The sequence below is a fragment of the Mesorhizobium sp. M0626 genome, assembly GCF_040320665.1.
Lineage (GTDB): Bacteria > Pseudomonadota > Alphaproteobacteria > Rhizobiales > Rhizobiaceae > Mesorhizobium.
The window spans coordinates 1-113,683 of the sequence record NZ_JAMYQD010000002.1 but is presented as its reverse complement, the minus strand read 5'-3'; the positions used below and the strand labels follow the sequence as shown (position 1 = coordinate 113,683).

General features: G+C 63.0%; 106 protein-coding genes, 1 tRNA gene and 1 riboswitch (1 of these 108 cut by a window edge). Of the genes, 61 read left to right on the top strand and 46 right to left on the bottom strand.

Annotation, left to right across the window (positions count from 1 at the left end; all coding sequences use genetic code 11):
- The 6 genes from mce to NKI37_RS02565 form a co-directional block, all read left to right on the top strand.
- Window positions 1-397, top strand: partial view of a methylmalonyl-CoA epimerase gene (gene mce, locus NKI37_RS02590; RefSeq protein WP_023690961.1) — the 3' portion only. Its footprint begins 8 nt before the window's first position; 397 of the gene's 405 nt are visible here — the last part of the coding sequence; the start codon falls outside the window, past its left edge; it ends in the stop codon at window positions 395-397.
- On the top strand, window positions 394-678 hold the full coding sequence (locus NKI37_RS02585) for a DUF1467 family protein (protein ID WP_352790950.1): 285 nt from the start codon (window positions 394-396) through the stop codon (window positions 676-678). The genes mce and NKI37_RS02585 overlap by 4 nt, the downstream gene beginning before the upstream one ends.
- Window positions 679-1,405: 727 nt before the next feature.
- Complete coding sequence (proS, locus tag NKI37_RS02580; protein ID WP_023735912.1) at window positions 1,406-2,734, top strand: proline--tRNA ligase; 1,329 nt, start codon at window positions 1,406-1,408, stop codon at window positions 2,732-2,734.
- Between the two features lie 104 nt (window positions 2,735-2,838).
- The gene (locus NKI37_RS02575) at window positions 2,839-4,077 is read left to right on the top strand and encodes a lipoprotein-releasing ABC transporter permease subunit (protein ID WP_031203284.1); all 1,239 of its coding nucleotides are present in this window, start codon (window positions 2,839-2,841) and stop codon (window positions 4,075-4,077) included.
- A complete protein-coding gene (locus NKI37_RS02570; RefSeq protein ID WP_023685211.1) occupies window positions 4,074-4,757 on the top strand; it encodes an ABC transporter ATP-binding protein in 684 nt (227 codons plus the stop codon). The genes NKI37_RS02575 and NKI37_RS02570 overlap by 4 nt, the downstream gene beginning before the upstream one ends.
- Window positions 4,758-5,216: 459 nt before the next feature.
- Window positions 5,217-6,467: a peptidase M50 gene (locus NKI37_RS02565; protein ID WP_023670799.1), complete on the top strand. Its 1,251-nt coding sequence runs from the start codon at window positions 5,217-5,219 to the stop codon at window positions 6,465-6,467.
- A 19-nt stretch (window positions 6,468-6,486) separates the two neighbouring features.
- On the opposite strand, the gene lipB is transcribed toward NKI37_RS02565, so the two are convergent.
- Window positions 6,487-7,230 (bottom strand): lipoyl(octanoyl) transferase LipB, encoded by a 744-nt coding sequence (gene lipB / locus NKI37_RS02560; protein WP_023670798.1) that lies wholly within the window; start codon window positions 7,228-7,230, stop codon window positions 6,487-6,489.
- Between the two features lie 338 nt (window positions 7,231-7,568).
- Here lipB and NKI37_RS02555 point away from each other — a divergent pair.
- Window positions 7,569-7,653: transfer RNA gene (locus NKI37_RS02555), tRNA-Leu, on the top strand.
- A 199-nt stretch (window positions 7,654-7,852) separates the two neighbouring features.
- On the opposite strand, the gene NKI37_RS02550 is transcribed toward NKI37_RS02555, so the two are convergent.
- Both NKI37_RS02550 and NKI37_RS02545 read right to left on the bottom strand, forming a co-directional pair.
- The gene (locus tag NKI37_RS02550; protein WP_081726779.1) at window positions 7,853-8,086 is read right to left on the bottom strand and encodes a GcrA family cell cycle regulator; all 234 of its coding nucleotides are present in this window, start codon (window positions 8,084-8,086) and stop codon (window positions 7,853-7,855) included.
- A 235-nt stretch (window positions 8,087-8,321) separates the two neighbouring features.
- Entirely contained in the window at window positions 8,322-9,401 is a 1,080-nt protein-coding gene (locus NKI37_RS02545) for a sensor histidine kinase (protein WP_023685214.1), read from the bottom strand.
- A gap of 401 nt (window positions 9,402-9,802) precedes the next feature.
- Here NKI37_RS02545 and NKI37_RS02540 point away from each other — a divergent pair, with 401 nt between their 5' ends.
- A complete protein-coding gene (locus NKI37_RS02540; protein WP_352790946.1) occupies window positions 9,803-10,735 on the top strand; it encodes a TauD/TfdA dioxygenase family protein in 933 nt (310 codons plus the stop codon).
- A gap of 36 nt (window positions 10,736-10,771) precedes the next feature.
- Here the strand turns inward: NKI37_RS02540 and sucD are convergent, their stop codons facing one another.
- The 5 genes from sucD to NKI37_RS02515 form a co-directional block, all read right to left on the bottom strand.
- Window positions 10,772-11,671, bottom strand: coding sequence for a succinate--CoA ligase subunit alpha (sucD, locus tag NKI37_RS02535; protein WP_352499753.1), 900 nt, complete (start codon window positions 11,669-11,671; stop codon window positions 10,772-10,774).
- Window positions 11,672-11,799: 128 nt separating this feature from the next.
- The gene (locus NKI37_RS02530; RefSeq protein ID WP_023739131.1) at window positions 11,800-12,984 is read right to left on the bottom strand and encodes a malate--CoA ligase subunit beta; all 1,185 of its coding nucleotides are present in this window, start codon (window positions 12,982-12,984) and stop codon (window positions 11,800-11,802) included.
- 18 nt (window positions 12,985-13,002) lie between these two features.
- Window positions 13,003-13,977, bottom strand: a complete 975-nt coding sequence (locus NKI37_RS02525; protein ID WP_023670793.1) for an HpcH/HpaI aldolase/citrate lyase family protein — start codon at window positions 13,975-13,977, stop codon at window positions 13,003-13,005.
- Between the two features lie 10 nt (window positions 13,978-13,987).
- Window positions 13,988-15,178: an aminotransferase class V-fold PLP-dependent enzyme gene (locus NKI37_RS02520; protein ID WP_023731220.1), complete on the bottom strand. Its 1,191-nt coding sequence runs from the start codon at window positions 15,176-15,178 to the stop codon at window positions 13,988-13,990.
- Window positions 15,179-15,324: 146 nt separating this feature from the next.
- Complete coding sequence (locus NKI37_RS02515; protein ID WP_352790943.1) at window positions 15,325-15,990, bottom strand: LuxR C-terminal-related transcriptional regulator; 666 nt, start codon at window positions 15,988-15,990, stop codon at window positions 15,325-15,327.
- A 267-nt stretch (window positions 15,991-16,257) separates the two neighbouring features.
- Here NKI37_RS02515 and mgtE point away from each other — a divergent pair, with 267 nt between their 5' ends.
- The gene (mgtE, locus tag NKI37_RS02510; RefSeq protein ID WP_023690975.1) at window positions 16,258-17,676 is read left to right on the top strand and encodes a magnesium transporter; all 1,419 of its coding nucleotides are present in this window, start codon (window positions 16,258-16,260) and stop codon (window positions 17,674-17,676) included.
- A gap of 158 nt (window positions 17,677-17,834) precedes the next feature.
- Window positions 17,835-18,221: a MerR family transcriptional regulator gene (locus NKI37_RS02505; RefSeq protein WP_023685221.1), complete on the top strand. Its 387-nt coding sequence runs from the start codon at window positions 17,835-17,837 to the stop codon at window positions 18,219-18,221.
- A gap of 308 nt (window positions 18,222-18,529) precedes the next feature.
- Here the strand turns inward: NKI37_RS02505 and NKI37_RS02500 are convergent, their stop codons facing one another.
- Window positions 18,530-19,036, bottom strand: a complete 507-nt coding sequence (locus tag NKI37_RS02500; protein ID WP_031246111.1) for a methyltransferase family protein — start codon at window positions 19,034-19,036, stop codon at window positions 18,530-18,532.
- A complete protein-coding gene (locus tag NKI37_RS02495) occupies window positions 19,033-20,043 on the bottom strand; it encodes an acetyltransferase domain-containing protein (protein ID WP_352521993.1) in 1,011 nt (336 codons plus the stop codon). Before NKI37_RS02495 ends, NKI37_RS02500 begins: the two co-directional genes overlap by 4 nt.
- A 233-nt stretch (window positions 20,044-20,276) precedes the next feature.
- On the opposite strand from NKI37_RS02495, the gene NKI37_RS02490 reads away from it, so the two are divergent.
- Window positions 20,277-21,476 (top strand): MFS transporter, encoded by a 1,200-nt coding sequence (locus NKI37_RS02490; RefSeq protein WP_023670787.1) that lies wholly within the window; start codon window positions 20,277-20,279, stop codon window positions 21,474-21,476.
- Window positions 21,477-21,483: 7 nt separating this feature from the next.
- On the opposite strand, the gene NKI37_RS02485 is transcribed toward NKI37_RS02490, so the two are convergent.
- Window positions 21,484-22,659, bottom strand: coding sequence for an aromatic ring-hydroxylating oxygenase subunit alpha (locus tag NKI37_RS02485; protein WP_352790940.1), 1,176 nt, complete (start codon window positions 22,657-22,659; stop codon window positions 21,484-21,486).
- Window positions 22,660-22,795: 136 nt separating this feature from the next.
- On the opposite strand from NKI37_RS02485, the gene NKI37_RS02480 reads away from it, so the two are divergent.
- The 6 genes from NKI37_RS02480 (at window position 22,796) to NKI37_RS02455 (ending at window position 26,244) form a co-directional block, all read left to right on the top strand.
- Window positions 22,796-23,488, top strand: coding sequence for a gamma-glutamylcyclotransferase (locus NKI37_RS02480; RefSeq protein ID WP_031203234.1), 693 nt, complete (start codon window positions 22,796-22,798; stop codon window positions 23,486-23,488).
- Between the two features lie 67 nt (window positions 23,489-23,555).
- A riboswitch (cobalamin riboswitch) is annotated at window positions 23,556-23,751 on the top strand.
- Between the two features lie 36 nt (window positions 23,752-23,787).
- Entirely contained in the window at window positions 23,788-23,967 is a 180-nt protein-coding gene (locus NKI37_RS02475) for a CbtB domain-containing protein (protein ID WP_023670784.1), read from the top strand.
- Window positions 23,968-23,982: 15 nt separating this feature from the next.
- Window positions 23,983-24,786: a CbtA family protein gene (locus NKI37_RS02470; protein WP_352790938.1), complete on the top strand. Its 804-nt coding sequence runs from the start codon at window positions 23,983-23,985 to the stop codon at window positions 24,784-24,786.
- Complete coding sequence (gene cobU / locus NKI37_RS02465) at window positions 24,779-25,291, top strand: bifunctional adenosylcobinamide kinase/adenosylcobinamide-phosphate guanylyltransferase (RefSeq protein WP_352794357.1); 513 nt, start codon at window positions 24,779-24,781, stop codon at window positions 25,289-25,291. Before NKI37_RS02470 ends, cobU begins: the two co-directional genes overlap by 8 nt.
- On the top strand, window positions 25,291-25,905 hold the full coding sequence (cobO, locus tag NKI37_RS02460; protein WP_352790934.1) for a cob(I)yrinic acid a,c-diamide adenosyltransferase: 615 nt from the start codon (window positions 25,291-25,293) through the stop codon (window positions 25,903-25,905). The genes cobU and cobO overlap by 1 nt, the downstream gene beginning before the upstream one ends.
- A gap of 24 nt (window positions 25,906-25,929) precedes the next feature.
- On the top strand, window positions 25,930-26,244 hold the full coding sequence (locus NKI37_RS02455) for a hypothetical protein (protein WP_352790932.1): 315 nt from the start codon (window positions 25,930-25,932) through the stop codon (window positions 26,242-26,244).
- A 14-nt stretch (window positions 26,245-26,258) separates the two neighbouring features.
- Here NKI37_RS02455 and cbiB read toward each other — a convergent pair whose 3' ends face one another.
- Window positions 26,259-27,248, bottom strand: a complete 990-nt coding sequence (cbiB, locus tag NKI37_RS02450) for an adenosylcobinamide-phosphate synthase CbiB (protein ID WP_352790930.1) — start codon at window positions 27,246-27,248, stop codon at window positions 26,259-26,261.
- Here cbiB and cobD point away from each other — a divergent pair.
- Both cobD and NKI37_RS02440 read left to right on the top strand, forming a co-directional pair.
- On the top strand, window positions 27,247-28,302 hold the full coding sequence (cobD, locus tag NKI37_RS02445; RefSeq protein ID WP_023690984.1) for a threonine-phosphate decarboxylase CobD: 1,056 nt from the start codon (window positions 27,247-27,249) through the stop codon (window positions 28,300-28,302). The genes cbiB and cobD overlap by 2 nt on opposite strands.
- Window positions 28,299-28,808 carry a tyrosine phosphatase family protein gene (locus tag NKI37_RS02440; protein ID WP_023690985.1) on the top strand — a complete coding sequence of 170 codons (510 nt, stop codon included), beginning with the start codon at window positions 28,299-28,301 and terminating at the stop codon, window positions 28,806-28,808. The genes cobD and NKI37_RS02440 overlap by 4 nt, the downstream gene beginning before the upstream one ends.
- A gap of 9 nt (window positions 28,809-28,817) precedes the next feature.
- On the opposite strand, the gene NKI37_RS02435 is transcribed toward NKI37_RS02440, so the two are convergent.
- Window positions 28,818-29,621 carry a creatininase family protein gene (locus NKI37_RS02435; protein ID WP_352790928.1) on the bottom strand — a complete coding sequence of 268 codons (804 nt, stop codon included), beginning with the start codon at window positions 29,619-29,621 and terminating at the stop codon, window positions 28,818-28,820.
- 53 nt (window positions 29,622-29,674) lie between these two features.
- Window positions 29,675-30,058: a RidA family protein gene (locus tag NKI37_RS02430; RefSeq protein WP_023670775.1), complete on the bottom strand. Its 384-nt coding sequence runs from the start codon at window positions 30,056-30,058 to the stop codon at window positions 29,675-29,677.
- Between the two features lie 255 nt (window positions 30,059-30,313).
- Between NKI37_RS02430 and NKI37_RS02425 the strand changes: the two genes are divergently transcribed.
- From NKI37_RS02425 to NKI37_RS02395, 7 genes are all read left to right on the top strand, one after another.
- Entirely contained in the window at window positions 30,314-31,318 is a 1,005-nt protein-coding gene (locus tag NKI37_RS02425; RefSeq protein ID WP_023670774.1) for an ABC transporter substrate-binding protein, read from the top strand.
- A gap of 2 nt (window positions 31,319-31,320) precedes the next feature.
- Window positions 31,321-32,145: an ABC transporter ATP-binding protein gene (locus tag NKI37_RS02420; protein ID WP_352462786.1), complete on the top strand. Its 825-nt coding sequence runs from the start codon at window positions 31,321-31,323 to the stop codon at window positions 32,143-32,145.
- Window positions 32,132-32,983 carry an ABC transporter permease gene (locus NKI37_RS02415; RefSeq protein WP_023670772.1) on the top strand — a complete coding sequence of 284 codons (852 nt, stop codon included), beginning with the start codon at window positions 32,132-32,134 and terminating at the stop codon, window positions 32,981-32,983. Before NKI37_RS02420 ends, NKI37_RS02415 begins: the two co-directional genes overlap by 14 nt.
- A gap of 198 nt (window positions 32,984-33,181) precedes the next feature.
- Entirely contained in the window at window positions 33,182-34,483 is a 1,302-nt protein-coding gene (locus NKI37_RS02410; protein ID WP_352790926.1) for a cytosine deaminase, read from the top strand.
- Window positions 34,483-35,886, top strand: coding sequence for an FAD-binding oxidoreductase (locus tag NKI37_RS02405; RefSeq protein WP_352712352.1), 1,404 nt, complete (start codon window positions 34,483-34,485; stop codon window positions 35,884-35,886). The genes NKI37_RS02410 and NKI37_RS02405 overlap by 1 nt, the downstream gene beginning before the upstream one ends.
- Window positions 35,887-36,172: 286 nt before the next feature.
- A complete protein-coding gene (locus NKI37_RS02400; protein WP_352595465.1) occupies window positions 36,173-36,754 on the top strand; it encodes an NAD(P)H-dependent oxidoreductase in 582 nt (193 codons plus the stop codon).
- Complete coding sequence (locus NKI37_RS02395) at window positions 36,754-37,335, top strand: NAD(P)H-dependent oxidoreductase (RefSeq protein ID WP_352765419.1); 582 nt, start codon at window positions 36,754-36,756, stop codon at window positions 37,333-37,335. The genes NKI37_RS02400 and NKI37_RS02395 overlap by 1 nt, the downstream gene beginning before the upstream one ends.
- Window positions 37,336-37,505: 170 nt before the next feature.
- Here NKI37_RS02395 and NKI37_RS02390 read toward each other — a convergent pair whose 3' ends face one another.
- The 5 genes from NKI37_RS02390 to NKI37_RS02370 form a co-directional block, all read right to left on the bottom strand.
- Window positions 37,506-39,953, bottom strand: coding sequence for a GcvT family protein (locus tag NKI37_RS02390; RefSeq protein WP_352790924.1), 2,448 nt, complete (start codon window positions 39,951-39,953; stop codon window positions 37,506-37,508).
- On the bottom strand, window positions 39,950-41,131 hold the full coding sequence (locus tag NKI37_RS02385; RefSeq protein ID WP_023751629.1) for a pyridoxal phosphate-dependent aminotransferase: 1,182 nt from the start codon (window positions 41,129-41,131) through the stop codon (window positions 39,950-39,952). Before NKI37_RS02385 ends, NKI37_RS02390 begins: the two co-directional genes overlap by 4 nt.
- Complete coding sequence (locus NKI37_RS02380) at window positions 41,131-42,030, bottom strand: homocysteine S-methyltransferase family protein (RefSeq protein ID WP_023685239.1); 900 nt, start codon at window positions 42,028-42,030, stop codon at window positions 41,131-41,133. Before NKI37_RS02380 ends, NKI37_RS02385 begins: the two co-directional genes overlap by 1 nt.
- Window positions 42,027-44,480 carry a GcvT family protein gene (locus NKI37_RS02375; protein WP_352545379.1) on the bottom strand — a complete coding sequence of 818 codons (2,454 nt, stop codon included), beginning with the start codon at window positions 44,478-44,480 and terminating at the stop codon, window positions 42,027-42,029. The genes NKI37_RS02380 and NKI37_RS02375 overlap by 4 nt, the downstream gene beginning before the upstream one ends.
- Window positions 44,481-44,575: 95 nt before the next feature.
- Window positions 44,576-45,118: a helix-turn-helix domain-containing protein gene (locus tag NKI37_RS02370; RefSeq protein ID WP_352545386.1), complete on the bottom strand. Its 543-nt coding sequence runs from the start codon at window positions 45,116-45,118 to the stop codon at window positions 44,576-44,578.
- A gap of 282 nt (window positions 45,119-45,400) precedes the next feature.
- Here NKI37_RS02370 and NKI37_RS02365 point away from each other — a divergent pair, with 282 nt between their 5' ends.
- The 4 genes from NKI37_RS02365 (at window position 45,401) to NKI37_RS02350 (ending at window position 48,692) form a co-directional block, all read left to right on the top strand.
- Window positions 45,401-46,105 (top strand): nitroreductase, encoded by a 705-nt coding sequence (locus NKI37_RS02365; RefSeq protein ID WP_023700347.1) that lies wholly within the window; start codon window positions 45,401-45,403, stop codon window positions 46,103-46,105.
- A 169-nt stretch (window positions 46,106-46,274) separates the two neighbouring features.
- The gene (locus NKI37_RS02360; RefSeq protein ID WP_352790921.1) at window positions 46,275-46,985 is read left to right on the top strand and encodes a hypothetical protein; all 711 of its coding nucleotides are present in this window, start codon (window positions 46,275-46,277) and stop codon (window positions 46,983-46,985) included.
- The gene (locus NKI37_RS02355; protein ID WP_352790919.1) at window positions 46,978-47,583 is read left to right on the top strand and encodes a hypothetical protein; all 606 of its coding nucleotides are present in this window, start codon (window positions 46,978-46,980) and stop codon (window positions 47,581-47,583) included. Before NKI37_RS02360 ends, NKI37_RS02355 begins: the two co-directional genes overlap by 8 nt.
- Window positions 47,584-47,585: 2 nt before the next feature.
- Entirely contained in the window at window positions 47,586-48,692 is a 1,107-nt protein-coding gene (locus NKI37_RS02350) for an MBL fold metallo-hydrolase (RefSeq protein ID WP_352790917.1), read from the top strand.
- A gap of 346 nt (window positions 48,693-49,038) precedes the next feature.
- Here NKI37_RS02350 and NKI37_RS02345 read toward each other — a convergent pair whose 3' ends face one another.
- From NKI37_RS02345 to NKI37_RS02330, 4 genes are read right to left on the bottom strand one after another with little or no spacing between them, the layout of a single operon-like run.
- Window positions 49,039-49,626 (bottom strand): sarcosine oxidase subunit gamma, encoded by a 588-nt coding sequence (locus NKI37_RS02345; protein ID WP_352790952.1) that lies wholly within the window; start codon window positions 49,624-49,626, stop codon window positions 49,039-49,041.
- Window positions 49,627-49,648: 22 nt separating this feature from the next.
- Window positions 49,649-52,642 (bottom strand): sarcosine oxidase subunit alpha, encoded by a 2,994-nt coding sequence (locus NKI37_RS02340; RefSeq protein WP_352794355.1) that lies wholly within the window; start codon window positions 52,640-52,642, stop codon window positions 49,649-49,651.
- The gene (locus tag NKI37_RS02335; protein WP_023670367.1) at window positions 52,639-52,935 is read right to left on the bottom strand and encodes a sarcosine oxidase subunit delta; all 297 of its coding nucleotides are present in this window, start codon (window positions 52,933-52,935) and stop codon (window positions 52,639-52,641) included. The genes NKI37_RS02340 and NKI37_RS02335 overlap by 4 nt, the downstream gene beginning before the upstream one ends.
- A gap of 11 nt (window positions 52,936-52,946) precedes the next feature.
- Window positions 52,947-54,206 carry a sarcosine oxidase subunit beta family protein gene (locus NKI37_RS02330; RefSeq protein ID WP_023670368.1) on the bottom strand — a complete coding sequence of 420 codons (1,260 nt, stop codon included), beginning with the start codon at window positions 54,204-54,206 and terminating at the stop codon, window positions 52,947-52,949.
- Between the two features lie 318 nt (window positions 54,207-54,524).
- On the opposite strand from NKI37_RS02330, the gene NKI37_RS02325 reads away from it, so the two are divergent.
- The 14 genes from NKI37_RS02325 (at window position 54,525) to NKI37_RS02260 (ending at window position 71,878) form a co-directional block, all read left to right on the top strand.
- A complete protein-coding gene (locus NKI37_RS02325) occupies window positions 54,525-57,014 on the top strand; it encodes a mechanosensitive ion channel family protein (protein WP_023700342.1) in 2,490 nt (829 codons plus the stop codon).
- A gap of 144 nt (window positions 57,015-57,158) precedes the next feature.
- On the top strand, window positions 57,159-57,422 hold the full coding sequence (locus tag NKI37_RS02320) for a hypothetical protein (RefSeq protein WP_023670370.1): 264 nt from the start codon (window positions 57,159-57,161) through the stop codon (window positions 57,420-57,422).
- Between the two features lie 206 nt (window positions 57,423-57,628).
- Window positions 57,629-59,062 carry a UbiA family prenyltransferase gene (locus NKI37_RS02315; protein ID WP_023691000.1) on the top strand — a complete coding sequence of 478 codons (1,434 nt, stop codon included), beginning with the start codon at window positions 57,629-57,631 and terminating at the stop codon, window positions 59,060-59,062.
- A 3-nt stretch (window positions 59,063-59,065) separates the two neighbouring features.
- Window positions 59,066-60,418, top strand: coding sequence for an FAD-binding oxidoreductase (locus NKI37_RS02310; protein WP_023706098.1), 1,353 nt, complete (start codon window positions 59,066-59,068; stop codon window positions 60,416-60,418).
- A 124-nt stretch (window positions 60,419-60,542) separates the two neighbouring features.
- A complete protein-coding gene (locus tag NKI37_RS02305; RefSeq protein WP_023670373.1) occupies window positions 60,543-60,992 on the top strand; it encodes an EamA family transporter in 450 nt (149 codons plus the stop codon).
- Complete coding sequence (locus NKI37_RS02300) at window positions 60,989-61,996, top strand: NAD-dependent epimerase/dehydratase family protein (RefSeq protein ID WP_023670374.1); 1,008 nt, start codon at window positions 60,989-60,991, stop codon at window positions 61,994-61,996. The genes NKI37_RS02305 and NKI37_RS02300 overlap by 4 nt, the downstream gene beginning before the upstream one ends.
- Window positions 61,997-62,063: 67 nt before the next feature.
- Window positions 62,064-63,494, top strand: a complete 1,431-nt coding sequence (locus NKI37_RS02295; RefSeq protein WP_245261312.1) for an aspartate aminotransferase family protein — start codon at window positions 62,064-62,066, stop codon at window positions 63,492-63,494.
- Between the two features lie 34 nt (window positions 63,495-63,528).
- Complete coding sequence (locus NKI37_RS02290) at window positions 63,529-64,764, top strand: glycosyltransferase 87 family protein (protein WP_023725592.1); 1,236 nt, start codon at window positions 63,529-63,531, stop codon at window positions 64,762-64,764.
- Window positions 64,715-65,515, top strand: coding sequence for an FkbM family methyltransferase (locus NKI37_RS02285; RefSeq protein WP_352791358.1), 801 nt, complete (start codon window positions 64,715-64,717; stop codon window positions 65,513-65,515). Before NKI37_RS02290 ends, NKI37_RS02285 begins: the two co-directional genes overlap by 50 nt.
- A 155-nt stretch (window positions 65,516-65,670) precedes the next feature.
- Complete coding sequence (locus NKI37_RS02280; RefSeq protein ID WP_352791356.1) at window positions 65,671-68,232, top strand: GcvT family protein; 2,562 nt, start codon at window positions 65,671-65,673, stop codon at window positions 68,230-68,232.
- A gap of 91 nt (window positions 68,233-68,323) precedes the next feature.
- Window positions 68,324-69,169 carry a DUF1194 domain-containing protein gene (locus NKI37_RS02275; protein ID WP_352791354.1) on the top strand — a complete coding sequence of 282 codons (846 nt, stop codon included), beginning with the start codon at window positions 68,324-68,326 and terminating at the stop codon, window positions 69,167-69,169.
- 99 nt (window positions 69,170-69,268) lie between these two features.
- Window positions 69,269-70,219: an ABC transporter substrate-binding protein gene (locus NKI37_RS02270; protein ID WP_023688106.1), complete on the top strand. Its 951-nt coding sequence runs from the start codon at window positions 69,269-69,271 to the stop codon at window positions 70,217-70,219.
- Between the two features lie 91 nt (window positions 70,220-70,310).
- A complete protein-coding gene (locus tag NKI37_RS02265) occupies window positions 70,311-71,084 on the top strand; it encodes an ABC transporter permease (protein ID WP_023688107.1) in 774 nt (257 codons plus the stop codon).
- Window positions 71,081-71,878 carry an ABC transporter ATP-binding protein gene (locus NKI37_RS02260; RefSeq protein WP_023688108.1) on the top strand — a complete coding sequence of 266 codons (798 nt, stop codon included), beginning with the start codon at window positions 71,081-71,083 and terminating at the stop codon, window positions 71,876-71,878. The genes NKI37_RS02265 and NKI37_RS02260 overlap by 4 nt, the downstream gene beginning before the upstream one ends.
- 13 nt (window positions 71,879-71,891) lie before the next feature.
- Here the strand turns inward: NKI37_RS02260 and NKI37_RS02255 are convergent, their stop codons facing one another.
- From NKI37_RS02255 to NKI37_RS02245, 3 genes are all read right to left on the bottom strand, one after another.
- Window positions 71,892-72,830 (bottom strand): GlxA family transcriptional regulator, encoded by a 939-nt coding sequence (locus NKI37_RS02255; protein WP_348524244.1) that lies wholly within the window; start codon window positions 72,828-72,830, stop codon window positions 71,892-71,894.
- A 349-nt stretch (window positions 72,831-73,179) separates the two neighbouring features.
- The gene (locus NKI37_RS02250; protein ID WP_023681787.1) at window positions 73,180-73,314 is read right to left on the bottom strand and encodes a hypothetical protein; all 135 of its coding nucleotides are present in this window, start codon (window positions 73,312-73,314) and stop codon (window positions 73,180-73,182) included.
- Window positions 73,315-73,677: 363 nt separating this feature from the next.
- Window positions 73,678-73,863, bottom strand: a complete 186-nt coding sequence (locus NKI37_RS02245; RefSeq protein WP_023681786.1) for a hypothetical protein — start codon at window positions 73,861-73,863, stop codon at window positions 73,678-73,680.
- Between the two features lie 202 nt (window positions 73,864-74,065).
- Between NKI37_RS02245 and NKI37_RS02240 the strand changes: the two genes are divergently transcribed.
- On the top strand, window positions 74,066-74,965 hold the full coding sequence (locus NKI37_RS02240) for a LysR substrate-binding domain-containing protein (RefSeq protein WP_023670389.1): 900 nt from the start codon (window positions 74,066-74,068) through the stop codon (window positions 74,963-74,965).
- Between the two features lie 124 nt (window positions 74,966-75,089).
- Here the strand turns inward: NKI37_RS02240 and NKI37_RS02235 are convergent, their stop codons facing one another.
- The 10 genes from NKI37_RS02235 to NKI37_RS02190 form a co-directional block, all read right to left on the bottom strand.
- A complete protein-coding gene (locus NKI37_RS02235) occupies window positions 75,090-76,055 on the bottom strand; it encodes an alpha/beta hydrolase (protein ID WP_352791352.1) in 966 nt (321 codons plus the stop codon).
- A 77-nt stretch (window positions 76,056-76,132) separates the two neighbouring features.
- Complete coding sequence (locus NKI37_RS02230) at window positions 76,133-76,306, bottom strand: hypothetical protein (protein WP_352791350.1); 174 nt, start codon at window positions 76,304-76,306, stop codon at window positions 76,133-76,135.
- Window positions 76,306-76,473, bottom strand: a complete 168-nt coding sequence (locus NKI37_RS02225) for a hypothetical protein (RefSeq protein ID WP_196813564.1) — start codon at window positions 76,471-76,473, stop codon at window positions 76,306-76,308. Before NKI37_RS02225 ends, NKI37_RS02230 begins: the two co-directional genes overlap by 1 nt.
- A gap of 186 nt (window positions 76,474-76,659) precedes the next feature.
- Entirely contained in the window at window positions 76,660-78,789 is a 2,130-nt protein-coding gene (locus NKI37_RS02220; RefSeq protein WP_032902488.1) for an ASKHA domain-containing protein, read from the bottom strand.
- Entirely contained in the window at window positions 78,740-79,714 is a 975-nt protein-coding gene (locus tag NKI37_RS02215) for a methyltetrahydrofolate cobalamin methyltransferase (RefSeq protein WP_023670394.1), read from the bottom strand. Before NKI37_RS02215 ends, NKI37_RS02220 begins: the two co-directional genes overlap by 50 nt.
- A gap of 80 nt (window positions 79,715-79,794) precedes the next feature.
- Complete coding sequence (locus tag NKI37_RS02210) at window positions 79,795-80,886, bottom strand: methylenetetrahydrofolate reductase (protein ID WP_023744709.1); 1,092 nt, start codon at window positions 80,884-80,886, stop codon at window positions 79,795-79,797.
- Window positions 80,883-81,506 (bottom strand): methylenetetrahydrofolate reductase C-terminal domain-containing protein, encoded by a 624-nt coding sequence (locus NKI37_RS02205; protein ID WP_023688112.1) that lies wholly within the window; start codon window positions 81,504-81,506, stop codon window positions 80,883-80,885. Before NKI37_RS02205 ends, NKI37_RS02210 begins: the two co-directional genes overlap by 4 nt.
- Complete coding sequence (locus tag NKI37_RS02200) at window positions 81,499-81,801, bottom strand: virulence factor (protein WP_023670397.1); 303 nt, start codon at window positions 81,799-81,801, stop codon at window positions 81,499-81,501. Before NKI37_RS02200 ends, NKI37_RS02205 begins: the two co-directional genes overlap by 8 nt.
- 188 nt (window positions 81,802-81,989) lie before the next feature.
- The gene (locus tag NKI37_RS02195) at window positions 81,990-82,772 is read right to left on the bottom strand and encodes a formyl transferase (protein ID WP_352794353.1); all 783 of its coding nucleotides are present in this window, start codon (window positions 82,770-82,772) and stop codon (window positions 81,990-81,992) included.
- A 110-nt stretch (window positions 82,773-82,882) separates the two neighbouring features.
- Window positions 82,883-83,458, bottom strand: a complete 576-nt coding sequence (locus tag NKI37_RS02190; protein ID WP_352791585.1) for a DUF4893 domain-containing protein — start codon at window positions 83,456-83,458, stop codon at window positions 82,883-82,885.
- Window positions 83,459-83,577: 119 nt separating this feature from the next.
- Here NKI37_RS02190 and NKI37_RS02185 point away from each other — a divergent pair, with 119 nt between their 5' ends.
- Window positions 83,578-84,108 (top strand): hypothetical protein, encoded by a 531-nt coding sequence (locus tag NKI37_RS02185; protein ID WP_352791583.1) that lies wholly within the window; start codon window positions 83,578-83,580, stop codon window positions 84,106-84,108.
- Between the two features lie 15 nt (window positions 84,109-84,123).
- On the opposite strand, the gene NKI37_RS02180 is transcribed toward NKI37_RS02185, so the two are convergent.
- On the bottom strand, window positions 84,124-84,765 hold the full coding sequence (locus NKI37_RS02180) for a DUF1638 domain-containing protein (protein ID WP_023688116.1): 642 nt from the start codon (window positions 84,763-84,765) through the stop codon (window positions 84,124-84,126).
- Between the two features lie 65 nt (window positions 84,766-84,830).
- Between NKI37_RS02180 and NKI37_RS02175 the strand changes: the two genes are divergently transcribed.
- On the top strand, window positions 84,831-84,971 hold the full coding sequence (locus tag NKI37_RS02175) for an entericidin A/B family lipoprotein (RefSeq protein WP_023670401.1): 141 nt from the start codon (window positions 84,831-84,833) through the stop codon (window positions 84,969-84,971).
- A gap of 89 nt (window positions 84,972-85,060) precedes the next feature.
- Here the strand turns inward: NKI37_RS02175 and NKI37_RS02170 are convergent, their stop codons facing one another.
- Window positions 85,061-85,759: a cobalamin B12-binding domain-containing protein gene (locus tag NKI37_RS02170; protein ID WP_023670402.1), complete on the bottom strand. Its 699-nt coding sequence runs from the start codon at window positions 85,757-85,759 to the stop codon at window positions 85,061-85,063.
- A 260-nt stretch (window positions 85,760-86,019) separates the two neighbouring features.
- On the opposite strand from NKI37_RS02170, the gene NKI37_RS02165 reads away from it, so the two are divergent.
- The 7 genes from NKI37_RS02165 to NKI37_RS02135 all read left to right on the top strand — a co-directional run bounded on the left by NKI37_RS02165 (window position 86,020) and on the right by NKI37_RS02135 (window position 93,869).
- Entirely contained in the window at window positions 86,020-87,594 is a 1,575-nt protein-coding gene (locus NKI37_RS02165; protein ID WP_352791581.1) for a trimethylamine methyltransferase family protein, read from the top strand.
- A gap of 89 nt (window positions 87,595-87,683) precedes the next feature.
- The gene (locus NKI37_RS02160) at window positions 87,684-88,370 is read left to right on the top strand and encodes a 4Fe-4S dicluster domain-containing protein (protein WP_352791579.1); all 687 of its coding nucleotides are present in this window, start codon (window positions 87,684-87,686) and stop codon (window positions 88,368-88,370) included.
- A 104-nt stretch (window positions 88,371-88,474) separates the two neighbouring features.
- A complete protein-coding gene (locus NKI37_RS02155; RefSeq protein ID WP_352791577.1) occupies window positions 88,475-89,212 on the top strand; it encodes a dienelactone hydrolase family protein in 738 nt (245 codons plus the stop codon).
- A 95-nt stretch (window positions 89,213-89,307) separates the two neighbouring features.
- Window positions 89,308-90,486 carry a BaiN/RdsA family NAD(P)/FAD-dependent oxidoreductase gene (locus NKI37_RS02150; RefSeq protein WP_023805464.1) on the top strand — a complete coding sequence of 393 codons (1,179 nt, stop codon included), beginning with the start codon at window positions 89,308-89,310 and terminating at the stop codon, window positions 90,484-90,486.
- A 215-nt stretch (window positions 90,487-90,701) separates the two neighbouring features.
- Complete coding sequence (locus NKI37_RS02145) at window positions 90,702-91,262, top strand: RNA polymerase sigma factor (RefSeq protein WP_023696454.1); 561 nt, start codon at window positions 90,702-90,704, stop codon at window positions 91,260-91,262.
- Between the two features lie 2 nt (window positions 91,263-91,264).
- Complete coding sequence (locus NKI37_RS02140) at window positions 91,265-93,376, top strand: vWA domain-containing protein (RefSeq protein WP_023746824.1); 2,112 nt, start codon at window positions 91,265-91,267, stop codon at window positions 93,374-93,376.
- 226 nt (window positions 93,377-93,602) lie between these two features.
- A complete protein-coding gene (locus NKI37_RS02135; RefSeq protein ID WP_023724232.1) occupies window positions 93,603-93,869 on the top strand; it encodes a hypothetical protein in 267 nt (88 codons plus the stop codon).
- 8 nt (window positions 93,870-93,877) lie between these two features.
- On the opposite strand, the gene bmt is transcribed toward NKI37_RS02135, so the two are convergent.
- Window positions 93,878-94,900 (bottom strand): betaine--homocysteine S-methyltransferase, encoded by a 1,023-nt coding sequence (gene bmt / locus NKI37_RS02130; protein ID WP_023830548.1) that lies wholly within the window; start codon window positions 94,898-94,900, stop codon window positions 93,878-93,880.
- Window positions 94,901-95,014: 114 nt separating this feature from the next.
- Window positions 95,015-95,872, bottom strand: coding sequence for a helix-turn-helix domain-containing protein (locus tag NKI37_RS02125; RefSeq protein ID WP_023681768.1), 858 nt, complete (start codon window positions 95,870-95,872; stop codon window positions 95,015-95,017).
- A gap of 230 nt (window positions 95,873-96,102) precedes the next feature.
- Here NKI37_RS02125 and NKI37_RS02120 point away from each other — a divergent pair, with 230 nt between their 5' ends.
- Complete coding sequence (locus tag NKI37_RS02120; protein ID WP_352791574.1) at window positions 96,103-97,113, top strand: fatty acid desaturase; 1,011 nt, start codon at window positions 96,103-96,105, stop codon at window positions 97,111-97,113.
- Window positions 97,114-97,199: 86 nt separating this feature from the next.
- On the top strand, window positions 97,200-98,027 hold the full coding sequence (locus NKI37_RS02115) for a phosphate/phosphite/phosphonate ABC transporter substrate-binding protein (RefSeq protein ID WP_352791572.1): 828 nt from the start codon (window positions 97,200-97,202) through the stop codon (window positions 98,025-98,027).
- Here NKI37_RS02115 and NKI37_RS02110 read toward each other — a convergent pair.
- From NKI37_RS02110 to NKI37_RS02090, 5 genes are all read right to left on the bottom strand, one after another.
- Window positions 97,992-99,299 carry a M24 family metallopeptidase gene (locus NKI37_RS02110; RefSeq protein ID WP_023700320.1) on the bottom strand — a complete coding sequence of 436 codons (1,308 nt, stop codon included), beginning with the start codon at window positions 99,297-99,299 and terminating at the stop codon, window positions 97,992-97,994. The two genes, NKI37_RS02115 and NKI37_RS02110, sit on opposite strands and share 36 nt — an antisense overlap.
- A 55-nt stretch (window positions 99,300-99,354) precedes the next feature.
- On the bottom strand, window positions 99,355-100,884 hold the full coding sequence (locus NKI37_RS02105; protein WP_023670415.1) for an ArnT family glycosyltransferase: 1,530 nt from the start codon (window positions 100,882-100,884) through the stop codon (window positions 99,355-99,357).
- Window positions 100,885-100,968: 84 nt separating this feature from the next.
- The gene (locus tag NKI37_RS02100; RefSeq protein WP_352791570.1) at window positions 100,969-103,539 is read right to left on the bottom strand and encodes a GcvT family protein; all 2,571 of its coding nucleotides are present in this window, start codon (window positions 103,537-103,539) and stop codon (window positions 100,969-100,971) included.
- An 18-nt stretch (window positions 103,540-103,557) separates the two neighbouring features.
- Window positions 103,558-104,022: an endonuclease domain-containing protein gene (locus tag NKI37_RS02095; protein WP_352791587.1), complete on the bottom strand. Its 465-nt coding sequence runs from the start codon at window positions 104,020-104,022 to the stop codon at window positions 103,558-103,560.
- A 161-nt stretch (window positions 104,023-104,183) separates the two neighbouring features.
- Entirely contained in the window at window positions 104,184-105,761 is a 1,578-nt protein-coding gene (locus NKI37_RS02090) for a trimethylamine methyltransferase family protein (protein WP_352791802.1), read from the bottom strand.
- A 271-nt stretch (window positions 105,762-106,032) separates the two neighbouring features.
- Here NKI37_RS02090 and NKI37_RS02085 point away from each other — a divergent pair, with 271 nt between their 5' ends.
- The 5 genes from NKI37_RS02085 (at window position 106,033) to NKI37_RS02065 (ending at window position 112,267) form a co-directional block, all read left to right on the top strand.
- On the top strand, window positions 106,033-107,208 hold the full coding sequence (locus NKI37_RS02085) for an MFS transporter (protein WP_352791801.1): 1,176 nt from the start codon (window positions 106,033-106,035) through the stop codon (window positions 107,206-107,208).
- A gap of 143 nt (window positions 107,209-107,351) precedes the next feature.
- Window positions 107,352-108,512: an MFS transporter gene (locus tag NKI37_RS02080; RefSeq protein WP_502896414.1), complete on the top strand. Its 1,161-nt coding sequence runs from the start codon at window positions 107,352-107,354 to the stop codon at window positions 108,510-108,512.
- 110 nt (window positions 108,513-108,622) lie between these two features.
- The gene (locus tag NKI37_RS02075) at window positions 108,623-110,680 is read left to right on the top strand and encodes a prolyl oligopeptidase family serine peptidase (protein ID WP_502896415.1); all 2,058 of its coding nucleotides are present in this window, start codon (window positions 108,623-108,625) and stop codon (window positions 110,678-110,680) included.
- A 32-nt stretch (window positions 110,681-110,712) separates the two neighbouring features.
- Window positions 110,713-110,835 (top strand): hypothetical protein, encoded by a 123-nt coding sequence (locus NKI37_RS02070; protein WP_023670422.1) that lies wholly within the window; start codon window positions 110,713-110,715, stop codon window positions 110,833-110,835.
- Between the two features lie 52 nt (window positions 110,836-110,887).
- Window positions 110,888-112,267 (top strand): aspartate aminotransferase family protein, encoded by a 1,380-nt coding sequence (locus tag NKI37_RS02065; RefSeq protein WP_352791796.1) that lies wholly within the window; start codon window positions 110,888-110,890, stop codon window positions 112,265-112,267.
- Window positions 112,268-112,691: 424 nt separating this feature from the next.
- Here NKI37_RS02065 and mmsB read toward each other — a convergent pair whose 3' ends face one another.
- A complete protein-coding gene (gene mmsB / locus NKI37_RS02060) occupies window positions 112,692-113,576 on the bottom strand; it encodes a 3-hydroxyisobutyrate dehydrogenase (RefSeq protein ID WP_023730705.1) in 885 nt (294 codons plus the stop codon).
- Window positions 113,577-113,683 lie beyond the last annotated feature (107 nt).

Here is a 113,683-nt window from a genome sequence, read left to right as displayed (position 1 = left end):
ACGCCTGAACCATGTAGCACTTGCCGTACCGGACCTGGCCGCGGCGATTGCGGCCTATCGCGATACACTTGGCGCGCGGGTGACTGCGCCGCAGGCTTTGCCCGAGCATGGCGTGACGGTGGTGTTCGTCGATGTCGGCAACACCAAGATCGAACTCCTGGAGCCGCTGGGCGAACGGTCGCCGATCGCGGCCTTTCTGGCGAAGAACCCCTCGGGTGGCATGCATCATGTCTGCTACGAAGTCGACGACATCCTTGCCGCGCGCGATCACCTCAAAGCAAGCGGCGCCCGCGTGCTGGGCGACGGCAATCCCAAAACCGGCGCTCACGGCAAGCCGGTGCTGTTCCTGCATCCCAAGGATTTCTTCGGCACGTTGGTCGAACTGGAACAGGCATGAGCTGGATTTCATTTGCCGCGCTGTTCTTCATCACCTGGTGGCTGATGTTGTTCATTGTGCTGCCGTTCAGCGTCAAGACGCAGGATGACGACCAGGACGTGACGCTGGGCACGGTTGCGAGCGCGCCGCGCGGACCGCATATGCTGCGCGCCGTGATCCGCACCACCATCGTCACGGCTGTCGTCATGGGGGTTTTCTACGGCCTGACGCACGGGCTGGGCTACAGCCTCGACGAAGTCCCGCACATCATCCCCGAAGCCACCCAGGCGCCGGCTAACTAAAACCTGTTTCTGCCGATGGATCGGGTGGGTTTGTGCCTGTTTCGGAGCGCTAAACTCAGGTTTTGTCTCGCCAGCCTGCGATGCGCAATCGGCGGCCATGCATGGCCCACCCGTATTAGAATCACGGCTGGGTATCAGGCTGACGCAAGCTCACGTAATTTGGGAAAAGGTTGATCTAACCAGATGATCGGGCAAAAAAAATGCAAGGCACAAGGCCTTGCAATTTAAACGCGTTCCGATCTGTTTTCCGGTTTCCGGCGGCAGCGGGTAACCGCGCCTAGATCGCATCCTCCCAAGACTTTGACCGCGTAGGAGAGCAGATTTTTCTCCACCCTCTCGGTTATCGGGGCACACTAGCCTAACCCTGATGAAATTGTCACGCAGAATTTTGCCCGCAATCGGGCAATCTGTGCTGCAGTGCACAATAGTGCGGCAGGCTTTGCTTGCGAAACGAACAACACCGAGCTGCCGCATTAATGGGGCCAGGTGTGCTGGGTTGCCCGGACGCGCAAAGCGTGTGTGAGGACTTTGCCGTCAGGCGATCACTTTGCGTCAGAAGCATTATCGTTTTTCGGTGCGAAGGTCTTTGGAAGAAGAATCGATTTTTGCGATTTCGGACCGATGCGGCCGGTCGGGTTTCCATTCCGTCACGAAATAGCTATGAAGCCGGGGCAAGCAAGCCAGCCGCGCCGATTCCAGCGCAGCCTCCTCTCTCACGGACCTGTCCATGCGTTTGTCGCAGTTTTTCCTGCCCATCCTGAAAGAAAATCCGCGCGAGGCCGAGATCGTCTCGCACCGGCTGATGCTGCGTGCCGGCATGATCCGCCAGCAGGGGCAGGGCAGCTTTTCCTGGCTGCCGCTAGGCAAGCTGGTGCTCGACAAGGTCTGCCGCATCATCCGCGAGGAGCAGAACCGCGCCGGCGCGCTGGAAATCCTGATGCCGACCATCCAGTCGGCCGATCTGTGGCGCGAAAGCGGCCGCTATGACGATTACGGCAAGGAGATGTTGCGCATCAAGGACCGACAGGACCGCGACATGCTCTACGGTCCGACCAATGAGGAAGTGGTCACCGAGATCGTGCGCGCCTACGTCAAGTCGTACAAGGATTTGCCGCTCAACCTCTACCACATCCAGTGGAAGTTCCGCGACGAGGTGCGTCCGCGCTTCGGCGTCATGCGCTCGCGCGAATTCCTGATGAAGGACGCTTATTCCTTCGACCTCGATTTCGAGGGAGCCAAAGCCGCCTACAACCGCATGTTCGTATCCTATCTCCGAACGTTCACGCGCATGGGGCTGCAGGCCATTCCGATGCGGGCCGACACCGGGCCGATCGGCGGCGATCTCAGCCATGAATTCATCATCCTGGCCGACACCGGCGAGAGCCAGGTCTATTGCGACCGCGAATATCTGTCGCTCCAGGTGCCCGGCGAGAAAACCGACTTCGGCAATGACGGCGAGATCGCCGACATCGTCAAAACGTGGACGACGCCTTACGCCGCCACCGACGAGATGCATGACGAGGCGGCCTGGGACAAGCTTGGCGAAGCCGACCGGGTCTCGGCACGCGGCATCGAGGTCGGCCACATCTTCCATTTCGGCGACAAATATTCCAAGCCCATGGGCGCCAAGGTGACCGGGCCCGACGGCAAGGATCATTTCGTTTCCGGCGGCTCCTACGGTATCGGTCCGTCGCGGCTGGTGGCGGCGATCATCGAGGCCAGCCATGACGACAACGGCATCATCTGGCCGGAAGCGGTGACGCCGTTCGACATCGGCCTGATCAACATGAAGGCCGGCGACGCCGAGTGCGACCGCGTTTGCGGCGAGCTCTACGCCGCCTTCACCGGCGCCGGCAAGGATGTGCTTTACGACGACACCGACCAGCGACCGGGCGGCAAGTTCGCCACCGCCGACCTGATCGGCCTGCCCTGGCAGGTGATCGTCGGGCCGCGCGGCGTGGCCGCCGGCGAGATCGAGATCAAGAACCGCCGGACCGGCGAGCGCGAGACGCTGCCGGTCGCGGAGGCCAGGAAACGCTTCGGTGCAACCGCATGAGCGAAGCCGCGGCAGCGAAGTCTTCGGTAGCCCAGTCTCCGGTTGGCAAGTCTCCGGTCGCCAAGTCTCCGGTCACCAAGTCTCCGGTCGCCGGCCCGTTCTCCATGTTCGAACGCATGGTCGCCTGGCGTTATTTGCGGTCGCGCCGCAAGGAGACGGTGATCTCGGTCATCGCCTCGATCTCCTTCCTCGGCATCATGCTGGGCGTCGCCACGCTGATCGTCGTCATGGCCGTCATGAACGGGTTTCGAGCCGAACTTCTGACCCGCATCCTCGGCGTCAACGGCCATCTGATCGTGCAGCCGCTGGATTCGCCGCTTGAGGATTATGCGCAGGTCGCAGCCCGCATCAACGGCGTGGCCGGCGTCAAATACGCGATCCCGCTGATCGACGGCCAGGTGCTGGCGCAAGGCAATGTCGGCGGCGGCATGGGCGCGCTGGTGCGCGGTATCAGGGCCGAAGACCTCGGCAAGATCGCCATCGTCGCCCAGAACGTCAAGCAAGGCACGCTTGACGGCTTCGACTCCGGCGATGGCGTCGCCATCGGCAAGCGCATGGCGGAGAATCTCGGCCTTGTGCTCGGCGACACCATCACGCTGATCTCGCCGGACGGCGATGTGACGCCGATGGGCACGACGCCGCGGCTGAAGGGCTACAAGGTGGCGGCGATCTTCGAGGTCGGCATGTCGGAGTATGACAGCTCCATCGTCTACATGCCGTTTTCCGAAGCGCAGCTCTATTTCAACATGGACGGCAGGGCGCAGACGATCGAGATCTATGTCGACAACCCCGATAATGTCGACGCGCTGAAACCGCTGGTCGATGCGGCGGCGCAACGCCCGATCGACATGGTCGACTGGCGCCAGCGCAACGAGACGTTCTTTTCGGCGCTGCAGGTCGAGCGCAACGTCATGTTCATGATCCTGACGCTGATCGTGCTGGTGGCGGCGCTCAACATCATCTCCGGCCTGATCATGCTGGTGAAGGACAAGGGCCACGATATCGCCATCCTGCGCACAATGGGCGCCTCGCGCGGCGCCATCCTGCGCATCTTCCTGATGACGGGTGCTGCGATCGGCGTCACCGGCACGCTGGCCGGCGTGCTGCTCGGGGTGCTCATCTGCACCAACATCGAATCGATCCGCCAGTTCTTCTCCTGGATGACCGGCAAGGTGCTGTTCAACCCGGAGCTCTATTTCCTCAGCCAGCTGCCGGCAAAGATGGACCCGCGCGAGACCACCTATGTCATCATGATGGCGCTCGGCCTGTCCTTCCTAGCAACGGTGTTTCCGGCATGGCGCGCCGCACGGCTCGATCCGGTCGAGGCCTTGAGATACGAATGAAGTCCGAGATCATTATCGAGCTGAAGAGCGTCGAGCGGCACTATGTCCAGGGGCCGCGCAAGCTCACCATTTTGAACGGCGCCGACTTTTCGCTGAAGCGCGGCGAGATGGTGGCGCTGGTGGCGCCGTCGGGCACCGGCAAGTCGACGCTGCTCCATACGGCGGGCCTGCTCGAGCGCCCCGACGCCGGTGACGTCATTCTGGCCGGCCGCGCCTGCGGACGGCTCTCCGACGACGAACGCACGGCGATCCGCCGCAACGATGTCGGCTTCGTCTATCAGTTCCATCATCTGCTGCCGGAGTTTTCGGCACTGGAAAACATCATGATGCCGCAGCTGATCAAAGGGCTTTCGCGCAAGGAGGCGTCGGAGCGCGCAGCACAGCTGCTCGACTATATGCAGATCGGCAAGCGCGCGTCGCACCGGCCGTCGGAACTGTCCGGCGGCGAGCAGCAGCGCGTCGCCATTGCCCGCGCGGTCGCCAATGCGCCCTTGCTGCTGCTCGCCGACGAGCCGACCGGCAATCTCGACCCGGTCACCGCCTCCTATGTCTTCGAGGCGCTTGGCGCGCTGGTCAAGCAGTCCGGCCTTGCCGCGCTGATCGCGACCCACAATCACGAACTCGCCTCGCGCATGGACCGCCGGGTGACGTTGGCGGATGGCAAGGTCGTTCCGTTGTAGGCCCCAACTTCCTCATCCTAGGGTCTGCGCCGCGTCGCTGCGCTCCTTGCTCCGCCCTAGGATCACGAAGTGATTGGTGCGTGTCCCGATCGCAAAGGCATGCGATGCGCCCTGCGTCAGCACCGCCGTCACCCCGTCAACCTTTCCTTAACCCTGCCCAAACCGGCTGTCAGGATTCGTCGGCATGCCGCTTTCCGCTCATTGACTTTCGAACAAAGTTAGAACAAAATACGAACATATCAACAACAGGAGAGAGTTATGAGCGATCTTGTTCAGGACGTCGTTTCGTTGGTGTGCATGAGTGCGTTTCTCGTTTCCATGGCGGTCTGGATCGGCGCCATGTGATAAATCTGCGGTTGGCCGCAGTGTTTAGGCGGACAGGAGGGCGTTGTGCCGTTAAGCCTTTCTTGCCGCCGTGCCGCTAGGGTGCCCTGCCAAATACAGGGAGCAAAACCTTAGGTGTCGCCGATCGTGACGGCCCTTCTCGTGGTCGGTAATCTCGGATTGATTTTCCTTTTGATGACCGCGCCGCTCGGTTTGCGCACGGTGAGGCTCAGCCGCGTGGTCGCAATGGACCGGCAGCGCCTCTGGCAGGCGCTGTGGCCGCTCGGCAGCGGTGCCGGCTGGTCCGGCGAGATACTCTCGGCCCAGCCGCTGGACGGGCAGGGCACGGCCCGCATCCTGCTGTCGTGGGAAGGCCGGGACGGCCAGCCGATCGAGCGCAGGTCGCGCTTCGAGGACGTCGTCGAAGGCAGTCGTTTTTCGATGCGGGTCATCGAGGATACCGCGCTCGACGCGTCGTTCTGGAAGGATTTTTACGAGACCACCGAACTCACCTCGGAAGGCGCCGGCACGCGCGTCACGCTCAGCCAGACCGATCGCTATCGCGGCGTCGCCTTCCTGGTGTTCCGCTACTTCGCCATGCGCCGCGAGCTCGGCAAGCTGGAGGTCTGGGCGACGACCGGACAGTATCGCAAGGGCGGCTGGTTCGAGCATCCGCTGAGCCAGGTCGGTTTCGCCGTTCTGTCGGCTTTCATCCTTTGGCCGTTCTTCGGACTCAATCTCGGCGGCCTGGCGCTGGCCGCGATCCTGACCTCGGTGGTCGCCCTGCATGAGCTCGGCCACATGGCGGCCTTCCGGCTGACCGGTCATCGTAAGGCGCGGATGATCTTTATCCCGCTGCTCGGCGGCATCGCCATTGGCGGCCGGCCTTATGACAGCCGCTTCGAGGTCGCCTTCGTGGCGCTGATGGGCGCTGGTTTTTCCGCGTTCCTGGTACCGCTGCTGATCGTCGCCAGCGGGCTCGCATCCGGCGAGGGACATCGGCTCGCCGCGGCCCTTCTGGCGACGCTTGCCGGCTTTGCCGCGCTGTTCAACATCGCCAATCTGGTGCCGGTGTGGAAATTCGACGGCGGTCAGGTGCTGCGCCAGATCTGCCCGGGGCCGGTCGCCCTGGCGCTCGCCTCGTTTTCCCTGCTCTCGGCCTTGCTATGGCTTGGCTGGCTGGCCGGCTTTTCCCAAAGCTTTCTGCTGGTGGCGGGCGCCGTCTTTGCCATCCTCAGCCTGATGACAGTGGGTAGCGGGGTAAAACCGCGCCACGAATTGAAGCCGATCCGCATCTTCGACCGTTTCGCCATGGCCGGCGCGCTGCTGGCCGTCTTCGCCATTCACGGTTTCGGGCTGTTGTGGGCCTCGGCGCGGTTGCTTTGAGCGTTGGTCGAGGCGAGACTCAGCCGGCCTTGCGAGCCGGTTCTGCAGAAGTTGACTCCGCTGCCCCGAAAACATCCTCGAAGGCGGATTTCAGCGCCAGGTCGAAATCGCCCATGGTCACGGGCAGGCCGAGGTCGACGAGGCTGGTGACGCCGTGATCCGGCACGCCGCATGGCACGATGCCGCTGAAATGGCTGAGATCCGGCTCGACATTGACGGCAATGCCATGAAAGCTCACCCAGCGCCGCAGCCGGATGCCGATGGCCGCGATCTTGTCTTCAGCCGGCGAGCCGTCGGGCAGGGACGGGCGCTCGGGCCGCACCACCCAGACTCCGACGCGGTCCTCGCGGCGTTCGCCGCGTACATTGAAGGCGGCAAGCGTGCCGATGATCCACTGCTCGAGCGCGGCGACGAAGGCGCGCACATCCTCGCGCCGGCGCTTCAGGTCAAGCATGACATAGGCAACCCGCTGCCCCGGCCCGTGATAGGTGTATTCGCCGCCGCGTCCGGCGGCAAAGACCGGGAAACGGTCGGGGTCGATCAAGTCCTCGATGCGGGCGCTGGTGCCGGCGGTGTAAAGCGGCGGATGCTCGACCAGCCAGACCATCTCGGCGGCCGCACCCGTGCGGATCGCCTCGGCGCGCGCTTCCATCAGGGCCAGCGCATCGGTGTAGCCGGTCAGGCCAGGCTCGATGCGCCATTCGACCGGCGCTGATCCGGGCAAGGGCAGGAACGACGTGGCGATCTGGCTGCGTTCGGTCATGGCTTTTTCGTTTTTCGCGTGATGCACGCCGGCTTGGCGAAACCGCCTTGCGCTCTGGGGCCAAATGCATTTGCCCTTCATATGGCGGTATCCGGCTGAAACGTCCAGTTCGCCACGCATTTCGGCCTTCGCGCACGACCCCGAAGATAGGAACGATCTTCGGAAAGGATCATGCGCCAAATCAAAGTGCTGCTGCGTCCTTTGCGCGTCCCACAGGACGCGCGGCGCTGTAGAGGCCGATATGCCAATTCGCGGCGATTATTGCGCGCCGCGCCCTTGTTTCGCCGGAAACGATTTGCTACACGCCGCGAGCCGGTTCGTTCCGGCTCCTACCACGGGCGGTCGTGGCGGAATTGGTAGACGCGCAGCGTTGAGGTCGCTGTGGGGCAACCCGTGGAAGTTCGAGTCTTCTCGACCGCACCATAATTTTTCGGCCATTGAAATCATTGCGACTTCTCAGGCCGTCGACGCCAAATCATCGCCTTTGGCGCTTGAACCGGCCGCAGCAGAGTTGCAACAAGAGGTCGCAGAGCCGCACGCGAACGCCGCTTGGCTCGCACCGGCCAGCCTCCTGCACCCGAGTCCCCGGCTTTGGCGGTGGCGGGCAGGGGATGTGGGTGACCTAAGCGGCGCGTCGTTGAGGGAAATGGAGACCCGGACGGGCTCGACGAGGGTCAACGGCCGTCACGACGGTGTGGTGGTGATCGCAATAGACGCGATCCGGCGACGTCGGCCCGGCACAAAAACGGTAGCCACCGGGTACCGAGCGGTCTTCGCTCACCGGGAAGCGGCACTGGTTGAGGCCTAGCTGAATGAGGGGGACGTCTCTAGACGCTGGTCTGATATTTTCATGCATGATGGTTTTCAATTTCCTGGTTCATAGCCATTGCCGGCTGACGGCCGCGGTGCGACCCGCCGGAGCGAGCTTCTCTCGTTTTGGAGGGCTGTGGACCACATATGGTGCTTATCGCACCGTCAAAGAAGCCCGGCGCCCCGCTTCTGCAGCCAAATCGTTTGCGACTTAAGGCCACACCCGCGAGCGCCCGAAGCACCTGTCCGGCCGGGATTTGCCGGCGCGCCGTTGCATAGCCTCAGTCCGTCGCCGCCGATCGCTTGAAGACGATGGTGACCCTGGTTCCCTCGCCGGCACTCGACTTGACGTCGAATTGCGCCTTGGCATTTTCGGTCAGCGACCGCGCGATCAAAGAGCCGAGCTTGCCTGGCCTGGGCCAGGTCTCACCCGTCGGCAGACCGATCCCATCATCGGCGACAGTCACCCGGCAACCATCGCCGCTGACGACGCTGTGCAGCGTGATCGTGCCGCCATCGCGCCCGACGAATGCATGTTTGAGAGCGTTGGTCAGCAACTCATTGACGACCAGGCCTGTCGGCATGGCAACGTTGATGGATACCGGATAGGTATCCACCTTAAGGTCGAGGCGGATACCTTCGACTGCGTGCGACGCCATGACGGCGGACGCGATCTGGCTAAGATACACGCCAAGATCCACCTCATCCTTCTGCTGGTCAGCCGACAATGTCTGGTAGAGGATTGCCAATGCGTCTACCCGGCCGGCAAGCCTTTCGAAACGCTTCTGGTCCGGTTCGGTGGCGTTGCGGGTTTCCATCCGGATCAAAGCGGTGATCATCTGCAGATTGTTTTTCACCCGATGCTGCAGTTCGCGCAACAGGGTGTCCTTCTCCCGGATGAGCTCCTCCGCGGGTCGCGCGTCCTCGGTCTCACCGTGTGCCGTGACGTCGACAAGCGCCACCAGCCGGAAGCAGAGCTTGCCGTTGTCGTCCTCGATAACGTTGGAATAAACGTCGACGATTGCCGGCTTGTCCTCGCCGCGCTCGAGGCGAAATGTGCCGACGAAATCGGTGTCTTCAACGACAGCCTCGGCGAGCGGCCTGTCCTTCTGCCGATGAAGCCCCCTGCCGGAAAGGGCCGCCCAGTTTTCCCGCGCAAGCTTCGGCGCCTTGAGGTCCGAGAGCTTCTCGAATTCGGGATTGGCGTAGACGACACGCTCCTTCGCGATCAATTCCGAGACGGCGATCGCGATCGGCATCTGGTCGAGAAATTTCTTGAACTGGTCGCTTTCCAGCGCGGTGGCGAGGTCAGGCGTATCGAGCAATTGCTCGACAGCGTCAGCCTTATCGGAGTCTGTCATCTCGGCGCCTGCGTGATGCGTGGAAGCCATCAATATCAGGCATGCAATTCACCCGCCATCTCCAATATCGAAGGGGATACGACAGCGTCACTACTGGTGCGGGCCGCGTCGCGCAGCGCTCCACCGCCTGCCGCTCACGAACGAACTGGACAGAAGGCATTTTTCTCAGGGCCGCCGAACTTTGAAAAGAAATGTCTATGGAATTTGTAGAATTACGCTTTGAATGGGATCTCGGTACTGCTCACCAGCCTTGGCGGCCTTCGCCTCCTGAGTTGAGATCAGTGCTCTCGTTACCAGGCAAGTCGGCTCTCGATGAGGGAGTTGCTCCGCCGATCGCTATGCGGCCGGCAGACGGCGGAGCATTGCCACCAGCCCCGCGGCCTTAGAGGACAGAGGTTCCCATGACCAGACTTACCCCCGTAGAGCAGATCATCCCGGATGCCGATATCGTCCCTCTTACCGGACGCGTCGGCGCAGAGATCAGGAACATACGGCTCTCCGGCGATCTGCCGCAGCAGACGGTCGCGGCGATCAACCAGATCCTGTTGCGGCACAAGGTGGTGTTCTTCCGCGACCAGGCGCATCTCGACGATGCCGGGCAGGAGCGCTTTGCCCAGCGTCTCGGCGACCTCGTCCCGCATCCGACCCAAGGTCCCGTCAAGGGAACGGCGTCCATTCTCGAACTCGATTCCAGCCGTGGCGGCGGTCGCGCCGACCAATGGCACACCGATGTCACCTTCGTCGACGCCTATCCGAAATTCTCCGTTCTTCGCGGCGTCGTCATACCGCCGGCCGGCGGCGACACCATCTGGTCGAACACCGCGGCCGCCTATCAGGATCTGCCCGAGCCGTTGAAGCTGCTCGCCGACAATCTTTGGGCGGTTCACAGCAACGCCTACGATTACGCCGCGGTGCGGCCGCGTGCGAGTGCTGCGGAAAAGAAGCACTTCGAGGAAATCTTCACCTCGACGATCTACGAGACCGAGCATCCCGTTGTCCGCGTCCATCCCGAAACAGGCGAGCGCTCGCTGCTGCTCGGCAATTTCGTGCAACGGCTGATCGGTCTTTCCAAAAGCGATTCGGCGAAGCTCTACGAGGTGTTCCAGTCCTATGTCACGGCGCCGGAGAACACCGTGCGCTGGCGCTGGAAGGCCGGCGATGTGGCGATCTGGGATAACCGCGCGACGCAGCACTACGCCGTCAACGATTACGGCGACCAGCACCGGGTGGTGCGTCGCGCCACGGTCGACGGCGACGTTCCGGTCAGCGTCGACGGCCGCCGCAGCGCCACCCGCACCAAGGTCGCGAAGCCGGCAGCCGACAAGGCTGCCTGAGGTTCGGGCTGGCGCAGTCGGACTCGGGGGCTGCTGTCACGCCGCCTTCTTCATCCCCGCAAGCGTATCCGCCACCACCTCGCCGAACGAGGACGGCGTCGGCACGATGATCACCCCGGCGTCTTTCAGGATTTCGACCTTTTCCTGCGCAGACTCGCCGAAGGCCGAGATGATGGCGCCGGCGTGGCCCATGCGGCGGCCTTTCGGGGCGGAGAGGCCGGCGATGTACGCGATGAGCGGCTTCCTCATGTTGTCGCGCGCCCAGATCGCGGCTTCGGCTTCCTGCGGTCCGCCGATCTCGCCGATCATCACCACGGCGTCGGTGTCGTCATCCTGTTCGAACAGTTTCAGCACGTCCTTGAAGGAGGAGCCGTTGATCGGGTCGCCGCCGATGCCGACGCTGGTCGAGACGCCGATGCCGAGCGACTTCATCTGCGACGCCGCCTCGTAACCCAGGGTTCCCGAGCGGCCGACAATGCCGACGCGGCCGGGGAGGTAGATGCTGCCGGGCATGATGCCCATCAGCGCCTGTCCGGGCGTGATGACGCCGGCGCAGTTCGGGCCGATCAGCCGCATGCGGTCCTCGTAGCGGTAGCGCAGCATGTAGCGCTTGACCTGCATCATGTCCTGCGACGGGATGCCGTCGGTGATGCAGACGCAGAGTTTAATGCCGGCGTCCGCCGCTTCCATGATCGAATCGGCGGCAAAGGGCGGCGGCACGAAGACGATGCTGGCCTCGGCGCGGGTCTCGCGCACCGCGCCCTTGACCGTGTTGAAGACAGGCAGGCCGAGATGCTTCTGGCCGCCTTTGCCGGGGGTGACGCCGCCGACCAGCTTGGTGCCATAGCGTTTCATGTCGTCGGCATGGAAGCTGCCGATCTTGCCGGTGAACCCCTGGACGATGACGCGGGTGCTGCGGTTGAGCAGGATTGCCATTTTCTGGACCTCCCTAGAGCATGATGCCGAAAAGTGTGAAGCGGTTTTCGGACGACATCATGCTCCATCTGGTTGATTTTAGAGACGGATTCAGATTTCAGGTCGATTCGACCTGAAATCATCCGGCTCTAGGCTGCTTTTTTCTTGGTGGCCGAGCGCCATGCGGCGACGGCTTTTTCGGCGGCTTCTGCAAGCGTGCCGGCAACGATCACCGCCTCGCCGGAATCAGCCAGGATGCGGCGGCCTTCCTCGGCCCTGGTGCCGGAGAGACGGACCACCAGCGGCACGTTGACGCCGACCTCGCGGATCGCCTTGATGACGCCTTCGGCGACCCAGTCGCAGCGGTTGATGCCGGCAAAGATGTTGACCAGGATGGTCTCGACATTCTTGTCGCCGAGCACGGCGCGGAAGGATTTCGCCACCCGCTCCGGCGAGGCGCCGCCACCGATGTCGAGGAAGTTGGCCGGTTCGCCGCCGGCGATCTTGATCATGTCCATGGTCGCCATGGCGAGCCCTGCGCCATTGATGATGCAGCCGATGTTGCCGTCGAGGCCGACATAGGAGAGGCCACGGTCGCTGGCAAAAGTTTCGCGCGGATCTTCCTGGCTTTTGTCGCGCAGCTCGGAGATTTCCGGCCGGCGGAACAACGCGTTCTCGTCGAACGACATTTTGGCGTCGAGCGCGATCAGATTGCCGTCGCGGGTCACCACCAGCGGATTGATCTCCAGCATCGAGGCGTCGTAGTCGCGGAACACCTGATAGCAGGCGAAGATGGTTTCGGTCGCCTTGCCGATCAGATTGTGGTCGAGGCCGAGCCCGAAGGCGATCTCGCGCGCCTGGAAACGCTGCATGCCGACGCCGGGATCGACCGATGTGCGCAGGATGGAGTTCGGTGCCTTCTCGACGATGTCCTCGATCTCCATGCCGCCGGCAGCGGACGCCACGATCATGACGCGCTCTTCCTTGCGGTCGAGCACGAAGCCGACATAGAGCTCCTGCGCGATATCGACGGCTTCCTCGAGATACAGGCGCGAAATCAGCTTGCCGCGCGGGTCGGTCTGCTGTGTCACCAGCTTGCGGCCGAGCATGCCCTCGGCCGCGCTGGAAATCTCCTCGTCATTGGCGCACAGTTTGATGCCGCCGGCCTTGCCGCGGGCGCCGGAATGCACCTGCGCCTTCAGCACCCATTTGGCGCCGCCGATCTCGCGGGCCCTGTAGGTCGCCTGCTCGGGGCTGTAGGCCAGCCCGCCGCGCGGCACATGCACGCCGTGGCGTGCCAGCAGTTCCTTGGCCTGATATTCGTGGATGTCCATTTTGTCCTCCCTGAACAGTCAATGCGTGGCGACGCGCGGCTCGCTAGAGAATTGGCTGGCCCGTTCGATTGCCTCGTTGACCACCAGAACATTGCGCGCCATGCGTTCCGACGCTGCGTCGATCATCTTGCCGTCGAGTGCGGCCGCTCCCTTGCCCTGCGCCTCCGCCTCCTTCAGCACTTCGAGGATGCGCCGGGCGCGGGTGACCTCTTTTTCCGGTGGAGAGAAGACGTCGTTGGCAAGCGCGATCTGCGAGGGGTGGATCGCCCACTTGCCTTCGATGCCCAGCGCCGCCGCGCGCCTGGCGCCAGCGATGTAGCCCTCCGGATCGGAGAAGTCGCCGAACGGCCCGTCAATGGCGCGCAAGCCATAGGCGCGGCAGGCGACGGTCATGCGCGACAGAGCGAAATGCCACTGATCGCCGGGATAGTCGGGGTTGAGGCCGCCAATGTTGACCGTGCGCGCCTTGCAGCTTGCCGCATAGTCGGCGACGCCGAAATGCATGGCTTCCAGCCGGCCGGGTGTCGCGGCAATCGCCTCGACATTGGCCATGCCGAGCGCGGTCTCGATCAGCGCTTCGAGGCCGACGCGGGTCCTGAAACCCTTTGCCATCTCGATCTGGTTGACCATGGCCTCGACCATGTAGAGGTCGGCCGGCACGCCGACCTTCGGCACCAAAATGGTGTCCAGCCGGTCACCGGCCTGCTCCATGACGTCAACCACGTCGCGGTACATGTAGTGCGTGTCGAGGCCGTTGATGCGCACCGAGACGGTCTTGCCCTTGGCGCGCCAGTCGATGTCGTTGAGCGCCTGGATGATGTTCTTGCGGGCGCGTTCCTTGTCGGGCGGGGCGACCGCATCCTCGATGTCGAGGAAGATGAAGTCGGCGGCGCTGTTGGCCGCCTTGTCGATCATTTCCGGGCTGGAGCCTGGAACCGCCAGCTCGCTGCGCTGCAGCCGTAATTTCTTGAGGTGGTTGATGGTGTGGCTCATTGTCGGCTCCTCAGGCGGCTTCGGCGACCGGCACGGCGGCCGAGGCGCGGAAGTGCTGGATGGCGGCGCCGACGCCGGAGCCGGGCGCCAGCCGTACGCCGCAGTCGAGCAGCGCCATTTCGGCGGCCGAGAGCGAGGCCAGCACCATCACCTCGTTCAGCCAGCCGAGATGGCCGATGCGGAAGACCTTGCCGATCACCTTGTTGAGGCCGCCGCCGAGCGCGGTCTGGTATTTCTGGTAGGCGCGCTTGACCACATCGCCGCTGTCGACGCCGTCCGGCACCAGGATGGCGCTGACGGTGTCGGAGTGCCATTTAGGCGTCTTGGCGCAGAGCTTCAGGCCCCAGGCGTCGACCGCCTTGCGCACGCCTTCGGCGAGGCGATGGTGACGGGCGAAGATGTTTTCCAGCCCTTCCTCGGCGATCAGGTCGAGCGAGGCGCGCAGGCCGCGCAGCAGCTGAGTAGCCGGCGTATAAGGGAAATAGCCGGCGTCGTTGGCGCGGATCATATCTTCGAAGGAGAAGAAACAGCGGCGGTGGGTGGCGCTCCGCGAGGCCACCAGCGCCTTCTTGCTGACGGAGAGGAAACCGAGGCCGGCGGGCAGCATGAAACCCTTCTGCGAGCCGCTGACCGCGCAATCGACGCCCCATTCCTCCTGGCGAAAGTCGATCGAGCCGATCGACGAGACGCCGTCGACGAAGAGCAAAGCAGGGTGGTTGGCGTCATCGAGCGCGGCGCGGCAGCCGGCGACGTCGCTGGTCACGCCGGTCGCGGTCTCGTTTTGGGTGCAGAAGACTGCCTTGATGCGGTGCGCCTTGTCGGCCCTGAGCCGCTCGGCATAGAGCTCGAGCGGCACGCCGGTTCCCCATTCGCAGTCGATGACATCGACCTCGAAGCCGAGCCGTTCGGCCATGTCGACCCACAGATGCGAGAACTGGCCGAAGCGCGACATCAGCACGCGGTCACCGGGGCTGAGCACATTGGTCATCGCCGCTTCCCAGGCGCCGGTGCCGGAGGAGGGATAGATGAAGACGCGGCCGGTCTCGTTCTTGAACACCGTCTTGATGTCTTCGAACAGCGGTAGCGTGAGATCGGGGAAGGATGCTGCACGCATGTCCTCCATCGGCAGGTTCATCGCCTGGCGGACCTGTTCGGGAATGTTGGTCGGTCCGGGAATGAAAAGATGGGTGAAACCGGCCATGTCGCGAACTCCTCCTGATCCAGCAAAGCGGTGATGGGGAGTTTCGTTTCGACGGCTAATGGCAACAACACCTCAAGAGGTAACATCTTGCCGCGCGCGGGTGGGGGTTGCCTACCCGGGTGACCTACCCGCGGCTCATCGCTTTCCTACCCGAACGGCTGCTTCTGGGTACGCCGCTCGCGCGCGTAGAGCGCGACGGCCATCGCCCGGTTGCGGACGTCGAGCTTGTCGTAGAGGTTCTTGAGGTGGTATTTCACCGTGTTCTCCGAAATCCCGGTGCGCGTCGCGATCTGCAGATTGGTCCAGCCGTCGGACAGCACCGCCAGCAGCTCGCGCTCGCGCACGGTGAGCAGCGACAAGGGTGTGTCGTTGACCTTATTGATGTCGATGTAGGGGATGCAGATGCGGCCATGCGCGACGGCCAGGATGGTCTCGAAGATGATCGCCGGATCGTCGAACTGGAAGCAGTAGCCCTGGGCGCCGAGCCGCACGCACTGCTTCAGGATGCCGATGTCGTGGTCGTTGGAAAACACCGCGATGCGCACGCCGAGCTTGCGGCTGTGAACCTCGGCCAGCACATCGGCGCCGTCCATGTCGGAGAGCTTCCAGCCGATAACGGCGACGTCGAATTCCGCTTCGGCTGCCAATTCCAGAAAATGGCTGCCGCTTTGCACGCAGGCCCTGAGATCGAAGCGCCCGTCGCAGTCCAGCATGTCGCGCAGCGCCGATATGACGAGCGGATTGCGTTCGGCCACGACCACGCGCACGCGCCGTTCCTCGATTGCCTTCTGCGTCTGCGACCTGATCTTCAAGGGCTTCCGGCTGTTCTGGTTGTCGCCTGGGCGGGTCCGGCCTTTGCCTGGACCTGCATCATGACAATTCTGCCCCAACCGTGCTGGGGTGCTCTTTCCCCAGCGACATGTGCTGTCGCGCCGCCTGAATCCTGGGCGGCGTCATATCCTGATGAAATCGCTCTCTCCCCATATGCCGGGCGGGGCGCATTTCGTTTGATATTCCCGTGCGTTGCGCGCTAGACCTGACAGGCACCTTTTCCGAAATTCCCATGGCGGGAGCCGCTGGTGGAACGCCAGGACGACCACACGACCGGCGCCAAAGCCGCTGACGACGCCCACGCCGACATCTATGGCGAGGACGGCGCCGTCCTGTCATCATTCCTGGCCCAGATCGGGGCGGCGATCGCCGATCGCGATACGCTGACGCTGAAGCGCGAAGTCGACGACCTGCACCAGTCGGAACTTGGCGATCTGCTGGAGGCCCTGCACCCCGAACAGCGTCGCGCCCTTGTCGAACTGCTCGGCGCCGATTTCGACTTCTCGTCGCTGACCGAGGTCGACGAGGCGATCCGCCGCGATATCGTCGACAATATGCCCAATGAGCAAATTGCCCAGGGCATGCAGGACCTCGATTCCGACGACGCGGTCTACATTCTCGAAGACCTTGAAAAGGAAGACCAGGACGAGATCCTGTCGCAGTTGCCGTTCACCGAGCGGATCAGGCTGCGCCGCTCGCTCGACTACCCGGAAGAGACCGCCGGTCGCCGCATGCAGACCGAGTTTGTCGCCGTGCCGCCGTTCTGGACCATAGGACAGACCATCGACTACATGCGCGAAGACAAGAACCTGCCCGAGCGCTTCAGCCAGATCTTCGTCATCGATCCAAGCTTCAAGTTGCTCGGCGCCATCGACCTCGACCAGATCCTGCGCACCAAGCGCACGACCAAGGTCGGAGACGTGATGCACGAGACGAGGCACGCCATTCCGGCCACCATGGACCAGGAAGAGGCGGCGCGGGACTTCGAGCAATACGATCTTCTGTCCGCCGCCGTCGTCGACGAGAACGAGCGGCTGGTCGGCGTGCTGACCATCGACGACGTCGTCGACGTCATCCAGCAGGAGGCCGAGGAAGATCTGCTGCGCATGGGCGGCGTCGGCGACGAAGAGTTGTCCGACAGCATTCTTTCGACCTCGCGCTCGCGCGTGCCCTGGCTGCTGGTCAACCTGTTGACGGCGTTCCTGGCGGCATCGGTGATCGGCCTGTTCGACCGCACCATCGAGCACATTGTGGCACTGGCCGTGCTGATGCCGATCGTGGCCGGCATGGGCGGCAATGCCGGTTCGCAGACCATGACCGTCACGGTACGCGCGCTGGCGACCAGGGATCTCGACATCTACAATGCCGGCCGCATCATCCGCCGCGAAATGGGCGTGGGTTCCATCAACGGCATCATCTTCGCCGTGCTGATCGGCATCGTCGCGGCCGTCTGGTTCCGCGATCCCAATCTGGGCGGCATCATAGCGGCGGCGATGATCATCAATATGTTCGTGGCAGCCCTTGCCGGTATCCTGATCCCGCTATTGCTCGACCGGTTCAAGATCGACCCGGCGGTGGCGTCGGCGGTTTTCGTCACTACGGTCACCGACGTCGTTGGCTTCTTTGCCTTCCTCGGGCTGGCCACCTGGTGGTTCGCTATCCCTTGAGAAAGAGGCGTTGCGGGTTCAATTGACTTTTACGTAAATGTGGTGCGAGGCTTGCGCGGGGTTTCATGCCGAGTCCGGCTTGGAACGGGGTTGATCGGAATGCGTTGGAAATCCCGGGCGACCGGGCGTTTTCCGATGTTCCGACATTTGGAGCAAAGATGCGGGAATATTACTCGATCACCGAACTGACCCGCGAATTCGACGTGTCGACGCGGACGCTGCGCTTCTATGAGGACGAGGGGCTGGTGCAACCGGTCCGGCGGGGCCGCACAAGGCTGTTTCGCCCATCTGACCGGCATCTGATCCGTCAGATCATGCGCGGAAAACGGCTCGGCTTCTCGATCAACGAGATCCGCGAAATCATCCAGATGTACAAGGAACCGCCCGGCGAGGTCGGTCAACTCAACCTGATGATCAAGCGCATCGAGGAAAAGCGCGAGGATTTGCGCCAGAAGCGCCGCGATCTCGAGGAGACGCTGGCGGAGCTCGACCAGGCGGAGGAGTCTTGCGTCGAGCGGCTGGTGGAGTTGGGGGTAAATACCTGAGCGGATCGTCGAGCGTTTGCGCGCCCGTCGCAAACGTTCGCGATTAGCGGAGCCCTTCCACACTTCGTCATTCTAGGGCGAAGCAGGAGCGAGGCTCCGTCGCGGAGACCCTAGAATCCATTCCGTGACATTGGCCGTGGAGTGCAGCGGTGCAGAATTCTGGACGTGGCAACGCCTGTACGTCGCGGCATGGATCCTCGGGTCTGCGCTGCGCCGCTACGCTCCTTGCTTCGCCCGTGGATGACGAAGAGATGGGCGTTTCGGCTAGTCGCCAAGGCATGCGAACCCTGCCAGCGATCACACCCGCCTCAGATCCAGCGCCTGACCCGCTTCGCATAGTCGCGGTACTTCTTGCCGAATTTGGCGAACAGCACCTTCTCCTCGCTCTCGATGGCGACCTTCTGCGTTGCAAAAGCCGCGATCAGGGCCAGCGGCAGGAACCATACGATCCCCGAGACGAAGGCGACGCCGATCAAAAGCAGCGTGTTGGCCAGATACATCGGGTTGCGCGTGATGCCGAACGGGCCAGACGTCACCAGATGCTCCGGCACGCCATTGGGGTTCATCGTCGTTTTGGCCCGGATCATGGTGCGGATAGCGGTGAACCAGAGGGCTGCGACGGCAAACAGCACCACAAAGCCGGCGGCAAACAAAAGGTCGCCCAAGAGGTCGCCGATCCAGGGCAGGGGATAGAACAGGCCGAGCACGATGCTGATGGCGATGGCGGCGATGTAGATCAGCGGCGGCCACGGGATCAGCCGTGGTCTCGGTAGATCGGGTTTTGCCAGCCCGGGTTTTGCTAGCTTGTCGGTCATTGTTGCCCTCCCTGCGTCATCGGACTCTCCTCCGTCCTTGCGGTGCAGATGCCGGCGAGTTCACCGAGATGCGCTTTGAACTCCGGGGTCTGGTCACCATTGTAGAGCCGGTCGAATGCCGCTTCGCTTTGCAGCGTGTCCAGCATGCACACACAATAGCTGGTGCAGAACTCCGTGTCGCGCTGCTGTTCGCAGGATACCTGGCATTCCTTGAGGAAGACCACTTCCCGTGTCTCGACCGGCGCCGGCGCGATCTGCGAGAACAGCCAGACGCAGCCGAACAGCAGCGGCTGGTGAATCAGGTAGAAAGCCAGGCTGTGGCGGCCGATGAAGGTGAGCGGCCTGGTCCAGCTTCCCGATCCCAGCGTGGCCAGCCGCGCCAGCAGGCCGGTGGTGGACGCAAACTTTGCCGCGGCGATGCCGAGAAGCACGGCGCCGAACCAGGGAAACAGCGGCACGTAATCGTTGGAGCGCGGGTTGATCGCCGACAGGCCGACCCACCACAGCGCCGGATGATCGAAGGCTTCGGATCGGAAATAGATCGGCCCGGCGATCACCACCGCCGCCACGACAAGCGTCAGCAAGGACGGCAGCCGCAAGAACAAAAGGCCGAGCAGGCTGGCCAGCGCGATCTCGTGCAGGATGCCGAAGAAGATGAAGCTGTCCGGCGTGATGAAGTACGTGACCGCCGATATAGCGGCGGCCGCGACGGCGACCATGGCAAAGCGTTTCCAGAAGCCGGTCCAGCGGATCTGCCTGCCATGCGCGAGAAACAGGCTGACGCCGACCAGGAACAGGAAGGTCGAGGCGATGCAGCGCGCATAGATCTTCCACCAGCCGACGGCGGTGAGGCCGGGATCGGTGTAGTGGAAATTTTCGAGATCCCAGGTGAAGTGGTAGCTCGCCATGGCGATCAGCGCGATGCCGCGTACGACATCGATGGCGACGATGCGCTTCGGTTGATCTCGCTTCAGTTGATCTCCAGGGGGTGCGGTATGGATGCTCATGGTCTCGCGATCTGATTCAGCCCCAAAGACGACTATCACGGTTGCACCGGACAAAAGAAGGCCGCCCTCTACGCTCCGGGTCGCGCCGTGCGGCTGCATCGGGCGGCGCTTTAGGCCAGAGCCGGAAAGCCTTTGGCCGAATTCGCTTTTTGCCGGGAAGGGGTCGGTTTCCTGTTACCGGCGGAGGAAGCGCCAGCGCAGATTTGACGCCGCGAGTCTGATTTGGGGATCAAATGTCCACCCATGTGCGCCATCCGATCTGGCTTCCGGCCCTGCGTCCGGCGGATGCCCGCACCTTTGCCTCGCTCTATGCGGTCGAATCCTTCGCCCGCGCCACGGTATCGAGCGTCATCCCGATCCAGGCTTATGAGATTCTGCACAACGAGCAGATCGTCTCGATCCTCTACACCATCGTGGCGCTGCTCGGCCTGTCGATGACCTTGTTCATGCCGATGTTGATCCGCAGGTTTGCCCGGCGCTGGGTCTATACCGCCGGCGCCTGCCTGCTGGCGATAGGCTCTCTGTTCTTCGTCACCCACACGCTTGCCGGGCAACTGACAGGCATGCTGTGCCGCGTCATGGGGGCGAGCGCCCTGTCGATCACGCTCAACCTCTACATCATGGACCACATCCGCAAGACCGATTTCATGCAGGCCGAATCGCTGCGCATGGCGTGGTCGATGCTGGCCTGGACCGGCGGGCCGACACTCGGCATCTTCCTCTACACACGCTACGGCATCTATGCCGCGCATGGCGCGGTCGCGGTGTTTGCGTTGGCCTTGCTGGCGCTGTTCTGGACCTACAGGCTGGGCGACAACCGGTCGATCCGGCCGGGCAAGACACGGCCGGCCAATCCGCTGGCCAATATCGGCCGCTTCGTAGCACAACCCAGGCTCAGGCTGGCCTGGCTGATCGCCTTCGGCCGCTCCTGCTTCTGGACGACGTTCTTCGTCTACGGGCCGCTGTTCATGGTGATTACCGGCGAGGGCAAGCTTGCCGGCGGCCTGCTGGTTTCGGCCGGCAATGCGCTGTTGTTCATGGCGATCTTCTGGGGCAAAGCGGGAAAACGCTTCGGCGGCCGGCGCACCATGACCTTCGCCTATTTCGCGATGTCGGCGACGCTGCTTGCGGCGGGCGCGGTCGGCACTACCGCGCCGCTGCTTACGGGCTTTTTCCTGCTCTGCGGCGCCTTCTTCACCATCGCGCTCGATGCACTGGGCTCGACCGCCTTCATGCGCTCGGTGCGGTCCTATGAGCGGGCGCAGATGGCCGCGGTCTACCGCACCTATCTCGACTTTTCCGAACTGACGCCGCCGCTGGTTTATTCGGTGGTGCTGGCGTTTTTCGGCCTCGGCTCGGTGTTCGTGACGCTGGGCATTCTGGCCGCGGTTTGCGGCTTTATCACCTGGCGCTATCTGCCGAAGTCGCTTTAGTCGCCGATCAGGCGGTTGCCTCAAGCGCTGCATGCCGCTCGCGCACCCAGTTGTGGAAGCGGTGCAGATCGTACTCCTCCGGCATCAGCACGCCGGCCTGGTGGCGCATCGAGCGCAGGCCTTTCTGATTGATCTCGCAGATCGCGGCATCCTCCTCCAGCACCTGGGTGCCGAAGGCGACGACATTGTCGATGTCCGTCTCAGCCAGCGCCTCGGGCGCGAACAGCCATTCGGCGGTGAGTTCGGTCTGTTCGGGACCGAGCGGCATCAGTCGCACCGTCCTGACATAATCGACATGGCCGACGATGAACATCGAGGGCAGGCTGGTGGCATAGGTCTGTCCGGCCGCACGCTCGGCTGGCGTCAGGCCCGGTAAGACCGGGCCATGGGCATGTCCGTCGCGCGACCAGGTCTCGGCGCCGGCGCGCAGGCCACCCGAAAACTCCGGCGCGTCATTGTCGGCATGGCGGACCCAGTCGGGGTCGTCGTGCCGGCTCATCAGGCCGCGGCCGTATATCGGCACCAGCCGAGACAGGTCCTTGTGGACGCCCGGGCAATGCAGGCACTCGTTGAAGTTCTCCCAGAAGATCTTCCAGTTGCAGTTCATCACCTTGCGCAGGACATGCCCTGATACCAGCGTTTCCAGCGGCCAGTTGGCGAGGTCGCCGGATGCGGGATCGAAGGAGGTCCCGGCGGAGCCGGCCGCAGCCTGCTGAAGGTTCACAAAGACAAAGCCGCGCCACACCGACAGCGCCACCCGGTAGAGCGGATGATCTGCCTTGTCGAAACCATCTGGCAGCGATTTCGAGGGAACGCGCACGAGATCGCCGCGCAGCGAGTAGGACCAGGCATGGTAAGGGCAAGTGATGAGCCGCGCTTTCAGCCGGCCCTCGCTTTCCTGGCAAAGCTGCGAGCCGCGATGCCGGCAGGTGTTGTGGAAGGCGCGCAACTCGCCGGTCTCGTCCCGCAGAATGACGATTTCCTGCGTGCCGACGCGGAATGTCCTGAACGCCAGCGGCTGGGCGAGGTCGGCCTCGCGGCAGACGAGCAGCCAGCTTTTGTGCCAGATGGCGTCGAGATCGCGCTGGTAAGCCTCGCTATCCCAATAGGCCGACGACGGTAGCGTCGGTTCGGCCCGGCTCAGGCCGTTATAGGGGTCGCGCTCGCTCGGGCTGGGATGCATGGCTGGCTTCCTATGAAGCGTCAGCCGACACCCCGGCAAATCGTTTGTCAATCAGAGTGCCGCATTGCCGGTTGCAGGCGCGGCGCATAATCATGTCGTGGACATGGGACATTCGGAAATTGGGGGGATTCGGAAAGTGGCCGCACGACAGATGTCGCTTACGCCGGAGCTGGTCGCGCGCTGCTGGCGCGAGATCAGGGACCCCGGGCCGGATCCGGACGCGATGCATCTCGATGACGCCGACTATGACGCGCTGCTGGATGAATTGCAGGTCGAACTCCCGGATAGCGAACCGCTATGGCTGTTCGGCTATGGATCGCTGATCTGGAAACCGGAAATAGATTATGTCGAGGACCGCGTTGCGCTGGCGCGCGGCTGGCATCGGTCCTTTTGCATGAACATGACGCGCTGGCGCGGCACCAAGGACAGCCCCGGCCTGATGATGGCGCTGGACCGTGGCGGACAATGCAAGGGCGTCGCCTTCCGGCTGACCGAAAGTAACCGGCGCGGGCAGTTGGGCCGGCTTTTCCGGCGCGAAGTCACGCTGAAGCCGACAAGCTACCGGCCGCGCATGCTGAAGCTTGCAAGCGAGGCCGGACCGCTCAGGGCATTGGCCTTCGTCATCAACCGCAACGGCCTGACCTATTCAGGGCCGCTCGACGAGGGCAAGGTCGTCGAAAGGCTGGCAACGTCCTGCGGGCACTGGGGGTCGGGCGCCGACTATCTCTACAACACGGTGAAAAACCTTGAAGAGCGCGGCATTCACGATCGCCATCTGTGGCGGCTGCAGCGGCTGGTTGCCGAGCGGATCACCGCGTTGAACCCGTAACGCCGCATGGCGCATTCGCGCTGTTGGCCGGCGGAATTTGGTTTGCCGGATGCGGCCGTTTCAGCCTATAGTCATGCATGTCGTCGGTTCCGTTAGGGACCAAGAGGGAATGCGGTGAGGGCTGACTTGTTGCCCAATGCCGTGGCTGCCCCCGCAACTGTGTGCGGTAGTCCTCTCCAAGCCACTGAGGATTTTTTCCTCGGGAAGGTGGGGAAGGGCGCTGATCCGCGAGCCAGGAGACCTGCCGGCGACAGGGAACTGACTTCGATGCCCTCGGGTGGAGGGCGAAAGGACAAGATATGAATACCGCTTCCGTCTCCCTCGGCGCTTCCGTCTCCTCGCAGTCGCGCTTCATGCAGCTCGTGCTTAGCGCGTTTCTGGGCATTTTCGTCGTCGGCGTTGTCGGTTTCTCGCATATCGATGCGGTCCACAATGCGGCGCACGACTATCGCCATTCGATGGCGTTTCCCTGCCACTGACGAGGATCTGACATCATGAACCTGTTTCGCAACGTCGTGTTCATCGCGGCGATCGCAGGGCTCGTGGCGGGTGTCGCTCTCGCCTGCATGCAGGCCTACGCCACCGTGCCGCTGATCCTCAAGGCCGAGGTCTACGAAAAGGCTGGTGGCGGCCATGAGCATCAGCATGCCGCGGCGCCCGCCGCCAACGCTGCGGACACCGATGCCATGAGCACCGCCGCGCCGGCGGAAAATGCGGTGAGCAGCGCAGCACCGGCTGAAGCAGCCGCGCCGGCGGAGGACGAAGGCTGGGCGCCGGCCGACGGCTTCGAGCGTTTCGCCTTCAGTGTCGTCGCCAATATCGTCACCGGCATCGGCTTCGCGCTGGTCCTGGTGGCGGTTTCCGAGTTCGCCGGCGGCATCGGCAGCTGGCGCCAGGGCGTGTTCTGGGGTCTGGCGGGCTTTGCCGTGTTCACGCTGGCGCCGGGACTCGGCCTGCCGCCGGAACTGCCGGCAATGCCGGCAGCCGATCTCATGCAGCGCCAGATCTGGTGGTGGGCAACGGTGATGGCAACCGCGATCGGCCTTGCCCTTATTACCTTCCGCACGTCGGCGCCCCTGACCGTGCTCGCCGTCCTCCTGATCGTCGCCCCGCATATTGTCGGCGCGCCGCAGCCTGACAGTTTCGTAACGCCGATCCCGGAGGGCCTGCATCATCAGTTCGTGGTGGCGGTGACGCTGACCAATCTGGTGTTCTGGCTGGTGCTCGGCGCAGTTGTCGGCATAGTGCACTCGCGCTTCACCGGCACCGCGACCAGCCTGCGCGACAGCTTTGCCTGATCGCAGTTTGACCTTCATCATCGGCGGTGCGCGCTCCGGAAAGAGCGCGCATGCCGAAACTTTGGCGACGGCGTTGCCGCCGCCATGGGCCTATATCGCCACCGCGCAAGCCTATGACGGCGAAATGCGCGAGCGCATCGCGCAGCACCGCTCGCGCCGCGGCGAGGGATGGGCGGCCATCGATGCGCCGCTCGATCTTGCCGGCGCGCTCGAAGCCTTGCCGGACAACCAGCCGGTGCTCGTCGATTGCCTGACGCTGTGGCTGACCAATCATATGCTGGCCGATCATGATCTGGAGGGGGAGTGCCTGCGGCTGGCCGACGTGCTGTCGCGGCCGCGCGGACCGTGGTTCGTGGTCTCCAACGAAGTCGGACAAGGCATCGTGCCCGACAATGCGCTGGCACGCCGGTTCCGCGATGCCGCCGGCCGGCTCAACCAGCAGGTCGCGGCGGTAGCTGATATGGTGCTTCTGATGGTGGCGGGGCTGCCGCTCAAGGTGAAATAATGACCGATATTGACGCAAAAGACGAGGAACGCCATCGCGCCAAGATGGCCAAGCGCAAGGCGGTGCAGGACGCCGAGGTCGCGGAAAAGACGGTCGAGAAGGGGCTGCTGATCGTCAACACCGGCCCCGGCAAGGGCAAGACCACCGCCGCCTTCGGGCTGGCGCTGCGCATGCTCGGCTACGGCAAGCGCGTCGGCATCGTCCAGTTCATCAAGGGCAAATGGCACACCGGTGAAAAGGATGCTTTCGCGGCATTCGGCGACCGTGTCGTCTGGCACGCGATGGGCGAGGGGTTTACCTGGGAAACGCAGGATCTGAAGCGCGACATCGCCGCGGCCGAAGCGGCCTGGGCCAAGGCGCTGGAGCTAATCGCCGATCCCTCGATCAACCTGGTTGTGCTCGACGAACTGAACATCGCGCTGCGCTACGACTATCTCGATCTCGACAAAGTGGTGGCGGGGCTGAAGGCGCGGCGCGAAGGCTTGCATGTCGTCGTCACCGGCCGCAACGCCAAGCCGGCGCTGGTCGAGGCGGCGGATCTGGTGACGGAGATGGGCGTGACGAAACATCACTTTTCGGCGGGCGTGAAAGCGCAGCAAGGGATCGAGTTTTGAAGGTCTAACTTCGGGAGATCACCGTTGGAACAAGCCGTGATTGTCTACCTTCTTCTGAGCGGCGGTCAGTTCGGGGCGCCGGAAGAGCGGCAATCGGTCCAAGTTCTGGAGGATCGGTTGGAAAAAGCTGTTTCAAATGCGCATGTCGGCGAATTTGATGGTGACGAGTTTGGTGGGGGCAAATGCACCCTCTATCTGTACGGGCCAGACGCCGAGAAGCTTTTCCTTGTGATTGAGCCTGTGCTGAAATCCTCGGCTGTGGCCGCCGGCGGTTACGCGATCAAAAGATTTGGCGCGGCGGTGGATTCAAACGCCAAGGAAGTCCGTGTCTCTTGGTGAGTCAGGCGGCGCATCTACTGCGAGATCAAAACATCCAGGTAGATGACGACCGCGGAGAGCAATCCAAACAGCGCGATCAGCAGATAGTCTGCTATCTGGTAAAGTTTCAGCGCCCGCCGGATGTCGGTGCTGTCGGCCTCGCGGCGGCCGCCTTCGCCCATATAGGCGTCCTCGACGATGACGCCGCCATAGCTGCGCGGGCCGGCGAGCGCCAGGCCGAGTGCGCCGGCCATTGCCGCTTCCGGCCAGCCGGCATTGGGCGAGCGGTGCTTTTTGGCGTCGCGCCGCACTGCTTGCCAGGCGTTGCGGGGATCGGCGCCGTCAACGAGAAAGGCGGCGGCAACGATCAGCAACGCGGTCAGCCGGGACGCCGGCAGGTTGATCCAGTCGTCGAAGAGTGCCGCCGCGCGGCCGAAGGCCTCGTGGTGCGGGGTGCGGTGGCCGATCATCGAATCGGCGGTGTTGGCGGCCTTGTAGGCGACGCCGCCGGCCAGACCGCAGACACCTGTCCAGAAGGCGGGCGCAACGATGCCGTCGGAGAAATTCTCGGCCAGGCTTTCGATGGCGGCGCGGCTGACGCCGGCATGGTCGAGCTTCTCTGGATCGCGGCCGACGATGCGCGCAACCGCAATGCGGCCGAGCGCCAGCCCGCCGGTATCCAGCGAATCGGCCACCGCCTCGACATGTTCGGTAAGGCTCTTTTGCGACAGCAGCGACGAGGCCAGGATTGCCGTGATGATCATGCCGGCAGGAAAGAGCTGCCAGAGCAGGATTTGCACGATGAAGGCGATTGCCGCCGGCACCAGCACGATCACCAGCAGCGCCTGCACGCCGCGGCGGCGACGCAGCGCGTCGGAATCAGTGTCGCGGTTGAGCCTGAGGTCGAGAAAGGCTATCAGCCTGCCGAACCAGGTGACGGGATGGCCAACGGTACGGAACAGCCAGTCCGGGTAACCCAGGATGCGTTCGATGGCCAGCGACAGGAAAGCGATCAGGATCGACATGAAGCTTTCTGATGGAGCGATTACTGTGGTGGATCACGGTGGATCCCTTGGCCGGGCGAGGGCGCTCTTCCCTCACGCGCCACAACCTTTCGTCGATCTCTCGACAGGTATCAATCCGCACTCCTACCCGCTTTTCGAGCTGCCCGCCACCGCCCTGTCACGATTGCCGGAGGCCGCGCGCCTGCGTGAGCTGGCCAGGGTCGCGGCCGGCGCCTATGGCGCGCCTTCGGCCGAGAATGTGGTGGTCGCCCCGGGCACGCAGATCCTGCTGCCGCGCGTCGCCTCGCTGGTGAGCCCCGGCAAGGCGCTGGTGCTCGGGCCGACCTATGCCGAGCATGCCAGGGCCGCCGCGATTGCCGGCCATGCGGTGGCGGAGGTCGACGATTTCGAGGGGCTTGCCGGAGCCGAAATTGCCATCGTCGTCAATCCCAACAATCCCGACGGGCGAGTCGTGTCGCGGGAAAGGCTGCTTCGGCTTGCCGAGACATTGCGCGCCATAGGCGGTCTGCTGGTCGTCGACGAAGCCTTCATGGATGTCGGCCCGCACGCGGAAAGCCTGACCGGCGATGTCGGGCGGGGCGGCATCGTCGTGCTGCGCTCGTTTGGCAAGTTCTTCGGTCTCGCCGGCCTGCGACTCGGCTTCGCACTTTCCGATGCAGCGACGGTCGAAAGGCTTGGATCGCAATTCGGCCCTTGGGCGGTCGCCGGCCCAGCGCTGGAATACGGCATCCGCGCGCTTGCCGACAGCGGCTGGCAGGCCGACATGCGGCGGCGGTTGGCGCAGGATGCGGCGCGGCTCGATGCGCTGCTTTCGCGCTTTGGCGTTGCTGTCGCCGGCGGCACGACGCTGTTTCGCTATCTCCGGCTTGCCGATGCACCGGGGCTGTTTTCGACGCTCGGTGAGCGCGGCATATTGCTCAGGCATTTTTCCGAGAGTCCCCAGGTGCTCCGCGCGGGGCTGCCTGGAAGTCAGGAGGAATGGCAGCGGCTTGAATCGGCGCTTGCCGACTGGGGCGCACGGCGCGACGATGGGTCGAAGGAGATCGCGCCATGATCCATATCTGTTCGCTGGCAAAGCTTGAGGAGACGGTGGCCAAAAGCGGCGCCGTGCGCGTGCTGTCGCTGCTCGCTGCCGGCACCGAGGTGACGCGGCCGGCCTCAATCGCGAGGGAAAACCACCTGCATCTGGTCATGCACGACATCGCGGTGGCGCAGGACGGCATGACCATGCCCGGCGAAGACCATGTGCGCAATCTGCTCGATTTCGCCCGGAAATGGGACCGCGCCAAACCCATGGTCGTCCATTGCTATGCCGGCATCAGCCGCTCGACCGCCTCGGCCTATATCATTGCGGCGGCGCTCGCCCCGAAGCGCGACGAAGTCGAACTTGCGCAGACATTGCGGAAGCTTTCGCCCTCGGCGACACCCAATCCACGGTTGATCGCCGTCGCGGATGCTCTTCTCTCACGACAAGGCCGCATGATCGAAGCGATCGAGGCGATCGGACGCGGCGACGATGCTTTTGAGGGTACGCCTTTCGTGTTGAAGATCGACGGCTAAGGCGGCCCGCTATGCCAGCCAGTCGGCAAGCTTCGCCTTGCGCACATCCTTCAACAGGGTGATGAAGCCGTCGGCCTGATGCTCCGCCGTCAGTCGGCCTTTCTCGGCCGTGGCAATGCTGGCATCGCCGACCACGCCGTTGGGGTTGAGATCCCCAGCGATCCAGGCGAAAGCGTGCGTTCCGGTGTGGCGCAGCAGCGCAAATTCAGTTTCGGCGCGGGCGACCTTGGAGGCGAAATTGTCGGCCTTGGCCATGTCGACTAACTCCGGGCGAAAATGCAGCATCAACGAGGTCTCGACGTCGCCGCCATGGATGCCATGGCGGTCTTCCAGCTCGGTGTACATGCCGGCGGGGCGGCCGAAGCGCTGCCAGCTGGTCTTCACCGCCAGCATCCTCTCACGCACGCGCAGCTCGCGCGTGACGATGCCCATGATCTCTTCATTGCCGCCATGCGAGTTGACGACGATCAGTTTCCTTACGCCTGCGCGGGCAACGGACAGGCCAAGCTCGGTCCAGGCATCGACCAGGGTGGCCGCCGGCAGGGTGAGCGTGCCCGGCGCCTGCAGATGCTCGTTCGACTTGCCGACCGTTTGGACCGGCAGGATGCGGATGTCGAGATCGCCGGGCAGGCGGGCGATGACCGTCTCCAGCATGCCATTCATGATCGAGGTGTCGGTTGATACAGGCAGATGCGGGCCGTGCTGCTCGATCGCCGCCACCGGCAGCACGGCAATCGTCGCCTCCGGATCGATCGCGGCGTATTCGGTGGTCCGGTAGTCGCCCCACCACATGCGTCTGTTTGCAACGGTCATGTCATGCCTCTTGACTGTGAGGGAGACCTAGCGTGCCAAACGTCGCCTGTCGATCACCCAGCCGCAATCGCCTCGACCTCGACCTTGAACTCCGGCCGCGCAAAGCCTGACACGATCATCAGCGTCGAGGCGGGCGCGGGGCTGGCAAACAACCGGTCGCGGACGTCCATATAGGGCCGCAGAAAGGCGCGGTCGGTGACGTAGGCGTTTATGCGCACGATGTCGCCTAGCCCCAGCCCGGCTTCAGCTAGAATCGCCGCTATGTTTTGAAAGCAGAGCTCGGCCTGCGCGCCGGCATCCTCGGGGATCTGGTCGTCCGCCGTGATGGCGACCTGGCCGGAGCACAGAACCAGCCGCTTGCCTGGCGGCACCTCGACGCCGTGGCTGTAGCGGGCGAAAGGCGGCTTGATCGACTTCGGCGCGAGGTATCTGAACATGGCAATCTCCTGTCTGCGAGACCAGCCTAAGACGTGACCGATAGTACGTTCAAGATGTGGTGCATGGCACAAGGGCGATTGTGGACAGGCGTCCAAAAAATAGGCACGATGCCTCCCGCACAGCATGACCCGTCCGGTGTTGGCAGTGACTGCCGCGCAAGCAGGCGGCCTGGGCGGTGGCATGTGTCTTGCTTCTTGGATCAATGGTGTCGAGCCCGGCGCGTGACGCTCCGGAGCCAACAAAGGGTGGTGTCGATGTACGGAAAACAGAAGATTTCAGCGCTTGCGGTCGCGCTGCTTGGAGCCGGCACGTTCGGCGCGGCAGCAAACGAGAAGGTCACCTTCGGCACCAACTGGCTGGCCGAGCCCGAGCATGGCGGCTACTACCAGGCCGTCGCCGACGGCACCTACGCTGCATGTGGCCTCGACGTGACGATTTCGCAGGGAGGTCCGCAGGTCAGCGGGCGGCCGCTGCTGCTGGCCGGCAAGCTCGATTTCTACATGGGCGGCAATCTGCTGTCGGCCTTCGACGCCGTCCAGCAGGGCATCCCGATGCGCGTCGTCGCCGCCGATTTCCAGAAGGACCCTCAAGTCATCATGTCCCACCCGGGGCAGGGGCTGGACAAGTGGGAGGATTTGAAGAACGCCGACCAGTACATTCTCGGCGACGAGGGCGTCCAGACCTTCTTCCAGTGGATGGTCATCGAACTCGGTTTCGATGCCGCCAAGCGCGTGCCCTACACCTACAACACCGCTCCATTCCTAGCCAACAAGAAGTCGATCCAGCAGGGTTACGTCACCTCGGAGCCTTTTGCGGTCAAGAAGGAAGGCGGCTTCGTGCCCAACCAGTTCCTGCTCGCCGACTATGGCTGGGACACCTATTCGACGACGATCGAGGTGATGCAGGACACGATCGACAAGCGGCCGGAGGTGGTCCAGTGCTTCGTCGATGGCTCGGCCAAGGGCTGGTACAACTACCTCTACGGCGACAACAAGGCCGCCAACGAGATGATCAAGAAAGACAATCCCGACATGAGCGACGAGCAGATTGCCTTCTCGATCGAGCAGATGAAGAAGTTCGGCCTGGCCGATTCCGGCGACACCGAAAAGCTCGGCATCGGCGCCATGAACGAAGACCGGATCAAGAGCTTTTATGACAAGATGGTCAAGGCCAAGGTCACGCCCGAGGGCATCGATATCAAGAAGGCCTATACGCTGGCCTTCATCAACAAAGGTGTCGGAATCGAGCTGAAGAAGTAATCGTGAAGCTGGAAAAGATGGCGCAGGCGCCCATGACGGCATCGGGTGAAGGCCCGATGCTGCTGACGCTGCGCCATGTCGGCAAGGTGTTTTCCAATGGCGTGACTGCATTGAGCGACGTCGATCTCGCCATCCGCGAGGGCGATTTTGTCAGCCTGCTCGGGCCGTCCGGCTGCGGCAAGTCGACGGCGTTGAGGCTGATCGCGGGCCTGTCGACGCCGACATCCGGTCAACTCGACTGGGGCGGTTCGATCGACCGCGCCAATATCGGCTTCGTCTTCCAGGAACCGACGCTGCTGCCCTGGGCCAATGTCTTCGACAATGTCTGGCTGCCGCTCAGGCTGAAAGGCGCGTCGCGCGCCAAGGCGGCGCCGGCGGTGACGGAGATGCTGGAGCGGGTGCACCTGACCGGTTTCGAAAACGCCGTGCCGCGCGAGCTTTCCGGCGGGATGAAGATGCGCGTCTCGATCGCACGCGCCATGGTGACGAAGCCGCGCATTCTGTTGATGGACGAGCCGTTCGCCGCACTCGACGAGATCACCCGCTTCAAGCTCAACAACGATCTTCTGGAGCTGTGGCAGGACGAGCGCTTCACCGTCGTCTTCGTCACCCACAGCGTCTTCGAAAGCGTGTTCCTGTCCAACCGCGTCGTCGTCATGGCGGCGCGGCCGGGCCGCGTCCATGCCGAGTTGGCAATCGATGCCGCCTATCCACGCGACGAGGTGTTTCGCACCTCGCCCGACTATGCCGCGCTCTGCCGCCAGGCCTCGGACATCCTGGTCAACGCCATCAACACATCAGCCGGACCGCACCATGACGGCCATTGATCAGAATGCCGCAACGCTCGACGCGGAAGAGGCCGGCCGCGTACGCCAGGAGCGGCTGGAGCGGATCGGCCGGTGGGTCTTGCCTTTGGCGATCATGATCCTGGCGATCTGGCTGTGGGACCGCATTTGCGTGTGGAACGCGATCCCGCAATATATTCTGCCGCGCCCCGGCGTGGTGCTGTGGACGCTCTATAGCGATGCCGGGCTCCTGTTCTCCGCGCTGCTGGTCACGTTGCGCATAACCTTTCTCAGCCTGCTGCTCGCGGTCGTCGGCGGCGTCGGACTGGCGGTGCTGTTTGCGCAATCGAAATGGGTGGAGATGTCGTTCTTTCCCTTCGCCATCGTGCTGCAGGTAACGCCGATCGTGGCGGTCTTCCCGCTCATCAACATCTATGTGGACAACCAGACGGTGAAGCTTTTGCTTTGCGCCTGGATCGTTGCGTTCTTCCCGATCCTGTCCAACACCACGCTCGGCCTCAATTCGGTCGACCGCAATCTGCGCGACATGTTCAAGCTCAACGGCGCGACGCGCTGGCAGCAATTGCGCTATCTCAGACTGCCGGCGGCCATGCCGTATTTTCTAGGAGGCTTGAAGATAGCCGGCGGCCTGTCGCTGATCGGCGCCGTGGTGGCCGAGTTCGTCGCCGGCGCGCAGGGGCAGTCGTCGGGGCTGGCGTCGCGCATCATCGAGGCCGGCTACCGCCTCAACGCGCCAAGGCTGTTCGCGGCGCTGATCCTGATCTCGCTCACCGGCATATTGATCTTCCTGGTGCTGTCGCTGGTGTCGCATCTCATCCTGCGCCGCTGGCACGAGAGCGCGCTGAAGCAGGAGCGGTAGGGGGTTGGGTGACGTGATTGAGATGCTGGCGCGAAACACCCCCCTCTGGCCTGCCGGCCATCTCCCCCTCAAGGGGGGAGATTGGACGTCATCCGGGATTTCGCCAATTATCGACGTTGGAAGACGGGTGCTGTCGGAAAAGCTGCCAATCTCCCCCCTTGAGGGGGAGATGCCCGGCAGGGCAGAGGGGGGCGGTCCTTGATACCGACCTCTGGCTCGTACCATCTCACCAACGTCCGCCTTCACCGGTCGCTGACATCAGGTCTTGCCACCACTTACGATACTGACGGCTTCGCGCTGGCCGACATCGCCGTCGCCGACGGTAAGCTCTCCAGCATCGCCGCGCACAAGAAATCAAAAGCGCCAGCCACCGCCATCGACCTTGCCGGCCGCATCATCCTGCCGTGCTTCGTCGATTGCCACACCCACATTGACAAGGGCCATATCTGGCCGCGCAAACCCAATCCCGACGGCAGTTTCATGGGCGCGCTCAATGCCACCGGCGCCGACCGTGCAGCGCGCTGGAGCGCCGAGGACGTGGCGCGGCGCATGGATTTCTCTTTGCGCTCGGCCTACGCGCACGGCACCAAGGCCTTGCGCACTCATCTCGACAGCGTGCCGCCACAGGAGGAAATCTCCTGGCCGGTGTTCGAGGCGATGCGGGAGAAATGGCGCGGCCGCATCGAATTGCAGGCAGCCTGCCTGCTCGGCATCGAAGGCGTGCGCGACAGAAAGTCGTTCGAGAGGCTGGCCAAGCGTGTGGCTGCGGCCAAGGGCGTGCTCGGCGTCGTCACCTATATGGTGCCGGATCTCGAAGAGCTTCTCGACAAGGTGTTCGCCGAGGCGAACAAGCACGGGCTCGATCTCGATTTCCACGCCGACGAGACCGACGATATCGCGGCGATCTCGCTGAAGAAGATTGCCGAGGCCGCACTCTGGAACGGTTTTGAGGGCAACATCCTGGTGGGACATTGCTGCTCGCTGGCGCGCCAGCCGGACCTCGACGTGCTCGATACACTCGACAAGGTGGCCAAGGCGCGGCTGGCGGTGGTGTCGCTGCCGATGTGCAATCTCTATCTGCAGGACCGGCGCGCCGACCAGACCACGCCACGCTGGCGCGGCGTGACCTTGCTGCACGAGATGAAGGCGAGGGGCATTGCGGTCGCGGTCGCCTCCGACAACACCCGCGATCCTTTCTATGCCTATGGCGATCTCGACATGCTGGAGGTCTACCGCATGGCGACGCGCATCCTGCATTTCGACCATCCGGTCGGCGACTGGCCGCAGACGGTGGCGGCGACGCCGGCCAAGGTGATGCGGCTCGACGGTGTCGGGACACTGGCAGCCGGTGGCAGCGCCGATTTCATCGTCTTCAAAGGGCGGAGCTGGACGGAATTGCTCTCGCGGCCCGAATCGGATCGCATCGTCGTGCGCGCGGGACGAGCGATCGACAGACAATTGCCCGATTACGCCGAGCTCGACGGACTGATGGTGGAATGATGGATGTTTCGGCGCTCAAACGCGATCTCGACGGGATAAAGCTCGACGACAATCCGGCCATCATCCAGCAGAAGAGCCGCGACTTCTACTGGTACAGCCCGGTGCTGAAGCAGCAGCTCGACCACGTCACCGGCGACCTGATCGTGACGCCCAGGAACGAGGCCGAACTGATCCGCGTGCTTGCCGCTTGCCACCGTCATGGCGTTCCGGTGACGCCGCGCGGCAGCGGCACCGGTAATTACGGCCAGGCGATGCCGCTGTCGGGCGGCGTGGTTTTGAACCTTGCCGAGATGAACGAGATCAAGGCCATAGCGCCGGGCCGCGTCGTCACCGGGCCGGGCGCGATCCTCGCCGACATCGACAGAGCGACGCGCGCGCATTCCGGGCAGGAACTGCGGCTGTCGCCGTCGACCTACAACACCGCCTCGATCGGCGGTTTCATCGCCGGCGGCTCGGGCGGCGTTGGCTCGATCAATTTCGGCGGTCTGCGTGATTTCGGCAATGTGCTGCGCCTGCGCGTCGTCACTATGGAGGCGGAGCCGAAGGCGCTCGAACTCACCGGCGAGGACCTGCACAAGGTCACCCACGCCTATGGCACCAACGGCATCATCACCGAGGTCGAGATGCCGCTGACTGCAGCCTATGAATGGATCGACGTGATCGTCGGCTTCGACGCTTTCATGCCGGCAGCCCGCTACGGCAACGCGCTGGCACGCCAGGACGGCATCCTGACCAAGCTGATCACGCCGATCGCCGCGCCCGTGCCGCAGCTCTATTTCAAGCGCCACCAGAAGTTCTTCCGGGACGGGCAAAGCATCTGCGTCGTCATGGTTGCCCGGCATGGGCTAGACGCGTTCCTCGCCTTCACCCGCCGCGCCGGCGGCGAAGTCATCTTCAATGCGGCGACGGCAACGGACGAAGAGAAAAAGGGCCTGCCGCCGGGCTTCGAACTGGCGTGGAACCACACCACGCTCAGGGCACTGCGGGTCGATCCCGCGATCACCTATCTGCAATCGCTCTATCCGTTTCCCAACCAGCTGGCGCTGGTGGAGAAGATGGACGCGATGTTTCCGAACGAGGTCTTTTCGCATCTCGAATTCGTGCGCCTCGACGGCAACATCACCTGCTTCGGCCTGCCGCTGGTGAAATTCACCACCGAGGCGCGGCTCAACGAAATCATCCGGCTGCATGAGGAGAATGGCTGCCCGATCTTCAACCCGCACCGCTACACGCTGGAAGAGGGCGGCATGAAGCAGACGGATGAAATCCAGCTCGCCTTCAAGCGCGAGACCGATCCGCAAGGCCTGCTCAATCCCGGCAAGATGATCGCCTGGGAAAATCCGGATTACGACTATCGCTCGGGCCGGACTTTTTTGTTCAAGGGTTTGCAGAAAGCAGAATGAGCAGAGGTTTGAGCTTGAGCACCCCCCTCTGTCCTGCCGGCACAGGCCCTACGCTGCCGCTTCGGGCGTTCGTCGTTTGGAAAGCCAAGCAATTGGCTTCCCATCGGCTTCGCCGACCACTTCTCACCCCCCGCAAGGGGGGAGATTGGCAGCCTGAACGCCGCAGCCAATCTGACACGCTGACAATTAGTGAAAGCGATGCGGCAGTCCGATCTCCCCCCTTGAGGGGGAGATGCCCGGCAGGGCAGAGGGGGGTGCCTCGCGCCGACCCCGGCAATGCCTTCCCATGAAAGTCCTCGTCCTTTACGCACACCCGGTGGAGATCAGCTTCAATGCAGGCCTGCACCGCACGATCGTCGAGCGGCTGACGACCGCCGGCCATGAGGTCGACGATTGCGATCTCTATGCCGAGGATTTCGACCCCAGGCTGACGCGCGGGGAGAGGCTGGATTATCATAACCAACGCAGCCCTGCGGACCCGGCCGCGCCCCATGTCGAGCGTTTGCTGCGGGCTGAGGCGCTGGTGCTGTCATATCCCGTCTGGAACTACGGTTTTCCGGCCATCCTGAAGGGTTATTTCGATCGCGTGTTTCTGCCCGGCGTGTCGTTCAAATTGGCCGACGGCAAGGCGCAGCCGTCGCTCCACAACATCCGCAAGCTGACCGCCGTCACCACCTATGGCGGCAGCCGCTTCCGCGCCATGCTGATGGGCGATCCGCCACGCAGATTGGTCAAGCGGATGCTGCGCGCGACGATCAGGCCCGGCGCCTCGGTGTCCTACCTCGCTCATTATTCGATGAACCTGTCGACCGACGAGACGCGGGCAGCCTTCATGGCCAAGGTCGCGGCCGGGATGGATGAATTCTGATGCGCGTGCTGGTGGTCTATTGCCATCCGGTGCCCGAAAGCTTTTGCGCCGCCATCAGAGATGCCGCCGTCGATGTGCTGAAGGCACGCGGCTGGGAGGTGCGGCTGCTCGACCTCTATGCGGAGGAATTCGATCCGGTGATGGGCTGTGAAGAGCGACGCGCCTACAATGAGCGGGCGCCGGAGGATCCGGCCCTAAAACCGCATTTCGAGCATCTCGCCTGGGCTGAGGCGATCCTGTTCATCTATCCGACCTGGTGGTACGGGCTGCCGGCCATGCTGAAGGGCTGGCTCGACCGGGTCTGGGCGACCGATGTCGCCTTCAAGCTGGGCAAGGGGCGCATCACGTCGCTGATGACACATGTCACCAGGGTCGGCGTCATCACCACCTGCGGCGCGCCGACCTGGTGGAGCGTCGTCGTCGGCCAGCCCGGCCGCAAGACCTTGCTGCGCGGTATGCGCGCGCTGTGCGCCCGCCGCTGCCGGACGTTTTTCCTGGCGCACTACCTGATGGACGCCTCGACGCCAAGGACGAGGGCGGCGTTTCTGGTGAAGGTGCGGGCGAAGCTGGAGCGGTTTTGAGCTTCTTCACCCTCCCCCTTGTGGGGAGGGTCGCGCAGCAAATGCCGCAAGGCGGCTTTTGCGAAGCGGGGTGGGGGGTCTCGTAGGGCGCACCCCCACCCCGTCTCGCAATCGCCGCTTCGCTCCGACTGCGAGCCGACCCTCCCCACAAGGGGGAGGGTAAAAAGGTGCTACATCCTCGTCCGTTCCGCCTTGGGATCGTACATCGGCTTCAGCGATGCTTCCGCCGCAAAACGCTCGCCGGCGATCTCTATCTCGTAGGACGAGGCCAGCACATCCGCCTCGCTCTCGCCCTGGCAGGGCACATAGCCCAGTCCGATCGCGCCGCCGAGATGGTGGCCGTAATTCCCCGATGTGATCGGGCCGACGATCTTGCCGTCGCGCAGGATCGCCTCGTTGTGGAAGAGCAGAGGCTGCGGGTCCTTCAGCCGGAACTGCACCAGCCGGCGCGACAGGCCGGCTTCTTTTCTCTTCAGCACCGCATCGCGGCCGATGAACTCGCCCTTGGCGGTTTTGACCGCAAAGCCGAGGCCGGCCTCCAGCACATTGTCCTCGTCGGTGATGTCGTGGCCGAAATGCCGAAACGCCTTTTCGATGCGACAGGAATCGAGCGTATGCAGGCCGCAAAGTTTCAGGCCGACATCCGCCCCCGCCTCATCGATCGCCTCGAAAACATGGGCAGCCTGGTCGGTAGAGACATAAAGCTCCCAGCCGAGTTCGCCGACATAGGTGACGCGGTGGGCGCGGGCGAGGCCCATGCCGATCTCGATCTCCTGGAAGGTGCCGAATGGATTGTTGTCGTTGGAGAAATCGTTGGGGCTGACTTTCTGGATCAGCTTTCGCGCATCCGGACCCATCAGGCAGAGCACGCTTTCTGCCGCCGTCACATCGGTGATGACAACGAATTCCTCGCCGACATGCCGCCGCAGCCAGGCGAGATCGCGTTGCAACGTCGCGCCCGGCACGACGAGGAAATAGGCCGTGTCCGACAGCCGCGACACGGTAAGATCGCTCTCGATGCCGCCGCGCTGGTTGAGCATCTGGGTGTAGACGATCTTGCCCGGCGCCACGTCCATATCGTTGGCGCACAGCCTTTGCAGGAAGGCACAGGCGTCGCGGCCTTCGACACGGATCTTGCCGAACGAGGTCATGTCGAACAGGCCGACCTTGTTGCGGACCGCCAGGTGCTCCTCGCGCTGGTTGTCGAACCAGTTCTGCCGCTTCCAGGAATAGCGGTATTCGCGCTCCTGCCCCTCTCGCGCAAACCAGTTGGCGCGCTCCCAGCCGGCGACTTCGCCGAACACGGCGCCGCGCGCCTTCAGCTGTTCGTGCAGGGGCGAGCGCCTGACATTTCTGGACGTTGCCATCTGCCGGTAGGGGAAGTGATCCGCATAGAGCAGGCCGAGTGTTTCGGAGACACGCTCCTTGAGATACCTACGGTTCTTCTGGAACGGCTGGGCGCGGCGGATGTCGACTTCCCAGAGGTCGAAGGGCGCTTCGCCGTCATTGATCCACTGCGCCAGCGCCATGCCGGCGCCGCCGGACGAGACGATGCCGATGGAATTGTAGCCGGTCGCCATCCAGTAGCCCGACAGCTCCGGCGCCTCGCCGAGATAGTAGCGGTCGTCGGGGGTAAAGCTTTCGGGGCCGTTGAAGAAGGTGTGAATGCCGGCGGTTGCCAGCATCGGCATGCGATTGACGCCCATTTCGAGGATCGGCTCGAAATGCTCCATGTCCTCCGGCAACTGGTCGAAGCAGAAATCCTCGCTTATGCCGTCCATGCCCCAGGGCTTGGCCACCGGCTCGAAGGCGCCGAGCATCATCTTGCCGGCGTCTTCCTTGTAGTAGGCGCATTCATCGGGAACGCGCAGCACCGGCAGCCGGCCAAGGCCGGGGATCGGCTCGGTGACGAGATAAAAATGCTCGCAGGCATGCAGCGGGATGGTGACGCCGTTCTGGGCGCCGAGCTCGCGCGCCCACATGCCGGCGCAGTTGACGACGATGTCGGCCTCGATCGTGCCCTGGTCGTCGCCTTGCGCCCACGACACACCGGTGACGCGACCGGCCTTGGTATGGACCTTGGTGACCTTCACATTCTCGACGATGGCGGCGCCACGCTGGCGGGCGCCCTTGGCCAGCGCCATGGCGATGTTGGCCGGATCGCACTGGCCGTCGAGCGGCAGATGCACGGCGCCGACCACATCGGACACGTTGAGATGCGGGTACATCTCCTTGACTTCACCAGGCGAAATCTCGCGCACATCGACATCGAAGGCGCGGGCGAGCGAGGCCTGACGGTAAATCTCGTGCTTGCGCTCCTCGGTCAGCGCCACGGTGATCGAGCCGACCTGGCGCATGCCGGTGCCGACTTCGGTCTCGGCCTCCAGCTTGACGTAGAGGTCGGCCGAATATTTCGCCAGCCGCGTCATGTTCTGCGAGCCGCGCAGCTGGCCGATCAGGCCGGCGGCGTGCCAGGTCGTTCCCGAGGTCAGCTGCTTGCGTTCCAGCAGCACGATGTCGGTCCAGCCGAGCTTGACCAGGTGGTAGGCGACCGAACAGCCGGAGACACCGCCGCCGATAATAACCGCGCGGGCCTTGATGGGAATGCTTCTGGTCATGCGGCCTCGCGGCGATAGCCGGATGCGAAGCGGCGCAGGCGTTTTGCGGCTTCCTGAAGCACCGGTTCCGGTTGGCAGAGGCTGATGCGGATGTGGCCGGCAGCGGCCTTGCCGAAGCTGGAACCCGGCATGACGCCGACACTCTCCTGGTCGAGAAAGGCCCAGGCGAATTTCTCGTCGTCGGGCTCGACGGCGGAGATGTCGAGCATGACATACATGCCGCCCTCGGAGCCGTGCACGCTGACATTGTTCATGCCGCGCACGGCGTCGAGCAGGACGGTGCGGCGCGCCGCATAGCGTTCGGCGATCTCCTTGACGCCAAAGCGGTTCTCCAGCGCCTCGGCGCAGGCGATCGAGATGAAGGCCGGCAGGCCGTAGGTCGTCACCAGATTGAGATTGGTCAACAGCGTGATCATCTGCGTCGGGCCGGTCAGCCAGCCCATGCGCCAGCCGGTCATGCCGTGGCTCTTGGACATCGAATTGATGACCAGCGTGCGCTCGGCCATGCCGGGCAGGCCGCGCGGCGAGATGTGCTCGCCGCCGCCGAGCGTCCAGTAGACCTCGTCCGACAGCAGCCAGAGATCGTGCTCGCGGCAGATCTCGGCCAGCTCTTCCAGACGCTCACGCGAATAGACGGCGCCGGTCGGGTTGTTCGGCGTGTTGATCAAAATGGCGCGCGTGTTGGGCTTGAGCGCCGCGCGGATCATCTCGGCGTGCGGCTGGAAACCGTCTCCGGCCGGCGTCTCGACGACGGTGAAGCTGGCGCCGGCGGCGCTGAAGGTGTTGGGATAAGTCGCGTAGTAGGGCGCCACCACGATAGCGTGGTCGCCCTGGTCGAGAACGGCCTGCACCGCCGCGTAAAGGGCGGCCTGACCGCCCGGCGTGGCGATCACCTGGTCGGGGCTCGTCTCGACCCCGGTGCAGGCGGTCGAGGCCGCCGCCATCGCCCTGCGCAGGCGCGGAACGCCGGGAAGCGGGGTGTAGTGGTGGTTGCTGCCGCGAACCGCCGTCACGCAGGCTTCGATGGTCTGGCTCGGCGTATCGAAATCATGGTCGCCGACCGACAGCATGATGATGTCCTGGCCCGCCTCCTTGCGGGCCCATGCCTCGGTGTGGACCTCCCAGCCATCCTTGCCCGAAGGCACGATGCCGGAAATGCGCGATGACGGTCTGGGCATCAGGATACTCCCGAGATTTCGTGGCCGGCCTGTTCGAGCCAGTCGCGCAAGGCGGCGATGTGGGCAGGGCCGACTTCGCAGCAGCCGCCGACGATGGTGGCGCCAGCGGCGACCCAGCCGAGCGCCTGGTCGGCATAGGCATCCGGATCAAGGTCGTGGCGTGCGTGCAGCACTTCGACCGTTCCGCCATGCTTGAGCGCTTCGACAGAGGTGAAGCCATTGGCATAGGCGCCGACCGGGCCGCCGAGAGCAATCAATTCGGGCAGTGCCGCGGCGATAGCTTCTGGCCGGCAGCAATTCACCAGGCGCGCTGCAACCGTCAGGCCGTCGAGGGCGTCCGCCGCTGCCGCTATTGTTTCGCCGCTGCGCAGCCGCGGCGCGCCGTGATCGGCGAGAGTCCAAGACACCCAGACAGGTTTGCCGCTTTCCGACGCAGCGGTAACGGCCGCACGGCCTTCCTCGGCTGAGGCCATGGTCTCGCACAGGAACAGGTCGACGCCATCGGCCTGCTCGGCGACGATGCGGCGATAGATGTCCAGCGTCTCCTGGAACGATATGGCCAGCGCCGGCGCATAGCTGCCGAACAGCGGTGACAGGCAGCCGGCGATCGCTGCATCGCCTGCCTCGTCGCGTGCCTGTCTTGCCAATTCGATGCCGCGCTTCTGCAAGGGCTTGAAGAGATCTTCTGCTCCTTCCCGCGCGAGCCGCTCCGGCGTTGCCGAATAGGTGTTGATGGTGATGACGCGAGCGCCGGCCCGGATGAATTCGGCATGCAGGCCACGCACCAGATCCGGCTCGTCGATCAGCACCCTGGCCGACCAGAGCGGCGTCGGCTCGGAGCTGCTGCGGCGGACCAGTTCCTGGCCCATGCCGCCATCGGTGAGAATGACTTTCTTCATGCTCTCAGTCTTTCGTTTTTCGGATCCCACAGCGGCTCGTCTTTCTGCACGACCGCCCTGAAACGATCGCCAAAAATTTCAATCTCGATCGCGGTATCGGGTTCAGCCAGGTCGGCGCGCAGCATGCCGAGCGCGATCGATTTGTCGATGCGATGCCCCCATCCGCCGGACGTCGTCTCGCCGACGATCTTGCCGTCATGCCAGAGCGTCGACACGGACGGCGCGTCGCAATCGCCTGGGTTTTCGACCACCAGCGTGACGAAGCGCTTCTTCACGCCTTGCTGCTTTTCGTTCTGCAGGGCTGCCTTGCCGCGGAAGTCGGGCTTGTCCCATTTGACGAAGCGCTCGAGCCCGCCCTGCAGGACCGTATAGTCGGTCGACAGGTCGCCCTTCCAGGTCCGGTAGCCCTTTTCGAGGCGCAGCGAATCCAGCGCGTACATGCCGAACGGTTTCAGACCGTGTTTTTGTCCCGCCGTCCAGACGTCGTCGAAGATGGCGGCGGTGTCTCCCACCTTGGTGTGGATTTCCCAGCCGAGTTCGCCGGCGAAGGATACCCGCACCAGCTTCGCCCAGCGGCCGGCGATGGTGGTTTCCTGATGCGTCAGCCAGGGCAGCGAGAGATCCGCGCCACAGACCTCGGCCAGGATCTTGCGCGAACTGGGGCCGGCGAGGATTTGCGTCGAATAGTCTTCGGTTCTGTCAGTGAGGGTGAAAGCCGCGTCCTTCGGCAGGCGCGACTTCAGCCATTCGAAATCGTGCCACTGCGCTACCGCCGCGGTGATCAGCGTCATCTGCTCTTCGCCATGGCGCACCACCGACATCTCGGTGACGATGCGGCCCTTGTCGTCGGCGAAATAGGCGAGGCCGATGCGGCCGGGCTTGGGCACCAGGCCGGTGACCTGCAGCGCCAGCCATTCGGCTGCGCCAGGACCTTCGAGGTTGAAGCGCGAGAAGCCGGGCAGGTCCAGAATGCCGGCGGCGTCGCGCACCGCCAGGCATTCTTCGCGCACGCGGTGCTGCCACGGCCCGTCGCGGCGGAAGGTGAGTGTTGCTTCTTCCGACGTGTCGTCACCGGGTTGCGCATACCAGGTGGCACGCTCCCAGCCATTATAGGCGTCGAACTGGGCGCCGAGCGCCTTGATGCGATCGTGAATCGGCGACAGCTTGCGGTCGCGCCCGGCCGGCCAGGCATGGCGCGGGAACTGGATGGCGTATTCGTTGCCGTAGATCTCCATGCCCTTGGCGACGCTATAGTCGGGGGCGGCCGCAAAGCTGGTGAAACGGCGCGGATCGCAAGACCACATGTCCCATTCGGTCTGGCCCTGCGTAACCCATTCGGCCAGCACCTTGCCGGCGCCGCCGCCCTGGGCGATGCCGAAGGTGAAGACACAGGCCTCGAACGCGTTGGGAACGCCGGGCATCGGACCGATCAGCGGATTGCCGTCCGGCGCGTAAGGGATCGGCCCGTTGATCACCTTGGACAGGCCGGCAGTGCCCAGGATCGGCACGCGGGCGACGGCATCGGCAAGGTAGTGCTCGAGACGGTCGAGATCGTCGGGGAATAGCTGGAAGGAAAAATCCTCCGGCATCGGGTCGTTGTGGGTCGCCCAATGCGCGCGGCAATTGCGCTCATAGGGGCCGAGATTCATGCCGTTCTTTTCCTGGCGCAGATAGTAGGAGGTGTCGACGTCGCGCAGCAGCGGCAGTTTCTTGCCCTGCTCCTTCGACCAGGCCACCAGTTCGGGGATTTCCTCGAACAAGATGTACTGATGGCTCATCACCATCATCGGGACGTCGCGGCCGAACATTTTGCCGACTTCCGCGGCTCGGTAGCCGGCGGCGTTGACGACGATCTCGCAACGGATCTCGCCTTGCGGCGTCTCGACAACCCATTCGTCGTTCTCGCGGCGCACGCCCGTGGTTGGGCAGAAGCGGATGATCTTTGCCCCCATGTCGCGCGCACCCTTGGCAAGTGCCTGCGTCAGCTGCGCGGGGTCGATGTCGCCGTCGTTCGGATCGTAGAGCGCGCCTTTCAATTCATGCGTCTCGATGAAGGGATAGCGGCGCTTGATCTCATCAGGGCCGACAATGTCGATGTCCATGCCCTGGTAGCGGCCCATGCCCTTGGCGCGCTGGAACTCCTGCATGCGCTCCTTGGTGTGGGCGAGCCGCAGCGAGCCGGTAATGTGGTAGTTCATGGGATAGTCGACGGCATCAGCCAAGCCGCGATAGAGCTCGGTCGAATAGCGCTGCATGTTCATCAGCGACCAGGACGACGAGAAGGTCGGCACATTGCCGGCGGCATGCCAGGTCGAGCCCGATGTCAGCTCGTTCTTTTCGAGCAGCACGCAATCGGTCCAGCCCGCCTTGCAAAGGTGGTAGAGCGAGGAGGTGCCGACGACACCGCCTCCGATGATCACCACGCGTGCCGTCGTCGGCAAACCGGCCATATTCTTCTCCCAAACCTGAAGCGCGCTGCGCTTCTATTTTTTGCTTGATGCATGTCGTTGTCCCAAAACCGCTGCACACTTTGGGCGAGATGCATTCAATAAACAGGCGGCGAAACCACCCAGATGACCACGGCCGGCTCGCTGCCGGGATTGCGCCAGCGGTATGGCTTGCGCTCGAAGCGGAAGGAATCGCCTTCGACAAGACGGTGCCAGACGCCGGCGATCTCGATCTCGAAAATGCCAGAGGCGATGTAGCCGGCTTCCTCGGTCGGCCGCAGCTGCTCGCTCTTCATCTCGGCGCCCGGCGCGAAGATCGAACGCACCATCTCGAAACTACCGCCGAGATCGGGCGACAGAAGCTCCTCCACCAGGCCAGATTCGCTTGTGCCAAGCGTGCGCCGGCTGCCGGCGCGCACGACAAAGCCGCGCTCCTTTTCGATCGGCACGTCGTGGCTGAAGAACAGGCTGAGCGGCACGCCGAACAGGTCTGCGAAAGCCCTGAGGTCGCCAAGTGAAGGGATAGACAGGCCGCGCTCGACCTGGCTGACCCAGCCGACAGAGCGGCCAAGCTTCAGCGCGATCTCAGCCAGCGTCAGCCCGCGCGCCTTGCGCAGCGCACGGATGTCGCTCGCCAGCAGGCGCTCGTCAGGTCCCTGCAATGTTTTGGGGATAGCTGGGGCCAAAACGCTCACTTGATGAAAATCTGGAAATGAATTTCATGAGAGCTCATGTCCGTGAAAAAATCAAGCGGATTTTCATGGGCACACAAGATTTGCTTGCGCCATTTTGGCGGTTCATGCAAAGGCTCTGGCACGAGCGGCGGGTGTGGGAATGCGGGTCGGCGACCAAGGATTGAAATCTGCGCAAGGTCTTCTCCGATAGCCGGTTCGGCTTTCGAAGTGTGCGCAAAGGGACGGCCCATGCTGGAAAAAAACGGCCTGGCAGCGCATAACGCGGCTGTTGTCGACGAGGCGATCATCTCGCGCCGTTCAGTGCGCGCCTTCCTGCCCGACATGGTCGATGACGAGACGATCCGAGCCATTCTTGGCGTCGCCGCGCGCGCGCCTTCGGGCACCAATATGCAGCCCTGGCGGGTCTATGTCGTCAAGGGCGAGGTCAAGCAGCAGATCACCGATGCCATCCTGAATTCCGGTATCCGCGCCGAAAAGGCCGATTGGGACGAGTATCGCTATTACCCCACCCAGTTCTTCGAGCCGTATCTCACCCGCCGCCGCGCCAACGGTTTCGGGCTCTACGGGGCACTCGGCATCGGTCGCCGCGAGGTCGACAAGATGCGCGCCCAGCACGACCGCAACTTCGTCTTCTTCGACGCGCCGGTCGGCATGATCTTCACCATAGACCGGCGGCTGAACCAAGGCTCGTGGATCGACTACGGAATGTTCCTGCAGAACATCATGGTGGCGGCGCGAGGCAGGGGCCTGCACACCTGCCCGCAGGCCGCCTTCGCGCCCTATCACCGGCAGATCCGGCCGGTGCTCAACATTCCCGACGAGGAGATCGTCGTCTGCGGCATGGCGCTAGGCCTCGAGGATACGTCCAAGCCCGAAAACGATTTTCGGACTGACCGCGTGCCGCTGGAAGAGTGGGTGACGTTCAGCGAATAAAGGCCGGCCAGCCGGCTCTGTTTTGGCGCAATTCCGGACGGAAAACCGCTTCACACTTTCCTGGAATTGCTGGTAAAGCGACCACCTCGAGTTTGAACGGGGTTGCGGCCTTTTTCATCACATTGTTAACTCAGCATGGTACGCTGCAGGCACCTCGGGAATGACAGCCATGCGAATTGAACCTGAAATCGGCGGCGCGTCGGTCGTGTTGGTGGGGCATTTAAATCCTGCTATATTCACTCCACATTGGTTGAGTAGCCAAGACCTGATCACGGCCCAGGAAGCCGACGCGGCGAACATCCTGGTTATCCATCCTGAGGCCACCAAGTTCGAGTTGGCTAATATGACCGTGACAGTCAACACTGGACAGTTTTCACTAGAGACTACCCAAGCGCCGTGGGTGCCGCTTGTTGATTTGGTAGGGAGGATTTTCGTTGAAAGGCTGCCGCATACGCCCATTTTCCAGTTTGGCATAAATAGAAACGTCCACTTTAGTGTCGAGAAGGAACCGGTTCGAAACGCGATCGGAAGGATGTTGGCGCCTCTGGAACCTTGGGGTACCTGGGGCGAGCAGATTGGCGCTCGAGACGTGCCTAATCGCGGTGGATTATCGCATCTGACGATGCGGGAGCGATGGACGGAAGGCGAATTCAAGGGTTCTTTGAACGTGACAGTAGAACCTTCTGTCAGGATCAGCGGAAATACAGGCATGTACGTGAGAGTGAATGACCATTGTGAAATTATTGATCATAACGATCTTGACGCGACTGCAAAAATACTGGCTTTCTTGACTGCTCGATTCGAAACCTCCATTCGGAAATCAGAGGGGTTAGTCGATCAAGTCATGTCTCTGAGAGATTTCGTTACCGCTCATGCTTAACGTGACGTCCACCAAAGCTATCGATAACACCCCGACAGAGTGGCGAACTGGTTGGGACTGGAGAGTGGGCGTAGACCGATTGACGGTGCCTATGCCTATCCGAGAGGCTGAAACAAACTTCGTCAATCTGCCCGAAAAGGAGCAAGAGGAGATACGCGACGAGATCGCGCAGAAGCCACCCCAGCAAGAGACCGACCCCGCAACACTTCACAACAAAACGCGACGCGTCCCATTAATTGCAAGGGGTGTTGCAACGCGACCCTCTTTCATGCAGGCGTTGCAGGAGTGGGAAGGCTATGTGACGGCTATCTCTGATGAAACATTCACTGCACTGCTTATCGATGTCACTGCGGGGAGCAGTACAGAAGAAGAAGAGGTCGAACTGCTCCTCGATGATTTGTCCCAAGGTGATCTCGAACTACTGAAGCTTGGAGCCATCTTTCGCTGGGTGATCGGTTATCTTAGGGATCCTAACGGATCGAAGCGTAGGGTATCCCAAATAGTTTTCCGCCGGCTACCAGCTTGGACAAAAATGGACTTGTTGTCCGCTCGACAGCGCGCGCAGGACCTGAAGTCGGCCCTAGTCTGGGAAGATTAGCGGTGAAACCGCCTTTGGCCAATGAGGTCGAGGTGTGTCTGCTGGGGCCGGGGTTTGGCGAGTCCAGCGCAGTCCATGTAGGCGGCGGAAAATGGATCATCGTCGATTCTTGTATTGATCGCACCACGAAAAAGCCGGCCGCTCTGGCATATCTCGCCTCGATTGGTGTGGATGTAGCCCTCGCCGTAGAACTTATTATCATAACCCACTGGCATGACGATCATATTCGGGGTTTAAGCGAAGTTGTCGGCCAATGCAAAGCCGCCCGCGTTGGCCTCTCGGCAGCATTTAGAGAGGATGAGTTTCTTAACTTCGTCGAGTTGTTCGGCCGATCAAAGAATTCGATCGTCAGCTCTGGAGTCGATGAAATCTCAGCTGCGGTGAACACTCTGAAGCGATCTGGCCGAAAGGTGACTGCGATCACAGCGGCCAAGCGTCTTCTTCAGAGGCCCTCAGTCGACGGGCTGCCAGAAGTAGAGGTGTGGGGGCTTTCACCATCGGACGCACAGTTCGGCCTAGCCATGGCCCACATCGCATCGCAGCTGCCTAAAGTAATGTCACCGAAGAGGCGAGTTCCCGAACCTGAGCACAATGATCTATCTGTTGCCACATGGATCAGAGTTGGAAATCAAGCCATTCTGCTGGGTGCCGACCTGGAGGAAGTTGGGAGGCCAGATCTTGGCTGGAGTGCCGTTTTGGCAGATCCTGGACGACCGCCTGGAAAGGCGATCCTGTTCAAGATTCCCCACCACGGCTCATCAAACGGACACCATGATGGCGTTTGGTCGGAAATGTTGTTTAGCGAGCCGACAGCGATGCTCACTCCCTATAGCAAAGGATGGGGCCTCCCAAGAGATACCGATGTTGACCGTATTCTTGGATACGCTCCACAAAGTTACACTACTGCCACGTTGTCGCCCAGCAAACTTCGCCGATATCGGCCGCGAGCAGTCGAAAAGACAATCTCAGAGGTAGCGCAGAGAATCACCGCCGCTCTTACTCCGGCGGGTTTCGTACGCGCCCGCTTTACCCCGCCGGGTGCCCAAGTTTCGATAGCACTTAGCGGCAATGCATGCCATCTCGCAGACTATGTGAGAGAGGAATCATAGGTGGTTTTCAGCTTGGGAGCTAACCCTTTCATCCGATTCTCAATGGCTTCCGTGTTGTCGATGAGGATGCGCGGAGCACACACGAATTCAGCCTCGAGGATGGCGTGCCCAGGGACTTCGCCAAATGACGAGAATTGCGGACCTTGGGCCACCTAAGCCCGGCATGCCTCACACGCCGCGCGACGGGCACGAACCTACCCGATCTGCGGCCAGCAGGTCGACCGGCGCGACTTCCGGCAGGTGATGTGGCACGAGCAGCCGGATCACGAGCCCTTGGAATTCGACCAATGCCCCCAACCAAGTGCTTGCAATCCGGCTGGCCTTGAGGCCAGAACGGCCGTTGGCCCTACTGCACCTCGTAGCCGACCTCCTCGCTGGCATGGCAGAGCGCCTTCCAGAACGAGCGGGCGAAGGAGCGGAAGACATAGATGTCGAACTGGTCGGCGCCGGTGCGCTGGATTTGCGCGAAGACGTCGTGATGGGTGGTCGAGCGGCCGGCGCCGATGGGGAAGGCGGGCAGCGCAAAGTCGATGGCGAAGAATTTCGCCAGCACCCATTCGGCCTTCGGTCCGGCGATGCGGATCGCGGTGCGGCCATGCGACAGGTCGGTGACCGTGCCGATGGCCGGGGTGACGACCTTGGCAAATGCCGACGCCAGGTCCTCGGCCTCGTCGACGACGGTGAATTTTCCTGGCGCGAAACCGAACACGGCCTTCACGCCATCGGCAATGCCGCCGCCGGCGCCATCGGGTAAGCCGAGGCCGGTGACGGTGCGAATGGCTGATATCAACTTCTTTTCCTCGCCCGGCCATGCGGCGAGCTGAAGGATCGAACCGGGCCTGGCCTCGGTCAGGATGACATCAACGCCGTGCTCGAAATTACCGTGCGAGCCCGGATGGAAAACCGGCTCGAGCGGCGACAAGCGCTCGGGCAATTGGCGTTCGGGTGATTGGCGCTCAGCCATGCATGCGGCTCCCGTCCGGGTCGTAGAAATGGTTTGAGACGATCTCGACCGGCCCGAACCGCTTGCGCAGCGGATCGGAGACAAACGCGCGGGTGCCATGGCGCGCCTTGCCGGCTTCGACCAAAGCGAGCGCGATGTGCTTGCCCAGCGCCGGCGAGTAGCAGCAGGCGGTAATATGACCGATGGAATCGTGCGGATTGGCCTCGTCCAGCTCCTCGACGATGTGGGCGCCGCCATTGAACGGCCGGTTGTCGAGCGAGACCAGGCCGACCAGCTGCAGCCGCTCGGGCGCGATCAGGCCTTCGCGGTCCATCATTGCCGAGCCGATGAAGGGCTTCTTCTTGGACAGCATCCAGTCGAGATGCAGGTCGCGCGCGGTGGTGCGGCCGTCGATCTCGGCGCCGGTGACATGGCCCTTTTCGATGCGCATCGTGCCCAGCGCTTCCAGCCCGTAGGTCACCAGGCCGAACGGCTTGCCGGCCTCAACCAGCGGTTCCCAGACATGGGTGCCGTAGCCGGCGCCGGAATAGACCTCGAAGGCCATCTCGCCGGAGAAGGACAGCCGGCAAATCATCACCGGCACGCCGGCAATCTGCCCGTGCACGATGCCCATGAAGGGCAGGGCTGTGTTGTCGACCGCTGTGCCGGTGACGCAGGCGGCGAGGATAGCCCGCGCCTTCGGCCCGCCGATGGCGGCACCCGCCCATTCGTCGGTTACCGAGGTGACGTGCACCTTCAGCTCCGGCCAGATGACGTCGAGGAAATATTCCAGATGCTGCATCACCTTGCCGGCGTTGGCCGTGGTGGTGGTCATCAGGAAATCCTGCTCGGCGAGCCGCCAGGTGGTGCCGTCGTCGAAGGCCAGCCCATCCTCGCGCAGCATCAGGCCGTAGCGGGCCTTGCCGACGGGGAGGGTAGAAAACATGTTGGTGTAGACGCGGTCGAGGAATTCACCGGCATCCGGTCCCTGCACGGCGATCTTGCCCAGCGTCGAGACGTCGACAATGCCGGCACTTTCGCGCGTCGCCCTGGCTTCACGGACATAGGCCTGCTCGACCGTCTCGCCGGCAAGGCCGTAGATCATTGGTCGATACCAGAGGCCAGCGGAATACATCGTTGCGCCATTGGCGAGGTGCCAGTCATGCATGGGCGTCAGGCGCTCGGGTTTCAGATCGCCGAAGCGTTCGGCGGCAAGCGAGCCGATCGACACCGCGGAATAGGGCGGGCGGAAGCGCGTCGTTCCGACTTCGGGGATCGGTTTGCCCAACGCCTCGGCCATGATGGCGAGGCCCGGAACGTTGGAGTTCTTGCCCTGGTCGGTCGCCATGCCGAGCGTGGTGTAGCGCTTCAGATGCTCGACGGAGACAAAACCTTCGCGATGCGCCAGCCGCACGTCTTCGGCAGTCACGTCATGCTGGAAGTCGACGAAGCTTTTTCCCTTGGCTTTGATCTCGAACACCGGCGCCGGATCGGGGTTTCCCGGGGCTGCTTCGACATCCGGCAAAGCTGCCGGCGCAGCCGCTCCGCCCGCGGCGGACAGGCCGGCTGCACGGCCCTCAGTGATGGCTTCGACGGTCGAAAAGCTGCCGTTGAAAGCGCCGGCGCCAATCCATTGCCGAGTCGGTTTCGGCGGCAGGAAGGCCTGGCGGGCAGGGTTCCATTCGGCTCTGGCACCGGCCTGGCTGGCGAGATGGATGGTCGGCGACCAGCCACCCGACATCAGCAGGCAATCGGCGTGGATGCTGCGGGCGTCACCGCTGAGCGCGCCCGAGGTCATGTCGAAGCGCTGCACCTTGAGGCCGGAGAGCGCCTTGCCGCCTTCGGTGGCGACCACGGCATGGCCGGAGAGGATTTCGGCTTCGGCCTCGGTGGCGAGGCTGCGCATTTCGGCCGAAAGCTCGGGGCGCACATCGACGATGGCGACAATAGCCGCCCCGGCCTTCCTCAGCGCCAGCGCCGAGCGATAGGCGCTGTCATTGTTGGTGAACAGCGCGATCCTGTCGCCGGGCAGCACGCCATAATCGTTAGCATAGCGCTCGGCGGCATGCGCCAGCATGACGCCCGGCCGGTCATTGCCGGGGAACACAAGCGGCCGCTCGAAAGAGCCGGTGGCCAGCACCACCGTCTTGGCGCGGATCGCCCAGTAGCGATGGCGCGGCTCGCCCTTGCCGGGCGTTTCCTTGTGGTCGGTGACGCGCTCGAGCGCGGCTAGCGTGTTGCCGTCGTAATAGCCCCACACCGTGGTGCGCGGCAGCAGGCGGACCGTGTCATGGCCTTCGAGCTGGCTGACGGCGCGCGCCGCCCAGTCGGCGGCCGGCGCGCCGTCGATGGCCTCGCCGGACCAGTTGGCCGAGCCGCCGAAACGCGGCTCGAGTTCGGCCAGGATGACGCGCGCGCCCTGGTCGGCAGCGGCCTTGGCGGCTGACAGGCCGGCCGGGCCGGAGCCGACCACCAGCACGTCGCAAAACGCGTTCATGCGCTCGTAGCGCGAGGTGTCGGCGGCAATACCGGCGCGGCCCAGGCCGGCGGCGCGGCGGATGAAATGCTCGCAGAACATCCAGAAGCGGGTGCCTTTCAGGGGGCCGAAGACAGGGCCCATGAAGGTCTTGTAGTAGAAGCCGGCGGCCAGGATCTTGCCGCCGAGCTGGTTGACGGCGTTGATGTCCCAGGCGAGCGAGGGAAAGCGGTTCTGGCTGACGGCCACCAGCCCGTCATAGATCTCGACCATGGTTGCGGCGATGTTGGGCTCGCGCACTTCGCCGCGCAGCACCGTCACCAGCGCGTTCGGTTCCTCGACGCCGGCCGAGAGCAGGCCGCGCGGGCGGTGGTATTTGAATGAGCGGCCGAAAAGCGTGACGCCGTTAGCAAGCAGCGCCGAGGCCAGCGTGTCGCCGGCATGGCCGGTGTAGGGCGTGCCGTCGAAGGTGAAGCGGATGGTGCGCAGCCGGTCGACGCGGCCGCCGGTCTCGGTGCGGCGCGGGCTCACGACTTGCCTCCGGCTTTGTGCCGGGCGGCGGCATTGTGGTCGCCGCGGGCGAAACCGGTGCTGGAAATCTCATGCGTGACCGTGTTGCGCACCATCCTCAGATGGGTGCGGCAGCCGCCCGAATGCTGCCAGATCTCATTGTGGTCGCCGGCCGGGTTCAGCCGATCGTAGACATAGGCGTTCCAGGCGTCGAGGTCCTGCGAGTTGGGCTGCGGGCGCTCGCGGTTGCCGTCGCCCTGATAGGTGAACTCGATGACGTCGCGCGGGCCGCAATAGGGACAAGTGATAAGCATTTGTTTGAACCCTAATGCAGCCGGGGCGTTGCGCCCTGGCCCTTGTCGTCAATCACCAGGCCGCGATAAAAACGGTCGAGCGTGAACGGCGCGTTGAACGCGTGCGGTTCGTCCTTGGCGATGGTGTATGCGAAGCACCAGCCCGAGGCCGGCGTCGCCTTGAAGCCGCCATAGCACCAGCCGCAATTGAGATACATGCCCGGCAGCGGGCCGGTGGTGATGATCGGCGAACCGTCCATCGACATGTCGCAGACGCCGCCCCATGAGCGCAGCATGCGTACACGCGCAAGGCCGGGAAACAGCGCCAGCATCTCGCTCATCACCTCATCGACGATGGGCAGGTTGCCGCGCTGAGCGTAGCTGTTGTAGCCGTCGATGTCACCGCCGTAGACGAGGCCGCCCTTGTCGGACTGCGACATGTAGAAATGACCCATGCCGAAGGTCAGCACCGTGTCGACGAAAGGTTTCAGCGATTCGGTGACGAAGGCCTGCAGCACATGGCTCTCGATCGGCATCCTGTCGATGCCGGCAAGCTGCATCACCCGTCCGGTGCTGCCGGCAACGGCCACGGCAACTTTCTTGCCGCGGATCTCTCCGCGCGTCGTTTGCACGCCGGTGATGCGGTCGCCGTCGCGCAGGAAGCCGGTGACCTCGCAATTCTCGACGATGTCGACGCCGCGTCGGTCGGCGCCGCGGGCATAGCCCCAGGCAACCGCATCGTGACGGGCGGTGCCGGCGCGCGGCTGCATCAGGCCGCCGACGATGGGAAAGCGCGCGGAGGCCGACATGTCCAGCGCCGGGACCAGGCGCGCGATCTCGGCGGTGCTCATCAGCTCGGCATCGACGCCGAGATGGCGCATGGCGTTGCCGCGCCTTGCCAAGTCGTCGAACTGGCCCGGCGTGTGAGCCAGATTCAGGCAGCCGCGCTGCGAGAACATGACGTTGTAGTTGAGGTCGTGCGAAAGGTTCTCCCACATCTTCATCGAATGTTCGTAGAAGCGGGTGTTGGACGGCAAAAGGTAGTTGGAGCGCACCGCCGTGGTGTTACGGCCGACATTGCCGGAACCCAGCCAGCCCTTTTCCAGCACCGCGACATTGGTGATGCCGTGCTCCTTGGCCAGATAGTACGCCGTCGACAGGCCGTGGCCGCCGCCACCGATGATGATGACGTCATAGGAAGCCTTGGGGTCGGGCTTGCGCCAGGCCGGCTTCCAGTCCTTGTTTCCCTTGAGCGCGTTCGTGAGAAGCGAAAGGGCTGAATATTCCGCCATTCTTCATGTCATCCCTAGAGCATGATGCCGAAAAGTGTGAAGCGGTTTTCGGACGACATCATGCTCTATATCTTTGATTTGTAGAGCCGGATGATTTCAGGTCCAACAGACCTGAAGCCATCCGGCTCGGGTGCGATGCGGCAGACTATAGAGCAGGCGGCGGGCGCAAAGCCAAGATTGCGCCATGGCTTTTCGACTGGCCGACTCCCGCAAGGCGCCCAACTGTCATGACCTCGCCACGACTTGCTCCACGGGATGAGCGTCTCTATCAAGGACCGCTTTAGAAGCGGCCTTGCCGCCCTTTGAGTCGCCACCATTATGCTTTTTCGCTTCTTTCGCCTGATCCTGGTCCTCGCGCTCGTTGCCTTGGCGCCGCATTCGTTCGGCGCGATGGCGCAGGGGCTGGGCCAGGCGCCTGCCGGGCTGGTCGCCGACCAGCAGAAAATCCTGCAGGGTTTGACGACGAAAACCGACGCTCTGGAGAAGAAAGTCCAGGAGGACGGCGTCGACGACACCACCCTCGTCGAGATCCGCCTGCAGCTGGAAGAGCTGTCGCGCGGTGCGCTGAACAGCGCGCTGGCGTTTCGTTCGCGGCTGGGAGAGATCAATTCGAGGCTCGAGCAGCTTGGCGCCCCGCCGGCTGCCGGACAGCCCCCTGAACCGGACATCGTGACCGGCGAGCGCCAGGCGCTGGCGTCGGAAAAGGCGGAGATCAACGCCGTCATCGCCGGGGCGCAGAACCTGTCGATTCGCATCAATTCGCTGATCGAGAAGATCGGTAATATGCGCAGCGAGCTGTTTCGCAGCGGCCTAACCAAGCGCTATGTGCTGTCCGATGCACTGAGCCCGCAGGTGTTTTCCGACGCAAGGGACGAATACGCCAATTTTTACAGGGCGGTGTCGTCGTGGCTGAGCTTTGCCTTCAAGTTCAAGTTCCAGGCGATGCTCGCGGCGACCCTCATGGCGCTTGCGTTGGCCGTGGTGCTTCTGGTCGGTGGGCGCCGCCTGTTTGGGCGCATCTTCGAGCCCGACGCGTCGGTTGAAGATCCGACGTATCTCAGTCGCCTGTCGGTGGCGTTCTGGTCGACCTTGCTGCCGACGCTGGCGGTCAGCGCCTTCCTCGCCTCGACGGTGTTCCTGTACAACTACTACAATGTGCTGCGCGGCGACATAGGCGTGTTCCTCAACGCTCTGGCAGCCGTCATCGCCATAGTGTTCTGTGTCAACCGCCTGACCAATGCGGCTCTGTCGCCCAGCATGCCGAACTGGCGTCTGATCCAGGTCGAGACCGGCCCGGCGCGTTGGCTGGTGCGGCTGACGACGGCCATGGCAGTCGTCATCGGCATCAACAATTTCCTGTCGATCGTCAACGACAAGATGGGCTCGCCTCTGTCGCTGACGGTGGCCAGGAGTTTTGTCGCCACCGTGATCGTCGGGGTCATCCTGATCCTGATGGCGCTGCTGAAGCCTTACAAGGACGTCGCTGGGCGCTGGCGCCGCTGGCCGGCCTGGCTGCGCTACACCTGTGTCGCGCTCGGCCTGTTCACGATTGCGGCGGCGCTGTTCGGCTATATCGGTCTTGCCATCTTCGTCTCGTTGCAGGTCGTGGTCACTGGCACCATCCTGCTCACCGCCTATATCGGCTTCCTGTCGGCGCGCGAGATCGGCGAGGAGGGTGGTTTCGCCGGCACGTCCATCGGGCGCTGGCTGAAGACCAATTCCAGCTATGAGGACACCGCGCTCGACCAACTCGGCCTCGTCGTCAGCGTCGCCATCAACCTGATGATCGTGCTGGTGTTCCTGCCGCTGATCCTGTTGATGTGGGGCTTCCAGCCCGGCGATATCCAGGCCTGGGGCTATAAATTGGCGACAGGCGTCACCGTCGGTTCGGTGACGATTTCGGTCACCGGCATCCTCACCGGCATCGTCGTCTTCATCATCGGCTATTTCCTGACCCGCTGGTTCCAGGGCTGGCTCGACGGCTCGGTTATGGCTCGCGGCAAGGTCGATACCGGCGTGCGCAACTCGATCCGGCTGGCGGTCGGCTATGCCGGCGTCGCGCTCGCCGGCCTGGTCGGCATCTCGGCGGCGGGCATCGATCTTTCCAATTTGGCGCTCGTTGCCGGCGCACTCTCGCTGGGTATCGGCTTTGGCCTGCAGAATGTCGTGTCCAACTTCGTGTCGGGCCTGATCCTTCTCGCCGAGCGGCCGTTCAAGGTCGGCGACTGGATCGTCGCCGGCGACACATCAGGCACGGTCAAGAAGATCAGCGTGCGCGCCACCGAAATCGAGACCTTCCAGCGGCAATCGGTGATCCTGCCCAATTCGAACCTCATCAACAACGCCGTCGGCAACTGGACGCACCGCAACAAGCTCGGACGTGTGGAGATCAAGGTCGGGGTCGCCTATGGCAGCGACGTCAAGCGGGTACACGCGGTCCTGCTTGAGATTGCGCGCGGCCATGCGCTGGTGCTGAAGAACCCGGAACCCTTCGTGCTGTTCACCAATTTCGGGCCGGCAGCACTCGAGTTCGAGATCCGCGTGTTCCTGGCCGATGTGCTGAACGGCGCCATCGTTCAGAACGATATCCGCTTTGCCGTTCTCGATGCTTTTGACGCCGAGCACATAGAAATCCCCTCGACGCCGCGCGCCGAGGTCAAGGTCAAGCAGACCGACGCATGGCCGATCGACGACGACAAGATCGAAGTCGAGTTCGCCGAGAAGGAGCAGGCGGAGGCCAGAGCCGCCACCGAGGCGAAGCGGCTGGCCAAAACTGGTCGCAAGGCCCGCAAACCCGATCCCAGCTAGGCCCCAAGCTCCTCCCAAACCGATTGCGGCATGAATGCGGCATTCAGTTGCGGTTCAGCTTGCATCTCATATAAGCTCACATGCAAAGGCGAGAATGCCTTGCGAAATGCAACAGAGGCGGTGTGGAAACACCGATATTGCAAAATGTGGAAGTCGCTCGTCGTCGCCATCGCTCTTACCGCAGCGAGTGGCTCGGCCTTTGCCGCCAGCGCGGTCAACAAGGATGCTGAGACCCGTACGCTGATCGTGACGGAAGGCGGCGGCAAGACGGAGTTGGCGCTGGCCGCCGGCGAAACCGTGGAATTCTGCCCGAACGGCTGTTTCGTCACCTTGCCCAATGGTGACCTCGAGGCCCTGACCGGCTCGGAAACGGTCGAAATCTCGGGTGGCGTTGCCCGCATCAAGTAAAGTCGGCAGGCAGATGTAGTAGAGGCCGGGCAATGCCCGGCCTTTTATTGTTCGCGGTAGCGATTGCTTAACAATGACGCGGGAAATATCGTGGCGCCTACCGGCTGCAACCGTGCGTTTTAACGTTCAATACGCCGTTCCGCCGCTATACCGGTGCGAAGACGCCGAAACACGGCGCAACCGGTTATGAATAGGGCAGAACGGACATGGATGCGCGGTCGGACAAGAACGCAATCCCGCTTGCGGTCGACCTCGACGGCACGCTGATTGCGACCGATCTTCTTTGGGAAGGCCTGTTCATCCTGCTCAAGAAGAATCCGCTCTATGTTTTCCTGGTTCCGTTCTGGCTGGCCGCCGGCCCGGCGCGGCTGAAACAAGCGATCGCAGACCGCATCGACATCGATCCGGCCTCGCTGCCCTATCGCGAAGCGCTGCTGCAGCGGCTGCGCGCCGACCATAGCGACGGACGCAAGATCGTGCTGGCGACCGGTACGCCACGCAAGTTCGCCGAGGCGATCGCCGCGCATCTGGGCGTCTTCGACTATGTGCTGGCGACCGACGGTCCCCACAACATGACCTCGGGCCGCAAGCGCGACGCGCTCATCGCCGCCTATGGCGACGGCGGTTTCGACTATGCCGGCAACAGCCGGCACGACCTCAAGGTTTTCGGAGCCGCACGCAACGCCATCGTCGTGGCGCCCGACCGCCATGCGAGGCGCTGGCAGGCCGCGCATAGCGCCGAAAGGATGCCGGCGCCGAAAAGGACATTGAAGACATTCGTCAAGATGCTGCGGGTGCATCAGTGGCTGAAGAATTCGCTGATAGCGGTGCCGATGGTGCTGTCGCATGAATACTTCAACATCAACATGATCTGGCAATGCCTGCTGGCGTTCGTCTCCTTCAGCGCCGTGGCTTCCGCCATCTACATCCTCAACGATTTCTTCGACCTTGCGCTTGACCGCAAGCACCCGACCAAACGCAACCGGCCTTTCGCCAGCGGCGCGCTGTCGATACCGTTCGGTCTCGGCGCGATGGCCGCTCTGCTGACGATCGGCATCGCCGCCGGGCTTCTGTTGCCGATCGAGTTCCTGGGCGTGCTCGCCGGCTATCTGGTGGTGACCACAGCCTATTCGCTGTCGTTCAAGCGCATGCTCCTGGCCGACGTACTGACGCTGGCGGGGCTCTACACAGTGCGTGTGCTGGCAGGTGCTGCGGCGACCGGGGTCGAAGTCTCGTTCTGGCTGCTCGCCTTCTCGATTTTCTTCTTCCTGTCGCTGGCGCTGGTGAAGCGCTATGTCGAACTGCGCACCACAGCCATTCCGGTGGGCGAGCGCATTGCCGGTCGCGGCTACCGCATCGAAGATCAGGAGATCGTCGCCCAGGCGGGCATGGCGTCGGCCTTCTCCTCGGCGCTGGTGCTGGCGCTCTACATGGACAGCGTCTCCGTGCGCGAACTCTATCCGCATCCCAGGCTGGTCTGGCCGCTGGCGCCGATCGTGCTGTATTTGACCATGCGGGTCTGGATCCTGGCGCGCCGCAACGAGATGAATGATGATCCGGTCATCTTCATCATTCGCGACTGGCGAAGCCAGATCGTCGTGGTGATCGGCGCCGCCCTTCTGGTCGCGGGAGGCTGGTAGGGCATGGCCGGCGAACGGTACCGGAGTTTTGGCCTCGCAACGCCGGCCGCAAAGCGAGCCATCGCGGCCGACGATGCCATCGCGCTGATGCGAAGCGGCAAGGCGACAAAGAACGCTCTGCTCGCCTATGGCAATGGCCGCTCCTACGGTGATTCCTGCCAGAACGGGCCAGGTGCGGTCGTGGACATGCGGCCGCTGAACCGCATCGGCGCCTTCAATGCCGAGACCGGCCTGCTCGAGGCGGAGGCCGGCGTGTTCCTCTCCGATATCATTGCGCACACTGCACCTTACGGTTTCTTTCCGACTGTCGTCCCAGGCACCCAGTTCGTCACCCTTGGCGGCGCGATCGCCAATGACGTCCATGGCAAGAACCATCACCGGCGCGGCACCTTTGGCTGCCATGTCGAGTCGTTCACGCTGCTGCGCTCGGACGGGCGGACCTACACCTGCTCGGCAACCGACAATGCAAGGCTGTTTGCGGCGACGATCGGCGGCATGGGGCTGACCGGCCTGATCCTGTCGGCCTCGATCCGGCTGATGCGGGTGCATTCGCTCGATATCGCCGAGAAGGTAACGCGGTTTGCCGATCTCGGCGAATTCTTCGAACTGGCCGAGGCCGCCGACCAGGCCAATGAATATGCCGTCGCCTGGATCGACCAGCTTGCCGGCGGCCATGGCCGCGGGCGCGGCCTGTTGTTGACAGGCAATCATGCCGAGTATGGCTCGCATGCGGCGTCTCGCGCCGGCTCCCGTTTTTCAGTGCCGTTCCAGCCGCCGTTCAATGTGCTCAACCGGCCGTTCCTCACCGCCTTCAACGCCGCCTATCGGTGGAAGAAGGGGCGCTCGCCGGGGCCGAGCCAAACCGGCTACCAGGGCTTTTTCTTTCCGCTTGATGGTGTCGGCGACTGGAATCGGCTGTATGGCCCGAAAGGTCTCTACCAGCACCAGAGCTTGGTGCCGGAAAATGTCGCGCGCCAGACCGTGCCGGCGCTGCTCGAGGCGGCGCGACGGGCCGGGCAGGGCTCTTTCCTCACCGTGTTGAAGCGCTTCGGCTCGATCCGCTCGCCGGGGCTGCTGTCTTTTCCGCGGCCAGGCTTCACGTTGACGCTGGATTTCCCCAATCGCGGCGACAGGACGCTGGCCCTGCTCAGCGAACTCGACGGCATCACGGTCGCGGCCGGCGGCGCGGTCAACCCGTACAAGGATGCGCGCATGGGCGCTGATACTTTCGCGGCCTCCTTCCCGAATTGGCAGCGGCTTGAAGCGCTGCGCGACCCGGCGTTCGTGTCCAGTTTCTGGCTGCGGACGGCGAAAAAGCTCAACGTCCGGCCAGGGCGTGTCGAGGCAGCTGAATAGGTACAATCCGAATAAGTCATGGTGAATAGATCGTAAGTTCCGTAGTTTACTCAAAGCATTGTCGTGACTTCACGAAATGTTTGCAGGTTAGTAATAGGACCGTTGCGAGTGGCGGGTGCAAAATATGAAATACATCGTCTTCATTCTGTTCACGGTCATGACCAATGCCGCCGCGCAGCTGATGCTGAAGCAAGGCATGATGTCGCTCGGTCCCATTTCGTTCGAAGGCACCAATCCGCTGTTGAGGCTGTTGCAGGTCGTTTTCAGCCCATGGGTGTTTCTCGGCCTGTGCACCTTCGTCATCTCGATGGCTTCGCATCTCTACGTGCTGTCCAAGGTCGAGCTCAGCTTTGCGTATCCGTTCCTCAGCCTTGCCTATGTCGCGGTTGCGATCTTCGCCTATTTCATCTTCCGCGAGGACCTCAATGCCTGGCGCATTGCCGGCATCGCCTTCATCTGCGTTGGCACCGTGCTGATCGCGCAAAGCGGTCGAGACTTGGGCGGGCGCGGGCATGACGACCAAACCGCTTCCATCATCCCCGACAAGATCCAGACAAACGAGATCGTTCGATGAGACATGTTATTTTCGGCGGCGACGGCTTCGTCGGCCGTCATCTTGCCCCGAAGCTTGTGGCCGATGGTGAAGAGGTTGTCGTTGCCGACATCGTCAAGAGCGACCTGACGCACTATCGCAACGTTCGCTTCGTCACCTGCGATGTCACGGATACGGCCTCGGTGGCCAACATCGGATTGAAGGCCGACGACATGATCTACAACCTGTCGGCCAAAATGCTGTCGCCGATCCAGGTGCGGGCCAAGCGTCACGACTTCTTCTTTCCGGTGAATTTCCATGGCACCGAACACATCATGCAGGCGATGGACAAGGCCGGCGCGTCCAAGCTCGTCCACTACACCACCGACATGATCTACGGCCATACGGTCACCCAGCCGATGACCGAGGAACATCCGGTCGCGCCGCTCGGCGAATATGGATGGTCGAAGCAGAAGACCGAGGAACTCGCCGCGCAATGGCGCAAGCGCGGCATGTCGATCTCGCTGTTTCGCCCGCGTCTGATCATCGGTCCCGGCCGGCTCGGGATCCTGGAAAAGCTGTTCAAACTGATCGACTGGAATTTTCCTGTGCCGATGATCGGCTCGGGCAAGAACCCCTATCAGTTCATCTCGGTGTTCGATTGCGCGGAAGCTGCCCGCTCGGCCTGGAAGGCAGGCGTGCCCAACCAGGCTTATAATCTGGGCTCCCTCAATCCGCCGCCGGTGAAGAAATTGCTGGGCGACCTGATCAAGCATGCCGGCTCGAAATCGCTGCTGATCCCGACGCCGGGCTGGGCGGTCAAGCGCACCCTCGACCTGCTCGATCTCATGAACATGCCGATCATGGATCCCGAACAATATCTGATCGCCGATGAGGAGTGCGTGCTCGACGTATCCAAGGCCGAGCGCCAGCTCGGCTGGGTGCCGCAATATCGCGACGAGGACATGCTGATCGCCGCCTACAGCGAATACCGCGCCAAGAAAGACGGGCTTGCCGTCACCGCCAATCATGTCCCCGCCGAATAAGTGGGACGACCAGGAGAACTCCGAAATGACCGTCATGGCCAAGCCTGAGCAGACGAACGCGCGCACCATGGTCGGCGCGCCGGCGTTGTCGCCTACCGCCATCGCCAAGCCCGACCTGATCAGCGTCGAGCAGGCGAAGGCGATGGATGTCGCGCGCATGACCGACCTGTTCAAGGCGCATCTCAATCCGGGCCAGCTGCATTTCATGAAGCTGCTCGGCTTCCACAAGATCAAGATCGAGCGTGCCGAAGGCATGTTCTACATCGACCAGAACGGCCGCAAGATTCTCGACTTCTTCGGCGGCTTCGGTTCGCTGGCCTTCGGCCACAACCATCCGCGCATCCTGGAGGCCAGGCGCAAATTCCAGGAGGAGAAGCGCCAGGAAATCGCCATCGCCTTCATGTCGCAATATGCATCGGCGCTGGCGCACAACATCGCCAAATGCTCGCCCGGCGATCTCGACATGGTATTTCTGGGCTCGTCGGGTTCGGAAGCGATGGAAGCGGCGGTGAAGCTCGCCGAGCGCGCCGCCGGGCCGAAGCGGCCGAAGGTCGTCTATGCCGAGAATTCCTTCCACGGCAAGACCAAGGGCGTGCTCGGCATCACCGACGGCCAGCTCTACCGCGCGGACTTCAAGATGGCTGAGAACACCGTGCGCATTCCGTTCGCCGATATCGAAGCGGTCGAGCGGCTGTTCCGCTCCGACCCGGAGGTCGGCGTCATCGTACTCGAGACCATCCAGGGCGGCGGCGGCATCATCCAGGCAGAGGCGCAATACTGGCAGAAATTGCGCGCGCTCTGCGACCACTATGGGGTGCTGTGGGTGGCTGATGAAGTGCAGTGCGGCTATGGCCGGTCCGGCCGCTTCTACGCCTTCGAACATTATGGCGTCGTGCCCGATGTGACGGCGCTGGCCAAGTCGCTCGGCGCAGGCAAGGCGGCGGTCGGCGCGATGGTCGCCCGGCGCGAGGTCTATATGAAGGCCTATGGCACGCCGAAGACGGCGATGATCCATGCCATGGCCACCTTTGGCGGCATGGGCGAGGCCTGCGTCACCGCGATCGAGGGCATCAACGTGCTCTATGATGAGGGGCTGATCGACAACGCCGCCACTGCCGGCGACTATCTGCTGCAGCGCCTGCAGGCGCTGAAGGAGAAGTACCCTAAGATCATCAAGGACGTGCGCGGCAAAGGCTTTATGATCGGGCTCGAGTTCCACGACTTCTCGCAGACCTTGCCGATGGTGCTACGTCCGATCGTCAGCGTCCTCGACGACAAGCTGAAGGGCTCGCTGTCGGGCTTCGTCGGCGCGCTGTTGTTGCGCGACTATGACGTGCTCGTCGCCTTCACCGAATACAACCGCAACGTCATCCGTCTCGAGCCACCGCTGATCTGCCAGCGCGAGCATGTCGACCGTTTCGTCGATGCTTTCGACAGCCTGCTGTCGCGCGGCATCGTGGGAATCGTCAAGGATTTCGTCAAAAGCCAAGTCCGTTAAAAGAAGTCCGTTGAGCGAAGTCCTGAGTCCGACAATGCTGAGCAAGTCTCCCGCCCCGCAAAACACACTCGACCGGCTGACTGCGGCCGCTCTCGCGTGGGGCGAGGGGACTTATGCGCGATGGGCGGCTCCGGTCGGCGCGATCGCGTTTTCGCTCTATATCCTGCTGACGGCGTTCATGGCCTTGACGATGCCCGACGCCAATTGGGACATGCTGCCCTATCTCGCCATCGCCGAGGAGGGCGCTTATCCCGATGCGCAGGCATTGCATGACTATGCCTACAGCACGGTCCAGGCCGGCGTGTCGGCCGGCGACTACAAGACGCTGACCGACGATGGTGGCGGTTTCCGCAGCCATATGGCGCAAAATGCCGCCGACTTTCACTCGCTGCTTGGCATGTACCGGATCAAGTTCCTCTACGCCGAGATTCTTTCGACGATGAGTTCGGTGATGTCGCCTGTCGAGGCGATGCGGGTGCTGCAGGTGGTCTCGGTGCTGCTGTTCGGGATGATCACGCTGCTGTGGCTGCGAACCGAAGGCGCGTTGGCGCTGGCGCCGGTGGCCGGCGCGGTGCTGATCATGGCCGATTTCGGCGACGCGGCACGCGCCTCGACCCCGGATCTGTTGTGCTCGGCGCTGTTCCTCGGCGGGCTGCTTGCCTATGTGCGCGGCCGCGAGGCAGCGACCGCTGTCCTGCTTTTCCTGGCCTTCATGGCGCGGCCGGACAATATTGTTTTTCTGGCCATCTTCGCCGTGCTGCTGCTGGTCTTCCGGCAGCGGGCGTGGGGCGCGCTGGCCGGCTTTGCCGCGTCCTTCGTCGCTTATTTCGCGATTTCGCATTGGGCGCAGCATCCCGGCTGGTGGCCGCATCTGTGGTTCTCCAGCATCGAGCAGCACTACAATATGGATGGCTTCGAGCCACCGTTCTCGGTTGGCGCCTATGTCAAGGCGTTCGCCGCATCCTTCATTCGCGCCACCAGCCTCAACAGTTGGGTCGGGGTCTGGGTTCTGGCGCTGGCCGGGTGGCTTGCGCTCAGCCGCGCCGGCTTCCGGCTCGATCGCCGCGCCGGCATCCTGCTTGCAGCACTGGTGCTTGGCGTGCTGGCGAAATTCACCGTCTTTCCGATCCACGACACCCGCATCTACTTCCCGAACCTTCTGCCGCCCTACCTTTTGCTCGTCGGCCCGATCATGGCGCTGTGGGCGTCGGCAAGCCTGAATGGAAGGCGGCCCATCGCCTTGCACGCCATACCTGGAGATAAGCCATGAGTTCCATTTCCGGCCTGGCCGCATCGCCCTTTCGCTCGGCCTGCCCGCCGGCCTGCTCGATCGGGGGCCGGCGTTGCGTGGCACGAAATTCCTGGCCAAGGCGGCGCTGAAGGCGCGGTTTGGCGGTGGGCAAGCCTTCCAGATGGTCAATGTCGGCGCTTGCGACGGCGCGCTGTTCGACGACGTCACGCCGTGGCTGCACCGCATTCCGCGGGCGCGGGCCGTGCTGGTCGAGCCGATCCCGTACAATCAGAAGCGGTTGCGGGCCAACTATCCCGACACGGAACGCTTCGTCATCGAACCGGTCGCGGTGACGAAGACCAAGGGCACGATCACCGTCCACACTTTCGATGCCGCGGCACTCGAGGCCGGCACGCTGCCGATCGAGTTCATCGGCTGCTCGTCGGTCACCGACACCAATCTGATGTCGGGCAAGAATGCCTGGGGCGAGGACGACGCCAATTTCAACAAGTTCGCGCCGCACGTGAGGGATATCGAGGTGCCGTCGGAAACGCTGCAGACGCTGCTCGACCGCAACGGCATCACGCATATCGACGCCTTCCTGGTCGATTGCGAGGGCGCCGACTGGATCGTCTTCGAACAGCTCGATCTCAAGCGCTATCGTCCGGGCATGATCAAGGTCGAGGTCGGCGCGCTGCCGGCCGCCGAAATCGGCCAGGTCGTGGTCAAGCTGAAGACATCAGGCTATCAGGTCGGCTTCCAGGCCGAGGACATCTGGGCCTTCGCCTGAGATAGATCGCCACTGGCGGCACGCCGGCGCGCCGGGTCGCGTCGCATCCGCGACGTGTCGCAAACAGGCGGTAGCTGCATCCACGTCCTCTGCATATTGTGCGCCATTCGAACGGGCGCGGACGCGCCCGCTTTATCCCCTTGGAGTCGCGGGCAATGGCAGAGTTTCCGAAACAGGCGAAGGTCGTCATCGTCGGCCTGGGTGGCATTGTCGGCGCGTCGATCGCGCATCATCTGATCGAGCGCGGCTGGACCGACATTGTCGGCATCGACAAGTCGGGCATCCCGACCGATATCGGCTCGACCGCGCATGCCTCGGACTTCTGCTACACCACGAGCCATGATTTCCTGTCGTGCTGGACGACGCTCTACTCGATCGATTTCTACGAAAAGATGGGCCATTACGCCCGCATCGGCGGTCTCGAAGTGGCGCGCGTCGGCGACGACAGCCGCATGGACGAGATCAAGCGCAAGATCGCCTCGGCCAAATCCTTCGGCACCCGCGCCCGGCTGATCGAACCGGCCGAGATCAAGGAAAAATTCCCGCTGATCGAAGAGTCCATGGTGCAGGGCGGCCTGTGGGATCCGGACGCCGGCCTGGTCATCCCGCGCTCGCAGACCGTCGCCGGCAAGCTGGTCGACCAGGCGGAAGCTACGGGGAAACTCAAATCCTTCGCGAACACGCCCGCCAAATCTCTCATCGTCGAGGAAGGCCGCATCAAGGGCGTCGTCACCGACCGCGGCACGATCATGGCCGATTATGTCATCGTCTGCGCCGGCATCTGGGGCCGGCTGATCGCCGAGATGGTCGGCGAAGACCTGCCGGTCATGCCGATCGACCATCCGCTGACCTTCTTCGGGCCTTACAAGCAATTCGCCGGCACCGGCAAGGAGATCGGCTGGCCGCTGTTGCGCGACCAGGGTAATTCGGCCTATATGCGCGACACCGGCGACCCCAGGACCGCCGAAGGCGGCCAGATCGAATGGGGTTACTACGAAGAGACCAATCCGCGTCTTTGCCATCCGCGCGATTTGCTGGAAAAGGATCAGGCGCGGCTGTCGCCGTCGCAGCGCGATCTCGACATGGAGCAGATCCTGGCGCCGCTGGAGCGCGCCATGGAACTGACGCCGATCCTGGGCGAACTCGGCTACAATGAAAGCCATTCCTTCAACGGCCTGTTGCAGGTGACCGCCGATGGCGGCCCGTCCATGGGCGAGAGCCAGAAGGTGAGGGGCCTCTGGTACGCCGTCGCCATCTGGGTCAAGGACGGCCCCGGCATGGGCAAGCTGATCGCCGACTGGATGACGGACGGCCGCACGGAAATCGACCATCACGCCATCGACTATGCGCGCTTCTATCCGCACCAGACGAAAGAGCAGTTCATCTGGGATCGTTGCACCGAGACGGCGATGAAGGTCTACAATCCGGCGGTGCATCCGCGCGAGCCGTTCTCCAAAGGTCGCAACATCCGCCGCTCGCCGTTCTGGGAGCGCGAGAAGGAGCTTGGCGGTTACTTCATGGAGCTGGGCGGTTGGGAGCGCGCGCATGGCTATGCCGCCAACGAGCATCTGCTGGAGAAGTATGGCAACCGGGTTCCCATACGTGAGAACGAATGGGACAACCGCCATTTCTGGCGGGTGTCCAATGCCGAGCACCTGGCGATGAGCGAGGATTGCGGCATCGTCAACCTCTCGCATTTCTCGATGTACGACATCGAAGGGCCGGACCATGTCGCGCTGCTGGAGTGGCTGTGCGCGGCCAAGATCGGTGGCGACAACAATATCGGCAAGGGTATCTACACCCACTTCCTCGACGAGGAAGGCATGGTGCGCGCCGACTTCACCGTCATCCGCATGGCCGACCGCTGCCGTCTGATCGACGGCGCCGACGCCGGTCCGCGCGACTTCCGCTACATGCAGCGCACCGCGCAGGACAAAGGCTTTGACGTCACCATCACCGACGTGACGGAAAAATATGTCACCATCGGCATCTGGGGACCGAACGCCCGCACGACACTGCGGAAAGTGGTCGAAAATCCGGATGGTCTCTCGCTCGAGAACTTCCCGTTCGCGGCGATCAAGCCGGTCAGGATCGGCGGCAAGGACGTCACCGCCTTCCGCATCTCTTATGTCGGCGAGCAGGGTTGGGAACTGCACATGCGCTACGAGGACGGCCTGGCCGTTTGGGACGCGCTCCGCTCGACCGGCGTGATGCCGTTCGGCGTCGAGACCTATGCCAACACCCGGCGCATGGAAAAGAGCCTGCGCCTGCAGAACGCCGACCTTCTGACCGAGTATAATCTGCTCGAGGCCGACCTTGCCCGACCGAAGGTCAAGGAGAACGACTTCTGCGGCAAGGCCAAACATGTCGAATACCGCGCCCGCGAACACCAGCCGGCGATCCTGTGCACGCTGGTGATGACGGAAAACGTCGATTCGAAGGGTGTTGCCCGCTATCCCGTCGGCACCATGCCGGTGATGGATCCGAAGACCGGCGAAACCCTTGTCGACGAACTCGGCCGCCGCTCCTTCACCACGTCGATGGCCTATGGCCCGACCATCGGCAAGAACATCGGCCTCGCCTATCTGCCCTGGGCCCACGCCCAGGAGGGCCGCAAGTTTGCCATCGAATATTTCGGCGAGACCTACCCGGTCGAGGTGGCTGCCGTCGGCTACAAGCCGCTCTACGATCCGGAGAATTTGAAACCGCGGAGTTGAGCGTCATAGGTTCCAACCAACACATCGAAGAGCCCGGCACCTCGCCGGGCTTTTCGCTTTGTCAGCAGCCGATTTTCGCTTACCTTCGGGCATGTCTGCATTTTCTTGCGCACGACATTTGTTTTCAGGCAGCGCCGCACTGGCGCTGGTGCTCTGGCTTGTGCCGCCGGTTCAAGCCGCCGAGCCGGTCGACGTCGAGCTGGTGCTGGCCGTCGACGTGTCGCTGTCGATGTCGCCGGGCGAACTCGAAATCCAGCGTCGCGGCTATGCTGCTGCGCTGACGCACGACAATGTTCTGCAGGCCATCGCCGATGGCGCCTACGGCAAGGTCGCCGTCACCTATGTCGAATGGGCGGGTGCGACCACGCAGCAGGTCGTCGTGCCGTGGACGGTGATCGCCAGCCGGGCCGATGCCGAGCGGGTGGCCGCGCAGCTTTCCGCCCATCCGCCGGCCAGCGCCCGGCGCACCTCGATTTCCGGCGCGCTGGAATTCGGCAGCGATCTGTTCGCCGAAAGCGGTTTTCAGGGGACAAAGCGCGTCATCGATATTTCCGGCGACGGGCCCAACAACCAGGGCGCGCCCGTCGACATCACCCGCGACGCGGTGGTCAAGCAAGGCATCATCATCAACGGCCTGCCGCTGATGACGCGCGGCGGGTTCGGCGGCGCCTATGACGTCAACAATCTCGACCGCTACTACAGCGACTGCGTCATCGGCGGTCCCGGATCCTTCATGATCCCGGTCAATGACTGGACGCAGTTTCCCGAAGCCATCCGCCGCAAGCTGGTGCTGGAGCTGGCCGGCGCCGCTTCGCCGCAACGGGCGCGCGAGGAGGCCGGGCATCCGCCGGTGGTGCTGGCGCAGGACCGGCCGACCGACTGCCAGGTCGGCGAAAAGATGTGGCGCGACCGCAGCTGGATGTTCGATGCGCGTTAGCGTTCGCATCATCACGCTGCCGTGAAGGGCCGGTTTCATTGACAAGCCCATGGGCGTCTGTGACACAATTCGGCATCCGAAAAAACAAGGGGAACCGACATGAACAAGACCATCGTCGCTGCCGCGGTATTGGCGCTTGCGGCTGCAATATCCGTGCCGGCCGAGGCTGCCACATCGGTCACCATCGGCATCAGCGGATGGACCGGCTTTGCGCCGCTGACGCTCGCCAAGCAGGCCGGCATCTTCGAGAAGCATGGCCTCGACGTGACCCTGAAGAAGGTGCCGCAGGCCAGCCGGCCGCTCGCCATCGCCAGCGGCGATCTGCAATGCGCCGCCACCACGGTCGAGACCTGGCTGGTGTGGAACGCCAGCGGCGTCACCACCAAGCAGATCTTCCAGCTCGACAAATCCTATGGCGCCGACGGCATTGTCGTGCGCAACGACATCAAGACCGTCGCCGACCTCAAGGGCAAGAATGTCGCGTCCTCGGCGCCGGGCACGTCGCCCTATTTCATGCTGGCCTGGGTGCTGAACAAGAACGGCCTGTCGACCAAGGATGTGACCGTCGTCAACCTGGAACCGGATGCGGCGGCGCAAGCCTTCCTCGCCGGCCAGAACGATGCGGCGGTCACCTATGAGCCATTCATCTCGGCGGTGCGCGACAAGTCCGATCAGGGCCACATATTAGCGACCACGCTCGACTATCCGATGGTGCTCGACACGGTCGGCTGCACGCCTGAATTCCTCACCGCCAATCCAGACGCTGCCAAGGCGCTGGCCGACAGCTATTTCGAAGCGCTCGACCTGATCAAGAGCGATCCGCAGAGATCCTACGAGATCATGGGCGCCGACGTGAAGCAGTCTGCGAAAGAATTCGAGGATTCGGCGAAATACCTGAAATGGGCCGACAAGGCGGAGAACAAGCAGTTCTTCACCAAGGAATTCCAGGACTTTTCCAAGACCGCCGGCGAGCTTCTGCTGCAGATGGGGTTGATCAAGGAAGCGCCAGACGTTGCCACGCTGGCCGACACCAGCGCGGTGGCGAACTGACAGGCCTCGCCTTTGACCATTGTGCGGCGGCGCCTAGGGCCGTCGCTCTCTCCTGGACAAGTGATGATTTGACGATGCGGACGATCTGAAGATGCGCCCCTTGCATCCGGTGTCGCCGGGCATTCGAACCGTGCTTGGCATTTCCTTCTTCGTGCTGTTCGTCGCCTTCTGGGCGTGGATCACGCTTGGCGGCCACGTCAACCGCATCTTCCTCGCCGACCCGCTGTCGATGCTGCGGGATGGTTGGCGGCTGCTGGTCGAGGACCGCTTCTGGCTCGACATATTGATCACCATCTGGCGGGTCTTCGGCGGGTTCCTGCTGGCGTCGATCGTCGCCGTGCCGATCGGCATCGCCATGGGCGCCTGGAAACCAATAGAGGCGTTTCTGGAGCCGTTCGTCTCCTTCGCCCGCTACCTCCCGGCTTCGGCCTTCATTCCGCTGCTCATCCTGTGGGCCGGCATTGGCGAGCTGGAAAAGCTGCTGGTCATCTTCGTCGGCTCGGTGTTCCAGATCATCCTGATCGTCGCGGTCAAGGTGGGCTCGACGCGGCGCGACCTGGTCGAGGCGGCCTATACGCTGGGCTCGACCAACAGCGGTATCGTCAAACGGGTCATCATGCCGGCCAATGCGCCCGAGATTGCCGAGACGCTGCGGCTGGTGCTCGGCTGGGCCTGGACCTATGTCATCGTCGCCGAGCTGATCGGTTCGTCCTCAGGCATCGGCTACATGATCATCAACAGCCAGTCGCGGCTGGCGACAGGGCAGATCATCTTCGGCATCATCGTCATCGGGCTGATCGGACTGTTGTCCGACTTCGCCTTCAAGGCGTTCAATCGCTGGCTCTTTCCCTGGAGCCTGGCATGAGCAAGTTGCTTATCGAAGGCGTCTCGCGAACCTTCGCCGGCGTGCGCGGCGGGCAGCCGGTCAAGGCGCTGATGCCGGTCGACCTTGCGGTCGCGGCCAACGACTTCATCACCATTCTGGGGCCGTCCGGCTGCGGGAAGTCGACGCTGCTCAGGATCGTTGCCGGCCTGGAAGCGCCGAGCGAAGGCCGTGTGCTGCTTGACGGCAAGGCGGTGACGCGGCCGGGACCGGATCGCGGCATGGTGTTCCAGTCCTACACGCTGTTTCCGTGGCTGACGGTGGCGCAGAATATCGCCTTCGGCCTGCGCGAACGCAGCATGGCCGAAAAGGAGCGAGACGGGATCGTCGCTTCCTATGTCGACCTCGTCGGGCTGAAGGGCTTCGAGAACCATTGGCCAAAGCAGCTGTCCGGCGGCATGCAGCAGCGCACGGCGATCGCCCGGGCGCTGGCCAACGATCCCGAAATCCTGTTGCTGGACGAGCCGTTCGGTGCGCTCGACAACCAGACGCGCGGACTGATGCAGGAACTGCTGCTCGGCATCTGGGAGCGGCGCAAGAAGACAGTGCTGTTCGTCACCCACGACATCGAGGAGGCGATCTTCATCGCTTCGCGGGTGATCGTGATGAGCGCGCGGCCAGGCCGCATCAAGTCGGATGTCGCCATCGACCTGCCGCATCCACGCCACTACACGCTGAAGACCAGCCCGGAATTCTCAGGCCTGAAGGCGCGGCTGACCGAGGATATCCGCGTCGAGGCGATGCGCACAGTACAGGCGCAGCCCGCCGAAGCCTGAGTGCGTTTTCGGATCAGGCCGCCAGCAATTGCTTGCGGTCGACGCGCTCCTGCTGCGGCGAGCGGGCATAGAGCTCGCGGTAGCATTTGGAGAAATGCGACGCCGAGACGAAGCCGCAGGCGACCGCCACTTCGACCACCGGCATCGACGACTGGATCAAAAGGTGTCGCGCGCGGTCGAGGCGGATTTCCAGGTAGTAGCGGGCAGGGGACCTGCCCATCTCGGTGCGGAACAGCCGCTCGATCTGGCGGCGCGACAGGTCGACGTGGTCGGCGATTTCGATCAGCGACAGCGGCTCGGAGAGGTTGCCTTCCATCAGTTCGATGATGGTCAGCACCTTGGAATTCTGCACGCCGAGGCGGGCGCGCAGCGGCAGGCGCTGGCGGTCGGTGGGGCTGCGCACGCGGTCGGTCAGCACCTGCTCGCACACGCGGTTGACCAGATTGTCGTCGAAATCGTCGCCGATCAGCTTGAGCATCATGTCGAGGGCGGCGGTGCCGCCGGCGCAGGTGTAGATGTTCTGGTCGATCTCGAAGAGGTCGGCAAAGACGTTGGCCTTGGGAAAGGCCTCGGAAAAGCCCGGCAGGTTTTCCCAATGGATGGCGCAGCGCTTGTTGGAGAGCAGGCCGGCGGCGGCAAGGATATGCGCGCCGGTGCACAGGCCGCCGACGGCGACGCCTCTGTTGTATTCCTCGCGCAGCCAGGCGAAGGCCGACCTGTTCTGGTAGCGCTCGACATTCATGCCGCTGCAGACGATGGCCATGTTCGGCCGATCCGGCCCGGCCATTTTCTTGCGCTCTTCCTCGAGCGAGGTGTTGACGGCGCATTCGACGCCGTTGGAGGCGCGCACCGGCTTGCCGTCGATGCTGGCGAGGCGCCAGCGATAGGCCTCATAGCCGAGCATGCGGTTGGCCGAGCGCAGCGGGTCGAGCGCCGTCGCAAAGGCGATCATGGTGAAGTCCGGGACAAGGAAGAATACAAACGATCGCTTGATCGGATGCTTTACGGCGTTCAAGGGAACCTCACGCGGCCATGGCGCGAACAGGATGTCGCGAACAGCACAGCGACATCAGGAAAAACCATTCCTGTCAATCGGCTAGGGGGCTAAGCGGAAACTATATTTGCGACATGGGTCGCAAATGAGCAATCGTCCGGGATGACAGGCACGGGCTGCCGACGGATTGGGCATGGTGGCGGCGGCATAGGTGCCAAAAATGAGAAACGCCGCTTCGGTCAAGCCGAAGCGGCGCTGTTATCGACTATCGGCAGCGGCAGGGAAGCGCTGAGCGCTAGCCGTTATCTCAGGCAACGAAACCGAGGCGCACCGCATTCATGGCACCGGTCTGGCCGGGCATGGTATTGGCAAGGCGCTGGCGCTCGAGAGCGGTCGTCAGGTTCATTTCGCGGCGGGCAAAGAGGCGGGCAAAAAGCTTCATCATCATCTCCTATCGGTTGCTCAGACGGGTCGCCTTCGCTTGATGGAGTGGGGCAGCTCGTTTGCTGACGGTGATATAGGCCTGCGTGAGCAGAAACTAAATCGCAAATGCGAAGCGCTTGAATGGAAATGCGACATCGTTTGCGACATTATTGGGCATGCTGCCCAAAATTTACGATTACTTACAGTGTGTTACCGGCGACATTGAGGCGCCATGCAAGTGACGCATATGCGCCATGCAGCGGCGACACGGCTCTGAAAATCATTTGAGTGCAAATAAGTTGGAGAAAGCCTGCAGGGCCAATAGAGAAGGCCTGCCGGGCTGGTCTGCGCGGCAGGCCTTCAGCACAAGGTACACAATGGTTTACTTTGCTCCAGCCCAGGATCCGACGCCGTGGCGTGCACCGGTCTTGGTGTCGGCAGCTTCAGGCCAGCCGATATCCTTCTGCAGTTCGATCGGCAGCGAGCGGATCGCACGTTCGGTCTGGAAGCGGGCGCGGGCCGCGCTCAATTCGGTCGCAAGCCGACCGATGGATGACAGGATAGACATTTCATTCTCCTTTGGTTGTGGCACGTCCCGCATGAACGCGTTCCGTCGCCTGGATATTCCGCATCGAGTGCAATTCCGTGTCAGGAGCGTTGGAGCCATGGCACGTCCTGCCTTCGATGGAGTTGACTATCCTCCCAATCTGATGTTCAATCAAACGAAATGGAATGATGCTTCACATCAGAAAAATTGAAGGTCGATCCCGATGAACGCCCCACTCAATCATCCGCTGCCGCTGCTCGATCTCGACGTTTTGCGCACCTTCGTGGCCATTGCAGAGACCGGCAGTTTCACCACGGCGGCCAATGCGGTGTTCCGCACGCCGTCGGCGGTCTCCATGCAGATCAAGAAGCTCGAGGACATTCTCGGGCGCTCTGTTTTCGCGCGGGATGCGCGCTCGGTGACGCTGACCACGGATGGCGAGATGCTGCTCGGTTATGCCCGCCGGCTGTTGTCGATCAACCGCGAGGTGGTGTCGAAGTTCATCATCCCCGAGATCGTCGGCGTGGTGCGGCTCGGCTCGCCGGACGACTATGGCGAGCGCGTGTTGCCGCATGTGCTGAAGCGTTTCGCGCAGTCGCATCCGTCGATTGCCGTCGACGTCACCATCGACCAGAGCAGCAATCTGCGCCGCCGCATGGACGACCGGGCGCTCGACATCACGCTGCTGACCAATTCCTACAAGACCAGCGCACTCGGCGCCGAGGTGCTGCTCACCGAGCCGATCGTCTGGGCCGGCGCCAAGGGCGGCAGCGCGCATCTGCGCGAGCCTTTGCCGGTGTCGCTGTGGGAAGAGGGCTGCGCCTGGCGGGCCGGCGCGCTCGATGCGCTGAGCCGTGAAGGCCGCAATTACCGCATCGCCTATATGAGCGCCCACACGGCAGGCCAGCGCGCCGCCATCATGTCGGATCTCGCGGTTGCACCGTTGCCGAAGTCGTTCCTGGGCAACGACATGGTCGAGCTTTGCCCGAAGGACGGCATGCCCGATATCGGCACCTACAATCTGGCGATGGTGGTGTCGCCGGATGCCAGCGCGCCGGTCAAGGCCGTCGCCGACCATATCCGTGCGACGTTCGAGCTTTTCCGCGAAACCGGCAAGTTCTAGAGCGGTTCACCGTTTCACGGAAACGGCGAGCCGCTCTAACTCCTTGTTTTGACTCAATTCCCAAGGGAAAGCGCTACACGCTTTCCCGGGAAAACCGTTTTACACTTTTCCTGGAATTGCTCTGCTATTCCGCTGCTTGGGCGGGGCGCGCCGCGAGAGCGGGTCGCGCCGTGCGCCGCGCAGTTGCGCGCCGCTTGGTGGGCTCACCTTCAAGGAAGGCGACGATGCTGTCCCTGGCGCGACGCGCCTCCGGCATCTCGATCAGCGGCCAGACGTGGAACATGCCTTCCTCATAGACGACGTCGATATCGACGCCGGCAGCGCGTGCCTTTTTGGCGAAGATCAGATTGTCGGGGCTGAGCAGGTCGTGCGAGCCGGTCAGAAGCAGGGTCTGCGGCAGCACCGAGAGGTCGCCATAGAGCGGACTGATATGCCAGTCCCTGCGATCGATGCCGGCACTGTACATGCGGATCGCTTCCAGCCCGCCGGAAATGCCGAGCCACGGATCGTTGCGTTCCGCCTCGAACATTTCGGGGTTGGACAGCGACATGTCGAGGCCGGGTGAAATCAGCACGTGGCGCGACGGCAAGGGCAGGCCTTCCTCAGCCGCCATCATGGTCAGCACGACGGCCATGTTGCCGCCCGCGGAATCGCCCATGAAGACGATGTCTTCAGCGTCGGTCTCATCCAGCATCTGCCGGTAGACGTCGCCGACCATGCCGAACATGGCGTGGAAATCATGCTCCGGCGCGATGGGATAGATCGGCACGGTGATGCCGAAACCCAAGCGCTCGGCCACCTCGGCGATCAACCCCCAATGATAGGATGTGATCTGGAAGACATAGGCGCCGCCATGCATGTAGAGGATGCGCCTGCGTTCGCCGGCCTTCGGCGCGATCTCGTAGACAGGGAAGCCATCGACGCTGCGCTCGGTGATATCGAGCTGCTCCCGCAGCAATGCCGGGGGATGATGATCCTCGGTCTTGCGGGCATAGGCGATCCAGCGCTGCAGGTTTTCCGGGCTGGCAAATGCCTTCTTGCGGCTGTGCCGGAGGATGAAGGAAACGAGGTGGCTTTTGAAACTGGGCATTCGCGTACACAAGCTCGGCCGCAGCCGACTAAGAGAATTCCCCCACTGTCTCGAAGATCGTACCTCCAGCCGAAATGTCAAGATTCTGGCCCAAGCCAACACGGTTGTTTGATCAGCCAGGTCCGCTGTTTTGCGCAGCGCGGCTCAGCGCCGGGCAGCAGCGCGGCGCGCAGCTTGATGTCGGTCGCAGCCGGGACCATGCGGCGGCCCTGGCGCTTGGTCAGCAATTTGCACTTGTCGGCGAAGGTCATCAGCGGCCCGAGCCCAGGATCAGACGCGACAGGTTGGTCTGGGCGTCGATGCGCGGCGACACGGGCCAGCCGATGTCCTTCTGGATTTCGGGTGGCAGGTTGTTCATGGCGCGCACGGCCTGTGCATTCTTCATGGCCGCACGAAAACGGCCCAGGGTCTCGAACATCTCTATTCTCCTTTGGAGCGTTGTGGCGGCGGAATAGTCCGGTCCGCCATTCGATGTCCGTTAAATGCTTCACGTCTGTATCGGACGGATTGCGCCAAAACAGCGTTTCGGTTTCCAGATCGGTGCGATCTGGAAACATTTGCATACAAATGAAATTGGGCGAATTGGCGGCCTTCGTAAGGCGGCTTATTCCCGGCTGCGCCTGGCGGCATGGCCTTCGCGCGAACGCCGGCGCGGGGCGGCGTCGCCGGCGACGCCATCCTCGCTGACGGTCTTGCGTGGCGGCAATTTCACCGCCGCCGACAGTTTCGGGAACGGATCGACCTTGTTGGGAAGCGCCATGGCGTAGACGAAATGCTCCTGGAATTTCGGCTCCAGTGCGGTCTCGATCTTCTCGATGTGGCTGACCGTGTCCTCGATCTCGCGGCGATAGCCGCGGTTGAGCAGCGCCATCCGCGCGCCGGCACCGGCGGCGTTGCCGACGGCCGAGACCTTGTCGAGGTCGCAATCCGGGATCAGCCCAAGCACCATGGCGTATTTCGGATCGATGAACGAGCCGAAGGCGCCGGCGAAATGGATGCGGTCGACGTGTTCGGTGTTCTGCTTTTCCATCAGAAGCTTGGTGCCGGCATAGAGCGCCGCCTTGGCAAGCTGGATGGCGCGCACGTCGGTCTGGGTGATGGTGATCTTGGGTTCGCCTTCCTTCAAGACATAAGAGAAGGTGCGGCCGTTGACCGTGACGCGCGGCGACCGCTCGGCCAGCGACCCGTCGATCACTCCATCCTCGGAGATGATGCCGGCGAGGTACATTTCGGCCACGATCTCGATGATGCCGGAGCCGCAAATGCCGGTGACGCCGGTCGCCTGCACGCTGTCGAGGAAGCCGGGATCGTCGGACCAGAGTTCAGAGCCGATGACGCGGTATTTCGGCTCCAGCGTATCGGGGTCGATGCGCACGCGTTCGATGGCGCCGGGGGCAGCGCGCTGGCCGCCGGAGATTTCCGCGCCCTCGAAGGCGGGACCGGTGGGCGAGGAGGCTGCGACAACCCGCTTGCGGTTGCCAAGCACGATCTCGGCATTGGTGCCGACGTCGACGATCAGCATCATCTCGTCCTGGCGATGCGGGCCTTCCGACAGCGTCACGGCCGCCGCATCGGCGCCGACATGGCCGGCAATGCAAGGCAGCATATAGAGGCGGGCGCCCTGGTTGAGTTTCAGGCCGATATCGGAGGCCTTGATGCGCACCGCGCCCGAGACGGCGAGCGCGAAGGGCGCGCCGCCGAGTTCGGTCGGATCGATGCCGAGGAACAGATGGTGCATGATCGGATTGCCGACAAAGACGGAATCCAGGATGTCGTTGCGCTGGACATTACCTTCCGCGCAGACCTTGTCGACCAGGCCCGAGATCGCCTCGCGCACGGCGACCGTCATGCCTTCGCGGCCGTCCGGGTTCATCATCACATAGGAGACACGGCTCATCAGATCCTCGCCGAAGCGGATCTGCGGGTTGGAGGTGCCCGACGAAGCGGCGACGCGGCCCGACAGCAACGATACCAGATGCATGGCGATGGTGGTCGAGCCGATGTCGCAGGCCAGTCCATAGGCCTCGTTCTTGAGGCCGGGCCAGAGTGCTATGACGCGGGCGATGTCGCTTTCGGCATCCTTGTGGATGGCCGCGGTCGCGGTCCAGTTACCCTTGCGCAGTATGCCTTGCACCTGCGGCATCAGGTAGAAGTCGAATTCGAGGTTTTTAAAGCCCCAATCCTTCATCAAGGCGATCTTGAGGCGGTCGAGATCGCCCAGCGGCTTGTGCATGTCGGGCTCTTCGATCTCGACATAGCACATGCGGATCGCCGCATCGCGGGCGATGACGCGCGTGTCGGCATCCTTGCGGATGGTCTGGGCGTTGATGACCGTGTCCTGCGGCACGTCGATGACGAGGTCGCCGAGAATCTGCGCCGAGCAGGACAGGCGGCGCCGCTCGGGCAGGCCGCGGACGCGCTCATAGCGCTCTTCCTTGGCGCCCTTGGGCGAGATGTGGTCGTTGGACGAGACGATCTTGTGCTTGGCGAAATTGCCTTCCTGCACTTCGATCTGGCAGCGACCGCAGGTGGCGCGGCCACCGCAGACGCTCTCGACATAGACGCCGAGCTGACGTGCGGCATCGAGCACCGGTGTGCCGACGGGAAACCGCCCGCGCTTGCCTGACGGCATGAACAGCACGAGCGGATCAGTAATGTTTGCAGGCGAGTTCACGATTGCGCGCTTATCCCCTGGCCATGCGGGCTTCACGGCCGCCGCGACGGCGCCCGCCATTGCCGCCGCCTTCGCCCGGAGCGTTAACGGCGGTGGGCGCTGCGACCGCCTGGCCGCCTTCGGCCGGTTTGTAATCCTTGTAGGTGCGGATCCAGTTGGTGCAGTTCTCGTCGGTGCCGTTGAGCACGTTGGCGCCGCGCACGGCTTCCATTTCCTGCGGGCGCACCGGGTTCATGATAGCGCTCGTCATACCGGCGCCGATCACCATCGGGATGAAGGCGGCGTTGATGCCGTGGCGGTGCGGCAGGCCGAACGAAATGTTGGACAGGCCGCAAGTGGTGTTGACCTTGAGCTCTTCGCGCAGACGGCGCAGCAACGCGAAGACCTGGCGGCCGGCATCGCCGAGCGCGCCGATCGGCATCACCAGCGGGTCAACGACGACGTCATGCGCCGGAATGCCGAAATCGGCGCAGCGCTGCACGATCTTCTTGGCGACGGCGAAGCGCACATCCGGATCCATCGAAATGCCGGTCTCGTCGTTGGAGATCGCGACGACTGGAACGTTGTACTTCTTGACCAGCGGCAGGATGGCTTCGAGCTTTTCCTCTTCGCCGGTCACGGAGTTGACCAGCGGGCGGCCCTTGGCGACCTTGAGCGCTGCCTCGATGGCGGCGGTGACCGACGAGTCGATCGACAGCGGCAGGTCGACCAGGCCCTGGACGATCTCCAGCGTCTGCACCAGCAGGCCGGGTTCGGTTTCGTTCGGATTAACGGAGGTGACGCCGGCATTGACGTCGAGCATGGTGGCGCCGCAGGCGGCCTGTTCCAGCGCATCCTTGATGACGGTCTCGAAATTGCCGGCGATCATCTCGGCGGCCAGCTTCTTGCGGCCGGTCGGGTTGATGCGCTCGCCGATGACGCAGAAAGGCTGGTCGAAGCCGATGATGATCTCTCGTGTCGCCGAGGCGACGATGGTCCGGGTCATGAAGTCTCTCCGCCTGATATAAAGATTTCTTTATATCGTTGTCTGGTTTCATTCAAGCAAATGGCTGGCCGTCCGCGCTGTCAGTGCGCGGTCTTCACCATATCCACCTGCGTTTCGGTAATGTCGTCGTGCAGTATGCTCTCGAGCCGGTCGGCGACCATCTGATCGTCGTGGCGGATCTCACGTTTCCATGGCTGGCGGCCTTTCAGCACACCCGATTCATCGACGATCTCGGCGACATATTCCTCCTGGCGGTAGGCCATCACATGGATGCCGGAGACACCAGGAATTTCCTTCACCTCGTTGATGATGTCGGTGCAGAGCTGCTTGCCTTCCTTCTTCTGGTCCTGCGCGCCTTCCAGCCGCTTGATGATGGTATCGGGAATATGAATGCCCGGCACGTTGGAGCGGATCCATTTGGCCGTCTTGGCCGAAGCCAGCGGGCCGACGCCGCACAGGATGAAAACTTTTTCCGTATGCCCCAAGTCCCGCGCCCTCTGCATGAAGGTTCTGAACATCGGCACGTCGAAGCAATACTGCGTCTGCACGAACTGCGCGCCGGCGGCGATCTTCTTGCCGAGATGGATCGGGCGGAAATCGAAGGGTGGCGCGAAGGGGTTGACGGCGGCGCCGAGGAAAATTTGCGGCGGCGTCGTCAACTTGCGGCCGGACAGGAACTTGCCGTTGTCGCGCATGATGCGGCAGGTTTCCAGCAACGACATGGAATCGAGGTCGAAGACAGGCTTGGCGCCGGGCTGGTCGCCGGCCTGGACGCCGTCGCCGGTGAGGCACAGCATGTTGGCGACGCCCATCGCCGCACCGCCCAGCACGTCGCCCTGGATGGCGATCCGGTTCCTGTCACGGCAGGCAATCTGCATGATCGGGGCATAGCCCATGCGGGTCAAAAGCGCGCAGATGCCGACCGAGGACATGTGGCAGTTGGCGCCGGAGGCATCGACGGCATTGATGGCGTCGACCCAGCCGTCGAAGATTTTCGCGCGGTTATAGACGTCTTCGGGATCGGCGCTGTCGGGCGGGTTGAGCTCGGTGGTAACCGCGAATTCGCCGCGCCGCAGCACACGCTCCAGTCGGCCACGTGAGGAGTGGCCGGGCAGGGGATCGAGCGGCAGATGGATGCCGGCCGGGTTTTCATCGCGCTGGCGGCCGATCACGCGGCCGCTCCAGTGTTGGCTTTGGCCGCTGCTTCACGGGCCGCTGCCGACTGCGCCGTCACCCGCAGCCAGGCCGAGGTTTCGCGCAGCGACTGGTCGACCGGCTTCTGCACGGTCAGGATCCTGTCGCCATGCTCCATGTTCCGCGAGCCTTCCCAGGCCTTAACCCAGACGCAAGGCATATCGGGCTCGACCTCGCAATTGCCGTTGGCGCGCACACCGCCGCAAGGGCCGTTGCGCAGCTGCTTGGGGCAGTTCATCGGGCACGACATGCCGGTCGAGGACAGGATGCACTGGCCGCACATGCGGCAGTCGAACATGAAGCCCTTGACGCGCCTTTCGACAAACTTGATCGGCGCCTCGACGCGCCCATAGCCGAGGCCTTTCCAAAGCGGATGAAGAAGCAGGAACATGTCGGCGAACCTGGAGTAGAACCATTCGAGCAATCGCGAGTGCCGAATGGACCACAGCCTGATGGCAAACGACCGCTGCACGCGCCGCTGCGGCGACACGTCGGCCGGCTTGTAGTCGGATTTCGGCGCTGCTTTCTTGACCTGAGTGGCCTGGGTAACCGGCTGGGTAACCCTTGGCCCCTCTTTGGCAGGAGTGGTTTCAGACATTTTCTTTCCCGCCCGCCTTGACCAGAGCGACCAGCCGCTCGCGGTCGTATTTCGCGTCGATGTCGCTGAATGCCTTCTCGACCTCGGCTTCGAGGTCGTCGCCGACGGGGATCGGATCGGCCTTGCGCCATTCGGCGAGGTAATCGTCGGTGCCGCCGGCGCCGGTGCGCATGGCGCACATGTCGATCGCCTCGGTGAAGCGCAGCGGCAGTTCGCGCTTGGCGTTCTGCCGGCCCTTCTTGACGATGACCTGGGCGGGGATGTCGCGCCAATAGACGACAATCAGATCGGCCATGAATTCTCTCACTCCCTGTAGAGCGCCGTGCGTCCATGAGGGAAACGACGCTCCACCACTTTCTCCAGCAGGTGCGAGCATTGCCGGATGCGCAGTGGGGCTGCTTGTTATGGGACGACGCGCGCGCATTCAAAAGCGACGCTATTGGACGTCGCAAAAAGAAAGGCGAGATTCCGAGGGAAGGCTGGCTACCAAACCCGCTTGGTCAGGCCGGTCCAGAGATAGAACCAGATCGTCGGATGGTACCATTGTTTCGACGGCAGGCCGGGGTCGATCGTGACAAGCTTGCCGTCCAAGGCACCGCGGACCGCCTCGACGCAGATGTCACGCGAGAACGCCGCCTGGCGCAACGCATAGCTCGAAATAGTGTCGCCGGGCTCCGGCTTGCCGCGCGCCTGTTTCAACACGCCGCCGGTGTCGCCGCCGGCGTCGACCAGATGCACGGTGGTGCCGAAATTCTGGAGATCGCCGGAGGCCAGCGCCCAGTAGCCGCCATTCATGCCGCGGTATTTGGGCGCGATGCCGGCGTGGTAGTTGAGCACCGGGCAGGGCATTTGCGCCAGCGTCTGCCGGGACAAGAGCCGGCAGCCGGCGAGCAGCACCACGCCCGGGCGGATGTCGGCGATCGCCTGCAGGCAATCGGCTGCGTTGGCGGAGGAGACGTGGATGATCTTTTGTCCCGGCTTCGGCTCGGTCTCAAGCTTCTGATCGGCGATGAGCCGCTCTGCGTGGCCAGCGAAGAAGCGCTTGCCGAGCCTCGTCAACACCATCGTGCCGAGTTGACCGATGGCCGAAAACAAGCCCTGGCGGCGCACCCGGCCGAGCAGCAATTGTTTTTTGGATTCAGGGCTTTCGAGGATGACGCTGACAGGACCGAACTGGTCGGCGATGGCGTTGACGATTGCCCAGATGTGCGGCCCGCCTTCGGTGACGATGACGATCGCAGCACTTTTTTCAACCGCTGAGGCCATGGCGCGCTTTCTTGCCGGCGCGCAACCATTTGCCGTGCGCTGCCCGGCTCAATTCTGTGCCGGGCGAGGTTAAATCTTGATGACCGCCCGGCCAGCGAGAGACCAACGGATCAGCGCTTGAACTCGATGATGTCGAGTTTCGATTCGTAGTAGGGCGCCGGGAATTCGATGCGCCATTCATTGGCGCTGGTGCGGAAGGCATAGCCGACCTGGTCGCTTTCCGGGCCGCTGCCATAGGGTTTTGGCTTGTTGTCATTGACATAGCCGGAGCCGAGATAGATCGCGCGTTTTTCGCCATCGTCGAAGAAACGGCCCTTGGTGCGTTGCGAGCCGCTGACCTTTTCCAGCTGCCAGCCGGAGCCATCGTCCGTGACCTTGCACTTGAACCAGCCATAGATGACCAGCGGGCCGGTCAGGCCCACCTTGATGGTTCGGCATTGCCAGTTGCCGCTCAGGTCCTTGTCGGAAAAGGCCACTATCGGCTTTGCCAGCAGCGCGTCGAGTTGGCTGACCTCAGCCGGGTCTCCCGCTTTTGCCTCGGCCAGCGCCGCCTTGCGGGTCTCGCCATATTTGTCGAGGCGAACCTTGTCGGCAGGCGTGATGATCTTCTGCACCTCGCCGTCGCCGCGAGCGGGCAGGGCGAAACAGAGCAGGCAAACGGCGGCGAGCAGGACGCGAGCGGTCATCGGTGGTATCCATGTTGGCGCGGCTGGAGCAGCCGATTCTATCTTCCAGCGCACAACTTACCCATTCGCGGCGGCCTGTCATCCGTGCTTAACAGCGGTATGTTCCGCGGGAGGTGCGCGTGGGGGTTACAATCCATTTTGAGGGACAACTGCGCGGAGAGGAACAATATCTTGCGCTGTTGCAGGAAGTTGAAGCGCTTGCCATCGCTCGAGACTGGCGATTTCGGCCGATAGACGAGGCCGAAATGGTTCTCAACCGGGTCATCGACGAACGCAGCGTTGACTATATCGGCCCGGTCATGGGGATAGAATGCCTGCCGCATCCCAAGTCGGATCGCCTAAGGTTCGAGTTCGACAGGGACCTCTTCATGCAGCAATATTGCAAGACCCAGTTTGCGGGGTCGGAGGCGCATATCGAGATCATCGAGTTGCTTCGCAAAGTTGCTCCTTTTTTCGACAAGTTCGACGTCTTCGATGAAGGCGAGTACTGGGAACTGGGCGACCGCAAAATTCTGCAGGTCAATCTCGACACAGTCGACGCTCTGCTTGCAGAGGCTTTGCGCAAGGATCCAACTGCAAGAGGGCCGATCCGGTTAGACAACGGCCGCGTTGTCGATTTCGTGTCGGATCCGCAACCGGAGAGCAAATAATCCGAAGTCGGGCGCCTAACGCACTTCTTCTGGATGTGCCGCCACCCGCGCCAATTCAGTCGTCAGGTCGCCATAGCCGGTCGAGCGGCGCTCATAGGCGAGGCCAAGCATCTTCGCGGCCTTCTCGGCGACCTTGTCGAGTTCCGGATCGTCGGTCTGGGCGATGTAGATCAGCTTTTGGTAGTTGCCGAAATAGTCCTTGATCAGCTCCGGGTGCTTGTCGAGGCCGAGCGGCTTCATGAAGAAGGCGTCGAACTGGCGGCACAGGAAATCGGTCATGTAGAACGACATCATGTCGTCGTCGGCGACCTTCGCATAGGCGTCCATGCCCTGGTAGAAGGCAAAGCAGTGCGGCCCGGCCATGCGCTCGACGCCGTGCTTCTCCAGGACCCGGTCGAGCATGCCGCCGGTACCGCAATCGGCATAGCCAACGAAGATGTTGCTATAGCCTTCCGCCTTGGCCTTTTCGATCGCCTTGTCCATCGCCGGTGCGATGCGGTCGGGGTAGAAATGGAACTCCGCCGGCAGGCAGGTCAGGTCGAGATGGTCGAGCTTGAGCTGCTCCTTGACGGCCAAAACTTCGCGCGCAATCATTCCACAGGCGATGACCAGCAGCCTGTCGTCCTGATTCGGTTTCGTTTTTTGCATTCTGGCCATGGAACCCGGTCGAAGCGGCCTTCGTTGCTGTGGGGCGAATCTATCGAGAGAGGGATAAACCGTCCATGAAACTGTTACGCGTTGCGCCGATTGCAATCCTTGCCTGCGTCCTGGCGCTTACGGCCTGTGCCAACACCGTCCGTGGTGTCGGCCGGGATATCAAATCGACTGCCAAAGCCGTCGACGACACCGTCACCAAACCCTGACGCAGCCATCCGTTCCAATAGCTGGGAACAAAAAAGCCGCGCTGCAAGGCGCGGCTTTCGATTGTGGGCCAGACGCCTTACGGAAGAGATCAGGCTGAAGCGCGCATATTATGCTTGCGCTTCATGAAGTCCTTCGCGGTCTCGACCGCCACAGCCGCGTCGCGGCAATAGGCATCGGCGCCGACGGCCTTGCCGAATTCCTCGTTGAGCGGCGCGCCGCCGACCAGGACGACATAGTCGTCGCGGATGCCCTTTTCCTTCATCGTGTCGATGACGACCTTCATGTAGGGCATGGTCGTGGTCAAAAGCGCCGACATGCCGATAATGTCGGGCTGGTGCTGCTCGATGGCGTCGAGGTATTTTTCCACCGCATTGTTGATGCCGAGATCGATGACGTCGAAGCCGGCGCCTTCCATCATCATGCCGACGAGGTTCTTGCCGATGTCGTGGATGTCGCCCTTGACGGTGCCGATCACCATCTTGCCCTGCTTCGGCGCGCCGGTGGCGGCCAGCAGCGGGCGCAGGATGAACATGCCGGCCTTCATGGCGTTGGCCGACAGCAGCACCTCGGGAACGAACAGGATGCCGTCGCGAAAGTCCTCGCCGACGATGCGCATGCCTTCGACCAGAGCTTCGGTCAGCACCTTGTAGGGCACCCAGCCGCGCTCGAGCAGGATGTTGGTGCCTTCCTCGATCTCTTCCTTCAGCCCGTCATAGAGATCGTCGTGCATCTGCTGCACCAACTCGTCGTCGGAAAGCTCGGAGAGGATGATCTCGTCGTCGGCCATTTTTCTCGGGCTCCTTGCCGCGCGGATGCGATCACGGCGGCTTAAAATAATCGCGTCAATACCTAACCCGGCGGGGGCAGGTATCCATAGCTGATTTGCGACTTCCCGCAAAAGGAAAGCGACCGCAAATCTATTGGAATTCTTGTCGATTTTGCGACAGGCGTTGGCGCTGGCGGGCCGTTTCGAATAGGGTGCATGGCTACGATCCGGGCGAGAAGCCGCCATACGCGGCCGCAAACGGTTTTTAGGGAAAAACGATCATGAGTGAAAACGCGTCAGTCGACCAGGAAGCGTCCAATGCGCGACGTGGACGTGCTGCCAGCGGCGGCGCGGCTGCAAGGCGGGCGGCGCGCTCGGGCGGCGGACCGGGCACCCAGCTCACCTATATCAAGCGCAAGATCAACATCTATGAGGTCCTCAACGAGGAAGGCCTGGCGATTATCGAAAACAACACCGATACGGTGCTGGAAGAGATCGGCATCATCTTTCGCGACGACGCCGAGGCGCTGCAGCTTTGGAAAGAGGCGGGCGCCGACGTCAAGGGCGAGCGCGTGCATTTTCCCAAGGGCCTCTGCCGCTCGCTGCTGAAGACCGCGCCGTCCATCTACACCCAGCATGCGCGCAACACCGAGCGTTCGGTGCAGATCGGCGGCAACGCCACGGTCTTCGCGCCGGTCTATGGTCCGCCCTTCGTGCGCGATCTCGACGGTGTCAGGCGCTACGCGACGATCGAGGATTTCCGGAATTTCGTGAAGCTCGCCTATATGGCGCCGTCGATCCACCATTCGGGCGGCACGGTGTGCGAGCCGGTCGACGTGCCGGTCAACAAACGCCACCTCGACATGATCTACAGCCACATCAAATATTCGGACAAACCGTTCATGGGTTCGGTGACGGCGCCAGAGCGGGCCGAAGACACCGTCGCCATGGCCAAGATCGTGTTCGGCGACGAGTTCGTCGAAAACAACACCGTGCTGACCAGCCTGATCAACGCCAATTCGCCGATGGTGTTCGACGAAACCATGCTGGGCGCGCTGAAGGTTTATTCGCGTCACAACCAGGCTTGCATCGTCACGCCGTTCATCCTTGCCGGCGCGATGAGCCCGGTGACCGTTGCCGGCACGCTGACCCAGGTTCTGGCCGAGGTGCTGGCCGGCGCCTCTTTCACGCAGTTGATCCGCCCCGGCGCGCCGGTGCTGTTCGGCACCTTCGCCTCGTCGATCTCGATGCAGTCGGGCGCACCGACCTTCGGCACGCCGGAGCCGTCGATGGTTTCCTACGGCGCCGCACAGCTTGCCCGCCGGCTCGATCTGCCGTTCCGCACCGGCGGCTCGCTCTGCGCCTCCAAGGTTCCGGACGCGCAGGCCGCCTATGAGAGCGCCAACACGCTCAACTCGACCATTCTTGCCGGCACCAATTTCGTGCTGCATTCAGCCGGCTGGCTCGAGGGCGGACTGGCCTCCTGCTACGAAAAGTTCATGATGGACATCGATCAGCTCGGCATGACGCAAAAGTTTTCCGAAGGCGTCGACCTGTCGGAAAACGGCCAGGCGATGGACGCCATCCGCCAGGTCGGCCCGGGCAGCCACTATCTCGGCTGCGACCACACCCAGGCCAATTTCCAGACCGCCTTCTACCGCTCCAGCATCGCGGACAACAATTCCTACGAGCAGTGGCTGGCCGAGGGCGAGAAGACAGCGCCGCAGCGCGCCAACGAACTCGCCCGCCGCTGGCTGGAGACCTACGAGGCGCCTTATCTCGATCCGGGCATCGACGACGGGTTGAAGGACTACATCGCAACGAAGAAGGCGTCGATGGCTGACGCCTTCACCTGAAAGGAGCCCGAGTCAGGCGGGGCTAAAGTCGCCAACATCATCCACAAGGAAGTCTGGCGGAGCGCTTTCTCCGACCCGGACAAGAAGGGATGATTGCGCGGCGCCGGGCTGACGAGATAGCGGCCGCGCTTTCCGCCGACGGCCTCATCCTGCGCGGCGGCTTCAATTTCGCAACAAGCGAAACGCCGCCGCATAGCCCTTCAGCCGCCCCTGCCAAATCCGTGCTGTTGGTCGGGCAGGCGGGAGCGGCACCCTGGCCGCATTTCCTGCGCTGGCGCGACCGGCAACCGCAAACCATTGCTAATCCGCTCGACACATGGTCGCGCGAAGTGATCGGTGCGGTGGCGGAGAAATTCGGCGCGCGCGCCGTTTCGCCTTCGGACAGACCTTATCTGCCGTTCCAGCAATGGGCGATGCGAGCGGAGGGGCTGAGACCGTCGCCGCTGGGCATCCTGATGCATCCGCAGTACGGGCTCTGGCATGCCTATCGCGGCGCGTTGCTGTTCGAAGACGAGATCGCGGCTCCAGAAGCTCACGCATCGATTCACCTTTGCGACGCCTGTGTGGCAAAACCTTGCCTGAAATCCTGTCCGGTTGACGCCTATTCCGCGGATGGTTTCGCTCATCAGGCTTGCCTGGCGCATGTGCGGGGATCGAAGGGCGAACCATGCCGCGGCGGCGGCTGCCTCGACCGCAACGCTTGTCCGTATGGCACGGCCCATCGCTATCCGCTTGAGGTTCAGGCCTTTCACATGACGGCGTTTGCTGGCCTGTAGCGGCGTTGAACGCCTGCACAAAGTGTTGAACGGGATTGTCAGGGAACGGCTTGCCCTGCCAATGCCTGCTTATATGTATCGCACGACAATCAATGGGGCGAGCCATGGCGAAGCAGGACATTGAGATAGAGACCGGAGACGGCGTGGCGAAGGCGGGATTGTTCCGTTCGGCGACTGTTTCCCCGGTCAAGGCCGGTATCATTCTCTACATGGACGCCTTCGGTCCGCGACCGGCGCTCGACGCAATGGCGGAGCGGCTGGCGGGTGAGGGCTATGCGGTGCTGGTGCCGGATCTTTTCTATCGCAACGCACCCTACGGGCCGTTCGAGCCCAAGACCGCTTTCGTCGTCGAGGAGACCAAGGTCGCGCTGACGGCGTTGGTCCACGGCACGACACAGGACATGACCATCCGCGACAGCAGGGCGTTCCTCGACACGCTTACCGCTGAAGGTGTCACCGGACCGGTCGGTGTCGTTGGTTACTGCATGGGCGGGGCGCGGGCTTTGAATGCGGCTGCAACCTATCCCGATCGCATCCTGGCGGCGGCAAGCTTCCATGGCGGCAATCTGGCCAGCGATGCCGCGGACAGTCCGCACCGCAAGGCTGCAATGATCAAGGCGCGGGTCTATGTCGGAACGTCTGGGGTGGACCGCAGCTTTCCGCCGGAGCAGTCGGCGCGGCTGGTCGAGGCGCTGCGCGTGGCGGAGGTCGACCACGCCATCGAAAACTATGCCGGCATGGCGCATGGCTGGTGCGTGTCGGACCACAGCGTCTTCAACGCGGCCGGCGCCGAACGTCATTGGAAGCGACTGACGACGCTGTTCGCCGAGACGCTGATCTAACGAGGCGTTGCCTGAAGTCGCAACGAACGGGTAGAGACTGCACGATTGGCGCGGCCTGTTAAAACAGCGCCGGTCGAGCGGGAACGAACAGCCTGATGCAATCCTATGATGTCGTGGTGATCGGCGCCGGTGCGGCCGGAATGATGTGCGCCATCGAGGCGGGCAAGCGCGGCCGCTCGGTCCTGGTGCTCGATCACGCGGCAAAGCCCGGCGAGAAGATCCGCATCTCCGGCGGTGGCCGCTGCAATTTCACCAACATCCATGCGAGCCCGAAGAATTTCATCTCGGGCAATCCGCATTTCTGCATCTCGGCGCTCAGCCGCTACACGCAGCGCGATTTCATCGAGTTCGTCGAACGCCACGGCATCGCCTATCACGAGAAGACGCTGGGACAGCTGTTTTGCGACGGCTCGGCGCGGCTGATCATCGACATGCTGGTTTCCGACATGCAGGATTGGGGTGTGGAACTGGCGTTGTCGACCGAGGTGAGGAACGTCAGCAAGACCGCGGACGGGTTTGTGCTGACGCTCTCCGCTGGCAGCGTCGCTTGCAGCTCGTTAGTCGTGGCTTGCGGGGGCAAGTCGATCCCCAAAATGGGCGCGTCCGGTTTCGGCTACGAGCTTGCGGCGCAATTCGGCCTTGCGGTGGTGGAAACACGGCCGGCGCTGGTGCCGCTTACCTTCGACGCAAGAACGCTGGAGCGGCTGGCGCCTTTGGCCGGCAATGCCGTCGATGCCGAAGTCGCCTGCGGCAAGACGCGGTTTTCAGAAGCGATGCTGTTTACGCATCGCGGCTTGAGCGGGCCTTCCATCCTGCAAATATCGTCCTATTGGCGCGAGGGCGACGAGATCCGCATCGCCATGCTGCCGGGGAGGGATGTGGCGGAACTGCTTCGCGCCGCCCGGCGCGTCAACGGCAGGCAAGCGGTGCAGACGGTGCTTGCAAACCATTTGCCGAAGCGCCTTGCGCAAGCAGTCGCCGAGCGCAGTGGGATCGATGGCAATCTCGCTGATTTGACAGACCTGCAAATGAAAACCGTCGAAGCCGCCGTCAACGACTGGCGCATCAAGCCGGCCGGCTCCGAGGGTTACCGCACGGCGGAAGTGACGCTTGGCGGTGTCGATACCAACGGGCTCGATCAGAAGACGATGCAGGCGAAATCCGTGCCGGGGCTGTTTTTCATCGGCGAAGTCGTCGATGTCACGGGCTGGCTGGGCGGCTATAATTTTCAGTGGGCTTGGTCGTCCGGCTGGGCCTCGGGCCAGGTGTGCTGATATTCAGGTGAGGCCGGCCTGCAAACGACGGCTTTCAGTGCTTCCGGTGCTCGCGTACCAAAAGTACGCTCCACTCCGGTTCTCGAAATCCATCGTTTTCGGCTCGGCCTCACCTGAATCTCAGCGCACCTGTTGCGCGTGCATCCGTCGCCTCGGAAAAAAATCTTTCCATAACCCCAAGGATTGGCCATTAGCCTTCGTCCAACAGGCAAATGATGGCGATGATGCTGGATGAAAGCGAAGCCTCCGACGCCGAATTGATCGGGCGGGCGAAGGGCGGAGACAGGGGTGCCTTCGGCAAATTGCTGGAGCGGCACTACGACTTCGTCTATCGCGCCGCCTATCGCTGGTGCGGAAAGAAGGCCGATGCCGAAGACATCGCCCAGGAGGTCTGTGTCCGTCTCGGCAAGGCGATCCGCGACTATCGCGGCGGCGGCGCGTTCACGACATGGCTCTATTCCGTGACGCTGAACGCGGCGCGCGACATGATGCGCAAGACCACGCGCGAAAACGTCAAGACCGAGGCTTTCGGCGCCTACAGCATGATTTCGGGAGAGGCCTCGGCCGAGCCCGAAGATCCGACTGAGGCGCTCTGGGCAGCGGTGCGGCAATTGCCGGACAAGCAGCGCGATGCAGTACTTCTGGTCTATGGCGAAGGTTTGAGCCACGCGGCCGCCGCCGAGGCGATGGCAATCTCGGAGACGACGGTTTCCTGGCACATCCATGAAGCGAAGAAACGGCTGAAGACGTTGATGCGTTCAGCCGGGGAAGTGTGACCATGGTCGACGACAACGAACTCAACAGGCTGCGCGACGCAGCAGTACCGGCGCCGGGCGAAAGCGCGAAGGCACGCGCCTTCGAAGCCGCCATGAGCGCCTATGATCAGGAAAATATTTCTGCCGTCACCCAAGGATCGGTCGGCGGGCTTCGTCTCACAGAGCGAGCACAAAAGCTCTGGAGCGAGATCATGCAAAAGAAACTCATCGCCACGCCGGCCATTGCCGGGCTCGTCGCCCTGCCGATCGCCGGATACGCCACCTTCCATATGCTGAGGGAACAGCCGTTGCCGTTCGGCGGCGACGAGAAGATCACCGAGACGCTGGCCGACAAGCCGGCAACCAATGGGCCGGCGATCAACGCGCCGGTAAAAGAAAAGCAGGCGCCTGAAGGCGACAAGAAGACCGACGCCGATGTGCGAAGCCGCGACACCACTACGCCGCTTACGCCACCCGCGCCGCCGAAGCCCGAATCGACCGTTGCTGTCGCCCCGGCGCAGCAGGATGCGCTGGGACGCGGCGTGTTGGCCGAGCCTGCGCCAGTTGAGAGCCGCGAGTTTTCGCTTGACGGCAGTGCTGCTCCGGCCGGCGGCGCGCGGGTCAACCGCATGGCCGGCGCGACCGAATCCAAGTACCTGGCACAGCCTTCGACGATGCCGGCCGACCAGATTGCGCCGCAGGAGCCAAACCGCGACCGCGTCGAGGATTTCAAGACCAATCCGGTGCATGCAGCCCTTCAGGATCCGGTCTCGACTTTCTCGATCGACGTCGACACGGCTTCCTATTCCTTCGTCCGCGGCTCGCTGAAGCAGGGCTACCTGCCGCAGGCCGATACGGTCCGCGTCGAGGAGATGGTCAATTACTTCCCCTATGACTGGAAGGGTCCGGACTCGGCTTCGACGCCGTTCAACTCGACCGTCAGCGTCATGCCGACGCCGTGGAACGGGCACACCAAGCTGATGCACGTCGCCATCAAGGGCTTCGACATCAAGCCGGTCGAGCAGCCCAAGGCCAATCTGGTGTTCCTGATCGACGTCTCGGGTTCGATGGATGAGCCGGACAAGCTGCCGCTGCTGAAGTCGGCTTTCCGGCTGCTGGTCAGCAAGCTCAAGGCGGACGACACCATCTCGATCGTCACCTATGCCGGTGACGCCGGCACCGTGCTGATGCCGACCAAGGTCACCGAGAAGGACAAGATCCTCAACGCCATCGACAATCTGCAGCCGGGCGGCTCGACGGCCGGCGAGGCGGGTATCAAGGAAGCCTACAAGCTTGCCCAGCAGTCCTTCGTCAAGGACGGCATCAACCGTGTGATGCTGGCCACGGACGGCGACTTCAATGTCGGCCAGACCGATGACGACGATCTGAAGCGACTGATCGAGCAGGAGCGCAAGACCGGCGTCTTCCTGTCGGTGTTCGGCTTTGGACGCGGCAATCTGAACGACCAGATGATGCAGACCATCGCCCAGAACGGCAACGGCACCGCCGCCTATATCGACACGCTGGCCGAGGCCGAGAAGGTTCTGGTCGAGGATGCCTCCTCGACGCTGTTCACCATCGCCAAGGACGTCAAGATCCAGGTCGAGTTCAATCCGGACAAGGTCTCGGAGTACCGGCTGATCGGCTATGAAACCCGCGCCTTGAACCGCGAGGACTTCAACAATGACCGCGTCGATGCCGGCGATATCGGCTCCGGTCATTCGGTGACGGCCATCTACGAGATCACGCCGAAGGGCAGTGGCGGCGAGCAGATGGATCCGCTGCGCTACGGCCAGGCCGCGGTCGACAATGGCGGCGTCGCCAATGCCGACGAATATGCCTTTGTGAAAATCCGCTACAAGCTGCCGAACGAAGACGTCTCGAAGCTGATCACCACGCCGGTGACCTCGGCCAACGAGGTCGCGTCCTTCGACCAGGCCAGCACCGACCAGCGTTTCTCCGTCGCTGTCGCCGCCTTCGGCCAGAAGCTGCGCGACGAGGATGCGACCGCGAAGTTCGGCTACGACAAGATCATGGAGATTGCCACCGCCGCCCGAGGAGCCGACCCGTTTGGGTACAGGTCCGAGTTCCTTTCGCTTGTGCGCCTTGCCTCGGCGCTCGGCGGTAACCGGTAGTGGCAATAACGCCGGTTCCTTTCAGACGGGGGTCGTTCTGATACGGGGAACCGGCTACGGGCGGGTGAGGCAGGCCGGCGGGGGAAACCCTGCCGGCCTTTTTTCCGGGTACTGGCGATGTCCGGCCGATCATTAAATTGTGTGGCTTTTCCGGAACGTCATCGCAATGCTCCGAATGTTAGCCCATGGTTAGGGACTGGGCTTGGGGAGCCGGGAATTGCAGATCATGAACATTGGAAACACGACGCCGGCGGTGAGACACACGCAGGCGTCGGGAACGCTGTCGCCAGAATCCAGGCGCATCATGGATGACGTCGACGCAGCCCGGAATACCGCAAAGTCGGCGCTGACCAATGACCGCTTTCGCGTCATGCTGGAGCAGATCGGCAATCCGCAGTCGTCGGGTGACCTGGTGACGATGAATGAAAGCGCCGACAGCACCGCCCTGGATTTCACGACGGCGCTATCGCGTTACGCTGAAAACAGCGAATAAGTTCGATATCAGGCCCGGCTGCGGCGGCGTTCGCGGCGGGCTTCGCTGGTCTCGGCGGTGTTTTCCGTCGCCACCTTGTTGCGCATCGGACCGATGCGCTCGACGATCCCCGCGACGGTCGGGCGTTCGGATTTGGTGTGCGCGTCGAGCGCCTTGCGCATGGCGGCAAGGTGCTGGAACGAGGTGCCGCAGCAGCCGCCGATGATCTTCGCGCCGCCATCCACCGCCAGCCGGACATAGTCGGCCATTAGCTCCGGCGTGCCGGAATAATGGATCTCGGTGCCACGAAATTCGGGAATGCCGCAATTGCCCTTGACGATCACCGTCGCTTCCGGCTTCGCCTCCGTCATGTCGAGCAGCGAGGCCAGGATGTCGGAGGCGCCGACGCCGCAATTGGCGCCGACACCGAGCGGCGTCTCTGAAAGTCCGTCGACGACGCCGTGGATATCCCTGGGCAGCAGGCCCATCATGGTGCGGCCGGCAGTGTCGAACGAACCGGTATAGGTGTAGGGCAGGCCGACGCGAATGGCGGCTTCCGCCGCGGCACGGATTTCGTCCGGCGCAGACATGGTCTCGATCCAGGCGACTTCGGCGCCGCCTTCCTTGAGACCCTCGATCTGCTCGGCAAAAGCCTCGACTGCTTCGTCATAGGTCATGGCGCCGAGCGGCACCAGCAACTCGCCGGTCGGACCGACCGAGCCGGCGACGATGACTTTCCTGTCGGCCTTGTCGGCGACCGCGCGGGCAATCTCGGCGGCGCGCTTGTTCAGCGCATGCACGCGGTCCTGCGCATGATGCAGCTTCAGCCGGTGGCGGGTGCCGCCGAACGAGTTGGTGAGGATGATATCGGCGCCGGCGTCGACGAAATTCTGGTGCAGGCTGGTGATGGTGTCGGGCGCTGCCTCGTTCAGCAACTCCGGCGCTTCGCCGGCCTCCAGCCCCATGGCGAACAGATTGGTGCCGGTGGCGCCATCGGCGAGCAGCACGCCCTTTTCGGCCAGCAGAGCATCGATGGGATTGTTCGCGGTCATCGGATCGACTTTCAGTATTTGAATGGAATAAGGATATAAAGAAGTCTTTATGTCCAGTCAATGTGTTTGCGACCGGCAATTGCCGGGCGGCGCACCTTTCCGGGGTGTTGGGGATCAGGCAGAACCCGATGGAAATGACGCGCCGGCCAGATTGCGCGCGTAGGCGGCGGCCTCATGCGGGTTGATGTCGGCGGCGCGGATCAGATTGTCGAAATGCTGGGTCAGCGCTTGGACCGGCTGGGTGGCGTTCAGCACGACATACATGTCGCCGACATATATGGCGGCGCGGTAAGGGCCGAAGATGGTCAGCGGGATGGAATAGCGCATGCGGCCGTCATAGAGGAACAGGCGGAAGGTGGGGTAGAGATCGTCAAGCAGCGTCGCCATATGGGCAAGCTGCTGCCGGCGGTCAGCCTCGGGAAAGCGGTCCCAGACGCCCAGGCCGCGGGCGAAAATCTCCAGCGTGTGGCGCGGCATGCAGACCTCCATGTCGGTCTCAGGGCGCCGGTTGTACTCGATGCGGTACTGCGTCTCGCTCGCCTGAGCGAGGCGGCTGCGGTTGGTGATGTTGGCTTCGTAGTCGACCAGCTGGCGTGTGCGCAGGAGGTCGGGAATGCCGGCCGGCACATAGCGGATCTTGGTGCCTGCGGCCTCGGCGAACCATTTGGCGAGCAGCGTGCGGTCGAAGCCGTCGGGCGCCTCTTCGATCTCCAGGCTTTCGCGGATTTCGCCGGTGACGCCTTCGTCCTGGGAGAGGCCGAGGAGCCAGTCCAGCGAGATCTTGAATTCGGCGGCGATGTTGAGCAGCGTTTCGGCGCGCGGCAGGCGCGTCGAGGCGCCGGACATCAGTTGCGACAGCGCCGACCGATCGATGCCGACTGCTGACGCGAAGGCCGACTGGTTGAGGTCGGACCGTGTCAGGAGCAGCTTCAGACGCTCCCGAAAGATTGCCGACAGGTCCCGTTTGTCCACTGTTCGTTCTCCGCGCTCACTTAGGAAAAATTTGCGCCATAGCCGTCGAATCAGCACTCCAGGCGTAAATGAATCCCTAGGGTTGTTTACAATGTGTAACATCTGCGGTCAAAAATGCGCAAATGCAACATTTTGTACACTTTGTCTCGTTGAGTGGAATCGCTTCTCCTGACACTATGTTGTCAGGAACCAATTGGGGTTTCGGCGGCTGAGGGACAGTGGTCGATAGCATGACAGGCAAGAGCATCAAGCGACGCAACGCAGCAGCCATCGAGTGGCCGACCGTGGTTCTCGCTTTCTTCTGTTACGGAATGTGGCTCGCTGCCGGGCTCCTGCTCTGGCCCTCTTATCCGATCCCGGCTCTTCTTCTCCTCGGCTTCATCCTGGCCTTGCAGTCGTCGATCATGCACGAAGTGCTGCATGGCCATCCGACGCGCAGCGCGCTCATCAACGAAGCCTTCGTCTTCCTGCCGATCGGCCTGGTCTGGCCGTTCCGTCGCTTCAAGACGCTTCATTTGCGCCACCACGCCGACGAGCGCCTGACCGATCCGCTCGACGATCCCGAGAGCTATTACCAGGCGCTGTGGATGCATGACGATCTGCCGCCGACGATGAAATTCCTGCTCAAGATAAACAACACCATGGCCGGCCGTTTCTTTCTCGGCCCTTGGCTGTCCTGCATCGGTTTCTTCGTCGACGACGCCAGGCATGTGATTGCCGGCGACAAGGTGATCGGCAAGGCATGGCTGCTGCATGCGATCGGCCTCGCCATCGTAGTGCCGATCGTGCAGTTCGGCTTCGGCATTCCCGTATGGCTCTACATTCTGGTGCCGGTCTGGCTCGGCCAGTCGCTGATCGCGGTCCGGACTTTCGCCGAACATCAGTGGTGCGAGCACCCTGAAGGACGCACGGTGATCATCGAGCGCTCGCCGCTGTCGTTCCTGTTCCTCAACAACAATCTGCACTTCGTTCACCACAAGACCCCGACCGTTGCCTGGTACAGGCTTCCAAAACTGTTTGCCGACCGCCGCGACGAGTGGCTGCGGATGAACAATGGCTACGCCTATCCGAACTATTTCGCACTGATCAAGGCCTACGCATTCAAGGCCAAGGAGCCGATCGTGCACCCGGTGCTGCGCCGCCAGCCCGAGCCGGGCAGGGCGTTCAAGCCGCGCATCAGGGCGCGCAGCATCAGCGGGCTTGGCAGCGCGCCGGTTCCGGCCGAGCCGCCGAAGGAATAATCCCCGGACATCCCGGTGTCGGCCAATTCTGATTGAACGCCGCGTTTTTGCGATCCTTTCCCGAGCCATGATGATTGAGTGTCGGCATGAGTGAATTGATTGCGGCATTGCCGATGTACGACTGGCCCGAAGTGCGCGGCGAGGTCGACGCGCAATGGGCAGCGTTGCGCGAGGCTTTTCGGCACAAGGGCATCGATGCGCCGCAGACAATCGTGCGCCGCAGTGGCGACCTGCCGCCGGTGCCGGGCGGTATCCGGGACGCCGAGGGCAAGCTAATCGCGCCCGATCCGGCGACACTGCCGCCGAACGAACTCGACCATCACCAGCTTTGGCTGCATCCGGCGCTGCTGTTCGCGCAGACCTGCTGGGGGCCGATGGAACTCGGCCTGAACAAGCATGTGCAGGTGGTCGGCCAGCCGAGCTACGACGCTTACGAAGGCGGCCAGGGCGAACTCTATTCCAGCGCGCTGGTGATGCGCACAGGCGAGGGATCGGAAGTTCGCTCGCCCGCGGATGGCAAAGCCTTGCTGCCGCTCGATCTGATGCGTGGCAAGCGTTTTACCTACAACAGCCTCGATTCGATGTCGGGCATCATTGCACTGGCGCGCGATCTGCAGGCCGCCGGCGAAAGCCTGGATATCTTTTCCTCGCGCAGCGAAAGCGGTGGCCATCGCGGCTCGATCGTCGCGGTCGCCGAGGGCAAGGCGGATATAGCTGCCATCGACTGTGAGAGCTGGGCGCTGGCGCAGCGTTTCGAACCTGCGGCAAACGCCGTGAAGGTCGTCGGCTGGACGGCAAGGCGCAAAGGCCTGCCCTACATCACCGCCAGGACGACGCCGGAAAAGACGCTCAAGGCTCTGCGCGAGGCGCTTGCCGGATCAGCCGAGCAGCCTCGCATCCAGCTTGTAGGTTGAAAGCTGCTCGTTACCGGTCGCGGTGATCAGGATCTGTTCCTCGATCTTGACGCCCTCATGGCCGCCGAGACGGCCGATATAGCTTTCCACGCACAGCACCATTCCCGGCTCCAGCGCGCCGTCGGGCGTGTCCGGCGTCCAGTCGCTTGCATGCGGCAGGGTCGGGTACTCGTCGGCCAGGCCGACGCCGTGATAGAGCACGCCGTAGCGTGTCGGGAAGCAATCTCCCGGCGGCACCACGGAGCGTTCGACCAGGTCGCGAAAGGATATGCCGGGCTGCATCAATTGCGTGTTGTGGGCGATCTGGTCGGCGGCGATGCGGAACAGGTCGCGCTGCTCGTTCGACGGCCTGGCGTCACCGCAAAGCCAGGTGCGGGAGAGATCGGCGCAGAAGCCGTAGGGACCGATCAGGTCGGTGTCGAAGGCGACGAGGTCGCCTTCCTCGATCACACGCGATGAGCATTCCTGGAACCACGGATTGGTGCGCGGCCCCGAGGCAAGCAGCCGGGTTTCGATCCATTCGCCGCCGCGCGCAATGTTGCCGCGGTGGAGTTCGGCCCACAATTCGTTTTCGGAAATGCCCGGCGTCAGCGCCTTCTCCATTTCACCCATCGCCGCTTCGCAAGCGACGATTGCGCGGCGCATGGCGAGGATCTCGTCCGGCGATTTGATCAGCCGCGCATTTTCCATCACCGCTTCGCCATTGCCGATCGAGATGCCGAGCCGGGCGAGTTCCTCGACGCCTTCCGGGTTGATGTGGTCGACCGCAATGCGGCTGTTGCCGCCGCCATGCTCCTTGACCAGATCGGCGATGCCGGCCGCCCAGCGGCGGACTTTGTGCTCGGTCAGCTCACCGCCATAGAGGTACATCCACGACACTGCCGGCCGCACCTCGTCAACGACGCCGGAATGGTCGGACAGATGCTCGCAGGAGAAATAGTCGAACAGCACCACGGGTCCCTCAGTGGCGATGAAGCAGTGGCGGGTCGGATTGTGCGCGACCCACAGCTGCATGTTGGTCGAATCGGTGGCGTAGCGGATGTTGACGGGGTCGTAGAGCAGCGCGCCGGCGTAGTTTCGGCGCTTCAGTTCGGCTCGGATGCGCTCGAGCCGGTATTGGCGCATAGCGGCAAAATCGGGCGCGGCGATGCCTGCCGCTTGCCATTCGGTTTCAGCCAGCGCGCCATAGCCCAGCACATGCTGGTTCAGCGACGCCGCTTTCTGGCGCGAGGCGTCGCGCAAGGCTTCGACGGAGCCCGGCTCGAACGGCATGATCTTGCGGTGACGGCCGAACCCTTGTTTCTCCACCCGACGCCTCCCTGCCGACTTACTGTGGCGCTGCGCCCGCGGCCGCTTTCTTCAGCCGCGTGACCGTCAGCGTGCGGGTGGGCGGCTCGCTGTCGAACAGCATCGGGACGACCAACTGCTGCGGCGAGCCGTCAGCGACATAGCCGGCCTCGCTCAAGGCCCGCAGGATGCCCTCGGGAGGTTCCTTGTCATTGGCCATCACGAGCACCGCCGGCTCGATCAGCAAATGGCCGAAGTCCGGCATCTCGTCGTCGAGCACGACCAGATCGGGATCGACAAGACGCAGATTTCCCACCCAGTGCCAGCTCGATATCGCCGTGCGAACCGGACCGTTTGCCGTCAGCTGGCCATAGAGCGACTGGTAGTCGACACGCACGATGCTGCCGCGGCTGTCGCCGCCATTGAGGTGCGTGTACCAGGTCACCGGCAGCACGAGGATGGCAAGCGTTGCGCCGACAAAGACGACGACGTCCTGCACCTTCCTTCCCTTGTCGCCTCTGGCATCCATCCGCAAGGCCAGCGCGACCGGCAGCAACACAAGAATGGGAAGCATCCAGCGATCGCGAAATTGCGTCGTCCCGCTCGCCAGGACGAGCACGATGGTCATCGCCAGGGCAAAAGCGATGGTGCGCCACACCAGTTTCTCGGTCCATGGCGCCGGTTGCAGCGCGGGCGCCGGCTTTTTCCATGCGATGAGCAAAGCCGCGACGAATATGCCGGCCGGCAACACGGCGAAATACAGGATAGCCTTGCCCAGTCCGCGCATTCCGTAGAATGCGGTTTGTATGGCGCTTTCTCCTCTGCCCATGCCGAAGCCGCCGCTGTGCGACAGCAACTGGTCGGTGTAGGTCAGGTTCCAGTAGAGCGTCGGCAGGCAAAGCAGCACCGCCACGACAAGGCTGATCGAAAACCGGCGGTTGAGGATGACGCCGCGCGTTTCGCGCAGCGACAAGGTGGACAGCATCAGCGCGCCGAGAAAGATCGCGTTGTTGTATTTCGACAGGATGGCGGCGGCCATCGCCACGCCAAACAGCACATAGGTGGCCAGCGAACGCCGCTGCACCAGTTCAACGAGCGCAAGAAACAGCACCACTGAAAAACAGAAAGCGGCGATCGAGTGGGTGAGGGCGTGCTGCATCTCCCACACCATCTGCGGAAACAACAGCAGGCCGAACAATGCGGCGGCGCCAGCGCGGCTGGAATAGCCCAGGCGGCGGACAGCGATGAAAACCGACGCCAGCGCCGCTCCGATCAGCAGGTACTTCACGATCTTGAGCGCCAGGATGTTCGTTCCGACCACGGCGGCGACGAGGCGGGCAAGCCAGGTGTAGAGCGGCGGCTGCGAGCCGCCATAGCCAGCCCAGAGGTAGTGCATGTACATCAGCTGTTCGGAATCGTCGACGCCGACACCGGTTCCTACGACATGGGACAGCAGCGCCATCACCACGATCTGGACGACGCAATAGACCGCGACGCAGACCAGTGCGGCGTTGAAGGGACCGACCTTGCCTTCGCCGAGCCAGTCCGTCCATTTCTCTAGATACTGCAAGGGGATCGTCTTCTCATCGAGGGAAAATGCCTGCGGCCAACTGCCGAAGGCCCCTTACACGATCTCACGCTCCCTGTCGCCTTTTCAGGTCCGCATCTTCTCGCCGCTGGGGTCGAAGGGCGCCTCGACATTGATGCGCGCCGGACGCCGGTGGCCGAGGATCTCGATCTCGAACAGTCCGGCACTTTCGTCCTCGGCGAGTGCCGCCGGCACATAGCCCTGCGCCATCGACTTCTGCACATAGTGCGCATAACCGCCCGAGGTGACCCAGCCGACCACGCGCCAGTCGCCGTCGACGATGCCGCGCACGGCGGAAGCGCCTTCGGCAGCCTTCGAGCCACGCACTTCCTTGCCCGCCGTATCGAAGCGTGGCGCGCCATAGCCATGCGGCTTTTCCACCGTGCCATAGTCCTTGCCGACCTTGGCCCAGATCGGCTCGTCGCCCATGACATCGGCGTCGGCCGCATCGACGATGAAGGAAACACGGCGCAGTTTCGGCCCTTCCGCCTGTTCCTTGGCGGCGGCTTCGCGGCCGATGAAGTCGTTCTTCTCCAGCTTGATGAAGCGGTCCATCGCGCCTTCGAACGGGCCGTAGATCGGGCGCAGCTCGCGGTACCAGGTCGGGAAGTTCTTCTCCAGGCGCATGGAGAGCAAAGCGCGCATGCCGAAATCGACGAGGCCGAACTCCTCGCCGGCGTCCTTGATCGCCTTGTAGACCAGACGCTCATAGGCCGGCGCCATCCAGATTTCATAGCCGAGATCGCCGGTATAGGTGATGCGGTTGACCATGCAGGGCGCGCCGCCGACCGCCATTTCGCGGAAATCCATGAAGCGGAAAGCTTTCGTCGAGATGTCGACATCGACCAGGTTCTGCAAGAGGTCGCGCGATTTCGGCCCGGCGATCGACAGGCCGACGAGCGTCTGATCGAAGCGGTGGATGCGCACCGAACCATCCTTCGGCAGGTGCTTTTCGAACCAGCGCATGTGGTATTTCTGCGCGGCGGAAGAGCCCCAGATCATAAATCTGTCTTCGCCTGCCTTGGCGATGGTGAAGTCGCCGATCAGCTTGCCGAATTCGTTGATCATTGGCGTCAGCACGATGCGGCCGATCTTCGGCATGCGGTTGGTCATCAGCCGGTTGAGGAAATCCTCAGCCGCAGGTCCCGACACTTCGTATTTGGCGAAGTTGGCGATTTCGGTGACGCCGACGCGTTCGCGCGTGGCGCGCACTTCCTCGCCGATAGGACCGAAATCGTTTGAGCGGTGGAAGGAGACGACGTCCTTCGGCTCCTTGCCCTTCGGCGCGAACCACAGCGGGGTCTCCAGGCCCCAGCTATCGCCCATGACGGCGTTGTTGGCGAGCATCGTGTCATAGAGCGGGGTGGTTTGTGCAGGGCGCGCAGCCGGCAGCTCTTCATTGGGGAAGCGGATGGAGAAGCGGCGCGAATAGTTTTCGCGCACCTTTGCGTTGGTGTAGCGCAGGCCGGCCCACTCGCCGAAGCGGGCGACATCCATGCCCCAGACGTCGAAGCCGGGATCGCCATGCACCATCCAGTTGGACAGCGCGAGGCCGACGCCGCCGCCCTGGCTGAAGCCGGCCATGACGGCGCAGGCGCACCAGAAATTGGTCAGGCCCTGCACCGGCCCGACCAGCGGATTTCCGTCGAGCGCGAAGGTGAAGGGGCCGTTGATGATCTGCTTGATGCCGGCTTTCTCGATGCCGGGGAAATGCTTGAAGCCGATCTCCAGCGACGGCGCGATGCGGTCGAGGTCGGGCGGCAGCAGTTCATGGCCGAAATCCCACGGCGTATTGACCGGCGACCAGGGTTTGCAGGCTTTTTCATAGGTGCCGAGCAGGATGCCGTTGCGCTCTTGGCGGGTGTAGATCTCGCCCTTGAAGTCGAGCACGCCGATCATCTCGCGGCCGGTCGATTTGTTGAATTCCTCGACCTCGGGCATCGGCTCGGTGAGCAGGTACATGTGCTCCATGGCCAGCACCGGCAGTTCGACGCCGACCATGCGGCCGATCTCGCGCGCCCACAGGCCGCCGCAGTTGACGACATGCTCGGCGTGGACGGTGCCCTGTTCGGTGACGACGTTCCAGGTGCCGTCAACTTCCTGCGTCAAGTCGACGACGCGGTTGCGCAGCACGATCTCGGCGCCCAGCTTCTTGGCCGCCTTGGAGTAGGCGATCGTCGTGCCGGAGGGATCGAGATGGCCTTCGACCGGATCCCACATGGCGCCGACGAAATTGGTCTCGTCCATCAGCGGGAACATCGCCTTGGCTTCGGAGGGCGTGATCAGCTCGGTGTCCATGCCGAGATAGCGGCCCTTGGCGTGGGCCAGGCGCAGAAAATCCATGCGCTCGGGCGTATCGGCCATCATCACGCCGCCGGTCAGATGCAGCGAGCAGGACTGGCCGGAGATTTCCTCGATCTCCTTGTAGAGCTGCACCGTATAGGCCTGCAGCTTGGCGACGTTGGGATCGCCGTTCAGCGTGTGGAAGCCGCCGGCTGCGTGCCAGGACGAGCCGGAGGTGAGCTCGGAACGCTCGATCAGCATGATGTCGGTCCAGCCGGCCTTGGCCAGGTGGTAGAGCACCGAGCAGCCAACGACGCCGCCGCCAATGACAACCGCTTTAACGTGAGATTTCATGAGAGATAGGTCCGTTTTTTAAGAGATTGAATCGAATGGGCGTGGCGTGAAAACAAAGCGGAGATCGGCCGCAGCGACGTTCTCGGCCAACCTGCCATCAAGCGCGGCAAGGATGGTTTCGCAGACGGAAGTGCGATGGTTCAGGACGTCATGGTTCCAGAGACGCAGGATCGAATGGCCTTGCGCGCGCATGAAATCGTCACGGCGACGGTCATAGGAGCTGCCGGCGTGTTGATGGCCGTCGATTTCCACGACAAGCCATTTTTCGCGGCAGGCGAAGTCTGCAAAGTATGGTCGGATAGAGAACTGTCGCGTGAATTTGTAGCCGCCAAGTTTGCGGGCTTTCAACTCAAGCCAAAGCAGAGCTTCGGCCTGATTGTCACCTTGTCTAAGTTTTCTGGCTCGCAGGGTAGTGCCATTGTTGCGGCGACTGCGGGTTTGACCAGCGCCTTCCCCCACTCCGTCGCCGCTTCCCGGCGCCACCTCTCCCCCCTCCGGAGGGAGAGGAAGGGAGCCAGCCCGCATAACTTCGCGCCTTTCCTCTCCCCCGTCGATCGGGGGAGAGGTGTCGAGCCCAGCGCGACGGAGTGGGGGTCGACTGTTCATCAGATCCATACGAATAATCAGTTCATCAACAACATTGATCAAAAATCGGTCGGCGCGCCGCCTTCGGACGTGCGCTTTTCGACGAAGTCGTTGAGCTCTTCGCGGATCGCCGGGTCCATATAGGGTTCCTCGTAGGATGCCAGCCGCTCCTTCCAGACCTTGTTGGCCTTTTCCAGCGCGGTCGGCGATCCGGCTTCGGCCCAGGTCTCGAAATTGCGCCAGTCGGAGAGGATGGGCGAGTAGAAGGCTGTCTTGTAGCGGTCCTGCGTGTGCTGGGTGCCGAAGAAATGGCCGCCGGGGCCGACCGACTGGATGGCGTCGAAGCCGAGCGCTTCGTCGGACAGGTCGAGCGGGGTGAGGAACTCGGCCACCATCTGCAACAGGTCGATGTCCAGGATGGTCTTCTCGTAGGAACAGCGCAGGCCGCCTTCGAGCCAGCCGGCGCCGTGCATCATCAGATTGCCGCCGCCCTGGATGGCGCCCCACAGCGAGAACACACTTTCATAGGCTGCCTGCGCGTCGACGGTGTTGGCGGCGCAGGTATTGGAGGTGCGGTAGGGGATCTTGTAACGGCGGGCAAGCTGGCCGCCGACAAGCTGCGCCTTCATATATTCAGGCGTGCCGAAGGCCGGCGAGCCCGACTTCATGTCGACATTCGAGGTGAAGCCGCCATAGCCAACCGGCGCGCCCTTTCTCACCATCTGGGCGAAGGCAATGCCGGATAGCGCCTCGGCATTCTGCTGCACCAGCGCACCGGCGATGGTCACCGGCGCCATCGCGCCCGACAGGGTGAAGGGCGTGACGACGACGACCTGACCCTTGCTCGACATCTGGATGATGCCTTCCATCATCGGCACATCCAGTTTCAGCGGCGAATTGGTGTTGATGATGGTGAACACCGATGGCTCTTCCAGCAGTTGCTCATGGCTGATGCCGCGCGCGATCCTGGCGATCTCGATGCCATCGACATTGCGCTCCCTGCCAAGCGAATAGATATGGAACACCTTGTCGGTCAGCGTGGCGAGGTCGCGGATGCATTCGAGGTGGCGCACCGACGGGTGGATGTCGGTCGGCTCGACCGGATAGCCGCCGGTGCAGTTCAGGATGTTGTGCATCTGTGCCAGGCGCAGGAAGTTGCGGTAGTCCTGCTGGTTGCCCGGACGGCGGCCGCGATCGAGGTCGGAGCAGTTCGGTGCCGACGCCATCATCGACAGGATCACATTGTTGCCGCCGAAGCGCACATTGTGCGCCGGGTTGCGGGCATGGAGCGTGAATTCCGACGGGCAGTTGGAGATGAGATCGAGGATCATGTCGCTGTCGAAGCGCACGCGCTCGCTGCCCTCGCGGACATCAGCGCCATTTTCCTTCATGATGCGGCGCGCGTCGTCATGCAGTACGTCGACGCCTATTTCCCTCAAGACGCGCAGCGAGGCGAGGTGGATCGATTCCAGCTCGTCGTCAGAGACCAGCTTGGTCGGCGTTAGCGGATTTCTCAGTTGCCGAAAAGCCGGCTGTTCGAAGGCGGCCGAGCCGCCGGCGCGCTTGCCCGCACGGCCACCGCGACGGGCACGGTCGGTTGCCAAAGGCGGTTCGGCTGGATGCAGGGCGGCGGTCATGATGGTCCTCGTACGATGCTGGTAGCGGGCGGCATAATGGACCGGCGGCTGTCCGACCATTGCGGAGGCGGCGACCACTAGGACGAGGGAAGCGACATGCCCGAACGGCAGTCCGATAGCTGACAACCTTGCCGGGGATTGGCGGACAGGACGCGCCCACTGCGGCTCTTGGCGCAAGGGGATTTCAGGCGCGGCCCTTCCTTTCCCTAAATCGAACCGCTAGCTCAGTGGTTTGCCGCTGGATGGGCCGGCAATTCATGTGGAAGGCATCATGGCTGCGACCGGTTCGAGCGATGGCGAAGCGGGGACGCAATGGGCAGCGCTTGCCGGCGTAACTGCCGCCCTCGCGATGTTCGGTGCGGCGCAAGGGCTGAGCTCGCCGCTGTTTACGCTGCTGATGCAGAAGCAAGGCATGTCGCCGGCGCTGATCGGCTTGTCGGCAGCGATGATGCCGCTTGGTCTGATCCTTTCGGCCTCGTTCGTGCCGGCAGCCGTTCGGCTGGTCGGCGCGCGCAACCTGGCTGTGGGTTGCTCATTGATTGGGGCGCTGTGCTTCCTCGGCATCGGCTACCTGCAGGACTGGGTGGGCTGGTTCGTCATCCGCTTCATCATCGGTATCGTCATCAACCCGCTCTATATCCTGGGCGAAGTATGGGCGCTGTCGCTGGCGCCGCCGTCGCGCCGCGGCAGGGTGATGGGGGCATTCAACACCGTGCTGGGCGCTGGCTATGCTGCGGGGCCTTTGGTCCTGACCGCGGTAGGGATATCGGGCTGGGTTCCTTTCCTGATCGGCATGGCCGGCTTCATCCTGTGCGCCGCGATCCTTCGTGCTGTTTCGTCAAGCCTCGCCGGCTTCGAGGATGACGGCCAATTGCCCGGCGGCTTTTTCGGTTTCGCCAGGCTGGCGCCGGCGCTGTTGTTCGCCGTGCTGGTTTCGGCGGCGGTCCAGCAGGGCACCTACGCTTTGATGCCGGTCTTCGGTGCCGCCTATGGCTTGCCCGAAAGGACGCTGGCGGCCCTGGTGATGGCACTGTCGCTGGGAAACATCTTCCTGCAAATCCCGCTCGGCCTGCTGGCCGAGCGTTTCGGCGGGCGGGCGATGATCATCTTCTGTGCGTTGGCGACAACGGCCTGCGCAGTTTTGCTGCCGTTGCTGATCAGGACGCCGGCGATCTGGCTCGTCCTTCTCGTCATGGGCGCGGTCGGCTATGGCGTCTACACCATGGCGCTGGTGGAGCTCGGCAGCCGCTTCAGGGGAACCGTGCTGGTCGCCGGTAACGCCGCCTTTGCCTTGATGTGGGGCGCCGGCGGCATTGTCGGCCCGCCTGGCGCCGGTGCCTTGATGCAGGTCATCGGTCCGCTCGGCCTGCCGGTGGTGATCGCCGGCCTCGACGCGCTGCTGGTGAGCTTCGCGCTCTATCGATCGTTCAAGCGCCAAAACTCCTGACGGCCCAAAACTCCTGATAGGCCAAAACTCCTGACAGGCCCAGAAACTCCTGACAGGCCTTGTCTGGAGCAAACGGTTTTCCCCGGGGCGGGGCTTACCCGCGTCGGACAGAAAAGCTAGTCCTGAACCTGGTTTAGGTGCCAATGGTGAACCTGGCGGAAGCTGACAACGAGAAGATGCAGTGGGCGGCGATCAGCGGCGTGATCGCGACCGTCTCGGTGTTCGCCATCGCGCAAGGCCTGTCCTATCCGCTGCTGAGCTTCATCCTGCAACGCCAGGGCGTTTCGCCGGCCATCATCGGGCTCTCGGCGGCAATGACGCCGATCGGCTTCATTGTCTCGTCGCCGCTGATCCCGGCACTGGCGCGCCGGTTCGGGGCAGGGCGCACCGCGCTTACCTGCGCGGCGTTTTCGGCTATTGTGCTTGCGCTGATCGGCTGGACGCAGAATGTCTATCTGTGGTTTCCGCTGCGCTTCCTGATCGGGGTGGTGACCAATCCGCTCTATGTCTTGAGCGAAATCTGGGTCATTGCACTGGCGCCGCCATCGCGCCGCGGTCGCGTCATGGGTGTCTATTCAACCATCATCTCGGCCGGCTTCGCTGCCGGGCCGCTCTGCCTGCTCGCTGTCGGCACCGTGGGATGGCCGCCATTCCTGGTGGGGATCGCCGCCTTCATCTTCTGCGGCGCCTGCCTGGCGCTGGTGCTGCCGCGACTGCCGAAGGTCGACGAAGCCGGGCACAGGGTTTCGGTCATGGGCTTCATGCCCCTGGCATGGCTACTGCTGTCGGCGGTGGTCGTTGCCGCCGGTTTCGAACAGGGCGTGCTGGCGCTGCTGCCGGTCTACGGCACGCACCATGGCATCGCGGAAGCGCGCATGTCGGCGCTGCTGTCGGTGATGATCGCAGGCAACATCGCCATGCAGGTGCCGCTCGGCTTGCTGGCGGAACGGCTGACGGCGCGGCTGGTGCGATTCGTCTGCGTCGTGGTGACGGTGCTGGGCTGCGTGCTGCTGCCGCTGCTGATCGAGACGCCGTTGATCTGGCCCTGCGTCTTTATCTGGGGCGCGGTCTCCTATGGCATCTACACCATGTCGATCATCGAGCTCGGCGAGCGCTTTACCGGCTCGGCGCTGGTCGCCGGCAATGCCGCCTTCTCGCTGATGTGGGGCATCGGCGGCATCGTGGTGCCGCCGCTGGCGGGTGGCGTCATGGATGTGATCGGCGCCTCCGGCCTGCCGATCACGCTGGGCACGATTTGTCTGGCACTGGCTGTGGCCACGGTCCTGCGCCGGCGGATGGTTTGAGGCCGCATTCCGCCGATGACCTGACGTCACCATCTTGAATAAAACCGCTTGCAACGCGATGTAGGCAGGGCTGCCCGCCACTAGCCTGGAGACCATGCGTGACCCAATCGATGACAAAACGCCAGACGGATGCCACCGCGGAGGACAAGTTCCTCTGGCTGGAGGACCGGACCAGCAAGGAATCGCTCGACTGGGTGCATCGCCAGAACGAGATCACCGTGGCCGAACTACAGGGCGATCCGTCCTACCAGGCGGCCTTCGAGACGGCGCTCGACCTGATGACGGCCGAGGACAACATTGCGGCCGGTGCCGCGCTCAACGGCCAAGTCTATAATTTCTGGCAAGACAAGACCAATGTGCTCGGCCTCTGGCGCCGCACGACGGTTGCTTCCTACAAGACCGAGAAGCCTGTGTGGGAGACGATCATCGACTTCGACGTGCTGTCGGCCAAGGAGGGGGTGAAGTGGGTGTTCAGCGGCGCCAGCCGCCTTTACCCCGATTTCAACCTTTGCCTGGTGGCGATGTCGCCGGATGGCGGCGATGCCAGCGAGATGCGCGAATTCGACATCGAGACCAAATCATTCATCGAGGGCGGCTTCCGCGCTCCCGCCTCGAAATCCGGCTTTTCCTGGCTGGACAAGGACACGGTCATTGTCTCGGCTGCCTTCAATGAAGACGACAAGACCCAGTCCGGTTATCCGCGCGTCGTCAAGCTGTGGAAGCGCGGCACCCGGTTGGAGGAGGCGACGCCGATCTTCGAGGCCGAGAAGCAGGATCTCGCGGCCGGCGCGGGGGTCGAGCATGATGGCGACAGGCAGTATTTGTTTCTGGCCCGCACGATCGCCTTCTTCTCCTCGCACAGTTTTCTGCGCCTGCCGTCGGGCGAAAACCGGCGCATCCCGCTGCCGGACGATGTCACCGACACCGCGCTGTTCAAGGGCCGGTTCGTGTTCGGGGTGCGCAGCCCATGGACGGCGCCGGGCGGCACTGAGTGCTTGCCGGACGCCCTCTATTCCTTCGATTTCGAACACTGGATCGACACCGGCGACCTGGGCCCTGTTGAAACCATGCTCGCGCCAGCGCACCGTGTTTCGGTCGCCGGCATTGCCCGCACTCAGGACCGGCTGTTCATCAATCTGATGGACAATGTGCGCGGCAAGGTCGTTATCGCCGAGCGCAGCGGCGACCGCTGGTCGCTGAAGCCGGTGGCGCTGCCCGAGAACGGCAATGTCGGCATCGCGCATGCCGAGCATTTCGGTTCCAGCGTCTCCTTCTCCTTCACCGATTTCCTGACGCCGAGTTCGATCATCTGGTCGGACGATGACGGGGTGACGCTGGCCACCGTGAAATCGCAGCCGGCGCGGTTCGACGCCGCGCCGCTGGTCTCCGAACAGTTCGAGGCGCGCTCGAAGGACGGCACCATGATCCCGTATTTCGTCGTCAGGCGGCGCGACCAGAAGGGTCCGGTACCGACGCTTCTCTATGGTTATGGCGGCTTCGAAATACCGCTGCTGCCCGGCTATGCCGGCGTGCGCGGCAGGCTGTGGCTGGAGAAGGGCAATGCCTATGTGCAGGCCTGCATCCGCGGTGGCGGTGAGTTTGGGCCGGCCTGGCACCAGGCGGCGCTGAAGGGCAATCGCCAGACTGCCTTCGACGATTTCGCCGCGGTGGCGCAGGACGTCGTCAGGCGCGGCATCGCCACGGCTGCTTCCCTCGGCATCCAGGGCGGCTCGAATGGCGGCCTGCTTACCGGCGTTTCCCTGACGCAGCATCCCGAACTGTTCGGCGCCGTCATCATCGAGGTGCCGCTGCTCGACATGCTGCGCTACACCGAACTGCCGCCAGGCGCCTCGTGGATCGGCGAATATGGCGATCCGGCAAAACCGGAAGAGGCCAAGTGGCTCGCCGCCTATTCGCCGTACCACCATGTCTCGGCCGATGCCGACTATCCCCCGGTGCTGCTCACGACATCGACCGCCGACGACCGCGTCCATCCCGGCCATGCCCGCAAGATGGCCGCGAAGCTGCAGGAAGCAGGTCACGACAAGACCTTGTTCTTCGAGGAGACGGAAGGCGGCCATGGCGGGCGTGGCGATCGCCGGCCGCAAGCGGCACAAACCGCCATGAAATACGTTTTCCTGCAAAGGGTATTGAGCGGCACCGCTTGAATTCCGGGCCTCGGGCGGCATAGACTGCCGCCATGGTCTACATGAGCACATCCGGCGCTTTCGGGGTCGCGGTGACACCGTCGCCGCGCACGCTGCGCGCCGAACTGCTCAGGCTGTGCGCCCGCATCGGCTATTCGCCGCCCGCCGTCCTCTGACGAAGTCGCCCCGGCAGCTTGCCGGTTTGATTCCAGAGGAAAGAGCAAACCCATGACTTACCAGAACTATTCGCTGAAGCAGCTTCAGCAGATTGACGCCGCGCATCATCTGCATCCCTTCACCGACCACAAGGAATTGCGCGAGACCGGCTCGCGCATCATCACCCACGCCAACGGCCCGTTCATCTACGATGCCGACGGCACCGAAATACTCGACGGCATGGCCGGGCTGTGGTGCGTCAATGTCGGCTATGGCCGCGACGAGCTGGCCGACGCCGCTTACGCGCAGATGAAGGAATTGCCCTACTATAATTCCTTCTTCAAATGCTCGACGCCGACGCCCGTGCTGCTGTCGAAGAAGCTGGCCGAGCTGGCGCCCAAGGGCATCGCCCAGGTGTTTTACGGCTCCTCCGGCTCGGAGGCCAACGACACGGCGCTGCGGCTCGTGCGCCACTATTGGGTGCTGGAAGGCAAACCGGAGAAGAACCGCATCATCTCGCGCAAGTCGGCCTATCACGGCTCGACCGTCGCCGGCACGTCGCTCGGCGGCATGGATTTGATGCACAAGCAGCTCGGCGGGGCGGTTCCCAACATCGTCCATGTGATGATGCCCTATGCCTATGAGTTGGCGCTGCCTGGCGAAAGCGACCATGATTTCGGCCTGCGCGCGGCCAAGGCGGTCGAGGATGCCATTCTGGAGGCCGGCGCCGACAAGGTCGCCGCCTTCATCGGCGAGCCGGTGATGGGAGCGGGCGGGGTGAAAATACCGCCGATGAGCTATTGGCCGGAAGTGCAGCGCATCTGCCGCAAATACGATGTGCTTTTGATGCTGGACGAGGTCATCACCGGCTATGGCCGCACCGGCGAATGGTTTGCGGCGCAGACCTTCGGCATCGAGCCGGACACCATGACCACGGCCAAGGCACTGACCTCGGGCTATCAGCCGCTGTCGGCGCTGCTGGTCGGCGACCGTATCGCGGCGACGCTGGTCGAAAAGGGCGGCGAATTCTACCACGGCTATACCTATTCGGGTCACCCGGTGGCCTGCGCGGTGGCGCTGAAGAATCTCGAGATCATGGAGCGCGAAGGCCTGGTCGACAGGGTCAGGAACGACACCGGACCTTACTTCGCCCAGGCGCTGCAAGAGCGCATTGCCGGCCACGAACTGGTCGGCGAGGTGCGATCGATCGGGCTGATGGGCGCGATCGAGATCGTCAAGGACAAGGCGACCAAGGAGCGCTTCCTGCCGACGGGCAGTGCCGCCGTCACCGTCCGCGACCACGCCATCGCGCAAGGCCTGATGCTGCGCGCCACCGGCGACACGATGATCCTGTCGCCGCCGCTGATCTGGACCCGCGCGACGATCGACATGGCTTGCGATCGCATCGCCAAAGCGCTGGATCTGGCGCAAGCGGATTTGCGCAAGAAGTAGATGGAACGAGCGCCGGGCGCCTTGCAAACAGGGCGCCCGGACTGTGCGCCTGCTTATCGTCAGGGTCGACGGGGTCAGCGCACCGATCGTGCTGGTCAATGAAGGCCATGAGGCAATTCCGAACGCTGCAATCGGAATATAATTCAGACCGAGCAGTATAGGACTGCAAAACGCAAAAACCGCGCTCCATAGGAACGCGGCTTTGCCAGATACGCATGGCATTTCGCCAACAATACACTTGCGAAACTTACGGGCTCCGGTACGCGAGACCTGATCCGGAGCGCCGGGCGGATGCGATATGTCCGCCTCGCCATCCGTTATATAGGCACATCGTTACCGCCGGGTTATCGAGAGCTTAAGCAAATCTAAATTTGCAATTTTTCCGCGCAACAAAAATCGAAAAAAGCGATGCCAAATTCGAAACTTATAGAGAACTGCCGCGAAGGAAATTTATGATGCCGGAAAAATCCGATCCGCCATTTCCCTGGGCGTTGAACAGCGCATAAAGCTGGGCCGCTTCGGCCCCCATTGGCGTCACCGCGCCGGCGCTTTGGGCCGCCTCCTGCGCCAGTTTCAGGTCCTTCAGCATGAGTGCTGCGGCAAAGCCCGGTTTGTAGTCGCGGTTGGCGGGTGAGGCCGGCACGGGACCCGGCACCGGGCAATAGGTGGTCAGCGACCAGCACTGGCCCGACGAGGTCGAGGCAACGTCGAACAGGGCCTGATGCGAGAGGCCGAGCTTTTCGGCCAGCACGAAGGCCTCTGCGACGCCGATCATCGAAATGCCGAGCATCATGTTATTGCAGATTTTGGCTGCCTGACCGGCGCCGTCGTCACCGCAATGGACGATGCGGCCTGCCATCGGCTTCAGGACCGGTTCGGCCTTGGCGAAGGCATCCTTGGCGCCGCCGGCCATGAAGGTCAGCGTTCCCGCAGCAGCACCGCCGGTGCCGCCGGAGACGGGGGCGTCGATCGAATGCAGCCCGTGCTTCCTTGCTACGGCATGCGCCTTGCGGGCCGACTCGACATCGATGGTCGAGGAATCAATGAACAGGGCGCCTGGTTTGGCCTTGGGTGCGATGTCCTCGTAGACCGAGAGCACGTGCTTGCCGGCGGGAAGCATGGTGATCACGACATCGGCGTCTTTCACCGCCGCCACGGCATTCGCCGTGACAATGACGCCATGCTCGTGGGCGACGGTGAGGTTTTCCGGCATCAGGTCAAAGCCGTGCACCGCGTGCCCCGCCTTGACGAGATTGGCAGCCATCGGGTTGCCCATATTGCCGAGACCAATGAAGGCGATGGTGGTCATAGCGGTGCTCCATGATGAGTAGGCAGTAGGCAGTAGGCAGTAGGCAGTAGGCAGTAGGCAAAGGATGACCGGCAAGATCAACTCGTACAAGGATCTTATCGTATGGC

Excerpts from the sequence above, each read along its gene's own strand:
- NKI37_RS02585 (WP_352790950.1), top strand. The coding sequence starts at position 394 with ATGAGCTGGATTTCATTTGCCGCGCTGTTCTTCATCACCTGGTGGCTG.
- proS (WP_023735912.1), top strand. The coding sequence starts at position 1,406 with ATGCGTTTGTCGCAGTTTTTCCTGCCCATCCTGAAAGAAAATCCGCGC.
- NKI37_RS02575 (WP_031203284.1), top strand. The coding sequence starts at position 2,839 with ATGTTCGAACGCATGGTCGCCTGGCGTTATTTGCGGTCGCGCCGCAAG.
- NKI37_RS02570 (WP_023685211.1), top strand. The coding sequence starts at position 4,074 with ATGAAGTCCGAGATCATTATCGAGCTGAAGAGCGTCGAGCGGCACTAT.
- lipB (WP_023670798.1), bottom strand. The coding sequence starts at position 7,230 with ATGACCGAACGCAGCCAGATCGCCACGTCGTTCCTGCCCTTGCCCGGA.
- NKI37_RS02550 (WP_081726779.1), bottom strand. The coding sequence starts at position 8,086 with ATGCATGAAAATATCAGACCAGCGTCTAGAGACGTCCCCCTCATTCAG.
- NKI37_RS02545 (WP_023685214.1), bottom strand. The coding sequence starts at position 9,401 with ATGACAGACTCCGATAAGGCTGACGCTGTCGAGCAATTGCTCGATACG.
- NKI37_RS02540 (WP_352790946.1), top strand. The coding sequence starts at position 9,803 with ATGACCAGACTTACCCCCGTAGAGCAGATCATCCCGGATGCCGATATC.
- sucD (WP_352499753.1), bottom strand. The coding sequence starts at position 11,671 with ATGGCAATCCTGCTCAACCGCAGCACCCGCGTCATCGTCCAGGGGTTC.
- NKI37_RS02530 (WP_023739131.1), bottom strand. The coding sequence starts at position 12,984 with ATGGACATCCACGAATATCAGGCCAAGGAACTGCTGGCACGCCACGGC.
- NKI37_RS02525 (WP_023670793.1), bottom strand. The coding sequence starts at position 13,977 with ATGAGCCACACCATCAACCACCTCAAGAAATTACGGCTGCAGCGCAGC.
- NKI37_RS02520 (WP_023731220.1), bottom strand. The coding sequence starts at position 15,178 with ATGGCCGGTTTCACCCATCTTTTCATTCCCGGACCGACCAACATTCCC.
- NKI37_RS02505 (WP_023685221.1), top strand. The coding sequence starts at position 17,835 with ATGCGGGAATATTACTCGATCACCGAACTGACCCGCGAATTCGACGTG.
- NKI37_RS02500 (WP_031246111.1), bottom strand. The coding sequence starts at position 19,036 with ATGACCGACAAGCTAGCAAAACCCGGGCTGGCAAAACCCGATCTACCG.
- NKI37_RS02495 (WP_352521993.1), bottom strand. The coding sequence starts at position 20,043 with ATGAGCATCCATACCGCACCCCCTGGAGATCAACTGAAGCGAGATCAA.
- NKI37_RS02490 (WP_023670787.1), top strand. The coding sequence starts at position 20,277 with ATGTCCACCCATGTGCGCCATCCGATCTGGCTTCCGGCCCTGCGTCCG.
- NKI37_RS02485 (WP_352790940.1), bottom strand. The coding sequence starts at position 22,659 with ATGCATCCCAGCCCGAGCGAGCGCGACCCCTATAACGGCCTGAGCCGG.
- NKI37_RS02475 (WP_023670784.1), top strand. The coding sequence starts at position 23,788 with ATGAATACCGCTTCCGTCTCCCTCGGCGCTTCCGTCTCCTCGCAGTCG.
- NKI37_RS02470 (WP_352790938.1), top strand. The coding sequence starts at position 23,983 with ATGAACCTGTTTCGCAACGTCGTGTTCATCGCGGCGATCGCAGGGCTC.
- cobO (WP_352790934.1), top strand. The coding sequence starts at position 25,291 with ATGACCGATATTGACGCAAAAGACGAGGAACGCCATCGCGCCAAGATG.
- cobD (WP_023690984.1), top strand. The coding sequence starts at position 27,247 with ATGAAGCTTTCTGATGGAGCGATTACTGTGGTGGATCACGGTGGATCC.
- cbiB (WP_352790930.1), bottom strand. The coding sequence starts at position 27,248 with ATGTCGATCCTGATCGCTTTCCTGTCGCTGGCCATCGAACGCATCCTG.
- NKI37_RS02440 (WP_023690985.1), top strand. The coding sequence starts at position 28,299 with ATGATCCATATCTGTTCGCTGGCAAAGCTTGAGGAGACGGTGGCCAAA.
- NKI37_RS02435 (WP_352790928.1), bottom strand. The coding sequence starts at position 29,621 with ATGACCGTTGCAAACAGACGCATGTGGTGGGGCGACTACCGGACCACC.
- NKI37_RS02430 (WP_023670775.1), bottom strand. The coding sequence starts at position 30,058 with ATGTTCAGATACCTCGCGCCGAAGTCGATCAAGCCGCCTTTCGCCCGC.
- NKI37_RS02425 (WP_023670774.1), top strand. The coding sequence starts at position 30,314 with ATGTACGGAAAACAGAAGATTTCAGCGCTTGCGGTCGCGCTGCTTGGA.
- NKI37_RS02415 (WP_023670772.1), top strand. The coding sequence starts at position 32,132 with ATGACGGCCATTGATCAGAATGCCGCAACGCTCGACGCGGAAGAGGCC.
- NKI37_RS02405 (WP_352712352.1), top strand. The coding sequence starts at position 34,483 with ATGGATGTTTCGGCGCTCAAACGCGATCTCGACGGGATAAAGCTCGAC.
- NKI37_RS02400 (WP_352595465.1), top strand. The coding sequence starts at position 36,173 with ATGAAAGTCCTCGTCCTTTACGCACACCCGGTGGAGATCAGCTTCAAT.
- NKI37_RS02395 (WP_352765419.1), top strand. The coding sequence starts at position 36,754 with ATGCGCGTGCTGGTGGTCTATTGCCATCCGGTGCCCGAAAGCTTTTGC.
- NKI37_RS02390 (WP_352790924.1), bottom strand. The coding sequence starts at position 39,953 with ATGACCAGAAGCATTCCCATCAAGGCCCGCGCGGTTATTATCGGCGGC.
- NKI37_RS02385 (WP_023751629.1), bottom strand. The coding sequence starts at position 41,131 with ATGCCCAGACCGTCATCGCGCATTTCCGGCATCGTGCCTTCGGGCAAG.
- NKI37_RS02380 (WP_023685239.1), bottom strand. The coding sequence starts at position 42,030 with ATGAAGAAAGTCATTCTCACCGATGGCGGCATGGGCCAGGAACTGGTC.
- NKI37_RS02375 (WP_352545379.1), bottom strand. The coding sequence starts at position 44,480 with ATGGCCGGTTTGCCGACGACGGCACGCGTGGTGATCATCGGAGGCGGT.
- NKI37_RS02365 (WP_023700347.1), top strand. The coding sequence starts at position 45,401 with ATGCTGGAAAAAAACGGCCTGGCAGCGCATAACGCGGCTGTTGTCGAC.
- NKI37_RS02360 (WP_352790921.1), top strand. The coding sequence starts at position 46,275 with ATGCGAATTGAACCTGAAATCGGCGGCGCGTCGGTCGTGTTGGTGGGG.
- NKI37_RS02355 (WP_352790919.1), top strand. The coding sequence starts at position 46,978 with ATGCTTAACGTGACGTCCACCAAAGCTATCGATAACACCCCGACAGAG.
- NKI37_RS02335 (WP_023670367.1), bottom strand. The coding sequence starts at position 52,935 with ATGCTTATCACTTGTCCCTATTGCGGCCCGCGCGACGTCATCGAGTTC.
- NKI37_RS02330 (WP_023670368.1), bottom strand. The coding sequence starts at position 54,206 with ATGGCGGAATATTCAGCCCTTTCGCTTCTCACGAACGCGCTCAAGGGA.
- NKI37_RS02325 (WP_023700342.1), top strand. The coding sequence starts at position 54,525 with ATGCTTTTTCGCTTCTTTCGCCTGATCCTGGTCCTCGCGCTCGTTGCC.
- NKI37_RS02320 (WP_023670370.1), top strand. The coding sequence starts at position 57,159 with ATGTGGAAGTCGCTCGTCGTCGCCATCGCTCTTACCGCAGCGAGTGGC.
- NKI37_RS02315 (WP_023691000.1), top strand. The coding sequence starts at position 57,629 with ATGGATGCGCGGTCGGACAAGAACGCAATCCCGCTTGCGGTCGACCTC.
- NKI37_RS02310 (WP_023706098.1), top strand. The coding sequence starts at position 59,066 with ATGGCCGGCGAACGGTACCGGAGTTTTGGCCTCGCAACGCCGGCCGCA.
- NKI37_RS02305 (WP_023670373.1), top strand. The coding sequence starts at position 60,543 with ATGAAATACATCGTCTTCATTCTGTTCACGGTCATGACCAATGCCGCC.
- NKI37_RS02300 (WP_023670374.1), top strand. The coding sequence starts at position 60,989 with ATGAGACATGTTATTTTCGGCGGCGACGGCTTCGTCGGCCGTCATCTT.
- NKI37_RS02295 (WP_245261312.1), top strand. The coding sequence starts at position 62,064 with ATGGTCGGCGCGCCGGCGTTGTCGCCTACCGCCATCGCCAAGCCCGAC.
- NKI37_RS02290 (WP_023725592.1), top strand. The coding sequence starts at position 63,529 with ATGCTGAGCAAGTCTCCCGCCCCGCAAAACACACTCGACCGGCTGACT.
- NKI37_RS02285 (WP_352791358.1), top strand. The coding sequence starts at position 64,715 with ATGGAAGGCGGCCCATCGCCTTGCACGCCATACCTGGAGATAAGCCAT.
- NKI37_RS02280 (WP_352791356.1), top strand. The coding sequence starts at position 65,671 with ATGGCAGAGTTTCCGAAACAGGCGAAGGTCGTCATCGTCGGCCTGGGT.
- NKI37_RS02275 (WP_352791354.1), top strand. The coding sequence starts at position 68,324 with ATGTCTGCATTTTCTTGCGCACGACATTTGTTTTCAGGCAGCGCCGCA.
- NKI37_RS02270 (WP_023688106.1), top strand. The coding sequence starts at position 69,269 with ATGAACAAGACCATCGTCGCTGCCGCGGTATTGGCGCTTGCGGCTGCA.
- NKI37_RS02265 (WP_023688107.1), top strand. The coding sequence starts at position 70,311 with ATGCGCCCCTTGCATCCGGTGTCGCCGGGCATTCGAACCGTGCTTGGC.
- NKI37_RS02260 (WP_023688108.1), top strand. The coding sequence starts at position 71,081 with ATGAGCAAGTTGCTTATCGAAGGCGTCTCGCGAACCTTCGCCGGCGTG.
- NKI37_RS02255 (WP_348524244.1), bottom strand. The coding sequence starts at position 72,830 with ATGATCGCCTTTGCGACGGCGCTCGACCCGCTGCGCTCGGCCAACCGC.
- NKI37_RS02250 (WP_023681787.1), bottom strand. The coding sequence starts at position 73,314 with ATGAAGCTTTTTGCCCGCCTCTTTGCCCGCCGCGAAATGAACCTGACG.
- NKI37_RS02245 (WP_023681786.1), bottom strand. The coding sequence starts at position 73,863 with ATGTCTATCCTGTCATCCATCGGTCGGCTTGCGACCGAATTGAGCGCG.
- NKI37_RS02240 (WP_023670389.1), top strand. The coding sequence starts at position 74,066 with ATGAACGCCCCACTCAATCATCCGCTGCCGCTGCTCGATCTCGACGTT.
- NKI37_RS02235 (WP_352791352.1), bottom strand. The coding sequence starts at position 76,055 with ATGCCCAGTTTCAAAAGCCACCTCGTTTCCTTCATCCTCCGGCACAGC.
- NKI37_RS02230 (WP_352791350.1), bottom strand. The coding sequence starts at position 76,306 with ATGACCTTCGCCGACAAGTGCAAATTGCTGACCAAGCGCCAGGGCCGC.
- NKI37_RS02225 (WP_196813564.1), bottom strand. The coding sequence starts at position 76,473 with ATGTTCGAGACCCTGGGCCGTTTTCGTGCGGCCATGAAGAATGCACAG.
- NKI37_RS02220 (WP_032902488.1), bottom strand. The coding sequence starts at position 78,789 with ATGGCGGGCGCCGTCGCGGCGGCCGTGAAGCCCGCATGGCCAGGGGAT.
- NKI37_RS02215 (WP_023670394.1), bottom strand. The coding sequence starts at position 79,714 with ATGACCCGGACCATCGTCGCCTCGGCGACACGAGAGATCATCATCGGC.
- NKI37_RS02205 (WP_023688112.1), bottom strand. The coding sequence starts at position 81,506 with ATGTCTGAAACCACTCCTGCCAAAGAGGGGCCAAGGGTTACCCAGCCG.
- NKI37_RS02200 (WP_023670397.1), bottom strand. The coding sequence starts at position 81,801 with ATGGCCGATCTGATTGTCGTCTATTGGCGCGACATCCCCGCCCAGGTC.
- NKI37_RS02195 (WP_352794353.1), bottom strand. The coding sequence starts at position 82,772 with ATGGCCTCAGCGGTTGAAAAAAGTGCTGCGATCGTCATCGTCACCGAA.
- NKI37_RS02190 (WP_352791585.1), bottom strand. The coding sequence starts at position 83,458 with ATGACCGCTCGCGTCCTGCTCGCCGCCGTTTGCCTGCTCTGTTTCGCC.
- NKI37_RS02180 (WP_023688116.1), bottom strand. The coding sequence starts at position 84,765 with ATGGCCAGAATGCAAAAAACGAAACCGAATCAGGACGACAGGCTGCTG.
- NKI37_RS02175 (WP_023670401.1), top strand. The coding sequence starts at position 84,831 with ATGAAACTGTTACGCGTTGCGCCGATTGCAATCCTTGCCTGCGTCCTG.
- NKI37_RS02170 (WP_023670402.1), bottom strand. The coding sequence starts at position 85,759 with ATGGCCGACGACGAGATCATCCTCTCCGAGCTTTCCGACGACGAGTTG.
- NKI37_RS02165 (WP_352791581.1), top strand. The coding sequence starts at position 86,020 with ATGAGTGAAAACGCGTCAGTCGACCAGGAAGCGTCCAATGCGCGACGT.
- NKI37_RS02160 (WP_352791579.1), top strand. The coding sequence starts at position 87,684 with ATGATTGCGCGGCGCCGGGCTGACGAGATAGCGGCCGCGCTTTCCGCC.
- NKI37_RS02155 (WP_352791577.1), top strand. The coding sequence starts at position 88,475 with ATGGCGAAGCAGGACATTGAGATAGAGACCGGAGACGGCGTGGCGAAG.
- NKI37_RS02150 (WP_023805464.1), top strand. The coding sequence starts at position 89,308 with ATGCAATCCTATGATGTCGTGGTGATCGGCGCCGGTGCGGCCGGAATG.
- NKI37_RS02145 (WP_023696454.1), top strand. The coding sequence starts at position 90,702 with ATGGCGATGATGCTGGATGAAAGCGAAGCCTCCGACGCCGAATTGATC.
- NKI37_RS02140 (WP_023746824.1), top strand. The coding sequence starts at position 91,265 with ATGGTCGACGACAACGAACTCAACAGGCTGCGCGACGCAGCAGTACCG.
- NKI37_RS02135 (WP_023724232.1), top strand. The coding sequence starts at position 93,603 with ATGAACATTGGAAACACGACGCCGGCGGTGAGACACACGCAGGCGTCG.
- bmt (WP_023830548.1), bottom strand. The coding sequence starts at position 94,900 with ATGACCGCGAACAATCCCATCGATGCTCTGCTGGCCGAAAAGGGCGTG.
- NKI37_RS02120 (WP_352791574.1), top strand. The coding sequence starts at position 96,103 with ATGACAGGCAAGAGCATCAAGCGACGCAACGCAGCAGCCATCGAGTGG.
- NKI37_RS02115 (WP_352791572.1), top strand. The coding sequence starts at position 97,200 with ATGAGTGAATTGATTGCGGCATTGCCGATGTACGACTGGCCCGAAGTG.
- NKI37_RS02110 (WP_023700320.1), bottom strand. The coding sequence starts at position 99,299 with ATGCCGTTCGAGCCGGGCTCCGTCGAAGCCTTGCGCGACGCCTCGCGC.
- NKI37_RS02100 (WP_352791570.1), bottom strand. The coding sequence starts at position 103,539 with ATGAAATCTCACGTTAAAGCGGTTGTCATTGGCGGCGGCGTCGTTGGC.
- NKI37_RS02090 (WP_352791802.1), bottom strand. The coding sequence starts at position 105,761 with ATGACCGCCGCCCTGCATCCAGCCGAACCGCCTTTGGCAACCGACCGT.
- NKI37_RS02085 (WP_352791801.1), top strand. The coding sequence starts at position 106,033 with ATGGCTGCGACCGGTTCGAGCGATGGCGAAGCGGGGACGCAATGGGCA.
- NKI37_RS02080 (WP_502896414.1), top strand. The coding sequence starts at position 107,352 with ATGGTGAACCTGGCGGAAGCTGACAACGAGAAGATGCAGTGGGCGGCG.
- NKI37_RS02075 (WP_502896415.1), top strand. The coding sequence starts at position 108,623 with ATGACAAAACGCCAGACGGATGCCACCGCGGAGGACAAGTTCCTCTGG.
- NKI37_RS02070 (WP_023670422.1), top strand. The coding sequence starts at position 110,713 with ATGGTCTACATGAGCACATCCGGCGCTTTCGGGGTCGCGGTGACACCG.
- NKI37_RS02065 (WP_352791796.1), top strand. The coding sequence starts at position 110,888 with ATGACTTACCAGAACTATTCGCTGAAGCAGCTTCAGCAGATTGACGCC.
- mmsB (WP_023730705.1), bottom strand. The coding sequence starts at position 113,576 with ATGACCACCATCGCCTTCATTGGTCTCGGCAATATGGGCAACCCGATG.